This window comes from Pseudonocardia sp. CA-107938, from assembly GCF_050936315.1.
Taxonomy (GTDB): domain Bacteria; phylum Actinomycetota; class Actinomycetes; order Mycobacteriales; family Pseudonocardiaceae; genus Pseudonocardia.
Map to the genome: position 1 here is coordinate 5,543,350 of NZ_JBNJNA010000001.1, position 112,320 is coordinate 5,655,669.

106 protein-coding genes and 1 pseudogene (2 of these 107 cut by a window edge) are annotated in these 112,320 nt (G+C 73.2%); 47 read left to right on the forward strand and 60 right to left on the reverse strand.

The annotated features are described in order from the left end of the window. Positions 1–37, forward strand: the 3' end of a protein-coding gene (locus ACQEVB_RS27405) for a tautomerase family protein (RefSeq protein WP_432977024.1). Its footprint begins 365 nt before the window's first position; the window shows 37 of its 402 coding nt (coding positions 366–402); its start codon lies off the left edge, out of view; its stop codon occupies positions 35–37. Here ACQEVB_RS27405 and bfr read toward each other — a convergent pair whose 3' ends face one another. The 3 genes from bfr to ACQEVB_RS27420 form a co-directional block, all read right to left on the reverse strand. Further along, positions 38–523, reverse strand: a complete 486-nt coding sequence (bfr, locus tag ACQEVB_RS27410) for a bacterioferritin (RefSeq protein ID WP_432977027.1) — start codon at positions 521–523, stop codon at positions 38–40. A 91-nt stretch (positions 524–614) separates the two neighbouring features. Then, the gene (locus ACQEVB_RS27415; RefSeq protein ID WP_432977030.1) at positions 615–812 is read right to left on the reverse strand and encodes a (2Fe-2S)-binding protein; all 198 of its coding nucleotides are present in this window, start codon (positions 810–812) and stop codon (positions 615–617) included. 83 nt (positions 813–895) lie between these two features. Continuing rightward, positions 896–1,483 carry a TetR/AcrR family transcriptional regulator gene (locus ACQEVB_RS27420; protein ID WP_432977033.1) on the reverse strand — a complete coding sequence of 196 codons (588 nt, stop codon included), beginning with the start codon at positions 1,481–1,483 and terminating at the stop codon, positions 896–898. Positions 1,484–1,571: 88 nt separating this feature from the next. On the opposite strand from ACQEVB_RS27420, the gene ACQEVB_RS27425 reads away from it, so the two are divergent. The 5 genes from ACQEVB_RS27425 (at position 1,572) to ACQEVB_RS27445 (ending at position 6,647) form a co-directional block, all read left to right on the forward strand. Further along, positions 1,572–1,886, forward strand: a complete 315-nt coding sequence (locus ACQEVB_RS27425; protein WP_432977036.1) for an anthrone oxygenase family protein — start codon at positions 1,572–1,574, stop codon at positions 1,884–1,886. A gap of 34 nt (positions 1,887–1,920) precedes the next feature. After that, on the forward strand, positions 1,921–3,810 hold the full coding sequence (ligD, locus tag ACQEVB_RS27430) for a non-homologous end-joining DNA ligase (RefSeq protein ID WP_432977039.1): 1,890 nt from the start codon (positions 1,921–1,923) through the stop codon (positions 3,808–3,810). A 29-nt stretch (positions 3,811–3,839) separates the two neighbouring features. Beyond that, positions 3,840–4,637 (forward strand): glycerophosphodiester phosphodiesterase family protein, encoded by a 798-nt coding sequence (locus tag ACQEVB_RS27435; RefSeq protein ID WP_432977042.1) that lies wholly within the window; start codon positions 3,840–3,842, stop codon positions 4,635–4,637. A 61-nt stretch (positions 4,638–4,698) separates the two neighbouring features. After that, a complete protein-coding gene (locus tag ACQEVB_RS27440) occupies positions 4,699–6,015 on the forward strand; it encodes an MFS transporter (RefSeq protein WP_432977045.1) in 1,317 nt (438 codons plus the stop codon). A gap of 287 nt (positions 6,016–6,302) precedes the next feature. Next, complete coding sequence (locus ACQEVB_RS27445; protein ID WP_432977048.1) at positions 6,303–6,647, forward strand: RNA polymerase-binding protein RbpA; 345 nt, start codon at positions 6,303–6,305, stop codon at positions 6,645–6,647. Positions 6,648–6,698: 51 nt separating this feature from the next. Here the strand turns inward: ACQEVB_RS27445 and ACQEVB_RS27450 are convergent, their stop codons facing one another. The 5 genes from ACQEVB_RS27450 to ACQEVB_RS27470 all read right to left on the reverse strand — a co-directional run bounded on the left by ACQEVB_RS27450 (position 6,699) and on the right by ACQEVB_RS27470 (position 10,825). Further along, positions 6,699–7,196 carry a phosphoribosyltransferase gene (locus tag ACQEVB_RS27450; RefSeq protein WP_432977051.1) on the reverse strand — a complete coding sequence of 166 codons (498 nt, stop codon included), beginning with the start codon at positions 7,194–7,196 and terminating at the stop codon, positions 6,699–6,701. Beyond that, positions 7,193–7,963 carry a polyprenol monophosphomannose synthase gene (locus ACQEVB_RS27455; protein WP_432977054.1) on the reverse strand — a complete coding sequence of 257 codons (771 nt, stop codon included), beginning with the start codon at positions 7,961–7,963 and terminating at the stop codon, positions 7,193–7,195. Before ACQEVB_RS27455 ends, ACQEVB_RS27450 begins: the two co-directional genes overlap by 4 nt. Continuing rightward, on the reverse strand, positions 7,950–9,578 hold the full coding sequence (gene lnt, locus ACQEVB_RS27460; RefSeq protein WP_432977057.1) for an apolipoprotein N-acyltransferase: 1,629 nt from the start codon (positions 9,576–9,578) through the stop codon (positions 7,950–7,952). Before lnt ends, ACQEVB_RS27455 begins: the two co-directional genes overlap by 14 nt. A 9-nt stretch (positions 9,579–9,587) precedes the next feature. Continuing rightward, a complete protein-coding gene (locus tag ACQEVB_RS27465) occupies positions 9,588–10,388 on the reverse strand; it encodes a PIG-L deacetylase family protein (protein ID WP_432977060.1) in 801 nt (266 codons plus the stop codon). A gap of 239 nt (positions 10,389–10,627) precedes the next feature. Beyond that, positions 10,628–10,825 (reverse strand): PspC domain-containing protein, encoded by a 198-nt coding sequence (locus ACQEVB_RS27470; protein WP_432977062.1) that lies wholly within the window; start codon positions 10,823–10,825, stop codon positions 10,628–10,630. 262 nt (positions 10,826–11,087) lie between these two features. On the opposite strand from ACQEVB_RS27470, the gene ACQEVB_RS27475 reads away from it, so the two are divergent. Next, positions 11,088–12,137, forward strand: coding sequence for a GDSL-type esterase/lipase family protein (locus ACQEVB_RS27475; protein WP_432977065.1), 1,050 nt, complete (start codon positions 11,088–11,090; stop codon positions 12,135–12,137). A 3-nt stretch (positions 12,138–12,140) separates the two neighbouring features. On the opposite strand, the gene ACQEVB_RS27480 is transcribed toward ACQEVB_RS27475, so the two are convergent. Then, positions 12,141–13,280 carry a M24 family metallopeptidase gene (locus ACQEVB_RS27480; protein WP_432977067.1) on the reverse strand — a complete coding sequence of 380 codons (1,140 nt, stop codon included), beginning with the start codon at positions 13,278–13,280 and terminating at the stop codon, positions 12,141–12,143. Positions 13,281–13,341: 61 nt separating this feature from the next. Here ACQEVB_RS27480 and ACQEVB_RS27485 point away from each other — a divergent pair, with 61 nt between their 5' ends. Next, positions 13,342–14,292 carry a 5'-3' exonuclease gene (locus tag ACQEVB_RS27485; protein ID WP_432980614.1) on the forward strand — a complete coding sequence of 317 codons (951 nt, stop codon included), beginning with the start codon at positions 13,342–13,344 and terminating at the stop codon, positions 14,290–14,292. Here the strand turns inward: ACQEVB_RS27485 and ACQEVB_RS27490 are convergent. The 3 genes from ACQEVB_RS27490 to ACQEVB_RS27500 all read right to left on the reverse strand — a co-directional run bounded on the left by ACQEVB_RS27490 (position 14,289) and on the right by ACQEVB_RS27500 (position 19,504). Then, complete coding sequence (locus ACQEVB_RS27490) at positions 14,289–15,503, reverse strand: GNAT family N-acetyltransferase (RefSeq protein ID WP_432977070.1); 1,215 nt, start codon at positions 15,501–15,503, stop codon at positions 14,289–14,291. The two genes, ACQEVB_RS27485 and ACQEVB_RS27490, sit on opposite strands and share 4 nt — an antisense overlap. A 7-nt stretch (positions 15,504–15,510) precedes the next feature. Then, entirely contained in the window at positions 15,511–16,611 is a 1,101-nt protein-coding gene (locus ACQEVB_RS27495; protein ID WP_432977072.1) for a DUF4333 domain-containing protein, read from the reverse strand. 151 nt (positions 16,612–16,762) lie between these two features. Further along, positions 16,763–19,504 carry a DEAD/DEAH box helicase gene (locus tag ACQEVB_RS27500; RefSeq protein WP_432977075.1) on the reverse strand — a complete coding sequence of 914 codons (2,742 nt, stop codon included), beginning with the start codon at positions 19,502–19,504 and terminating at the stop codon, positions 16,763–16,765. A 108-nt stretch (positions 19,505–19,612) separates the two neighbouring features. Here ACQEVB_RS27500 and ACQEVB_RS27505 point away from each other — a divergent pair, with 108 nt between their 5' ends. Beyond that, a complete protein-coding gene (locus tag ACQEVB_RS27505; protein ID WP_432977078.1) occupies positions 19,613–19,993 on the forward strand; it encodes a DUF1330 domain-containing protein in 381 nt (126 codons plus the stop codon). Here the strand turns inward: ACQEVB_RS27505 and aroC are convergent. The 9 genes from aroC to ACQEVB_RS27550 form a co-directional block, all read right to left on the reverse strand. Next, a complete protein-coding gene (aroC, locus tag ACQEVB_RS27510; RefSeq protein ID WP_432977081.1) occupies positions 19,951–21,141 on the reverse strand; it encodes a chorismate synthase in 1,191 nt (396 codons plus the stop codon). The two genes, ACQEVB_RS27505 and aroC, sit on opposite strands and share 43 nt — an antisense overlap. Positions 21,142–21,170: 29 nt before the next feature. Then, positions 21,171–21,857 carry a prepilin peptidase gene (locus ACQEVB_RS27515; RefSeq protein ID WP_432977084.1) on the reverse strand — a complete coding sequence of 229 codons (687 nt, stop codon included), beginning with the start codon at positions 21,855–21,857 and terminating at the stop codon, positions 21,171–21,173. Positions 21,858–22,010: 153 nt separating this feature from the next. Continuing rightward, positions 22,011–22,751 carry an urease accessory protein UreD gene (locus ACQEVB_RS27520; RefSeq protein ID WP_432977087.1) on the reverse strand — a complete coding sequence of 247 codons (741 nt, stop codon included), beginning with the start codon at positions 22,749–22,751 and terminating at the stop codon, positions 22,011–22,013. After that, entirely contained in the window at positions 22,748–23,410 is a 663-nt protein-coding gene (ureG, locus tag ACQEVB_RS27525) for an urease accessory protein UreG (protein ID WP_432977090.1), read from the reverse strand. Before ureG ends, ACQEVB_RS27520 begins: the two co-directional genes overlap by 4 nt. After that, positions 23,400–24,083 (reverse strand): urease accessory UreF family protein, encoded by a 684-nt coding sequence (locus ACQEVB_RS27530; protein WP_432977093.1) that lies wholly within the window; start codon positions 24,081–24,083, stop codon positions 23,400–23,402. The genes ureG and ACQEVB_RS27530 overlap by 11 nt, the downstream gene beginning before the upstream one ends. A gap of 22 nt (positions 24,084–24,105) precedes the next feature. Next, positions 24,106–24,369: a hypothetical protein gene (locus ACQEVB_RS27535; RefSeq protein ID WP_432977096.1), complete on the reverse strand. Its 264-nt coding sequence runs from the start codon at positions 24,367–24,369 to the stop codon at positions 24,106–24,108. A gap of 104 nt (positions 24,370–24,473) precedes the next feature. Continuing rightward, positions 24,474–26,201 carry an urease subunit alpha gene (locus ACQEVB_RS27540; protein ID WP_432977099.1) on the reverse strand — a complete coding sequence of 576 codons (1,728 nt, stop codon included), beginning with the start codon at positions 26,199–26,201 and terminating at the stop codon, positions 24,474–24,476. A 73-nt stretch (positions 26,202–26,274) separates the two neighbouring features. Then, positions 26,275–26,559, reverse strand: coding sequence for an urease subunit beta (locus ACQEVB_RS27545; protein WP_432977102.1), 285 nt, complete (start codon positions 26,557–26,559; stop codon positions 26,275–26,277). Further along, complete coding sequence (locus tag ACQEVB_RS27550; protein WP_432977105.1) at positions 26,556–26,858, reverse strand: urease subunit gamma; 303 nt, start codon at positions 26,856–26,858, stop codon at positions 26,556–26,558. Before ACQEVB_RS27550 ends, ACQEVB_RS27545 begins: the two co-directional genes overlap by 4 nt. Positions 26,859–26,952: 94 nt before the next feature. Between ACQEVB_RS27550 and ACQEVB_RS27555 the strand changes: the two genes are divergently transcribed. After that, positions 26,953–27,798: a spermidine synthase gene (locus ACQEVB_RS27555; protein ID WP_432977108.1), complete on the forward strand. Its 846-nt coding sequence runs from the start codon at positions 26,953–26,955 to the stop codon at positions 27,796–27,798. A 4-nt stretch (positions 27,799–27,802) separates the two neighbouring features. Here ACQEVB_RS27555 and ACQEVB_RS27560 read toward each other — a convergent pair whose 3' ends face one another. From ACQEVB_RS27560 to shbA, 6 genes and pseudogenes are all read right to left on the reverse strand, one after another. Beyond that, positions 27,803–29,074, reverse strand: a complete 1,272-nt coding sequence (locus ACQEVB_RS27560) for an endolytic transglycosylase MltG (protein WP_432977111.1) — start codon at positions 29,072–29,074, stop codon at positions 27,803–27,805. Positions 29,075–29,119: 45 nt separating this feature from the next. Further along, entirely contained in the window at positions 29,120–29,548 is a 429-nt protein-coding gene (gene ruvX, locus ACQEVB_RS27565; RefSeq protein WP_432977114.1) for a Holliday junction resolvase RuvX, read from the reverse strand. An 11-nt stretch (positions 29,549–29,559) separates the two neighbouring features. After that, positions 29,560–32,220, reverse strand: coding sequence for an alanine--tRNA ligase (gene alaS, locus ACQEVB_RS27570; RefSeq protein ID WP_432977117.1), 2,661 nt, complete (start codon positions 32,218–32,220; stop codon positions 29,560–29,562). Between the two features lie 56 nt (positions 32,221–32,276). Continuing rightward, positions 32,277–32,579, reverse strand: coding sequence for a hypothetical protein (locus tag ACQEVB_RS27575; protein WP_432977120.1), 303 nt, complete (start codon positions 32,577–32,579; stop codon positions 32,277–32,279). After that, on the reverse strand, positions 32,576–32,986 hold the full coding sequence (locus ACQEVB_RS27580; RefSeq protein ID WP_432977123.1) for a DUF948 domain-containing protein: 411 nt from the start codon (positions 32,984–32,986) through the stop codon (positions 32,576–32,578). Before ACQEVB_RS27580 ends, ACQEVB_RS27575 begins: the two co-directional genes overlap by 4 nt. 209 nt (positions 32,987–33,195) lie before the next feature. Further along, positions 33,196–33,798 (reverse strand): annotated as a pseudogene (shbA, locus tag ACQEVB_RS27585) (RNA polymerase sigma factor ShbA); the annotation flags it as partial. A 320-nt stretch (positions 33,799–34,118) separates the two neighbouring features. Here shbA and ACQEVB_RS27590 point away from each other — a divergent pair. Further along, on the forward strand, positions 34,119–34,820 hold the full coding sequence (locus ACQEVB_RS27590) for a TetR/AcrR family transcriptional regulator (RefSeq protein ID WP_432977126.1): 702 nt from the start codon (positions 34,119–34,121) through the stop codon (positions 34,818–34,820). Positions 34,821–34,875: 55 nt separating this feature from the next. On the opposite strand, the gene rocD is transcribed toward ACQEVB_RS27590, so the two are convergent. The 3 genes from rocD to ACQEVB_RS27605 form a co-directional block, all read right to left on the reverse strand. Next, positions 34,876–36,099: an ornithine--oxo-acid transaminase gene (gene rocD, locus ACQEVB_RS27595; RefSeq protein ID WP_432977129.1), complete on the reverse strand. Its 1,224-nt coding sequence runs from the start codon at positions 36,097–36,099 to the stop codon at positions 34,876–34,878. Continuing rightward, positions 36,096–36,869 (reverse strand): dimethylargininase, encoded by a 774-nt coding sequence (gene ddaH, locus ACQEVB_RS27600; RefSeq protein WP_432980617.1) that lies wholly within the window; start codon positions 36,867–36,869, stop codon positions 36,096–36,098. Before ddaH ends, rocD begins: the two co-directional genes overlap by 4 nt. A gap of 238 nt (positions 36,870–37,107) precedes the next feature. After that, positions 37,108–37,563: an Lrp/AsnC family transcriptional regulator gene (locus ACQEVB_RS27605; RefSeq protein WP_432977132.1), complete on the reverse strand. Its 456-nt coding sequence runs from the start codon at positions 37,561–37,563 to the stop codon at positions 37,108–37,110. 25 nt (positions 37,564–37,588) lie between these two features. On the opposite strand from ACQEVB_RS27605, the gene ACQEVB_RS27610 reads away from it, so the two are divergent. The 5 genes from ACQEVB_RS27610 to ACQEVB_RS27630 all read left to right on the forward strand — a co-directional run bounded on the left by ACQEVB_RS27610 (position 37,589) and on the right by ACQEVB_RS27630 (position 41,487). Then, complete coding sequence (locus ACQEVB_RS27610; RefSeq protein ID WP_432977135.1) at positions 37,589–38,803, forward strand: arginine deiminase; 1,215 nt, start codon at positions 37,589–37,591, stop codon at positions 38,801–38,803. Then, entirely contained in the window at positions 38,800–39,825 is a 1,026-nt protein-coding gene (locus ACQEVB_RS27615) for a DUF4185 domain-containing protein (RefSeq protein ID WP_432977138.1), read from the forward strand. The genes ACQEVB_RS27610 and ACQEVB_RS27615 overlap by 4 nt, the downstream gene beginning before the upstream one ends. 56 nt (positions 39,826–39,881) lie before the next feature. Continuing rightward, positions 39,882–40,688 (forward strand): SDR family NAD(P)-dependent oxidoreductase, encoded by an 807-nt coding sequence (locus ACQEVB_RS27620; protein WP_432977141.1) that lies wholly within the window; start codon positions 39,882–39,884, stop codon positions 40,686–40,688. A gap of 153 nt (positions 40,689–40,841) precedes the next feature. Continuing rightward, entirely contained in the window at positions 40,842–41,102 is a 261-nt protein-coding gene (locus tag ACQEVB_RS27625) for a hypothetical protein (RefSeq protein WP_432977144.1), read from the forward strand. 73 nt (positions 41,103–41,175) lie between these two features. Beyond that, positions 41,176–41,487, forward strand: a complete 312-nt coding sequence (locus ACQEVB_RS27630) for a hypothetical protein (protein WP_432980737.1) — start codon at positions 41,176–41,178, stop codon at positions 41,485–41,487. 459 nt (positions 41,488–41,946) lie between these two features. On the opposite strand, the gene ACQEVB_RS27635 is transcribed toward ACQEVB_RS27630, so the two are convergent. Further along, a complete protein-coding gene (locus tag ACQEVB_RS27635; protein WP_432977147.1) occupies positions 41,947–42,372 on the reverse strand; it encodes a MarR family winged helix-turn-helix transcriptional regulator in 426 nt (141 codons plus the stop codon). 77 nt (positions 42,373–42,449) lie between these two features. On the opposite strand from ACQEVB_RS27635, the gene ACQEVB_RS27640 reads away from it, so the two are divergent. The 4 genes from ACQEVB_RS27640 to ACQEVB_RS27655 all read left to right on the forward strand — a co-directional run bounded on the left by ACQEVB_RS27640 (position 42,450) and on the right by ACQEVB_RS27655 (position 46,509). Beyond that, positions 42,450–44,270 carry an ABC transporter ATP-binding protein gene (locus ACQEVB_RS27640; RefSeq protein WP_432977150.1) on the forward strand — a complete coding sequence of 607 codons (1,821 nt, stop codon included), beginning with the start codon at positions 42,450–42,452 and terminating at the stop codon, positions 44,268–44,270. Between the two features lie 18 nt (positions 44,271–44,288). Then, positions 44,289–45,035 carry a glycoside hydrolase family 16 protein gene (locus ACQEVB_RS27645; protein ID WP_432977153.1) on the forward strand — a complete coding sequence of 249 codons (747 nt, stop codon included), beginning with the start codon at positions 44,289–44,291 and terminating at the stop codon, positions 45,033–45,035. A 148-nt stretch (positions 45,036–45,183) separates the two neighbouring features. Beyond that, positions 45,184–45,804 carry a LysE family transporter gene (locus tag ACQEVB_RS27650; RefSeq protein WP_432977156.1) on the forward strand — a complete coding sequence of 207 codons (621 nt, stop codon included), beginning with the start codon at positions 45,184–45,186 and terminating at the stop codon, positions 45,802–45,804. 15 nt (positions 45,805–45,819) lie between these two features. After that, positions 45,820–46,509, forward strand: a complete 690-nt coding sequence (locus ACQEVB_RS27655) for an HAD family hydrolase (RefSeq protein WP_432977159.1) — start codon at positions 45,820–45,822, stop codon at positions 46,507–46,509. A 5-nt stretch (positions 46,510–46,514) separates the two neighbouring features. Here the strand turns inward: ACQEVB_RS27655 and ACQEVB_RS27660 are convergent, their stop codons facing one another. Continuing rightward, the gene (locus ACQEVB_RS27660) at positions 46,515–47,252 is read right to left on the reverse strand and encodes a dienelactone hydrolase family protein (protein ID WP_432977162.1); all 738 of its coding nucleotides are present in this window, start codon (positions 47,250–47,252) and stop codon (positions 46,515–46,517) included. A 59-nt stretch (positions 47,253–47,311) separates the two neighbouring features. Here ACQEVB_RS27660 and ACQEVB_RS27665 point away from each other — a divergent pair, with 59 nt between their 5' ends. Beyond that, positions 47,312–48,913, forward strand: a complete 1,602-nt coding sequence (locus tag ACQEVB_RS27665) for a DHA2 family efflux MFS transporter permease subunit (protein WP_432977165.1) — start codon at positions 47,312–47,314, stop codon at positions 48,911–48,913. 13 nt (positions 48,914–48,926) lie between these two features. On the opposite strand, the gene ACQEVB_RS27670 is transcribed toward ACQEVB_RS27665, so the two are convergent. Both ACQEVB_RS27670 and ACQEVB_RS27675 read right to left on the reverse strand, forming a co-directional pair. Further along, positions 48,927–49,661, reverse strand: coding sequence for an HlyD family secretion protein (locus ACQEVB_RS27670; RefSeq protein WP_432977168.1), 735 nt, complete (start codon positions 49,659–49,661; stop codon positions 48,927–48,929). A 12-nt stretch (positions 49,662–49,673) separates the two neighbouring features. After that, entirely contained in the window at positions 49,674–51,245 is a 1,572-nt protein-coding gene (locus ACQEVB_RS27675; protein ID WP_432977171.1) for an efflux RND transporter periplasmic adaptor subunit, read from the reverse strand. A gap of 212 nt (positions 51,246–51,457) precedes the next feature. Here ACQEVB_RS27675 and ACQEVB_RS27680 point away from each other — a divergent pair, with 212 nt between their 5' ends. Beyond that, entirely contained in the window at positions 51,458–52,096 is a 639-nt protein-coding gene (locus ACQEVB_RS27680; RefSeq protein ID WP_432977174.1) for a TetR/AcrR family transcriptional regulator, read from the forward strand. Here ACQEVB_RS27680 and ACQEVB_RS27685 read toward each other — a convergent pair whose 3' ends face one another. Next, complete coding sequence (locus ACQEVB_RS27685; RefSeq protein ID WP_432977177.1) at positions 52,097–52,927, reverse strand: PhzF family phenazine biosynthesis protein; 831 nt, start codon at positions 52,925–52,927, stop codon at positions 52,097–52,099. It abuts the gene before it with no gap. A gap of 92 nt (positions 52,928–53,019) precedes the next feature. Here ACQEVB_RS27685 and ACQEVB_RS27690 point away from each other — a divergent pair, with 92 nt between their 5' ends. The 3 genes from ACQEVB_RS27690 to ACQEVB_RS27700 all read left to right on the forward strand — a co-directional run bounded on the left by ACQEVB_RS27690 (position 53,020) and on the right by ACQEVB_RS27700 (position 57,348). After that, complete coding sequence (locus ACQEVB_RS27690) at positions 53,020–53,532, forward strand: mycothiol transferase (RefSeq protein WP_432977180.1); 513 nt, start codon at positions 53,020–53,022, stop codon at positions 53,530–53,532. A 451-nt stretch (positions 53,533–53,983) separates the two neighbouring features. Beyond that, complete coding sequence (locus tag ACQEVB_RS27695) at positions 53,984–55,312, forward strand: GGDEF domain-containing protein (RefSeq protein WP_432977183.1); 1,329 nt, start codon at positions 53,984–53,986, stop codon at positions 55,310–55,312. A gap of 665 nt (positions 55,313–55,977) precedes the next feature. Further along, a complete protein-coding gene (locus tag ACQEVB_RS27700; protein WP_432977186.1) occupies positions 55,978–57,348 on the forward strand; it encodes a GGDEF domain-containing protein in 1,371 nt (456 codons plus the stop codon). Here ACQEVB_RS27700 and ACQEVB_RS27705 read toward each other — a convergent pair whose 3' ends face one another. The 6 genes from ACQEVB_RS27705 to ACQEVB_RS27730 form a co-directional block, all read right to left on the reverse strand. Beyond that, a complete protein-coding gene (locus ACQEVB_RS27705; protein WP_432977189.1) occupies positions 57,349–58,227 on the reverse strand; it encodes an amidohydrolase in 879 nt (292 codons plus the stop codon). 7 nt (positions 58,228–58,234) lie between these two features. After that, a complete protein-coding gene (locus ACQEVB_RS27710; RefSeq protein WP_432977192.1) occupies positions 58,235–59,812 on the reverse strand; it encodes a flavin-containing monooxygenase in 1,578 nt (525 codons plus the stop codon). A gap of 81 nt (positions 59,813–59,893) precedes the next feature. Next, positions 59,894–61,663 (reverse strand): phospholipase D-like domain-containing protein, encoded by a 1,770-nt coding sequence (locus ACQEVB_RS27715; protein WP_432977195.1) that lies wholly within the window; start codon positions 61,661–61,663, stop codon positions 59,894–59,896. Positions 61,664–61,727: 64 nt separating this feature from the next. Then, positions 61,728–62,585: a ketopantoate reductase family protein gene (locus tag ACQEVB_RS27720; protein WP_432977198.1), complete on the reverse strand. Its 858-nt coding sequence runs from the start codon at positions 62,583–62,585 to the stop codon at positions 61,728–61,730. A gap of 8 nt (positions 62,586–62,593) precedes the next feature. Then, positions 62,594–63,916, reverse strand: a complete 1,323-nt coding sequence (locus ACQEVB_RS27725; protein ID WP_432977201.1) for a M20/M25/M40 family metallo-hydrolase — start codon at positions 63,914–63,916, stop codon at positions 62,594–62,596. Continuing rightward, complete coding sequence (locus tag ACQEVB_RS27730; protein WP_432977204.1) at positions 63,909–64,736, reverse strand: M55 family metallopeptidase; 828 nt, start codon at positions 64,734–64,736, stop codon at positions 63,909–63,911. Before ACQEVB_RS27730 ends, ACQEVB_RS27725 begins: the two co-directional genes overlap by 8 nt. A gap of 120 nt (positions 64,737–64,856) precedes the next feature. Here ACQEVB_RS27730 and ACQEVB_RS27735 point away from each other — a divergent pair, with 120 nt between their 5' ends. The 4 genes from ACQEVB_RS27735 to nikE all read left to right on the forward strand — a co-directional run bounded on the left by ACQEVB_RS27735 (position 64,857) and on the right by nikE (position 70,145). Beyond that, complete coding sequence (locus ACQEVB_RS27735) at positions 64,857–66,668, forward strand: ABC transporter substrate-binding protein (protein WP_432977207.1); 1,812 nt, start codon at positions 64,857–64,859, stop codon at positions 66,666–66,668. 65 nt (positions 66,669–66,733) lie between these two features. Further along, positions 66,734–67,693 (forward strand): ABC transporter permease, encoded by a 960-nt coding sequence (locus ACQEVB_RS27740; protein ID WP_432980620.1) that lies wholly within the window; start codon positions 66,734–66,736, stop codon positions 67,691–67,693. Next, on the forward strand, positions 67,690–68,571 hold the full coding sequence (locus tag ACQEVB_RS27745; protein WP_432977209.1) for an ABC transporter permease: 882 nt from the start codon (positions 67,690–67,692) through the stop codon (positions 68,569–68,571). Before ACQEVB_RS27740 ends, ACQEVB_RS27745 begins: the two co-directional genes overlap by 4 nt. After that, positions 68,568–70,145 carry a nickel ABC transporter ATP-binding protein NikE gene (gene nikE, locus ACQEVB_RS27750; protein ID WP_432977212.1) on the forward strand — a complete coding sequence of 526 codons (1,578 nt, stop codon included), beginning with the start codon at positions 68,568–68,570 and terminating at the stop codon, positions 70,143–70,145. The genes ACQEVB_RS27745 and nikE overlap by 4 nt, the downstream gene beginning before the upstream one ends. Here nikE and ACQEVB_RS27755 read toward each other — a convergent pair. Genes ACQEVB_RS27755 through ACQEVB_RS27765 form a run of 3 tightly spaced genes read right to left on the reverse strand, consistent with a single transcriptional unit; the run spans position 70,131 to position 73,629 of the window. Continuing rightward, the gene (locus tag ACQEVB_RS27755; protein ID WP_432977215.1) at positions 70,131–71,024 is read right to left on the reverse strand and encodes a S66 peptidase family protein; all 894 of its coding nucleotides are present in this window, start codon (positions 71,022–71,024) and stop codon (positions 70,131–70,133) included. The two genes, nikE and ACQEVB_RS27755, sit on opposite strands and share 15 nt — an antisense overlap. Further along, complete coding sequence (locus ACQEVB_RS27760; RefSeq protein ID WP_432977218.1) at positions 71,021–72,952, reverse strand: prolyl oligopeptidase family serine peptidase; 1,932 nt, start codon at positions 72,950–72,952, stop codon at positions 71,021–71,023. The genes ACQEVB_RS27755 and ACQEVB_RS27760 overlap by 4 nt, the downstream gene beginning before the upstream one ends. Beyond that, positions 72,949–73,629, reverse strand: a complete 681-nt coding sequence (locus ACQEVB_RS27765; protein ID WP_432977221.1) for an RNA polymerase sigma factor — start codon at positions 73,627–73,629, stop codon at positions 72,949–72,951. The genes ACQEVB_RS27760 and ACQEVB_RS27765 overlap by 4 nt, the downstream gene beginning before the upstream one ends. Before the next feature lie 41 nt (positions 73,630–73,670). Between ACQEVB_RS27765 and ACQEVB_RS27770 the strand changes: the two genes are divergently transcribed. The 4 genes from ACQEVB_RS27770 (at position 73,671) to ACQEVB_RS27785 (ending at position 78,171) form a co-directional block, all read left to right on the forward strand. After that, a complete protein-coding gene (locus tag ACQEVB_RS27770) occupies positions 73,671–75,890 on the forward strand; it encodes a glycoside hydrolase family 3 C-terminal domain-containing protein (RefSeq protein WP_432977224.1) in 2,220 nt (739 codons plus the stop codon). 24 nt (positions 75,891–75,914) lie between these two features. Then, entirely contained in the window at positions 75,915–76,283 is a 369-nt protein-coding gene (locus tag ACQEVB_RS27775; protein WP_432977227.1) for a VOC family protein, read from the forward strand. Positions 76,284–76,369: 86 nt separating this feature from the next. After that, a complete protein-coding gene (locus ACQEVB_RS27780) occupies positions 76,370–76,642 on the forward strand; it encodes a hypothetical protein (RefSeq protein ID WP_432977230.1) in 273 nt (90 codons plus the stop codon). 227 nt (positions 76,643–76,869) lie between these two features. After that, the gene (locus tag ACQEVB_RS27785) at positions 76,870–78,171 is read left to right on the forward strand and encodes an acyltransferase family protein (protein ID WP_432977233.1); all 1,302 of its coding nucleotides are present in this window, start codon (positions 76,870–76,872) and stop codon (positions 78,169–78,171) included. Positions 78,172–78,177: 6 nt separating this feature from the next. Here ACQEVB_RS27785 and ACQEVB_RS27790 read toward each other — a convergent pair whose 3' ends face one another. Continuing rightward, entirely contained in the window at positions 78,178–79,386 is a 1,209-nt protein-coding gene (locus ACQEVB_RS27790; protein WP_432977236.1) for an RtcB family protein, read from the reverse strand. A 131-nt stretch (positions 79,387–79,517) separates the two neighbouring features. On the opposite strand from ACQEVB_RS27790, the gene ACQEVB_RS27795 reads away from it, so the two are divergent. Next, positions 79,518–80,684: a low temperature requirement protein A gene (locus ACQEVB_RS27795; RefSeq protein ID WP_432977239.1), complete on the forward strand. Its 1,167-nt coding sequence runs from the start codon at positions 79,518–79,520 to the stop codon at positions 80,682–80,684. On the opposite strand, the gene ACQEVB_RS27800 is transcribed toward ACQEVB_RS27795, so the two are convergent. The 8 genes from ACQEVB_RS27800 to ACQEVB_RS27835 form a co-directional block, all read right to left on the reverse strand. Then, positions 80,668–81,612 carry a 2-hydroxyacid dehydrogenase gene (locus tag ACQEVB_RS27800; protein WP_432977242.1) on the reverse strand — a complete coding sequence of 315 codons (945 nt, stop codon included), beginning with the start codon at positions 81,610–81,612 and terminating at the stop codon, positions 80,668–80,670. The genes ACQEVB_RS27795 and ACQEVB_RS27800 overlap by 17 nt on opposite strands. Before the next feature lie 96 nt (positions 81,613–81,708). Next, positions 81,709–82,071: a hypothetical protein gene (locus ACQEVB_RS27805; RefSeq protein WP_432977245.1), complete on the reverse strand. Its 363-nt coding sequence runs from the start codon at positions 82,069–82,071 to the stop codon at positions 81,709–81,711. A 289-nt stretch (positions 82,072–82,360) separates the two neighbouring features. Further along, on the reverse strand, positions 82,361–82,936 hold the full coding sequence (locus ACQEVB_RS27810) for a globin domain-containing protein (RefSeq protein ID WP_432977247.1): 576 nt from the start codon (positions 82,934–82,936) through the stop codon (positions 82,361–82,363). Between the two features lie 490 nt (positions 82,937–83,426). Continuing rightward, positions 83,427–87,809, reverse strand: a complete 4,383-nt coding sequence (locus ACQEVB_RS27815) for a hypothetical protein (protein WP_432977250.1) — start codon at positions 87,807–87,809, stop codon at positions 83,427–83,429. After that, on the reverse strand, positions 87,806–88,519 hold the full coding sequence (locus tag ACQEVB_RS27820) for a hypothetical protein (protein ID WP_432977253.1): 714 nt from the start codon (positions 88,517–88,519) through the stop codon (positions 87,806–87,808). Before ACQEVB_RS27820 ends, ACQEVB_RS27815 begins: the two co-directional genes overlap by 4 nt. After that, positions 88,516–90,030 carry a hypothetical protein gene (locus ACQEVB_RS27825; protein ID WP_432977256.1) on the reverse strand — a complete coding sequence of 505 codons (1,515 nt, stop codon included), beginning with the start codon at positions 90,028–90,030 and terminating at the stop codon, positions 88,516–88,518. Before ACQEVB_RS27825 ends, ACQEVB_RS27820 begins: the two co-directional genes overlap by 4 nt. Positions 90,031–90,079: 49 nt before the next feature. Beyond that, positions 90,080–90,394, reverse strand: coding sequence for a hypothetical protein (locus tag ACQEVB_RS27830; protein WP_432977259.1), 315 nt, complete (start codon positions 90,392–90,394; stop codon positions 90,080–90,082). Further along, positions 90,391–91,005 (reverse strand): hypothetical protein, encoded by a 615-nt coding sequence (locus ACQEVB_RS27835; RefSeq protein ID WP_432977262.1) that lies wholly within the window; start codon positions 91,003–91,005, stop codon positions 90,391–90,393. The genes ACQEVB_RS27830 and ACQEVB_RS27835 overlap by 4 nt, the downstream gene beginning before the upstream one ends. An 86-nt stretch (positions 91,006–91,091) precedes the next feature. Between ACQEVB_RS27835 and ACQEVB_RS27840 the strand changes: the two genes are divergently transcribed. Together ACQEVB_RS27840 and ACQEVB_RS27845 are read left to right on the forward strand one after the other, a co-directional pair. After that, positions 91,092–91,688 (forward strand): hemerythrin domain-containing protein, encoded by a 597-nt coding sequence (locus ACQEVB_RS27840; protein WP_432977265.1) that lies wholly within the window; start codon positions 91,092–91,094, stop codon positions 91,686–91,688. Then, positions 91,685–92,494, forward strand: coding sequence for a family 1 encapsulin nanocompartment shell protein (locus ACQEVB_RS27845; protein WP_432977268.1), 810 nt, complete (start codon positions 91,685–91,687; stop codon positions 92,492–92,494). Before ACQEVB_RS27840 ends, ACQEVB_RS27845 begins: the two co-directional genes overlap by 4 nt. Before the next feature lie 3 nt (positions 92,495–92,497). Here the strand turns inward: ACQEVB_RS27845 and ACQEVB_RS27850 are convergent, their stop codons facing one another. Continuing rightward, positions 92,498–92,902 (reverse strand): RidA family protein, encoded by a 405-nt coding sequence (locus ACQEVB_RS27850; protein WP_432977271.1) that lies wholly within the window; start codon positions 92,900–92,902, stop codon positions 92,498–92,500. Positions 92,903–92,932: 30 nt separating this feature from the next. Between ACQEVB_RS27850 and ACQEVB_RS27855 the strand changes: the two genes are divergently transcribed. Both ACQEVB_RS27855 and ACQEVB_RS27860 read left to right on the forward strand, forming a co-directional pair. After that, complete coding sequence (locus tag ACQEVB_RS27855) at positions 92,933–93,505, forward strand: CGNR zinc finger domain-containing protein (protein WP_432977274.1); 573 nt, start codon at positions 92,933–92,935, stop codon at positions 93,503–93,505. After that, entirely contained in the window at positions 93,502–94,647 is a 1,146-nt protein-coding gene (locus ACQEVB_RS27860; protein ID WP_432977277.1) for a DNA glycosylase AlkZ-like family protein, read from the forward strand. The genes ACQEVB_RS27855 and ACQEVB_RS27860 overlap by 4 nt, the downstream gene beginning before the upstream one ends. Here the strand turns inward: ACQEVB_RS27860 and ACQEVB_RS27865 are convergent. Then, a complete protein-coding gene (locus ACQEVB_RS27865; RefSeq protein ID WP_432977280.1) occupies positions 94,598–95,029 on the reverse strand; it encodes a hypothetical protein in 432 nt (143 codons plus the stop codon). The genes ACQEVB_RS27860 and ACQEVB_RS27865 overlap by 50 nt on opposite strands. 16 nt (positions 95,030–95,045) lie before the next feature. Next, positions 95,046–95,708 (reverse strand): endonuclease III domain-containing protein, encoded by a 663-nt coding sequence (locus tag ACQEVB_RS27870; protein ID WP_432977283.1) that lies wholly within the window; start codon positions 95,706–95,708, stop codon positions 95,046–95,048. Between the two features lie 50 nt (positions 95,709–95,758). On the opposite strand from ACQEVB_RS27870, the gene ACQEVB_RS27875 reads away from it, so the two are divergent. The 4 genes from ACQEVB_RS27875 (at position 95,759) to ACQEVB_RS27890 (ending at position 101,429) form a co-directional block, all read left to right on the forward strand. Then, the gene (locus tag ACQEVB_RS27875; protein WP_432977286.1) at positions 95,759–97,798 is read left to right on the forward strand and encodes an NAD(+) synthase; all 2,040 of its coding nucleotides are present in this window, start codon (positions 95,759–95,761) and stop codon (positions 97,796–97,798) included. 76 nt (positions 97,799–97,874) lie between these two features. Next, the gene (locus ACQEVB_RS27880) at positions 97,875–98,243 is read left to right on the forward strand and encodes a hypothetical protein (protein WP_432977289.1); all 369 of its coding nucleotides are present in this window, start codon (positions 97,875–97,877) and stop codon (positions 98,241–98,243) included. A gap of 10 nt (positions 98,244–98,253) precedes the next feature. After that, a complete protein-coding gene (locus ACQEVB_RS27885; RefSeq protein WP_432977292.1) occupies positions 98,254–99,663 on the forward strand; it encodes a protein adenylyltransferase SelO in 1,410 nt (469 codons plus the stop codon). Next, complete coding sequence (locus ACQEVB_RS27890) at positions 99,660–101,429, forward strand: DUF222 domain-containing protein (protein WP_432977295.1); 1,770 nt, start codon at positions 99,660–99,662, stop codon at positions 101,427–101,429. Before ACQEVB_RS27885 ends, ACQEVB_RS27890 begins: the two co-directional genes overlap by 4 nt. Positions 101,430–101,782: 353 nt before the next feature. Here the strand turns inward: ACQEVB_RS27890 and ACQEVB_RS27895 are convergent. Then, a protein-coding gene (locus ACQEVB_RS27895; protein ID WP_432977298.1) for an IS3 family transposase occupies positions 101,783–103,071 on the reverse strand; the annotation gives its coding sequence in 2 pieces (ribosomal slippage) (positions 101,783–102,708 and positions 102,708–103,071; 1,290 coding nt in all). Between the two features lie 551 nt (positions 103,072–103,622). Between ACQEVB_RS27895 and ACQEVB_RS27900 the strand changes: the two genes are divergently transcribed. After that, positions 103,623–105,890 carry an FdhF/YdeP family oxidoreductase gene (locus ACQEVB_RS27900; RefSeq protein ID WP_432977301.1) on the forward strand — a complete coding sequence of 756 codons (2,268 nt, stop codon included), beginning with the start codon at positions 103,623–103,625 and terminating at the stop codon, positions 105,888–105,890. 6 nt (positions 105,891–105,896) lie between these two features. Here ACQEVB_RS27900 and ACQEVB_RS27905 read toward each other — a convergent pair whose 3' ends face one another. After that, the gene (locus ACQEVB_RS27905) at positions 105,897–107,858 is read right to left on the reverse strand and encodes a GTP-binding protein (RefSeq protein ID WP_432977304.1); all 1,962 of its coding nucleotides are present in this window, start codon (positions 107,856–107,858) and stop codon (positions 105,897–105,899) included. Between the two features lie 257 nt (positions 107,859–108,115). Between ACQEVB_RS27905 and ACQEVB_RS27910 the strand changes: the two genes are divergently transcribed. Then, positions 108,116–108,304 (forward strand): hypothetical protein, encoded by a 189-nt coding sequence (locus ACQEVB_RS27910; RefSeq protein ID WP_432977307.1) that lies wholly within the window; start codon positions 108,116–108,118, stop codon positions 108,302–108,304. 54 nt (positions 108,305–108,358) lie between these two features. On the opposite strand, the gene ACQEVB_RS27915 is transcribed toward ACQEVB_RS27910, so the two are convergent. Beyond that, complete coding sequence (locus tag ACQEVB_RS27915; protein WP_432977310.1) at positions 108,359–108,547, reverse strand: DUF2795 domain-containing protein; 189 nt, start codon at positions 108,545–108,547, stop codon at positions 108,359–108,361. A 72-nt stretch (positions 108,548–108,619) separates the two neighbouring features. Between ACQEVB_RS27915 and ACQEVB_RS27920 the strand changes: the two genes are divergently transcribed. Next, positions 108,620–109,507 carry an NAD(P)H-binding protein gene (locus ACQEVB_RS27920; RefSeq protein ID WP_432977313.1) on the forward strand — a complete coding sequence of 296 codons (888 nt, stop codon included), beginning with the start codon at positions 108,620–108,622 and terminating at the stop codon, positions 109,505–109,507. Here the strand turns inward: ACQEVB_RS27920 and ACQEVB_RS27925 are convergent. Further along, the gene (locus ACQEVB_RS27925) at positions 109,496–109,840 is read right to left on the reverse strand and encodes a DUF3140 domain-containing protein (protein ID WP_432977316.1); all 345 of its coding nucleotides are present in this window, start codon (positions 109,838–109,840) and stop codon (positions 109,496–109,498) included. The genes ACQEVB_RS27920 and ACQEVB_RS27925 overlap by 12 nt on opposite strands. A 95-nt stretch (positions 109,841–109,935) precedes the next feature. Here ACQEVB_RS27925 and ACQEVB_RS27930 point away from each other — a divergent pair, with 95 nt between their 5' ends. Together ACQEVB_RS27930 and ACQEVB_RS27935 are read left to right on the forward strand one after the other, a co-directional pair. After that, positions 109,936–111,123: an LLM class flavin-dependent oxidoreductase gene (locus ACQEVB_RS27930; protein ID WP_432977319.1), complete on the forward strand. Its 1,188-nt coding sequence runs from the start codon at positions 109,936–109,938 to the stop codon at positions 111,121–111,123. Next, positions 111,120–112,320 carry the 5' portion of an NtaA/DmoA family FMN-dependent monooxygenase gene (locus tag ACQEVB_RS27935; RefSeq protein WP_432977322.1) on the forward strand. Its footprint extends 155 nt past the window's final position, so only the first 1,201 of its 1,356 coding nucleotides appear in the window; its start codon is at positions 111,120–111,122; its stop codon lies beyond the right edge, outside the window. Before ACQEVB_RS27930 ends, ACQEVB_RS27935 begins: the two co-directional genes overlap by 4 nt.

Here is a 112,320-nt window from a genome sequence, read left to right on the forward strand (position 1 = left end):
CGGCGGCGCGCTGGTCTCCGACGCAGCGCCGGAGTGATCAGCCCGGGACCGGCGGGTGGTCCACCAACTGGGCGAGGTAGAGCTGCTCGCCGAGCCGCTCGATCAGCTCGAGGTTGGTCTCGATGTAGTCGATGTGGTGCTCCTCGTCGGCGAGGATCTCCTCGAAGAGGTTCGCCGTCGTGATGTCACCCTTGTCGCGGCACATGGCGATGCCGGGCCGCAGGCGCTCCACTACGGCCACCTCGATCGACAGGTCCGCTTCGAGCTGTTCCTTCACGGTCTGGCCGATCCGGAGCGTGCCCAGCCGCTGGTAGTTCGGCAGCCCTTCGAGGAACAGGATGCGGTCGGTGATCTTCTCCGCGTGCCGCATCTCGTCGATCGACTCGGCCTTGGTGTACTCGGCGAGCTTGGTCAGGCCCCAGTTGCCCTGCATCTTGGCGTGCAGGAAGTACTGGTTGATGGCGGTCAGCTCGCTGGTCAGCTGCTCGTTGAGCAGCGCGATGACCTCAGGATCTCCACGCATGGGGAAACCGTAGCCGGGCAGGTCAGCGAGCGTGTCGGTCAGGATGGACTGCGGGTAACCCAGGCAAACCTCACCGAAGGTGAGGTGATCGTCACGCTGTGGCAGGCAGGGCTGCCAGCTCGGACGGCGCGTGCGCGGCCGCGAGGAAGACGTCGATGTGGTCGTGGCAGCTGCCGCAGCCGGTGCCCGCCTCGCACGCGTCGCCGATCTCCTCGACCGTGCCGGCGCCCGCGGCGATGCACGACTTGATCACGGTATCGGTGACCGCCGCGCAGATGCACACGTACACGGAGGTCTCCCTTCGCTGCGATAAGGACAGCCTATGCTCTCAGCTGGCCGAGCGACGGGCAACCCCTCCGACTCGGACGTCCGTCACTCCGCCGGGAGCTCGGCGAGCCGATCCACCAGCAGCGCCACCCTGAGTTCGGTGTGCTCGGGCGGCAGCCGGCCTGCACGCGTCAGCGTCGCCAGTCCGTGCAGGGAGGCCCAGAACACCTCGGTGAACAGGCCCGGTTCGACCCCGTGCCCGGCGGCCTCCCCCAGGGTCTCCAGCAGTGCGGCGAACGCGTCCTTGAGAGGCTCAGGGGTCTCCTCGTCCGCGAAGGCCAGGCCGCCGTCGAGCTGGAACAACGCGTCGTAGACCGCGGGGTTGTCCGCCGCGAACGCGAGGTAGGCGCGGGCGAGCGCCGTGACCCGATCGCGCAGGGTGCGGGCGCCGGCGGTGGCCGCTCGCACCACGGCGGCCATCTCGGTGGCGCCCTCGAGTGCCACGGCGCCGATGATCTCGCGCTTGCCGCGGAAGTGGCTGTACAGGACGGGTTGGCTGTACTCGATGCGCTCGGCGAGCCGGCGCGTGGTGACCGCGTCCCAGCCCTGTTGCTCGGCGAGCTCGCGCGCCGTCGACACGATGAGGCGCTCGCGTTCCGCCAACTCACGCTGCTTGCGTTCCCGTACCGACACGCGACGATCCTAGCACTGCTAGACACGAGAGCGGCAGTAGTACTAGCGTCGCCATATCAGCTAGCGCCGCTAGATCGGAGATGGTTCCATGTTCACCGCACTCGAGGTCGTGACCACCGTGGTCGTCGGTGTGATGGTCGGGGTGGAGTTCGCGGTCTGGGCCGTCACCGGATGGGATCGGGACGGCATCGGCCTCGTCGTCGGCGCGGGCGCGCTCCTGCTGCTCAGCGTGATCATGTCGATCCTGCTGCTGGTCCCGATCAACAACCGGGGCAAGACGTGGACCCCGGACAACCGGCCCGCCGACCGGAAGGAGCAGCTGCGCCGCTGGGACCGCTTCCACTACGTCCGCGTCGCGGTCATCGTCGCCGCCTTCGCCCTGCTCGCCGCGGCCCGCACGTGAGCTTCCTGTCGGCCCTGCCCTCTAGCCTGACCCCGTGCCGCTCGACGAGTACCGCCGCAAGCGCGACCCGCGACGCACCCCCGAGCCGGTGCCGGAGACCGACCCCACCGAGGAGGGCGCGGGCACCCGGTTCGTCGTGCAGGAGCACCACGCGCGGTCACTGCACTGGGACATGCGGCTGGAACGCGACGGGGTGCTCGTCTCCTGGGCCGTGCCGAAGGGCCTGCCGCCCGACCCGGACACCGTGCGGATGGCCGTGCAGACCGAGGACCACCCGATCGAGTACCTGACGTTCTCCGGCGACATCCCGGCCGGCGAGTACGGCGCCGGCCGCATGACGATCTGGGACACCGGCACGTACGAGACCGAGAAGTGGCGGCCGCGCGAGGTGATCGTCACCCTGCACGGTGAGCGGGCCCGCGGCCGGTACGTGCTGATCCGCGCGGACCGCAACAACGATCGCGGGGACCAGTGGATCCTGCGACGGTCCGACCCCGCGCCCGACCGTGCCCCGCTCCCCCACGACGCCCTGCCGATGATCGCGACGGTCGGCGAGCTGCCGGAGGACGGTGACGACTGGACGCTGCAGGTGCTGTTCGGTGGCCGCCGCGTGATCGTGCGCGTCGACGGCGGCCGGGCCCGGTTCACCGATGCCGACGGCGAGGAGGTGGCCACTCCGGGGCTGCGCGGGTTCGGACCGGCGCTGGGCACCACCCAGGTCATGCTCGACGCGGAGCTGGTCGGCGGCACCGAGCTGTGGATCGGCGACCTGCTGCACGTCGACGGGCGTGACGTGCTGGACGAGCCGTTCACCCGACGTCGGGAGCTGCTGGAGGAGCTGGCGCTGGCGGGGCCGCACTGGCGGCTCGCACCGGTGTTCCCAGGGGCAGGTGCCGAGGTGCTGGCCGCGGTCCGTGAACAGGGCCTGGCGGGGGTCCTCGCCAAGCGCGACCGCTCCCCCTACGTCCCCGGCCGCGAGAGCGCCGACTGGATCGAGGTGCCGGCCAGGGCCCGCGCGACGCCACCGCCGCCCGCCGCACGGGAAGGCCTCGGGCGGGCGAAGCTCACCAACCCGCGCAAGGTGCTCTACCCGCTCACCGGCACGACCAAGAGCGACGTGCTCGCCCACTACCTGGCCGTCGCCGACGTGATGCTGCCGCACCTGCGCGACCGGCCCGTCACGATGGTGCGCTGGCCCGACGGCGTGGCGAAGCCGTCGTTCTTCGAGAAGGACGTGTCGCGGCACGCGCCGTCCTGGATCCGCACGGCGCGCGTGGGCACCCCGGGTGGACGCTCGGAGAAGGCCGACTTCCCGGTGATCGAGAACGCCGAAGGTCTCGCCTGGGCGGCGAACCTGGCTGCGCTGGAGCTGCACGTGCCGCAGTGGCGGGTGGGCCCGGCGGACGAGCAGCACCTGCCCGACCTGGTGGTGTTCGACCTCGATCCGGGCGAGGGCACCACGATCGTCGACTGCGCGCGGGTCGCGGAGCGCATCGCCGAACGGCTCGCCGGCACCGGCCTCACCGTCTGCCCCCGCACGAGCGGCGGGAAGGGGATGCAGCTCTACTTCGCCGCCACCGTCGAGCGGCCCGACGAGACGTCGGCGTTCGCGAAGGCGCTGGCCGAGGATCTCGCGAAAGAGACACCGGGCCGCGTCACCGCCGTCATGGCGAAGGCCCGTCGGCGCGGCAAGGTGTTCGTCGACTGGAGCCAGAACAACCCGTACAAGACGACGATCGCGAGCTACTCGCTGCGCGGCCGCGGCCGGCCCACCGTCGCCACACCGCTGACGTGGGCGGAGGTGCGCGCCTGCCGGCGGCCCGAGCAGCTGGTGTTCACCGCTGCCGACCTGCCCGCGCGCCTGGCCGAGCACGGCGATCTGATGGCTCCGCTGCTGGAGCCCGGTCCGCCGCTGCCCACCTGAACGGCCGCACGGCATGGCAGGCTGCTGACGTGGATCGCCACCCGTACCTGGACGGCCCTTATCCCCGCGCCTACGCCCACCGCGGCTGGCACATCGGCGAGCTGGCCGGGCTGGAGAACACCTTCGCTGCGTTCGCCCGGGCGGTCGACGAGGGCTTCGCCTACCTGGAGCTGGACGTCCACGCGAGCCTGGACGGGGTCGCGGTGGTGCACCACGATGCCACGCTGGACCGGACGACCGACGGGGCGGGACGCCTGTCTGAGCGCTCCGCGGCAGAGCTGGTCGAGGTCAAGGTACGGGGCAAGGAGCCGATCCCGCTGCTGGAGCAGGTGCTGGCCGACCTGCCCGACACCCGGGTCACGATCGAGCTCAAGTCGGGCGCGGTGGTGACGCCGGTGCTCGCGGTGCTGGAGAAGCTCGACGCCTGGCACCGCGTGTGCATCGGCGGGTTCAACGAGACCTGGCTGGCGGCCGCACGGGCCGGCGGCGGTGATCGGCTGTGCACCTCGATGGCGTACACGTCGGCGCTGGGGCTGCGCAGCCGCGCATGGCTGGACCGGCTCCCGTCCCCGTTGTCGCGGCTGCCGTCGCTGCCGGTCAGCGGCAACCTGGCCCAGCTGCCGCACCGCTACGGCGCCCTCACGGTCGTCGACGAGGCGTTCCTGCGCACCGCGCACGCGAGCGGACGCGAGGTGCACGTCTGGACGGTGAACGATCCCGCGGAGATGGTCGAGCTGCTCGACCTCGGGGTGGACGGGCTGCTGTCGGACCGTCCCGACCTGCTGCGGGACGTGCTGCGCCGGCGCGGCCAGTGGGCCGCCGACTGAACGGGCAGGCGGGTAGATCTACCCGGTCCGATCACGGCCGCGCGCCGCTACGCTCCGCGACATGACCGCTGCCGCTCCGCCCGCCTCCCCCGCGACGCGCGGGCAGGTGATCGCCTGGGCGTTCTGGGACTGGGGATCCGCAGCGTTCAACACGGTGATCCTCACCTTCGTCTTCTCCGTGTACCTGGTGAAGGGCGTCGGCAACGACGAGCCGAGCGCGAGCGCGGCACTGGGCTACGCGGTCGGCATCGCCGGCTTCGCCCTCGCCGTGGTCGCACCGGTGATCGCGGCCCGGGCGGACGCGGCGGGCCGGCGCAAGCGGGCCACCGCGATCTGGACCGCGGTCACCATCGTCGTGATGGCGGTCATGGTCGCGGTGCGCGACGACACGACCTACCTGGCCTTCGGGCTCACCCTGCTGGCTCTCGGCACGGTGTTCTGGGAGCTCGCGTCGGTGTCCTACAACGCGATGCTCTGCCAGGTGTCGACGCCCGCGACGATGGGCCGGGTGTCGGGTTTCGGCTGGTCGATGGGCTATCTCGGCGGCATCGTCCTGCTGGCGGGCCTGTACGCGGGCATGATCAGCGACAACGGGGACGGCACGGCGGGGCTGCTGCGGATCGCCACCGCCGACGGCTGGAACTTCCGGCTCGTGGCACTCGTGGCAGCCGCCTGGTACCTCGTGTCGGCGATCCCGCTGTTCGTGTCGGTGCCGGAGATCCCGCCGGACCCGCAACGACCGGCACGCATCGGCGTGGTGGCGTCCTACCGCAAGCTCGCCGTCGACATCCGCGACGTGTACCGCAGCGACCCGCACGCGCTGTGGTTCCTGCTGTCCAGCGCGATCTACCGGGACGGGCTGGCCGGCGTGTTCACCTTCGGGGTCATCCTCGCGGTCGCCGTGTACGGGATCCCGCAGGACGACGTGCTGATCTTCGGCGTGGTGGCCAACGTGGTGTCGGCGGCCGGCGCGCTGGCCGGGGGCTGGCTCGAGGACCGGGTCGGGCCGAAGCCGGTCATCGTGGGCTCGCTCGTCGGGCTGATCGTGACCGGGGTGATCCTGCTGTTCGTCCACGGACCGGACGCCTTCTGGGTCTTCGGGCTATTCCTGTGCGCGTTCGTCGGGCCCGCGCAGTCGTCGTCGCGGACGTTCCTCGCGCGGATGGCCCCGGTCGGGCGGGAGGGCCAGTTCTTCGGGCTCTACGCGACGACCGGCCGGGCGGCGTCGTTCCTCGCGCCGACCTTGTTCGCGCTCTTCGTGACGATCTTCGACACGCCGCGGGCCGGCATCGTCGGGATCGTGCTCGTCCTCGCGCTGGGTTTGGCGACCTTCGCCGCGGTCCGCTCCCCCGCCCGTCGAGCGACCGCCGAGGTCTGAGCTGTCAACCCCTGTTGGCTGCAAGAATCGGGAACGCCCAGGTTACGAGCTCGTCGCAGCCCTGTGACATAGGTCACAGTTGGCTGACACGTCACATCCACGTGTGTAATTGCGCCTGATGGTGGACACTCAACGATCGGGACGGCAGACGTCCGGTGTCCGTCACATGACGACACCTGAGCGTAACCGTCTCGACCGGTCGGGAATTGACGTCGTAGGTGCAGACGTTACACCCGGCAGTGACGGCCGTGGGAGGCTCCCTCGGCTCGAGAACGGGAGGGTGACGCATGGCCGACCGCGTGCTCCGTGGCAGCCGGCTCGGGGCTGTCAGCTACGAGACGGACCGCAACCACGACCTCGCGCCGCGGCAGACGATGCGCTACGCGTGCCCGCGTGGGCACGACTTCGAGGTGCCCTTCGCCGACGACGTCGAGGCCCCGGCGACCTGGGAGTGTCGACTTCACGGCAGCATCTCCCGCCTGGTCGACGGCGCCGAGCCGGAGACGAAGAAGGTCAAGCCCGCGCGTACCCACTGGGACATGCTGCTGGAGCGCCGCTCCGTGGCAGACCTGGAGGTGCTGCTCGCGGAGCGACTCGAGCTGCTCGCCGAGAAGCGCGCCGAGATCGCCTGACGCAGACGCGACGAAGGCCGGATCCCCGCGGGGGTCCGGCCTTCGTGCTGTTCACGCGTCGAGCACCTGCCCGGCGCGGCGCACCACGGGCGGCAACGTCGACCAGGGGAAGTTGATCCAGCGGTCGGTGCGGCGCCAGACGTACTCGCACTGCACCGACGAGTGCGGCTTCTCGTAGACCACGGCGCACCGCACGTCGGCGACGTGGCCGACGCAGAAGTCGCGCACCAGCTTGAGCGTGGCGCCGGTGTCGGCCACGTCGTCCGCGACGAGCACCCGGGAACCGGACAGGTCGACGACGTTCGGGACCGGCGGCAGCATGATCGGCACCGGCAGCCGCTCGTCCACGCCGGTGTAGAACTCGACGTTGGCGACGTGCAGGTTCTTCACGTCGAGCGCGTAGCCCAGCGCGCCGGCCACGAACAGCCCACCGCGCGCGATCGACAGGATGATGTCGGCCTCGTAGCCGTCGGCGGCGATCTGCTCGGCCAGCTCGCGCGACGCGAGCCCGAACAGCTCCCAGGTCAGCTCCTCGCGCGGCTCGCTCACGTTCGGACCCCCTTGCGCGCACGGCGCCGGTCGAGCAGCCGCTCGCCGCCCCACGTGGCGACCCGCCAGAACGCCTCCACCATCACCTTCCGGTCCATCTTCGACGCCCCGTGCTCCCGCTCGGTGAAGGTGATCGGCACCTCGGCGACGCGGAACCCGGCCTGAACCGCCCGCCACGCCATGTCGATCTGGAAGCAGTAGCCCTGCGACTGGACGGCGTCGAGGTCGAGCTCCTCGAGCACCTGGCGGCGGAACGCGCGGAACCCCGCGGTGATGTCGCGGATCGGCACGCCGAGCGCGATGCGCGCGTACAGGTTCGCGCCCTTGGACAGCGCGTAGCGGTGCGCGGGCCAGTTGCGCACCCGTCCGCCCGGCACGTACCGCGAGCCGAGGACGAGGTCGGCGCGGTCGAGGGCGGCCAGCAGCGCCGGCAGGTCCTCGGGGGCGTGCGAGCCGTCGGCGTCCATCTCGACGATCACGGCGTACTCGCCGTCGAGGGCACGGGCGAAGCCGGCCAGGTACGCCGCACCCAGCCCGTCCTTCGACGTGCGGTGCAGCACCTCCACCCGCGCGTCGGCGGCGGCGATCTCGTCGGCGATCTCCCCCGTGCCGTCCGGGCTGCCGTCGTCGACGACGAGGACGTGCACGTCAGGCACGGCGGCCAGCACCCGGTCGACGATCGACCGGATGTTGTCGCGCTCGTTGTAGGTGGGGATCACCACCAGCACCGGGCCCGGTGCCGGCCCCGATGGTTCAGCCCTCGTCATGAGCCTGTGCCGTCCTCTCCCCGACCGGTGAGCGCCGGCGCCCTCGACCGGCCCACAGCGCAGCCGCGACCGCCAGCACCCCCAGTGCGGCGAGCGTCCACTCGGGACCGCTGCGCAATCGAGAGGCAAGCGTAGTGGTGTCGCGCAGGACGGTCTTATCCACCAGGTACGCAGCGGTGAACTGGCGCGTGGCCTGGGTGACCGTGCCGTCCGGGTCGATGGTCGCGCTCACGCCGCTCGTGGTCGCGATGATCGAGGTGCGGTCGTGCTCGACGGATCGGACCTGCGAGATCGCCATCTGCTGGTACGTCATCTCGGTGAGCCCGAACGTGGCGTTGTTGCTCGGCACGGCGAGCACCTGGGCGCCCGCGTCGATCTCCTCCTGCACCGCCTCGTCGAACGCGACCTCCCAGCAGATCGCGACGCCCACCGGGATGCCCGCCATCGTCACGCGGCCGGTGCCCGTGCCCGGGACGAAGTAGCCGGCGCGGTCGACGTACGGGGAGAACAGCCGGAAGAAGTCCCGCCACGGCATGTACTCGCCGAACGGCTGGATCCAGCGCTTGTCGTTGCGCTCCACGACACCGACGCCGGCCTGCCAGACGAGCGCCGAGTTCGTGGTGGTCTGCCCGTCCGGGTTGCGCAGCACGGAGCCCACCAGCACCGGCACGCCGACCGCCCGCGCGGCCCGGTCGATCTGTGCCGCCGCGTCGGGGTTCTGCAAGGGGTCGATGTCGCTGGAGTTCTCCGGCCAGATCACGATGTCCGGCTTCGGGGTGCGCCCCGCCGCGACGTCGGCCGCGAGCTGCACGGTCTGCTTCACGTGGTTGTCGAGCACGGCGCGGCGCTGGGCGTTGAAGTCGAGACCCAGGCGCGGGACGTTGCCCTGGATGGCGGCGATGGTGACCGTGCGCCCGACGTCACCCGTCGGCGGCACGAGGCCGGCGATCGGGCCCGACGCGAGCGCGCCCACCAGCAGCGCGACCGGCCCGGCCAGCGGCCGGACCTGTCGCTCTCCGGCGACCAGCCTGCGGAGCAGCTCGCCCAGTGCGAGCCCGGCCAGCACCGTCACGAACGAGAGCAGCGGCTCACCGCCGATGGCGGCGAGCGGCACCAGGGGGCCGTCGGGCTGGCTGAAGCCGACCCGACCCCACGGCATCCCACCGAACGGGATGCGCCCGCGCACCGCCTCCCCGGCGATCCAGACGCACGCCATCGCGACGATCGGCGCGAACCGGAGGCGGGCCACCAGCACCATCCCGATCGCGGCGACCGCCATGAACAGCGACTCGAACACCGCCAGCGCGATCCACGGCAGCGTCTGCACCAGCGACGACACCCAGTGCAGCAGCGGGACGAACACGCCCATGGAGAACAGGAACCCGTAGCCGAACGCGGCCCGTGGGCGGCGCCCGTCGAGCACGAGGCGCAGCAGGGCGAACGCCGGGACAGCGAGGAACCACGTGGGCCGGGGCGGGAACGCCAGGTACAGCAGGGCGCCGCCGGCGATCGCGCCGACCAGACGCAGCACGAACAGGACGCGTCGCCGGCTCGACGGGGCGGGCGATTCCGCGGCGGGTTCGGGAACGCGCGGCTCAGCAGTGGGGACAGCCACCTGCTGAGACTACGGGGCGGGTGTGACGACTCCGTGATCCGCGTGGGTGGCCGCGAGCAGGTCCAACGGACCGGCAGCACCGGAGCGCAGGTACCACTCCTGCCCGTACGCCTGCTCGAACCCCTCTTCCGGCACGTCGGCGGGCGAGACCTGGCTCTCGTGGGCGAGGATCGCGGCCCGCTTGACCGCGATGTCGGCACCGTCGCCGGCGACGGACAGCATGATGTCGCCGGTCGGGCGCCCGTACCGCACGCCGGCCGCGTCGGCGGCACCGTGCACCAGGTGGCCGGCCGGGCTGAGCGCGTCGCGGTCGACGGTGGTGCGGTAGGACGTGATGCCGGCCAGATCGGCGGCCGCGGCGCCGATGCGGTGGGTTGCGGCGTGGTCGGGATGGCCGTAGATGCCGTCCTCGTCGTCGTGGACGAGCGCGGTGGCGCCCTCTGCGTCGGCGAGCTCGGCCAGTGAACGGGCCAGCGGCAGCACGGGCGCGGCGGCGAGCGCGCGGGCGTGCCGCGTGCTCTTCCAGCCGGGCAGGCCGGAGTCGCGCCGCCCCATCAGCACCAGGCGGGCGACGCCGAGGAGCTCGGCCGCGCGCTCCAGCTCGGCGATGCGCCGCTGCGGGACGGTCTCGCCCCGCCGCAGCGGCACCCGCGAGGCACCGAGGTCGCCCGAGGTGGCGACGACGAGCACGGTGCGCGCGCCGGCCGCGGCGAGGCGCCGCAGCGTGATGCCGGTGAAGATGGCCTCGTCGTCGGGGTGCGCGTGCAGCGCGACGACGGTGTGGCCGGAGAGGGTGCGAGTGGATGCCATGGAAGACGTCACAGACGTGCGGGCCAGCCGCACGCGGCGGCGGCAGGACGGTCGGGGGGATCGGTCAGCTGCAACAGCAGCGACAACACCCCGGACAGCAGTGGGCCATGGCACCCACGACGCTCGTCCGACCGGTCACGGCGAAAGTATGGCACAGGCCGGGCGCCCGGCCCGTGCCGGTCAGGTCACGTCACCCTGACCATCGGTGAAGCCTTGTGCAGCGGTCCGGCAAGCCCTGCTCAGTACGGGCGCTTCGGCATGATGATCCACAGCACGATGTAGACGACGAACTGCGGACCCGGCAGCAGGCACGACAGCAAGAACAGCAGGCGGACGAAGCCGGCGCTCCAGCCGAAGTGGTCCGCGATGCCCGCGCAGACACCGGCGATCACCTTGCCGTGCCGGGGGCGGCTGAACGAACGGACAGGGGCGGACATGGTCGGCTCCTTCGGGTCGGGCGGCGCGGGATCCTCTCGCGCTCTGCCTTCCACTGTGCGCCGGTCCGGCCTGGTCCGCAGTGGGGGAAGCCCCCGATCCGGCCCTGAGGCAGGCCCCGAGATCACCCGGTCGAGTCGGACCGCGCCGGGACGAGGGCGCTGGGTGACCGGCACTCGACCGAGCCGGTGATCATCGCCCGCAGCCGGACGAACTCGCCGAAACTCCTGTGACGGCGCGGCCCGACTCCCTACCGTCCTCCGGATGGGGTGGCGGTGGCGGGCGCTGGGCTTCGGCCTGCTGACCCCCGCGCTCTGCCTGCTCCCCGGCCTCACGACCACCGCGGCGGCCGCCGTCGACCGGCCACCCGCCGTCGTCGTGCTCGGGGACAGCGCCGCGGCCGGCGACGGCGCAGGCGACTACGAGCCCGGCACCCGCGGCGAGAACGGCAACTGGTGCCATCGCTCGCCGCACGCGTACGTGCACCACACCGGGCTCTCCGGGGAGGCGGTGAACCTGGCCTGCTCCGGAGCGGACACGGCGGACGTGGCGTTCCCCGCGCCCGGCCACTACACCGAGCCGTCGCAGGCGCGGCAGCTCGTCGACGTCGCCCGGCGCTACCGCGTGCAGACGGTGGTGCTGCAGGTCGGGGCCAACGACGAGGGCTCGCTCACCCCGATCGGGCTCGCCTGCGTGCGGGCCTTCCTTGATCCGGCCGAACCGGCCTGCCGCACGACGATCGGCCCGCACGTCGGCGAGCGGATGCGAGCAGCGGGTGCCGGCGTCGAGCGGGCCACCCGCGACATCCGCACCGCGATGACGGAGGCCGGCTACGGGCCCGCCGACTACACGCTGGTGCTCACGTCGTACGCGCCGCCCATCACCGGCAGGATGATCTCGGTGCCGGTCGCGATCGGGTGCCCGTTCAGCCGGCCCGACGCCGCGTGGGGCCACGACGTGCTCTTCCCCGCGTTCAGCGACGCCGTCCGGGCGGTCGCGCAGCGGGTCGGGGCGCGGTTCCTCGACCTCGACCTCGCCACCGATGGTCACGAGGCGTGCACGAGCGAGGATCCGGCGAACGAGTGGCACCGGCGCCTCACCGTCGACCCGCACGCGTTCGCCTTCGGCGGTCGTGACGCGTTCGGCTACCACCTCGCGCAGGAGTCGTTCCACCCGACGGCGGCCGCGCACGAGCGGATCGGCCGATGCCTCGGCGCGCTCGTGCGCTCGGCGGTGCCGGCGGCGGCGTGCGTCACCGGAGCCGACGGCGTCACGCGGCTGGTCAGGTCCGCCGTGCCACCGGCAGCAGCCTGAGCCTCACACCACGACGAGGTCGCGCGGACGCCGGTTGAGCCGCTCCGCGCCGTCGGCGGTGACGACCACGATGTCCTCGATGCGGGCGCCCCACACGCCCTCCACGTAGACGCCCGGCTCCACGCTGAACGCCATGCCCTCCTCGAGGACGATCGCGTTGCCCGCGACGATGTTGGGCTGTTCGTGCACGTCGAGGCCGATGCCGTGGCCGGTGCGGTGCAGGAACCGATCCCCCAGCCCGACCGCGGTCAGCACACCGCGCGCGGCAGCGTCCACCTGCTCGGCGACCACACCCGGCCGGACGGCGGACACCGCCTGCTCCTGGGCGTCCTGCAGGGCGGCGTAGGCCTCGGCGATCTCCGGGCTCGGCGCCCGGCCGACCGCGTAGGTGCGCGTGCAGTCGGAGTTGTAGCCGCTCGGCAGCGGTCCGCCGATGTCGATCACGACGACGTCGCCGGTCTCGACCACGCGCTCCCCAGCGTCGTGGTGCGGGCTCGCGCCGTTCGGCCCCGAGCCGACGACCACGAACGCGGCCGACTCGTGACCCTCCTCGACGATCGCCGCGGCGATGGCAGCCGCGATCTGGTTCTCCGTGCGGCCGGCGACGAGGAACTCGCCCATGCGCGCGTGCACGCGGTCGATGGCGGCCCCGGCTGCCCGCAGCTCGGCGATCTCCGCGGCGTCCTTGCGCATGCGCAGCTCGCGCAGCACGGGTCCGGCGAGGGTCAGCTGTGCGTCGGGCAGCACGTCACGCAGCCCCAGCACGTGGTCGGCGGTCATCGTGTCGGAGACCCCGAGCACCTCCGGGCCGCCGGCAAGGTCGCTGACCAGCAGGTGCGGATCCTCGCCGTCCGACCAGGTCACGACCTCCACGCCGAGTGCTTCGAGCTGCGCGGTGGGCAGGCGCGGCGCCTCCAGGCGGGGCACGACCAGCGCCGGCGGAGCGCGGTGGCCGGAGGCGGGGACGAGCAGGCACGTCAGCCGCTCGTGGGTGTCCGCAGTGCTGTCGAGCAGGTAGCGCAGGTCCGTGCCCGGGGTGATGGCGAGGAGGTCGACGCCCTGGTCGGCGGCGACTGCCCCGGCGCGGCGGATGCGGTCGGCGAGCAGGTCCGTGGTCGGACCGGAGGGGGCGGCCGGTGACATGCGGCCGAGGGTAATCCGGCAAGCTGCCCAGGTGACCTCGGCCCCGAAACCGGCACCGTTGATGCTGCTGGACTCCGCGAGCATGTACTTCCGCGCGTTCTACGGCGTGCCGGAGTCGATCACCGCACCCGACGGCACGCCGATCAACGCCGTCCGCGGGTTTACCGACATGGTCGCGCGGCTCGTCGCCGAGCACCGCCCGGCCCGGCTCGTGGCATGCCTCGACCTGGACTGGCGACCGGCGTTCCGGGTCAACGCGCTGCCCACCTACAAGGCGCACCGCGTGCCCGGGGAGCCGGAGACCGCGCCGCCCGGCGTGCCGGAGGAGGTGCCGGACCTCCTCGCCCCGCAGGTGCCGATCCTGCTGGAGGTGCTGGCCGCGGCCGGCATCGCGACCGGTGGTGCCGTGGGCTACGAGGCGGACGACGTGATCGGCACCCTCGCCGCGCGGGAACGCACCCACCCGGTGCTCGCCGTGAGCGGCGACCGTGACCTCATGCAGATCGTCAGCGACGGCGAGCCGCCCGTCCGGCTGCTGTACGTCGGGCGCGGGCTCGCCAAGGCCGAGCTGTTGGGGCCGGCCGAGGTCGCCGAGAAGTACGGCGTGCCGCGCGCCCGCGCGGGCGCCGCCTACGCGGAGATGGCGATGCTGCGCGGGGACCCCTCCGACGGGCTGCCCGGGGTGCCGGGGGTGGGGGCGAAGACCGCCGCCACCATCGTCGGACGGTTCGAGACGTGGACCGAGCTGGTCGCCGCAGTCGGTGACCCCTCCGACACCCGGATGTCGCCCAACGTACGCAGCAAGCTCGCGAAGGCCGTCGACTACCTGGCCGTCGTCGAACCCGTCGTGCGGGTCGCGCAGGACGCCGAGGTCGTCCTCGACCGGGACGACGCCCTCCCCGTCGAACCTGCCGACGGGGCGCGGCTGCTGGAGCTCGTCGAGCGCTGGGGCATCGCCAGCTCGGTGGAACGGCTGCTGCAGGCACTGCAGACGGCCGCGAAGAGCCTCTAGAAGTGCGTTCCGCACCACGGCGCGGCCGGGACGGCGAACGCCTGGTCGGCCCGCGCCGCGGCCGCGGTGGCACCCTGCCACCAGCCCGTCGCGACGAGCTCGGACGGGCGGCGGTCGCCCAGGTAGGCCATGGCCAGCGCGGTCACCGAGCACGTCAGGTCCGCGTCGGCGGACAGTGAGCCGGTCCGCTCGGCGTGCCCGTCCGCGATCCGGTACGTGCCTTCGTTCGCCGGCAGCAACGGATCCAGCACGGCGATCGTCACCGGCTCCGCCGGCGCCCACGACCGGGCGGCGAGCGCCGCCGGCACGTCCACGATCCGCAGCCACGTCTCGTCGTCGACCGAGGTGACCGCGGCGTCCCGCGGATCGGTGAGCAGCAGGTCGAGCGGATCGTCCATCGGGCGCCCGGACGCGCGGACCTCGCCGACCAGGTCGACGGAGAGCAGGAACCGCCACAGGTCGGCCGTCGCGGCCACGTCCCGCGCGTGCAGGTCGGAGACGGTCAGCGGCCGCGCGCCGAACTCGGGTCCCTCACCGACGGAGGCCACGGCGAACCCGTCGTCGCCGTCCGCGCCGCGGTGCACCAGCACCAGCAGGTGATCACCGCCACGAACCCGCGACTGGAGGGAACCGTCCCACCACTGGGCGAACCGCGTGATGCCGCCGGGGCGGACCAGCGCGAGAGCGTCGTGCAACGGCCGCAGCGTCTCGACGGCGGACTCCGGGTCGACCACGCGCACCGTGCCGCTCGTCGGTATCTCCGTACGGATTCCGCGCCCGCCGCGGCGGCGCAGCCGGATCGTGCGGTAGCGGGTGGCGACGCCGTACCCGAACCTGCCGTACAGCACCCCTTCGGTGGCTCGCAGCGACGCCAGCACGTCACCGCGCGCGGCGAGGTCGGTCAGCTGGGCGCGCATGAGCGCCGTGAGCATCCCGCGGCGGGTGTGGTCGGCGCGCACTCCCACCCGGGAGACGCCGGACGCCTGCACCGTCCCGCCCGGCACGGCTGTGCGGCAGCCGAAGGACCAGGCCGTGGCGGCGAGCGCGCCGCCGTCGCCGCGGATGCCCATGGACCGCCCGGGCTCCCAGCCGGCCTCCAGAACCGCCAGGCGCGACTCGTCCGGCGGCGGCATCCCGATCGCGCGGATGAACACCTGCACCGCTGCGCGGGTCTCGTCGCGCCCCAGTGCCTCGACGACGTGTGCCTCCATCGCGGCGTCAGGACGGGCGGCCGACCTCGTAGGTGCCCTGATTATCCTTGACCGTGACCTTGATCTCCGTCGGCTTGCCCTCGATCGTGGCCTTGCACGTGAACGTGGTGTCGGCCTTCACGGGGGTGCTCGCGGGGCAGGAGACGTCCTTGACGTCCTGCAGACCGTAGTCGCGCGTCAACACGGTCGTGACGCCGTCGGCGACCGCCTTCTCGTTGAACACCTTCGACGTGAGGATGCCCGGGATCCAGAACAGCACCACCGCGGCCGCCGCGAGGAGGACGACCACGACGACCCCGAGGATCAGCGGCAGCTTCGACTTCCCGCGTGGCGCTGCCGCCGCGTCCGGCGCACCCGGATAACCCGGCTGGCCCTGGTTCCACGGCTGCTGAGCGCCCCACTGACCGGGCTGCGGCTGGCCTTGCTGCGGTGCACCGCCCCATGGCGCCTGCGCACCGGCCTGCGGCGCCGGTGGAGCACCCCATCCCTGCTGGGCAGGCTGCTGGCCACCCCACGCGTCCTGCGGTCCCTGCTGTGCGGGCTGGCCCGAGGGCGGCGCGTACGGGTGGGGCTGGCCGCCGAACTGGGGCTGCTGCTGCCCACCGAACGCCGGGGCCTGCCCCGACCAGTTCTGCTGCGTCGGCTGGGCACCCCAGCCGGCCTGGGTCTGCGGCGGCCCCCAGGACGGCGCGCCGGGCTGCTGGCCGGGCTGCTGGCTGGGCTGCTGGCTGGGCTGCTGGCCGGGGTACGGGGCCGCGGGCTGGGTCTGCACGTGCGGAGGCTGCGGGCTGGGCTGTTGCCCCGCCGCCTGCTGACCGGCCGGCTGCGGCGCTGCCTGTGGCGAGGGCGTGGGCTGGGTGACCTGCGCGGCGGGTTGCGCGGCAGGCGTCGGCTGCTGCCCGCCCGCCTGCGACGCGGCGACCTGCTGGCTCCACGCGCGCGGATCGACGCGCTGGGTGCGGTCGGGATCGGTGTCCGACGCCTGGTCGTCGACGGGCGGTTGCCCCCACCCACCGGCCGGTGGTTGACCCCACGAGGCCTGCTCGGTGGGCTGCTCGGCCGGGTTGCCGTGCGGCGGGTTCGAGCCGGAGCCCTGGGGCGTACTCATCACAGACCCTCTCGTGACTGCCCGCTCGCAACCGAGCGGTGCGGCGATCAAAGCACAGGCGCCGACCGCCGGGCACCCCCTGGCCCCGATCGTGCCGACGGAGGGCAGCAGTACCGCGCTCAGCGACCTGCAGGTGCACGGCCGGCCGGGATCAGGTGGTGCCGGCCGCCACGACGCCGCGGCGCACCGCCTGCACAGCCGCCCGCGCCGTCCGCCCGATCGCGGTGTCGCGACCGGCGACCCCCGCGATCTGGTCGAGCACGTCCACGACCTGCCGGCACCACCGCACGAAGTCACCGGCCGACAGCTCGGCGCCGTTCTGCTCCGCGGCGCGCAGCACCGCAGCGAGCGACTCCCCGCGGGCCCACCGGTGCACGGGCCAGGCGAAACCCAGGTCGGGCTCGCGCGTGCGGTCGACCCGGTGCCGGCGCTCGTCGGCCTCCAGCTCGGCCCACAGGCGCACCGTGGCCTGGAGGCCGTCGGCGACCGCGCCGGACGGCACCCGCGGCAGCGGGCCGCCGTCGCGGCGCGACTCGTACACCAGCGCGGACACCACCGCGGCCAGCTCGGCGGGTTCCAGACCGGCCCACACGTCGTGGCGCAGGCACTCCGCGGTGAGCAGGTCGGACTCACCCCAGAGCCCCGCCAGGAGACGGCCGGCGTCGGTGACGGTCTCGCCGTCGAGGTAACCGCGTTCGGCGAGGATGGCGCAGATCCGGTCGAACGCCCGCGCCAGCGAGTGCGTGGTGGCTCGGACCTTCTCCCGCAGCGCGTCCGTCTCGCGGGACAGCTGGGTGTGGCGGTCGGCCCACCGGGCATGCGCCTCGCGGTCGTTGCAGCCGTGGCACGGGTGCGCGCGCAGCTCGCGGCGCAGGGCGGCGAGCTCCTCGTCGTCGGCGGCCGCGCCGCGGGACCGCCGCCGCACCACCGGCGGTGCCTGGATGCCGGTGTTGCGCAAGCTCGACGCCAGGTCGCGCCGCACCCGCGGGACCCGGTGGTCGACCCGTTTCGGCAACCGCATCCGGCCCAGCGGCTGGACGGGGACCGGGAAGTCGGCCGCGGTCAACCGACCGGCCCACCGGTCCTCGTTGAGCACGAGCGGTCGCGGGTCGTCGTCGCCGTCGAGGCCGGGGTCGAGCACGACGGCGAGCCCGGACCGGCGCCCGGCCGGCACCGCGATCACGTCGCCCGGTTTGAGCGCCCGAAGCGACGCCGCCGCGGCCTCGCGCCGGTCGGACAGTCCCTTCCGGGAGAGCGTCTTCTCCCGCTGCGACACCGCGCGGCGCAGCTCCGCGTACTCGGCGAAGTCGCCGAGGTGGCACTGCATCGACTCCTGGTACCCGGCGAGCGCCTCCTCGTTGCGCTCGATCCGGCGCGACACCCCGACGACGGACCGGTCGGCCTGGAACTGGCCGAACGACTGCTCGAGCAGCGCCCGCGCCGCATCAGCGCCCATGCGGCCCACGAGGTTGACCGCCATGTTGTAGCCAGGGCGGAACGAGCTGCGCAGCGGGTACGTGCGGGTGGACGCGAGCCCAGCGACCTGCCCAGGGTCCATGCCCGGCTGCCAGATCACCACGGCGTGGCCTTCGACGTCGATGCCCCGACGCCCGGCCCGGCCGGTGAGCTGCGTGAACTCGCCGGGGGTGAGCTCGGCGTGGCTCTCCCCGTTGAACTTGACCAGCCGCTCCAGCAAGACGGTGCGCGCAGGCATGTTGATGCCCAGCGCGAGCGTCTCGGTGGCGAAGACCGCGCGGACCAGGCCGCGGACGAACAGGTCCTCGACCGTCTCCTTGAACGCGGGGAGCAGACCGGCGTGGTGCGCCGCGATGCCGCGTTCGAGCGCCTCGCGCCACTCCCAGTAGCCCAGCACCTCGAGATCGCCCTGAGGCAGGTCGGCGGTGTGCTGCTCGATGGTGCGCCGGATCTCGACGACGTCGTCCTCTGTGGTGAGGCGCAGCCCGGCGCGGACGCACTGACCCACGGCGGCGTCGCACCCGGCCCGGCTGAACACGAACGTGATCGCCGGGAGCAGCGCGTTGCGGTCGAGCCGGTCGATCACGGTGGTGCGTGACGGCGGCTTGAACCGGGTGGCCGGGCGCGGGCCGCCGCGGGTGCGTCCGCGTCCGCGGTCCCAGACGACGCTCTGCCGTTCCAGCTCCGTGGTGTGGCGGACGAGGTCAGGGTCGACCCGCAGCTCGCCGCGGGACGTCTCGCCCGCGAACAGGTCCATCAGCCGGTTGCCCACCATCATGTGCTGCCACAGCGGGACCGGTCGGTGCTCGTCGACCACGACGGCCGTGTCGCCGCGCACGGCCACCAGCCAGTCGCCGAACTCCTCGGCGTTGCTCACCGTGGCCGACAGCCCGACGACGGCGACGTGCTCGGGGAGCTGCAGGATCACCTCCTCCCACACCGCGCCGCGGAAGCGGTCGGCGAGGTAGTGCACCTCGTCCATCACCACGTAGCCGAGCTGGTCCAGGCGCCGCCCACCGGCGTAGATCATGTTGCGCAGCACCTCGGTGGTCATCACCACCACCTGCGCATCACCGTTGACCACCGTGTCGCCGGTCAGCAGCCCGACCGCCGCCGCGCCGTGGCGCGCGACCAGGTCGGCGTACTTCTGGTTGGACAGCGCCTTGATCGGTGTGGTGTAGAAGCACTTCAGGCCCTGTGCCAGCGCCAGGTGCACCGCGAACTCGCCCACCACGGTCTTGCCGGCACCCGTGGGCGCGCACACCAGCACCCCGTGCCCGTCGTCCAGGGCCGAGCAACCCTCCACCTGGAATCCGTCGAGGTCGAACGGGAGACCGGCCGCGAACTCGGCGAGCCGAGGTCGAGCGGCGCGGCTCCGGGCGGCGGCGTAGGCCTCCGCGGGAGTGCTGCTGGCCACGGACCAAGGTTGACACACCACACCGACAACCCGCCCGGCGCAGTGCTGCCCAGGCCAATGACCTCGCAGGTCATCGATCGCTGCCCGGAGCAACCCGACACTGCGTGCATGACCACCTACGGGATCGCCCACCTCCGTGACGTCGTCCCTGGCGCCGGCATCACCGAGTACCTCGAACGGATCGACGCCACCCTCGAGCCCTTCGGCGGGCGGTTCGTCGTCCACGGAGACCGCCCGCGCGTCGTCGAAGGGGAGTTCGACGCCGCGCTCGTGATCATCGCGTTCCCGGACCGGGCAGCGGCCGAGGCCTGGTACGCCTCTCCCGCCTACCGGGCGATCCTGCCGCTGCGCACGGAGAACTCACGCGGCGACGTGTTCCTCGTGGACGGGGTCGGCCCCGACCACCGGGCGACCGACGTGCTGGCCCTGCTGGGTCTGCCAGCGGGTCAGGAGCCGGAGGGCAGCGCGTCGCGAGCGGCCGCGACGTAGCTCTCCACGTTGCGCCGGACCTCGGCCAGCGAGTCGCCGCCGAACTTCTCGCTCGCCGCGTCGGCCAGCACGAGTGCCACCATCGCCTCCGCGACCACGCCGGCCGCAGGCACCGCGCACACGTCGGAGCGCTGGTGGATCGCCTGGGCCGGTTCGCCGCTCGCGACGTCGACCGTGCGCAGCGCCCGCGGCACGGTGGAGATCGGCTTCATCGCCACCCGTACCCGCACCGGTTCCCCGTTGGTCATCCCGCCCTCGATGCCGCCGGCCCGGTTCGACAGGCGGTGCACGGGATCGCCGGGCACCATCTCGTCGTGGGCGGCGCTGCCGCGTCGCCGGGCCGTGCGGAACCCGTCGCCGATCTCGACGCCCTTCATCGCCTGGATGCCCATCAGCGCTCCGGCGAGCCGTGCGTCGAGCCGACGGTCGGACTGGACGTACGAGCCGAGCCCCACCGGGCAGCCGAACGCGAGGACCTCGACCACCCCGCCGAGCGTGTCGCCGTCGCGCTGGGCGGCGTCGACCTCGGCCACCATGGCTTCCGTCGCCTCGTCGGTGAACGCCCGGACCGGGCTGGCGTCGATCCGCTCGAGATCGCCAGGACCGGGCACCGGCTCCTCCGGGGCGTCGACCGAGCCCAGCGAGACGACGTGAGACACGATGTCGATCCCCAACGCCTGCGCGAGGTAGGCCTTGGCGACGGTGCCCAGCACCACGCGGGCCGCCGTCTCCCGTGCGCTGGCGCGCTCGAGCACCGGTCGGGCGTCGTCGAAGCCGTACTTCGTCATGCCGGCGAGATCGGCGTGCCCGGGCCGGGGCCGCGTGAGCGGAGCATTGCGGGCGCGGTTGGCGATCAGCTCGGGATCGACGGGGTCGGCCGCCATCACGGTCTCCCACTTCGGCCACTCGGTGTTGCCGATGCGCACCGCCACCGGGCCACCCTGGGTGATTCCGTGCCGGACCCCGCCGATGACCTCCAGCTCGTCGGCCTCGAACTTCATCCGGGCACCCCGGCCGTAGCCCAGTCGGCGACGGGCCAGCTCGGCGGCCAGCTCCTTGGTGGTGATCTCGACACCGGCGACCATGCCCTCGAGCACGGCGACCAGCGCGGGACCGTGGGACTCCCCGGCGGTGATCCAGCGCAGCACGTCGACGATTGTCGCACCAGTGCTCGCCCTCATCCGGGGCCGGTGCCCGCCGCGGCGATCGTCGCGACCAGCACGGTGACCGTGGCGGCCAGCATCGACGGCCCATGGGCGAGCGCCGCCGGCCGGGGCCGTCCCCGTGCTCGGGCCAGGACGACCGCCACGATCGCGGCGCCACCGGTGAGGAGGGCGGCGAGCCCTGCCGCCAGCGCGGGCGCCGGCCAGGCCGCGGCCGCCAGCACGGCACCGAGCGGGGCGGCGAGCTTCACGTCACCGGCGCCGAGCGCGCGGGGCGCCCCGAGGTGCCACACGGCGTGCACGCCGGCGGCGAGCAGCGCGCCGACGAGTCCGCGCAGGACGGCGTCGGCGCCGATCGGCACCAGCAGGAGGAGCACCAGCGGGAAGGCCGGCAGGACGAGCGCGTCGGGCAGCAGTCGACGGGTGAGGTCGACGGCGCCGGCCGCCACGCCGAGCCAGCACAGGAAGAGCAGGACGGGTAACCAGTCGGGGGGAACCACCCCGGACGCCCACCCCACGGCACACGCCGCCCAGCCGGCGCCCGTCACGAGCTCGCAGAGCGGTGCCCGGATCCGGGCACCGCGGCGCAATCGGGCGAGCAGCACGCGGGCGGCCGCGCCGGCGAGCACGCCGGCGGCGCCCAGGGTGAGGACGGCCGCGAGCACTGGCGGGTGTGCGGGGAGCGGGACGGTCGGTGTCATGCCATCGATGGTCGAGCAGCGGCACCCCGGTCGACCAGCCCATGTCCGTTTCTGTGGATGGCCGAGGGCCGATGTGGACAACTCGACGCGCGTGGCGCGGGACCGTCGGGGCGGTGTGGTACTCCGGTCCCCGGTGCGAGGACCGGGCGGGCCTCAGACCGGCTGGGCCGAGGCGACCGGTGCGAGCGCCTCGGTCTCGGCGTCGAGCACGGCGGTCACCGCGCCCGCCTCCCCCACGGCGACCAGCAGCGCACCCGGCCCGGGCAACGGGCTCCACGCCCAGCGCACCCCGTCCCGCTCCCCCGCGCCCGCGCCCGCCGGCATGCCGATGACCAGCATCGATCCGTACGCGCGAGCACCGGCCGACCCGCCGGGCCCGCACAGCACCGGGTCCGCGCCGTCGAGCTGGGCGACGTGGGCGATCAGCGGCGTGCCGTCGACACTGGCGACCAGGGCGCCGCGGTGCCGGCCGCCGCGCTGCCCGTGCCGGCCCAGCACGACGGTCTCCCGGACGATCGCCGTACCGCCGGCGGCGACGTCGACACGTAGCTGCGCGGCCAGCTCGGCCCCGTCGGTGACGATCGTGGGTTCGGGTGCCCAGTGCAGGTGCCCGGCGACCCGGGCCGTGACCTCCCAGGTGGCGCCGCCGCCGTCGGCTCCTGGCTGGACCAGGGTGGCGCCGGCGCTGCGCACGTGCAGCTCGGCCCCGGCGGCGACGTCGACGGCCAGCGACAGCTCGTCACCACCGAGCGGCCCGCCGGCCCCGTGGACGAGGTGCACGCGGTCCTCCCCCGTGGGGCGCAGCACGATGGGCCACGCGTGCACCCACCGGATGCGCTGCCGCGGCCCCGGTTCCACCCGGACGGAGGCCGCGGCAGCGAGGGCGTGCCTCACCCGCGCCGGGCCACGACCTGGCCGGCGACCCACTCGGCGATCGGTCCGGCGTCGGGCTGCTCGCGCAGCGAGACCAGCACGGTCGGTCGTCCCTCGCGGACGGCCTCGGCGTCGTTGCTCATGACGTCCAGGTCGGCGCCGACCAGCGGCGCCAGGTCGATCTTGTTGATCACGAGCAGGTCGGAGCGGGTGACGCCGGGGCCGCCCTTGCGCGGCACCTTGTCGCCGCCGGCGACGTCGAGCACGAAGATCTGCGCGTGCACCAGCCCGTAGCTGAAGGTGGCGGTGAGGTTGTCGCCGCCGCTCTCGACGAGCACGAGATCGGGATCGTGCCGGGCCACCAGGTCGTCGACGGCGTCGAGGTTGGCGGTGATGTCGTCGCGGATCGCGGTGTGCGGGCAGCAGCCGGTGCGCACGGCGGAGATCCGCTCGTCGGGCAGCACGCCGTTGCGGCGCAGGAAGTCGGCGTCCTCCGTGGTGTAGATGTCGTTGGTCACGACCACGATGGAGAAGCGTTCCCCCAGTGCCCGGCACAGGGCCGCGACCAGCGCGGTCTTGCCTCCGCCGACCGGGCCGCCGATCCCGATGCGGAGCGGTCCGGCCGGGCCGGCGGCCAGCGGGGCGTGGTCGTGGACGGTGAGCGTGTCGTCACGATGCAAAGAGGGTCACCTCGGCTGTGTCGTGGAGTTGGGCGAGGACGTCGTGCAGCGGGTTGCCGCCCGCCGGGAGAAGGCCGGGATCGTCGGCGTCGACGGCGTCCCGTGCGGCGGAAGCGGCAGCTGCCGCGATCGGCATCGCCGACCGCGCGACCTGCGCGGTGACGGCGGCGACCGCGAGCGGATCGAGTCCGAGCAGCCGGACGCCCGCGGTCGCGGCACCGCCGGTGAGGTGGTGCAGCGCCAGTGCTGCGGCCTCCTCCGCGGTGGCGGCCGCGGCGGCTGCGGCGGCACCGAGCACGAGCGGGTGGTGCGGCCGGCGCAGGGCCTCCAGGGCGCTCACCGCTGGGCCGGGCCACGCCCGTGCGACGGTGCGCAGCAGCGCGCCGCCCTGGCCGCGGGAGGCGGCCCGCAGAGCGGCTGACGGGGTGCGGGCGTCGACGGCCGCGTCCCAGCGGGCCCACGCGGTCCCGGGCCTCCCGGCGAGCAGGCAGGCAGCGGCGGACGCGGCGGCGATCGTCTCCCCGCTGGTGCGGAGCCGGCCGTGCAGGAAGAGTGCCAGGTCGCTCTCAGTGCGCAGCAGGCCGCGCATCGCGAGCGCCTCCACCCCGCCGGAGTGGCCGTGTCCACCCGACGGCAACCGGGAATCGGCGAGCACCAGGACCTCGGGGTTCATGCCGACACCCGGCCGGGTGCGATCAGCCGAAGATCAGCGCGACGCCACCCTGCGCGACGAGCACGACGACGACCAGGGCGAGGGCGATCAGCACCACGAGGACGGCCCAGAGCCACCGCCGGCGTCGCGGCTCGGCCGGCACCGGCTCGTCCGAGGTGGTGGGCTCGCGCCGCTGCTCCGGGATGGCGGGCGGCCGTACCGGCAACGGCGAGTCGGCGGCGCTCTGCGGCGGGATGACCGGGATGGGCCCGGTCGGGACGTCGTTGCCGTAGTGCCGGTCGGTCATCGGAGATCCTTGGTCTGGGCTGGCCGAACAGACCCGGCCGTACATGACGCTGTGCGTCTGCTCGTTCGCGACCAGTCACCCGTTCGTTACGTCCCTCGCTCATCTCAGAAGAGGAAGTAGCGCTGCGCCATCGGCAGCTCGACGGCGGGTGCGGCCTCCACCACCGCGCCGTCGACGCGGACGGTGAACGTGTCCGGCTCGACCTCGATGTGCGGGAGCGCGTCGTTGCCGGGCATGTCGGCCTTGGTGAGCGCGCGGGTGTCGCGCACGCCCACGAGCCGGCGCTGCACGGCGAGCCGCGACGCCAGCCCGTTCTCGATCGCCGCGGGGGCGACGAAGTGCACCGACGTCGCCGCGGCGGTCGTCGGGGACGCGCCGAACATGGGCCTCGGCAGCACCGGCTGCGGCGTGGGGATGGACGCGTTGGCGTCGCCCATCGCCGCGTAGGAGATCACCCCGCCCTTGATCACGAGCGCGGGCCGCACGCCGAAGAACGCCGGCTGGTACAGGACGAGATCGGCGAGCTTGCCCACCTCGACCGAGCCGACCTCGCCGTCGAGCCCGTGCGCGATCGCCGGGCAGATCGTGTACTTGGCGACGTAGCGGCGGGCGCGCAGGTTGTCGGCGCGGCCGTCACCGGGCAGGGAACCCCAGCGCTTCTTGCCGACGTGCGCGGTCTGCCACGTGCGCAGCGCGACCTCGCCGACCCGCCCCATGGCCTGCGAGTCGGAGCCGATCATCGAGATGGCGCCGATGTCGTGCAGCAGGTCCTCGGCCGCGATCGTGGACGGACGGATGCGGCTCTCCGCGAACGCCAGGTCCTCCGGCACCGACGGCTTCAGGTGGTGGCAGACCATCAGCATGTCGAGGTGCTCGTCGACGGTGTTGACGGTGTGCGGGCGGGTCGGGTTCGTCGACGACGGCAGCACGTTGGGCTCGCCGGCGACCGTGACGATGTCGGGTGCGTGCCCGCCGCCTGCGCCCTCGGTGTGGTAGGCGTGGATGCCCCGGCCGGCGATGGCGGCGAGGGTGTCGGCGACGTAGCCGGCCTCGTTGAGGGTGTCGGTGTGGATGGCGACCTGCACGCCGGCCTCGTCGGCGACCCGCAGGCACGCGTCGATCGCGGCGGGCGTGCTGCCCCAGTCCTCGTGCAGCTTGAACCCGGAGATCCCGGCCGCCACCTGCTCGCGCAGCGCCGCCTCGCCGACGGTGTTGCCCTTGCCGAGCAGCGCGACGTTGAGCGGGTACTGGTCGAGCGCCTCCAGGATGCGGGCCACGTACCACTCACCCGGCGTCACCGTGGTGGCCTTCGTGCCGTCGGCTGGTCCGGTGCCGCCCGCGATCCACGTGGTGACGCCTGCGCCGAGGGCTTCCGGGATCTGCGTGGGCGAGATGAGGTGCACGTGGCAGTCGACGACGCCCGCCGTCATGATCAGGCCGTTGCCGGCGATGATCTCCGTGGACGGGCCGATGACCAGGTCGGGGTGCACGCCGTCCATGACGTCGGGGTTGCCGGCCTTGCCGAGCGCGACGATGCGCCCGTCGCGCACGCCGACGTCCGCCTTCACCACACCCCAGTGGTCGAGCACGACGACGCCGGTGATCACGAGGTCCGGAGCGCCCTCGGCGCGCGTGGCGCGCGCCTGCCCCATCGACTCGCGGATCACCTTGCCCCCGCCGAACACGACCTCGTCGCCGCCCTGCGGCCCGCGGCAGCGGTCCTCGGTGACCTCGATGAGCAGGTCGGTGTCGGCGAGCCGGATCCGGTCGCCGGTGGTAGGGCCGTAGAGCTCGGCGTACCGGGATCGCTCGATGGTCCAGGGGTCAGACACGGTCACGCACACCTTTCTGTGCCCACGCACACGTCCGAACGTGTGCGCGAGCACACGAGCCTGTGCGTGAGCGTCACGGGAGCCGCAGCCCGGGCACGATCTTCGCGCCGCCCAGCTCGACGAGCGCCACCGTCTTCTCCATCCCGGGCTCGAACCGCACCGCGGTACCTGCCGGGACGGCCAGGCGCCGGCCCTGCGCCGCCGCGCGGTCGAACTCCAGCGCGGGGTTGGCCGCCGCGAAGTGGTAGTGCGAGCCGACCTGGACCGGCCGGTCACCCGTGTTCACCACGACGATCTCCGTGCGTTCCCGGTCGATCACGATCGGGTCCTCCTCGAGGAGGTACTCCCCCGGGATCATGCGATCGGCCGGTGGACGGTGACGAGCTTCGTGCCGTCGGGGAAGGTCGCCTCGACCGCGACGGTCGGGCACATCTCGGGCACGCCGTCCATGACGTCGTCGCGCGTGAGCACCTGCTGGCCGCCGGTCATCAGCTCGGCGACCGAGCGCCCGTCGCGCGCGCCCTCGAGCACCCAGTCGGAGATGATCGCGACCGCCTCGGGGTAGTTGAGCCGCAGGCCGCGGGCCCTGCGCTGACGGGCCACGTCCGCCGCGACGTGCAGCAGCAACCGCTCCTGCTCATGGGGCGACAACAGCAACTCGGGTCCTCTCGTCGGCGGGTGATCGGACCCTAACCGGGACTCGTGACGGCGACGTAACACCCTCCCCCGGACGAGGGGCCAGGATGGAGGGGTGGCGGGGTTCGCGCGCGCGGTGATCCGCGCCCAGGTCGGGCACGGGTTCGCCGAGCTGGTGGGCGATCCGGACCGGCCCCGCGGCTGGACCCTGCTGGTCGACGGCACGGCGCAGAGCCACGTCGACCTCGACGATCCGACGCACCTGGAGTTCGAGTACGTGCGCCGGCTCGGGCACGTGGTGGACCTCCTCGCCCCGCCGACCGAGCCGCTGCGCGTGCTGCACCTCGGCGGCGGCGCCTGGACGCTCGCCCGGTACGTCGCCGCCACCCGGCCGGGGTCCGTGCAGCAGGTCGTCGAGCTGGACGGCGAGCTGGCCGACCTGGTGGGCGCCCGGCTGCCGGCCGACGACCCGGGCCTGGAGGTGACCGTCGGGGATGCGCGGGCCGCGCTGGCAAGCGCGGCGCCGGCGTCGTGGGACCTGGTCGTGCTGGACGTGTTCGCGGGCGCCCGCACCCCCGCGCACGTCACGACCGTCGAGTTCCTCCGCCTGGCCGCGGCCGCGCTCGCCGACGGGGGTGTCTACGCGGCCAACGTGGCCGACGGGGACGCGCTGGTGTTCGCCCGCGGGCAGGTGGCCGCGGCCCGCGAGGTGTTCGCGCACGTGGCCGTGATCGTGGCGGCGGACGTGCTGCACGGGCGCCGGTTCGGCAACCTCGTGCTGGTCGCGTCGCAGGACCCCCTGCCGGAGCAGGAGCTGGCGCGCCGCGCGGCGGCCGACCCGTTCCGCGCCTCGGTCCTGGACGGGCGCCGCGCCCGCCGGTTCGCGGGCGGTGCCGCGCCACCGCTGGACCGCGGGGCGCGACCGTCGCCCGTGCCGCCGGCGGGCTTCTTCGGCCAGTGACGTGTCAGAACGCGCCGTTGCGCACCGCGGCGCTGACGTTGGCCTGGTGCTCCTGCAGCGTCTTGGCGAAGCACGACGTGCCGTCCTTCTCGCAGCGCACGAAGAAGAACCAGTTCCCGGGCTCCGGCTTGAGCGCCGCGGCGATCGCGTCGCGACCGGGAGCGGCGATCGGCGTCGGCGGCAGACCGGCCGTCGTGTAGCTGTTGTAGGGGCCCGGCTTGTCGCGGTCGGCCGCGTTGGTGCGGATCGCCTGCAGGTCGAGCGGGTAGTTGACCATCGAGTCGAGCTCGAGGCGCTGCCCGATGCCGAGCCGGTTGTAGATCACGCGGGCGATCTTCGGCATGTCCTTGGTGATCGACTCCTTCTCCACCAGGGAGGAGATGATCAGCACCTGGTACGGCGACGAGCCGATCTGGCGTGCCCCCGACACCAGGCCGCTGGCCTGCAGCCGCGACGCGGACGTGGCGAGCAGCCCGCGGAGCACCTCGACGGCGGGTTTGCCGGGGTCGAGGTCGTAGCGCCCGGGCACGAGCAGGCCCTCCAGGCGGCGCTTCGGGTCGGCCTTGGCGACGCCCTCCAGCGCCCATTCGGGCACACCGAGCTCGGCCGGGTCCGTGGTGGCCATCGCGGTGCGCAGGTCCTCCGCGGAGGTGCAGCGCTGCGTGCCGTCGACGGTCAGGCAGGTGGCCTTCGAGATCTGCGTCAGCACCCCGTCGTTGACGGTGCCGTCGGGCGAGCGGGTGTCGTCGAGCTGGAGGCCACCGCGGATCTCCAGCTGGCCGACGCGCGCCTGCGGGGTGAGCAGCAGCGTGACGGCGGCATCCCCCGACATGTGAGAGCGCAGCTGGTAGAAGCCCGGCTGCACGCTGCGGATGCGGTCGCTGTCGGCGGCTGCGCGGGTGAACGCGCGCGGGTCGGCGACCACGCCACGCTCGGCCAGCTCGCTGCCGATGGCGGACGTGGTGTCGCCGTCGGCGACCTGCACCACGACGCTGCCGGTGCCGTCGCCCTCGAAGTCCGGCACGCCGAAGAACGACTGGTAGAGGACGTACCCGCCGCCGGCGATGCCGGCCAGCAGCACCACCACGACGAGCGCGAGTATCCGCCGGCGGCGCTTGGCGCGCTGGGCCCTGGCCCGCTGCGCGGCCTGCCGTTCCCGACGGTTCGGGACGGTGGCGAGCCGCTCCGTCGGCCGCTCGGAGTGCAACCGGTCGTCACCGCGGTGGGCGTCGACCCGGCTGTCGACCCTTCTGCGGGGCGATCCGTCGGGGCTCACAACGGCGCACTGTAACGACGTCCGGCGATTCCGTACCTCACCGGGCTACACCTCCCCCGAACGGTGGCGGTCGAGCCACCCCTGGAGGATGCCGACGGCCGCCACCTGATCCACGACGGCGCGCTGCCGCCGTCCGGGGCGGCCGCTGGCACGCAGCTGCCGGGTGGCGACCACCGTGGTCAGGCGCTCGTCGGCGTACTCGACGGGCACGTCGAGCGCTGCGGCCAACGCGCCGCCGAACTCGCGCGCAGCCGTGGCCGCGGGACCCTCCTGGCCGGCGAGCGTGCGCGGCAGCCCCACGACCACACCGGTGGCCTCGTGCTCGGCCACCAGGGCCGCCACGGTGCGCACGTCGGACCCGCCGTCCCGGTCGCGCGGAACCGTCTCCAGCGGGGTGGCGAGCAGCCCGTCCGGGTCGGAGAGCGCAACCCCGACCCGGACGGCACCGACGTCGATGCCGATCCGCCGCCCCATGCGCGGTCGGTTCACCCCCGCAGGGCGGAGCGCAGCGCCGCGATGGCGTCGGACACACCGGCCGGGTCGGTCCCCCCGCCCTGGGCGAGGTCGGGCTTGCCGCCACCGCGACCGCCGATCGGGCCGGCGAACGCGGGCACGAGCTTCCCGGCGGCCAGACCGCGGTCACGCGCCGCCGCCGTGGTGGCCACGACGAACGACACCTTGCCGTCGGCAGGCGCGAACAGCGCCACCACGCCGGGCCGCGAGCCCAGCCGGGTGCGTACGTCGGCGGCGAGCGAACGCAGGTCGTTGCCGCTCACCCCGGCCGGTGCCTCGGCGGCGACGAGCGCGACGCCGTCGACGTCCTCGGCGGCGGCCGCGAGGGTGCCGGCGGAGGCGAGTGCGGCGTCGGCGCGCACCTTCTCCAGGTCGCGCTCGGCGAGCCGCAGCCGCTCCACGAGGGAGGCGACGCGTTCCGGCAGCTCCTCCGGCTTGGCCTTGAGCTGGTCGGCGAGCGACGTGACCAGCACGTGCTCGGCCGAGACGTGCCGGAACGCGTCCAGCCCCACCAGCGCCTCGACGCGGCGCACGCCCGAGCCGATCGAGCCCTCGGACAGCACCTTGATCATGCCGATCTCGCCGGTGCGCCCGACGTGGGTGCCACCGCAGAGCTCGCGGGAGTACTCCCCCATGTCGACGACGCGGACGCGGTCGCCGTACTTCTCGCCGAACAGCATCATGGCGCCGAGCTTGCGCGCCTCGTCCATCGACGTCTCGTACGCCTGGATCTCGCGGTTCTCCTGCAGGACGGAGTTGATCTCGTCCTCGATCTCGCCGAGCGTGGTCGGCGAGACGGCCCCCGACGGGGAGGTGAAGTCGAACCGCAACCGGCCCGGCGCGTTGAGCGAGCCCGCCTGGGCGGCAGAGGTGCCGAGCGCACCGCGCACCCCGGCGTGCACGAGGTGGGTGCCGGTGTGCGCCCGGGAGATCGCGGCGCGGCGGCCGCGGTCGACCTCGGCGATCACCGAGGAGTCGAGCGACACCTCGCCGTCGGTGACGACGCCGCGGTGCACCCGCAGGCCGGGCACCGGCGACTGGACGTCGTCGACGCGGACGACGAACGACGCACCTCGGAGCACGCCGTGGTCGGCCTGCTGGCCGCCGGCCTCGGCGTAGAACGGGGTGCGGTCGAGCACGACCTCGACCTTCTGACCGGTGGTGGCCGCCGGGGTGGCCACGCCGTCGACGAGCAGGCCGACGACGGTGGCCTCGGCCTCCAGCAGCGTGTAGCCGAGGAACTCGGTGGACCCGTGCGCGTCGAGCACGGTGCGGTACACCGAGCCGTCGCCGTGGCCGACCTTGCGGGCCTTGGCGTCGGCCTTGGCGCGGTCGCGCTGCTCCTGCATGAGCACGCGGAAGCGGTCCTGGTCGACCTGCAGCCCGGCCTCGGCAGCCATCTCCAGCGTCAGGTCGATGGGGAAGCCGTAGGTGTCGTGCAGTTGGAACGCGTCGTCACCGGGCAGCACCAGCTTCCCGGTCTTCTTCGTGGCCGCGACGGCCGTGTCGAAGATCCGCGAGCCGGAGGTGAGCGTCTGCAGGAACGCCTCCTCCTCCGCGGTCACGACGGCGGCGATGCGCTCGAAGCCGCTCTCGAGCTCCGGGTAGGTGGGCGCCATCTCGTCCCGCACGACTTCCGCGAACGACGCCAGCACCGGCTCGTTCACGCCGAGCAGCCGCGCCGAGCGCACGATCCGGCGCAGCAACCGACGCAGCACGTAGCCGCGACCCTCGTTGGACGGGGTGACGCCGTCGCCGATGATCATGACGCCGGAGCGGGCGTGGTCGGCGATCACGCGGAACCGCACGTCGTCCTCGTGGGACGCGCCGTAGCGGCGGCCGGAGAACTCCTCGGCGCGGCTGATGACCGGACGCACGAGGTCCGTCTCGTAGACGTTCTCCACGCCCTGCAGCAGGTAGGCGACGCGCTCGACGCCCATGCCGGTGTCGATGTTCTTCTTCGGCAGCGTGCCGATCGGCGGGTGCCCGTACTTCGGGGAGTCCGCGCCGCGCACGTCCTGCATGAAGACGAGGTTCCAGATCTCCAGGTAGCGGTCCTCGTCGACGACCGGGCCGCCGTCCTTCCCGAACTCCGGGCCGCGGTCGTAGTAGATCTCCGAGCAGGGGCCGCCGGGGCCGGGCACGCCCATGTCCCAGTAGTTGTCGAGTCCGTCGCGGCGCTGGATGCGCTCGTCGGGCAGGCCGGCGACCTTCTTCCACAGCGCGATGGCCTCGTCGTCGGTCTCGTAGACCGTGACCCAGATGCGGTCCGGGTCGAAGCCGTACCCGCCGGCGTCCTGGCTGCCCGTCACCAGGTTCCAGGCGTGGGTGATCGCGCCTTCCTTGAAGTAGTCGCCGAAGGAGAAGTTCCCGGCCATCTGGAAGAACGTGTTGTGCCGGGTGGTCTTGCCGACCTCGTCGATGTCGCCGGTGCGCACGCACTTCTGGATCGACGTGGCGCGCGGGTACGGCGGCGGCGCGTCACCCAGGAAGTACGGCTTGAACTGCACCATGCCGGCGTTGACGAAGAGCAGGGTGGGGTCGTCGAGGATCAGGGACGCGCTGGGCACCGGCGTGTGCCCCGCGGAGACGAAGTGCTGGCTGAAGCGACGGACGATCTCGTGGGTCTGCACGGGAAACTGCCTCGGGTTGCGGGTGGGAGTGGTCGACCGGAACGGCAGGGGCGCTGCTACGCCCCTGCCCGACGCGCTCGCGCGCCCGGCGCGGGCTCCTCGGCCAGCGCCTCGGAGTACGTCGGGACCCCGGCCCCGGTACGGCGTTCGACGAGCTCGGTCAGCTCCTGCTCCCTGGCGAGCATGCCGGCGCGCACCTCGGCGCCGAAGGCCCCGATCCCGGCCCCGAGCTCACGCAGCCCGTCGGCCAGGTTGGCGCCGACGCCTGCGGGTGACAGGTTGCGGGCGGCCTCCGAGACGCGCCGCTGCACGTAGACGCCGGCAGCGACGCCGAGACCGAGCCAGAACAGCCGCCTCACTGCGCGACCTTCCTGCGTCCCCGGCGGGTACGTGCCGCGTGCGCGCCGGCGTCGCGACCGGCCCGGCGGGCCTGGATCGCCTTGGACAGGCCGTAGGAGAACGCCGCCGCCCGCACCAGCGGGCCGCCGAGGGTTGCGGTGAAGAGCGAGGTCAGCACCGAGACGTTGCTCGACACCGTGCGCGCGTTGCTGGTGATGCCGTCGACGCGTTCGAGCTGGGTGTTCACCACGCTCAGCGTGGTCTGCGCGTTGTCCAGCAGCGGGGCGCTGCCCTCGTGCGCCTTGCGGATGGCGATCGTGGCCTCGTCGAGCGTGCGGCCCAGCTTGAGCAGCGGAACGGCCAACAGCACGACGAGGAGGACGAACGCCCCCGCCGCGATCAGCGCCGCGATCTGGCCAGCCGACACGAGCCCTCCCGGGCAGTACGAGAACCGGAGTTGATCGGTCCCAGGCTACCCCTGGTGACCGCACGGCAGGACCCGGCCCTGGCCGCGCGGTCACCGGACGGCTACGCGGTGTCGGCGAGCTCCCCGTGCCCCGTGACCGGCGCGGACGGCGGTTCCGGTCGCGCGTCGGGCTGCGGTTCCGACCCGATGTCGCCGGTGGTCGGGGACAGCACGCCGTCGCCCGCGCCGATCTCGGCGCGGAGCCGGTTGAGCGCGCGGTGCTGGGTGACCCGCACCGCGCCTGGCGTGGATCCGACCGCCGCGGCGGTCTCCTCTGCCGAGAGCCCGACGGCGACCCGCAGGACGAGCACGTCCCGCTGCCGCGGGGTCAGCCGGTCGAGCAGGTGGGTGAGGCGCTCGAGCCGCTCCTGGGAGAGCAGCTGCTGCTCGGGGCCGTCGTGCGCGACGGGCGCGTCGGGGATCTCGGCGACCGGGTCACACCGGTTGCGCCCCATGGCGCGGTAGGCGTCGGCGACCTTGTGCGCCGCGATGCCGTAGACGAAGGCGCGGAAGGACAACCCCTTCAGCTGGTAGCCCGGCAGCGCCGTGACGACCGCGAGGCAGACCTCCTGCGCGACGTCGTCGGCCGAACCCATCACGGACTCGCGGTGCCCGATGCGGCCCCGGCAGTAGCGCAGCACGAGCGGTTGGAGCTCGCCGAGCAGCCGGTCGCGTGCGCCCGGGACACCGGCGAGGGTGTCGCGGACGAGGTCCTCGAACTGCGGCACGGCGGGTGCGTCGCCGTCGGCGGCGGGATCCGGCCCCGCTGGCATAGTGATCATGGAGCGCACCGCTCGGGTGCGCAGCGCAAGGTGGACTCCACGGACGTTCCCCTCCCCGGGTCGCGCGGGAGCGCGCGACATGAACTGCTGCAGGGCGGGAATGCGTTCGCGTGTGACGCCGACTGTCCCCCAGACAACGGCGCGGACGAAACTCGCCCCTCGTGCGGCCGAACGCAGGCGTGCCCTGCCTGCGCTCGGTGACACCGCCGACGGGCCGATGGAGTCGGTCCACTGGTGGTGTCGTCATCTTGGGTGACACCCAAACTGGAGTCAAGTGCACCTTGGGCCCCAAAGTCGATTACGCTGGGTTCATGTCGCAGCCCGAGGAACCGCTTGCGGACGATCCGCGGGCCAGGGCTGCGCGCACGAAGCGCGACCGGACGCGGCGGGCGTTGCTCGATGCGGCGGACTCCATCTTCGGCTCTCGGGGCTGGGGTCGCACCCGGATGGAGGACATCGCCGCGGCGGCCGGCGTCAGCGCGGCCACCGCCTACAACCACTTCCCCACGAAGCACGCACTGGTGGGGCACGTCTTCGATCCGGTCATCCGGCCCCTCCTGGTGCAGGCGCAGCACGACATCGCGATCGGCCGACCGGCAGCGGACGCGCTGAAGGACCAGGTCATCGGGCTGGCGCGGCTCAGCGGCCGCTACCGCGTCCTGATGAGCGCGTTCTGGGCGGCCGTGGAGGACCACACGCTGCGCGTCGGTGCGGTGCCGGATCCGGAGGGTCCTGACGCCGACATCGACCCGCGGCTGATCGCCCCGGTGCCGCTGCCGATCACCTTGTTGATCGAGTACGGCCAGCGGCGGGGCGAGCTGCGCACCTACCCGGCGCCGTCGGAGATGTCCGCGACGATCGTCAACGTCCTGCTGATGCGGGCGGTGAATCGGCCGACGGAATCGCCGGCCGATCTCGCCGAGCTGTTACTCACCGTGATGTTCGGCGCCCTCAAACCAGAGTTGTTGATCGAGGACCCGTGCGCCGAGCGGCCGTTTCGTGACCTCCGGTAGGAGGCAGTTCGTCCCCCCGAACGCCGTACCGTTGGTGCGGACGGAGCAACGACTGTCAGGCGTCGAGCTCGGACAGCGCACCGCGGAGCGCGTCGACGGCCAGGTCGAGCTCGTCGCTGCCGACCACCAGGGGCGGTGACAGCCGCACCGTCGAGCCGTGGGTGTCCTTCACGAGCACGCCGCGGCGGGCCATCGCCTCGCTGACGGCCCGCCCGTCACCCAGCCGGGGGTCGACGTCGACCCCCGCCCAGAGACCGGCGGTCCGCACCGCGACGACACCGCGGCCCACCAGCTCGTCGAGGCCCTCGCGCAGGTGCGAGCCCAGCGCGCCGGCCCTCGCGAGCAGGCGGCCGTCGGCGAGCAGGTCGATCACGGCGCGGCCGACCGCGCAGGCGAGCGGGTTGCCACCGAACGTGCTGCCGTGCTGACCAGGACGCAGCACGCCGAGCACGTCCGCGTCGGCGACGACGGCCGACAGCGGCAGGATGCCGCCGCCGAGCGCCTTGCCGAGCAGGTAGACGTCCGCGTCGGTGCCGGCGCCGCGCGTGGCGAGCAGGTGCCCCGTCCGGCCCAGCCCGGACTGCACCTCGTCGGCGATCATCAGCGCGCCGTGGGCGTCGCAGATGCGGCGCACGGCGGGCAGGAACTCCGGCGCCGGCACGACCACGCCCGCCTCGCCCTGCACCGGCTCGACCAGCACCGCCACCGTCTCCGGCGTCATCGCCGCGGCCAGCGCGTGCGCGTTGCCGTACGGGACGACGTCGAAACCGGGGGTGAACGGACCGAACCCGGCGCGCGCGTCGGGATCGGTGGAGAAACCGACGATCGTCGTGGTGCGGCCGTGGAACCCGTCCGCCATTACGACGATGCGCGCCCGGTCCGCCGGCACGCCCTTGACCTCGTAACCCCACTTGCGGGCCACCTTGATGCCCGACTCGACGGCTTCTGCTCCGGTGTTCATCGGCAGCACCATCTGCTTGCCGAGCAGCGCCGCCAGCTCCGCGCAGAACGGGCCGAGCTGGTCGTTGCCGAACGCACGGCTGGTCAGCGTGACGCGGTCCAGCTGGTGGTGCGCCGCCGCGACGAGAGCCGGGTGGCGGTGCCCGAAGTTCAGCGCCGAGTAGCCGGCCAGGCAGTCGAGGAGGCGGCGGCCCTCGACGTCGGTGACCCAGGCGCCCTCGGCGTCGGCGACGACGACGGGCAGCGGGTGGTAGTTGTGCGCCGAGTGCTCGTGCACGAGGGCCTCGTGCATCGTGGTGGGCGATTCGAGAGCGGTCATCCGCGCACCTCCAGCGTGCAGCACTTGGGTCCGCCGCCACCCTTGAGCAGCTCGGACAGGTCCACGGGTACGGGGACGAACCCGCGATCGACGAGCTGCGCCGCGAGCGCGGTCGCCGCAGCGGGCAGCACGACGTGCCGGCCGTCGGAGACGGCGTTGAGCCCGAGCACCGCGGCGTCGTCGGTGCTCGCCACGATCGCGTCCGGGTAGCGGTCCCGCAGGACCTGTTGCGCAGCCGGTGTGAACGCCTCCGGCAGCCAGGCGATCGTCGTGGCGTCGAGGACGGCGATCGCGGTGTCGAGGTGGTAGTAGCGGGGGTCGACGAGCTCGAGGCTGATCACCGGCCGCTCCAGCGCGGCCGCCGCCTCGACGTGCGCGGCCGGGTCGGTGCGGAACCCGGTGCCGGCCAGCACCACGTCGCCGACGACGAGCAGGTCGCCCTCTCCCTCGTTGACGAGGTGCGCCTCGATGGTCGGGAACCCGGCCGAGCGGAACCAGGCCAGGTGCGCCGCGGCCTCGGCGGCCCGTTCGGGGTGGCGGAAGCGGGCGCCGAACACGCGTCCGCCGACGACGGTGGCCCCGTTGGCGGCGTAGACCATGTCCGGCAGTCCCGGCACCGGTTCCAGCAGGTCGACGCGGTGGCCGAGCTGCAGGTAGGTGTCGCGCAGCGTGGCCCATTGGGTCATGGCGAGCGCGGTGTCGACCGGCACCGTGGGGTCCATCCACGGGTTGATCGCGTAGGTGACGGCGAAGTGCTCCGGCGGGCACATCAGGTAGCGGCGAGGAGTCGCGCGGCGGTCGGTGACACCGGCGGCGCGGGGAAGGACGCTGGTCACGGGCTTCTCCACGAGGTCGGGCGATGGTGGCTCCACGGTAGGTACGCGGGGAGCGCACCGAACAGCACCGGATGTTGCTCGCTTGCGCGGGAAACCAGCGCAGATCGGCATGTCCACGCACGATCGTTGCGTGGAAACCGGCCCGTCACGCGCCGGTCATCCGACCGCATCCTCAGGGGTGCGCCGGCACGACCGGGCGCCGGATCAGCGGCGAGAGCACCAGCACCGACTTGGTGCGCGCCACGAACGGGAAGGCCCCGATCTGCTCCAGCACCTGCTCGAAGTGCCGCATGTCCTCGGCGACGATCCGCAGCACCGCGTCGGCCTCACCCGACACCGTGCTCGCCTCCACCACCTCCGGGAACCGCCGGACCGCCGCTCCGATGGTGGCGGGCGCGGTGCTCATCCGGCAGTAGAGCTCGACGTAGCCCTCGACGCTCCAGCCGAGTGCGGCCGGGTCCAGCCGGGCCGTGAAGCCGGTGATCGCCCCGCCGGCGCGCAGGCGGTCGACGCGGCGCTTCACCGCCGATGCGGACAGCCCCACCTCGGAGCCGATGTCGGCATAGCTGCGGCGGGCGTCGGCGACGAGCAGCCCGATGATCGTCTCGTCCAGGCCGTCGAGGTCCATCCGCGAATACTGCAGGATGGCCCCCATGTTCCGCGTCGACTCCGAGGTCGGGCCGCTGCGCCAGGTGATCCTGCACAAGCCGGGGCTGGAGCTGAAGCGGCTCACCCCGGGCAACAAGGACCGGCTCCTCTTCGACGACGTGCTGTGGGTGCACCGCGCGCAGGAGGAGCACGACATGTTCGCCGCGCTGCTGCGCGAACGCGGGGTGGTGGTGCACCTGTTCGGCGAGCTGCTCCGCGCGACCGTCGAGATCCCGGACGCGAAGGCCTACGTCCTCGACCGGATCTTCGACGAGCGCGCCTACGGGCCGCTCGCCATCGACGCCCTGCGCAACTGCTTCGACGCGATGGACCTCGACACCCTCACCGACCACCTCATCGGCGGGATCACCAAGCGCGAGGTGCTCGACCGCATCCCGGAGCCGCGCTCGATCGCCTTCCACGTGCTCGACGCCGACGACTTCGTGCTCGAGCCGCTGCCCAACCACCTCTACACGCGTGACACCTCGGCCTGGATCCACGGCGGGGTGTCGATCAACAGCATGCGCAAGAAGGCGCGCATGCGCGAGACCGTCCACTACGAGGCGGTCTACCGATGGCACCCGCTGTTCGCCGGTGGCGGGTTCGCGGTCTGGTCCGAGGGTTCGGTGAACGGGCCGGCCACCACCGAGGGCGGCGACATGCTCGTCATCGGCGGTGGCGCGCTGCTGATCGGGATGAGCGAGCGCACCCGGCCGCAGGGCGTGGAACGGCTCGCGCGGCGGTTGTTCGCCGGTGGCGAGGTCGACCGGATCGTGGCGCTGCGGATGCCGGAGACCCGGGCGCTGATGCACCTCGACACCGTGATGACGATGGTGGACCCCGAGACGTTCACGAAGTACGCCGGGCTGGGCATGCTGCCGGCCTACACCGTGCGGCCGGGCGACAACGAGAAGGAGCTGCACGTCACCGACCACGCCCCGCAGGACATGCACCGGGCCATCGCCGACGCGCTCGGCCTGCCCTCGATCCGGGTGCTCACCGCGGAACAGGACGTGCACGCCGCCGAGCGCGAGCAGTGGGACGACGGCTGCAACACCCTGGCCGTCGCGCCGGGCGTCGTCGTCACCTACGAGCGCAACGTCACCACGAACGCGTTCCTGCGCCGCAACGGCATCGAGGTGCTCGACATCCCGGGCGGCGAGCTGGGTCGCGGCCGCGGCGGGCCGCGCTGCATGAGCTGCCCCGTGGAGCGTGGATGACGGCGCCAGAGCTGGTGCTCGCGTCGAAGGTCTGCGACCTGACCGGCCCGGGCATCACCGACGCCTTCGGGATCGGGGGCACGGATCTCGGCGTCACCGTCGCTGCGCCGGACGGACGGCTGGTGGCCGTCTTCGGCGACACCTTCCGCAGGGCCGGTGTCGGGGGCCGCGGCTGGCGGGCACCGGTGGTGCTGTTCGGGGATCCGGCGAGCGTGCCGACCGGGCTGCGGTGGACGGGCTCGGCCGGTCCCGGCGAGTACGCCGGCCAGGTGGTGCGCTACCTGCACCAGGGGATCCGCCGGCACCAGGGTCTGCGCTGGCGCCGGGTGACGACGGTGCTGCCGACCGACGTGATCACGGTCGGCGAGGAGATGTTCCTGCACGTCATGGTGTGCCGGGAGCTGGGCAACGTGCACTGGACGGAGATCCACCGATCCGTCGACAACGGGCGCAGCTGGCGGCCGACGGGCGTGCGCTGGCCGTCCGACCACCTCGACGGGCTCTTCCAGATGCTCACCTGGGAGCACGGCGGCGACGGATACGTCTACGCGTACTCGACCGGTTTCCAGCGTGCACACGGGCTGGTGCTCTCCCGCGTGCCGGAGGACCGGATCCTCGACCGCGGGGCATGGCAGACCTGGGGCTTCGACGGCACGAGCTGGGACTGGGACCGGCCACCCACGGTGGCGCTGACCGGCCGGTACGGCGAGCTGGGGCTGCGCAGGCTCGCCGACGGCGCCTGGGTGCTCGCCGCGTTCGACGAAGCCAACTACCGCATCGACGTCCGGGTGCTGGACGGGCCGGTGGCCGATCTCTACGCCGCGCGATGCTGCACCGTGCTGCAGGGAAGCGCCTGGGGCGACGAGGACCACGCCGCCGGCCGGGTGGCGCAGCTCTACGGCGGCTACCCGCTGCCCGGTTCGACGCTCGCGGACCTGCACCTGGTCGTCAGCCAGTGGAACACAGCGACCAACTGGCCGTACCGAGCGATGCAGTTCCGGGTGGATCTCACGTCGACCTGAGCGGGGCGGCGGAAAGCCGCCAGCACGGGCCGACCGCAGTGACCATGCTCGTGATCATGGACATGGCATTGAAGGACACGATCGCCCTGGTCACCGGCGCGTCGAAGGGCATCGGGCTGGCCACCGCGCGCACGCTCCACGAGGAGGGCGCGCTGGTCGTCGCCGCATCCCGGCGCCCCTCCCCCGAGCTCGCCGGCCTCCTCGGCGACCGGCTGGTGCACGTGCCCGTCGACCTGAGCACGCCCGACGGACCGGCTGCCGCCGTCGCCGTGGCGGAACAGCGCTTCGGCGGGCTGGACGTGCTCGTGAACAACGCCGGCGGACCGCCGCCGGGCGCGGTCCTGCCGCGCTTCTCCTTCCACGCGCTGACCGATGCCGACTGGCACGCGATGATCGAGTTCAACCTGATGACGACCGTGCGCGCCGTCCGTGCCGCGATCCCGCTGATGCTGGCGCGGGGCGGCGGATCGATCGTCAACGTCTCGTCCACGCACGCGCTGGTGCCCAGCGCCGTCAACGTCGACTACGGGGTGGCGAAGGCGGGCGTGAACAACCTGACCCAAGCGCTGTCGGAGGAGTTCGGGCCGCAGGGCATCCGGGTCAACACCGTGTCCCCCGGACCCGTCCGCACACCGTGGTGGACGGACGAGGGCGGCGCGGCGGACGTCCTGGTCGCCGTCACCGGCTCCGATCGCGACACCGTGCTCGACCGGACGGCCGCCGAGATGATGCACCTGACGACCGGCCGGCTCATCAAACCGCAGGAGGTCGCCGACGCGATCGTGCTGCTCTGTTCGCCGCGCTCGGGCAGCACGACGGGCTCCGACGTGGTGGTCGACGCGGGGCTCCGGAAGGCGGTCTGAGGCCGACCGTTCGCCCGTTCGTCGTGTGATCAAGGCAACACGGAACGTGTCGATCACCAGGTCAGAACGACGGTGACCGGCCGTCGCCGAGCGGCGACGAGCAGTGTGCACCCCGATGTTGATAACGCTCCGGTATCGGCTCGAATGGGTGACATGGAGCCCTCATCGCACCGTCATCCGTTCGCCCGCTGGTACGGCCCCGCGGTCGGAGTCTTCGCGTTCCTCATGGTCATCGCAGTCTGGGCGGGATCATGGATCTCCGCACCGTTCGCGCTGGCCTTCGTCGCGGCGGCCTACCTGTGGAGCCTCGGCATCGCCACCGACGCGACGGCGGACCCGCACTGCCGCGGCTGCGCCGCCGGCTGCGTCGGCTGCCGGGAACGGATCGACTCGCCCATCACCGGGCTGCGCTGACCCTCGCCACCGCTCCAGTGCCCCGAGCAGGCCAGCGCCCACGGCGAGCAGGCCGACCCCGCGCAGCGTCCGGATGATCAGCAGCACGGCGCCCGTGCCGTCGGCCACCGGCGGCGGCCGGGCGACCGTCCGCACCGCCGACAGCGCGACGACGACGGCGACCCCCACGACCGTCGCAGGTCCGACCGGCTCGCCGACGAGAACGACGGGCGAGCTGGCCCAGGCGCCGGCCACCACGGCGACGATCGCGCCGGCGGTCCACCGCACCCGCCGGTCGGACACCGGCAGCCACCGGCGCAGCCCGGCGTTTGCGCCACACCCGGCCGAGCCCGGCCGTCACCGGCACCGCTGGCGCGAGCTGCAGCGCCGCCGCGCCGACGAGTAGCAGCCTGCGCGGGAGAGGGCGATCCGGACGCTGACAGGGCCACCACCCGGTCGGCAACCGCGGCGACCAGCCGATCGTCATAGCTGGCCAGGACGTCGGCGGCGTGCTGCGTGGCCGTCGCGATGAGCTCGGCGAGCCAGCGGCGGCCAGCCGCGTCCAGCGCGCGCTCGGGCTCGTCGAGCAGCAGCACCGCGACGGCGAACTGGCGCGGGCCGGCCGGCGAGCAGCTCGAGGTGCTGGCGCGGGGTCAGCTCGTCGAACACGGCCGAGTCGCCCAGCACCACGGACCTGCCCCTCGGCCGGCTCCTCCTCGCCGTGCAGGAGCCGCAGCAGCGTCGACTTGCCGCCGCCGTTGGAGCCCGTCACGACGACGCACTCCCCCGGTTCCGCGGTGAGGTCGAGCCGTACCGCATCCCGAGCCCAAGGCGCGCACCCCCCGGTCCGTGCGACCAGGGTGCTCTACCGGGCGAGGAGGGCGAGGATGCGGCGCAGCTCGGCGCGGTCCGCGTCGTCCAGCACCGTGAAGAAAGACTCGGCCTCGGCGGCCCGAGCAGCGCGGATGGCGTCGGCGAGGTCCCGACCGGCCTCCGTCAGGCGGACGAGCGTCGCGCGCCGGTCGGCCGGATCGGGTGCGCGGTCGATCCATCCGCGCGCGGCCAGCGAGTCGACGACGTCGGTGGCCGAGCGCGGGGCGATCCGTAGCCGCTCGGCGAGCTCCCCGGCGCGCAGGTCGCCGCCCCGGCGGAGCACGCCGAGGGCCCTGGCCTGCGACGGTGTGACGTCCCACGGAGCAAGTGCCTCGGCGGTGGCGTGCCGCAACCGGCGGGCGATCCCGCGGAACGCGTCGGACAGGGTGTCCTCGCCCGCACCGCCGGGGTCGTCCATGGAATATCCCTTCCGAAGATGCTGTTGCTGCCTCATAGTGAGGTTACCTCAATGAATCTTTGCGACAGGAGCACCCTTTGGACAGCCTTCCACCGAACGTCACCGACAACCGTCCGCGTGGCGAGGGCGGCCGCGGCCGCCGCGCCGTCACGGCCGCCGAGAAGCAGCAGGCGCGCGAGGTCTCGTTGCGCCGCATCGGCGGCCTGTTCCGCCCACACGTCGGCCCGCTGGCCGTCGTGGTCGCGATCATCGTCGCGTCCTCGGTCGTGGCCATGGCGTCGCCGTTCCTGCTGCGCGCCGTCATCGACGACGCCCTCCCCCAGCGCGACCTCCCACTGCTGGCGTGGCTGACCGCCGGCATGGTCGCCGTCGCGGCCGTCACCGCCGCCCTCGGCGTGGTGCAGACGTGGATCTCGACCCGCATCGGCCAGGAGGTCATGCACCGCCTGCGCACCGACGTGTTCGCCCACCTGCAGCGCCAGTCGATCGCGTTCTTCACCCGCACCCGCACCGGCGAGGTGCAGAGCCGCATCACCAACGACATCGGCGGCATGCAGGGCGTCGTCACGTCGACCGCGACGTCGATCGCGTCGAACCTGACCACGGCGATCGCCACCTCCGTCGCGATGGCCGCCCTCTCCTGGCAGCTCTCGCTGATCTCGCTCGTCGTCGTGCCCCCGTCGATCTGGCTGTCACGCCGCGTCGCGCGCTTGCGCCGGACGATCACCGCCCAGCAGCAGCGCGAGCTCGCCGACCTGAACGTGACCATCGAGGAGAGCCTCTCCATCAACGGCGTCACCCTCGCCAAGACGATGGGGGCCTCGGCTGCGCTCGTCGACCGGTTCTCCGCCTCGTCGACGCGCCTGGTCGACCTCGAGCTGCGCGCGCAGCTCGCCGGTCGCTGGCGCATGGCCACCACCAGCGTCATCTTCGCGGCCATCCCGGCGCTCATCTACCTCGTGGCCGGCCTGCCCGTCGCTGCCGGCACGATGTCGATCGGCACGCTCGTCGCGTTCACCGCGCTGCAGGCGGGCCTGTTCCGACCGCTCACCGGCCTGCTCAACGTCGGTGTGTCGGTGATCAGCTCGCTGGCGCTGTTCCAGCGCGTCTTCGCCTACCTCGACCTGCCCGTCGACGTCGCGGACCCGGTCCGGCCGGTCCGCATCGACCCGGCGACCGTGCGCGGCGAGGTCCGGCTCGAGGACGTCACCTTCGCCTACCCGGGGAGTGCCACGGCGGCACTGGCCGGGGTGTCGCTGGACGTGCCCGCCGGTTCCACGCTGGCGCTGGTGGGCGAGACCGGCTCGGGCAAGAGCACGCTGGCCGCGCTCGTCGCCCGCCTCTACGACCCCACCGCGGGCCGCATCCTCATCGACGGCATCGACGTGCGCGACCTGGCGCTCACCGACCTCGCCGGGATCGTCGGCATCGTCAGCCAGGAGACCTACCTGCTCCACACCACGGTGCGGGAGAACCTGCGCTACGCCCGCCCGGACGCCACCGACGCCGAGATCGAGGCCGCGGCTCGCGCCGCGCAGATCCACGACCTCATCGCCGGGCTGCCCGACGGCTACGACACCGTCGTCGGGTCCCGCGGGCACCGGTTCTCCGGTGGGGAGAAGCAGCGCCTCGCCATCGCGCGCACGCTGCTGCGCAACCCCCGTGTGCTCGTCCTCGACGAGGCCACCAGCGCGCTCGACACCGAGACCGAACGCGCCGTCCAGCGCGCCTTCGACGAGCTGGCCCGCGGCCGCACCACCATCACCATCGCCCACCGCCTGTCCACCGTGCGCGACGCCGACCAGATCGTCGTGCTCGACCACGGCCGCGTCGCCGAGCGGGGAACGCACGACGGCCTCGTCGCCGACGGCGGCCGGTACGCGGCACTCGCGAGCTGATCGCTCTACGCTCGCGGAATGGCTCCCCGCACCCAGCTCGACGAACGCTTCGCCACCGGGGAGCTCGACCCCGACGTCTGGCTCCCGTACTACCTGCCGCACTGGGCGACGCGCGCCGGCTCGGCCGCGACCTGGGGCATCGGCGCCGAAGGGTTGGTGCTGCGCATCCCCGCCGAGCAAGGGCTGTGGGCGCCCGACCAGCACGCGGAACCGCTGCGGGTGTCGGGCATCCAGAGCGGCGAGCGGGACGGGCAGCAGCCGTTCCTCGCGCTGCAGCAGGTGCGGGAGCCGCAGCCGGAGTTCTGGGGCTTCACCCCGCACTACGGACACGTCGAGGTGCGGATGCGGATGCGCCTCTCGCCGCGATCGATGGCCGCGTTCTGGCTGGCGGGCGTGGAGCGCAACCGCGGCGAGTCCGGGGAGATCTGCGTGGCGGAGATCTTCGGGGACACCATCACCGACGGCCCGAGCGCTGCTGTCGGCATCGGGGTGAAGGCGTTCGCCGACCCCGCGCTCACCCAGGACTTCACGGCGGTGCGGATGCCGCTCGACGTCAGCGTGTTCCACACGTACGCCGTCGACTGGACGCCAGGGGCGCTCCGCTTCACCGTCGACGGCGTGGAAGTGCGCCGGCTCGGCCAGAGCCCGGACTACCCGGTCCAGCTCATGCTCGCCGTCTTCGACTTCCCCGCGAAGGCCGCGCCGGGCGACGACCTCGAACCCGAGCTCGTCGTCTCCCACGTGCGGGGCGCGTCGACGCGTTGACGTAGCCGGAAACCGCGTTGCGGCGCGGCCGCCCGGCACCGATCCTGTGCCGCATGACCTCCACCGTTCCCGCCGTCCTGTCCGTCGCCGCCGTCTCGCCGGCGACGCAGCAGGCGCTGGTCCGGGCGGAGGCGACCCGCTTCCGACCGTGAGCGGGGGGATCGGGGCGGCGCTGGTCGCCGGCCTGGTCGCCGGGTACGGGATCGCGATGCCGATCGGTGCGGTCGGGGCCTACCTGGTGCAGCTCTCCGCCCGCTCGCCGTGGCGCACCGGCGTGGCGGCGGCACTGGGCGTCGCGTCCACCGACGGGGTGTTCGCGCTGGTCGCCGTCCTCGGCGGGGCAGCGGTGGCGGCCCTGCTCGCCCCCGCGGTGCCCGTGCTGCGGTGGGTGTCGACGGTCGTACTGGTGCTGCTCGCTGCCCGGACGGTGGTCGCCGGGCTGCGGGCCGGCGGGGAGGCTGCGGCGGTTCCCGACGCGGCACCCGGCCGCACCTACTTCTCGCTGGTGGGGCTCACCGCCGTGAACCCGACGACGGTCGTCTACTTCGTGGCGCTGGTCGTCGGTCTGCCGGACCGGCCCGTCGGGGCGGCGGCTGCGGTGTTCGTCGCGGCCGCGTTCGCGGCGTCGGCGAGCTGGCAGCTGCTCGTCGCCGGGGCCGGGATGGCGTTGGGCCGGTTCGTGGCCGCCCCTCCGGCGCGGCGACTGACCGCGATCGTCTCGGGTGCGGTGATGCTCCTGCTGGCCGCGCACATCGGCTGGAGCAGCTGAGGCAGGATCGGTCCGGTGAGCACGTTCCGGGCCGTTGTCCTCGACTTCTACGGCACGCTCGCTCCGGGCCGCAGCTCCGCGCAGCAGAGCGCAGCCAGGGCGGCGCAGGCGGCTGCTCTCGGCGTCGACCAGCACCGGCTCGACGCCGAGATGACCGCGACCGTCGACGAGCGCTTCCGCGGGGCCGGCGGCACGGTGGCGGGTTCGCTGGCCTGGGTCGCCCGCCGGATCGGCGCGGATCCCGACGAGGAGTCGCTGCAGCGCGCGGCCGAGGTGCGATTGGCCGCCGAGCGCAGCTTCGGCGAGCCGCGCCCGGACGCCGTCCCGGTGCTGAGGGCCGTGCGCGAGCGCGGGCTGCGGGTCGGTCTGGTGAGCGACTGCAGCGCCGAGCTGCCCCAGTACTTCCCGCAGCTGCCGATCGCCCCGCTCGTCGACGCGCCGGTGTTCTCGTTCGTCCTCGGCATCCGCAAACCCGATCCGCGCATCTTCCTGACCTGCTCAGAAGCGCTGGGCGTGGCGCCGCAGGAGTGCCTCTACGTCGGCGACGGCGGCAGCGGCGAGCTCGCCGGCGCCCGCGCCGTGGGGATGCACGCCGTGCACCTGGACGTTCCGGGCGAGGACCACGGCGTCGTCTACGGGCGGCACGCGAGCTGGGACGGAGCGCGGATCAGCGCCCTGCCCCAGCTGCTCGAACTGCTGGCGTGACGGGGTCAGCGCAGCGCCGTGGCGTAGAGCTGCTCCAGCGCCGCCCAGTGCCGTTCCTGCGCGGCGGGGTCGAACGTGGGGTTGTCCGGCACCGCGAACCCGTGCGCAGCCGGGTAGATCTCCAACGTGTGCGGAACCCCGGCCTCGGTGAGCGCCTTCTCCAGCAGGTCGGCCTGCTCGAGGGTGTAGGAGCCGTCGTTCTCCGCGCCGGCGACGTAGATCGTGGCGGAGACGCGGTCGGCCAGCAGGTGCGGGCTCGTGGGGTCGTCCTCGACGGCGATGCGGCCGCCGTGGAACGACGCCGCCGCGCCGATCCGGCTGCCCAGGTTGCCGGCCACGATCATCGAGATCCGCCCGCCCATGCAGTAGCCGGTGGTGCCGACCGGGCCGTCGGCGACCTCCGGCCGAGCGGCGAGCGCGTCGAGGAACGCGGTGGTGTCGGCGACGACCATCTCCGGGGTCAGCGAACCGACCATCCCCATCAGGCGGCTCCGCTCCCCCGCGTCGGAGAAGGCGGTCTCCATGCTGAACGGCGCCCAGTCACCGTGCCGGTAGTAGACGTCGGGCAGCAGCACCGCGTAGCCGAGCCCGGCGAGGTGATCGGCCATCCCCGAGATGGCCGCGCGCACGCCACCGGCGTCCGTGTAGAGGATCACTCCGGGCCACGGCCCGTCACCGTCGGGCGTGTGGAGGGTGGCCGGGCAGGTGCCGTCGGCGGTGTCGATGGCGAGATCGAGGCGCATGCCGCCGTTCTACACCCGCGAGCGCGCGCGGCGGCGGCTGCGGTGCCACACTGATCGACATGGCCGAGAGCGCCCTGACCAGCGACGACGCTTCGTCCGGTTCGTCCGGTAAGGGTGGCGGCTGGGGGTTGCCGCTTGTGGTGCTGATCGCGGGGATGTTCATGTCGATCCTCGACACCAGCATCGTCAACGTCGCGGTGCCCAAGATCCAGAACGTGTTCGGGTCGACCACCGACGAGGTGCAGTGGATCGCCACCGCCTACACCCTGGCGCTCGGCGTGGTGGTGCCGCTGTCGGCGTGGTTGTCCGACCGGTTCGGCGCGTCCCGCATCTACAACATCTCGCTGATCGGGTTCGCCGCCGGCTCGGCGCTGTGCGGGCTCGCATGGAACCTGGAGAGCCTCGTCGCCTTCCGCATCGTGCAGGCGATCCCCGGCGGGATCCTGCCGGTGGTGACGCTGTCGATGCTCTACCGCATCGTGCCGAAGGACAAGCTCGGCACCGCGATGGGCCTCTACGGGCTCGGCATCATCTTCGCTCCCGCGGTCGGCCCGACGCTGGGCGGCTACCTCGTCGAGTACGTCGACTGGCGGCTGATCTTCTTCATCAACGTCCCGGTGGGCGTGGTCGGCGCGCTGGCGGCGGCCGTCGTGCTGCCGAAGTTCGGTGTGGTCCGCAAGGCGCCCTTCGACGCGCTGGGCTTCGCCACCATCGCCGTCGGCCTGTTCTCGCTGCTGCTCGCGCTGACCGAGGGACAGGACTGGGGCTGGACCTCGGCCGGCACGGTCACGCTCCTGGCCGTCGGGGTCCTGTCGCTGGCGCTGTTCGTCGTGATCGAGCTGGAGGTCGACGAGCCGCTGCTGGACGTCCGGGTGTTCCGGTACTGGCCGTTCACCAACTCGCTGCTGCTGATCTCGGTGCTGTCGGTGGGCCTGTTCGCCGTCCTCTTCTACGTCCCGCTGTTCCTGCAGCAGGCGCAGGGCCTCGGCGCGTTCGAGGCCGGCGTGCTGCTGCTGCCGCAGGCGTTGATCATGGCTGTGGTCATGCCGGTGGCGGGGCGGCTCTACGACCGGATCGGGCCGCGGTGGCCCGCCGTCACCGGCCTGACGATCGTCACCATCGGCACCTGGCTGCTGCGCGACCTCACGGTCACCTCGTCGCACCTGGAGATCTCGCTGCTGCTCATGCTCCGGGCCGCCGGCATGGGCCTCGCGATGATGCCCGTGATGACCAGCGGCATCGCCGCGGTGCCGCCGGCCAAGGTCAACGCCGCGAGCGCGTTCAACAACGTCGTGCAGCGCACCGCGGCATCGCTCGGTCTCGCGATCCTGACCGCCGTCCTCACGACGACCAGCGCGCAGCTGGCCGCCGACCGCGGGGGCCTCACCACCGACCCCAGGACCCTGCCCGTGCTCGGCGTCGGGCCGCAGGGCCAGATCGTCGGGATGATGTCGACCTACCAGCAGGTGCAGACCCAGGTGTTCGTCGCGGCCCTGGACAACCTCATGATCATCACCACGGTGATCAGCGTCGTCGCCGTCGCGCTGGCGCTCATGCTGCGCAGTGGCCCGCTGCCCGCGGCCGCACCGCCGGCGGCAGCGGCCCCTGTCGAGGAGCCGGCCGAGGCGACGCAGTCGACGCCGGAGCCGGCGCGGTCCTGAGCCGGCAGGTCGCTCAGTCCTTGTGGATCCGGACCGTCACGTTCATGCCGGGCACCAGTGCGAGGCCGTGCGTGTCCGCGATCCCGATCTTGACGGGGATGACCTGCGTGACCTTCTGGAAGTTGCCCGACGTGTTGGACTGCGGGAACGCCGAGAAGATGCCCGCGGCACCGCCCTGCACCTCGCGCACGGTGCCGGTGAAGTCGGTGCCGGGGAACGCGTCGACGGAGATGTCGACGGCCTGCCCGAGGTGGACGTCGTCGATGTCGGTCTCGTCGACGCGCGCCGTCACGAAGATCTTGGAGAAGTCGTAGGCGACGGCCAGCTGGGTGCCGGCCGGCACGAACGCCCCCTCGACGCCGTTGTCGACGACGACCGTGGCGTTTCCGGGTGAGCGGATGGCCTGCTGGGGCTGCACGAACCCGCCCTGGATGCGGATGCGCCCGACGATCTGGTCCTTCTTCAGGAACCGGCCCTGGGTGGCCTGCCAGTCGACGAGCGTGCCGCTGCCCGGCGAGTTGACGACGATCTTGTCGCCGTCGATCTGGGCGTTGTCGGTGCTCACGTACCGACCCGCGTCGATGACGTAGACCGCGACGAGCACGATCGCGGTGATCACCGCGACGATGCCGATGACGATCAGCGAGATGCGGGTGGAGCGCTTGAGCGGGCGGCGCTTCGGCGCGGCCTCGTTCGACCCGGATGGGTCGGCGGGCGCGGGCGGCGCCTCGACCGGTCCCTCGACCATGACGATCCTCTCCTACTGCTGACCGACCGGGAGCAGCACCTGCTGCCCCTCCTGCAGCCCCGAGACGACCTCGGTGCGGTCCAGCCCGACGACCCCCGCCTGGAACGGTACGTCGATCGGGCCGTTCGGCCCGACCACCGAGACGACGCTGCGGCCGTTCACCTGGCGCACCGCGGACGACGGCACGGTCAGCACGTTCGGCGTCTCGCTGGTGACGACGTGGGCGGTGGCCGTCTGGCCCCCGTGCATGCGCGGATCGGTGCCGGTCAGCGCGACGGTGACGTAGTAGCTGATCACCCCGCCGATGGAGGTGCCCTGCGGGGCCACCGAGACCACCGTGCCGGGCGCGGTGAGGTCGGGGATGGCGTCGAACGTGACGTCGACGCGCTGGTTGGGCTGGATGGACGCGGCGTCGGACTCGTTGAACGGCACCACGACCTGGAACTGGTCGACGTTGTTCAGCACGATGAACTGGGTCCCGCCGGGCCGGGTCGGGGACGCGCCGGCGGCCGCAGCCGCAGCGCCGCCACCGGTGGAGCCGCTCGCGCCGGGGATGGCCGCGGTGCTGCCGGGTGCGAGCGAGCTCGTGCCGCTGCTGGGCGCGAGGAACTCGCCGACGGCGCCGTTCAGCACCGACACCGTGCCGCTGACCGGGGCGCGCAGCGTGCAGTTGTCGACGTCGCGCTGCGCCTGCTGGACGAGCGCCCTGGCGCTCGCGACCAGCGCGGACTGCTGGTCGATGTTGTGCGGCCGGTCCGAGCTGGAGGAGTCGACGTTGTTCTGCGCGGTGACCACGGCCGTCCGCGCGTTCTCGATCTGGACCTGACCGTTGGCCTCGTCGACCTGGCGCTTCTGCTTGGCCGCGTCGAGCGCGCCCTTGGAGGCGACGACCTTCTGCTTGGCCGCGGCGACGGCCTGCTGGTCGGCCGGGCACTGGCTGCTCGTCATGGGGAGCGTCCCCCCGGACTTGGCGGCGTAGTCGTCACCGTCGTCGGAGTCGTGGGAGCTCGCGCAGCCATCGGCGGCGAGCTTGGCCTCGGCCGCGTGCAGGGCGTCCTCGTCGGCGTCGAGCTGGCGTTCCGCGCTGTGGATGGCGACGTCGTCCGCCTGCAGCAACGCGTCCACCGCTCCCTGGGTGGCGTGCAGCACGTTCTGCGCCTGGTCGAGGGTGTTGCCCGCGCCCTCGACGACGGGCGAGGACGTCAGCTTGTCCAGGGTCGCCTGCTGTGCCGCCAGCTGGCTCTGCTGCTGGGTGAGCGCCTGCCTGGCGGGGAAGTCGTCGATGACGGCGAGCGGTTGGCCGGCGTCGACGTGGTCGCCGACCTTGACCAGCACCTGGGTGAGCTGGCCGCCCTTGGCGAACCCGAGGTTCTGCTCGGTGATCGAGCTCAGCGCGCCGGGAGCCGACACGCCCATCGAGACGCTCGCCCGCTCGACGCGCGCCGTGCGCGGTGCGGGTCCCTGGACGGCCGAGCAGGCGACGACCCCGATACCGACGACGCCGACGAGCGCGACGGCCGCGGTGAGGACGCGGGTCCGGGCACCGCCGGATCCGCCGCCGATCTTGACGTGGCGGGCGACCATCAGGCTCCTTCCCCGGCACAGCTGCTCCATTCGGGGGAGCCTGGAGTCGCTGTGCGGACCGTCCGTGGTGAACTCGCCCTCGCGGCCCACCGTGTGGAGCAATGTAGACCATTCCAACCTGCAATTGAGAGACACCCCTCCGCTTACGTGCGGTGGTCGGGTGAATGCGACACTCCTTCGAACGGCGGACGGAATCGGACAAGATGGACCCTGTGAGCCAGGTGGCGGGTGACGGGCGGCTGCGTGCCGATGCGCGGCGCAACCGGGACCGGATCGTCGCTGCGGCCACCCGAGCGTTCGCGGCGCACGGTGCCGGAGTGCCCGTCGAGGAGATCGCCCGCGCCGCAGGCGTCGGCGTCGGCACCGTCTACCGCCGCTTCCCGGACCGCGACGCGCTGATCCGCGCGGTCGCGCAGGAGACCCTGCGCACGGCGCTCACCCAGGCGAGGATCGCCGTCACCGAGGAACCGACGGCCTGGGCCGCACTCGCGCGCTTCCTCGGTCAGTCCCGCGAGGTCCGGCTGGCTGTGCGGCTGATGATGGACTCGCCGGGCGCGCACGACGCCATGGCCGGTGACCCGGAGACCGGCCGCCTCCGGCACGCCATGATCGACGTGCTCGACCGCATCGTGCTGGCCGCGCAGGCCGAGGGCAGCCTGCGGGACGACGTCGGCACGGGCGACGTCGCGACCGCGTTCGTGCTGCTGGTGCGGCCGTTGCTGGTCCCGGACGCGGAGCTCGCGTCCCACGCGCTGGAACGGTGCCTCGGCGTGATGCTGGACGGGCTGCGCGCCGGTTCCACGTCCACGCTGCCGGGATGCCCGATCGGCCGGCCCGACGTCGGGCCGTGATCAGAGATCGACCGTGCCCCGGACGAACTCGCGCACCGCGCCCCCGACCCACACCGTGCCGTCGTCGTCGCGCTCGACGCGCACCCGGCCGGCCCGGTTCAGCGCGGTGCCCTGCCGCGCCTGGTACGGACCGGTCTGCCGGCCGCTCTCGTAGAGCCATTGGGCGACTCCGGCGTTGAAGCTGCCCGTGACCGGGTCCTCGCAGGTCACCTTGTTCTTGACGAAGAAGGCGCGCACCTCGTAGGCGTACTCGGACCCGGCCGGGTACGGGCCGACGACGCCGACGTCGCCGGGCACCGTGCCCGGCTCGACGGCGAGCACCGCGTCGGCGTCGGCGAGCAGGACGGCCTTCCAGCCCGGGCCGTTGGCGACCCACTCCGCGGCCACGATGTCGGCCGGGTCGATCCGCAACCCGGCCGCGAGCTCGGCTCGGACGCCGTCGTTGACCGGCCCGGACCGCACGAGCGGCGGCGCCGCGAACGCGACCCCGTCGGCGGTGCGCCGCACGGTGACCAGCCCGGCGCCGCAGTCCTGCCCGACGGTGTCGGCGGTGTGCTCGGGATGTGCGGCCAACCAGGCGAAGGCGCTGCCCAGCGTCGGATGGCCGGCGAAGGGCAGTTCGTGGTCGGGCGTGAAGATCCGGGTCCGGTAATCGGCGCCCGGCCGGGTGGGCGGCAGCAGGAAGACCGTCTCGGACAGGTCGGTCCACCGGGCGAACCGCTGCATCTCCTCGTCGCTCAGTCCGACCGCGTCGTGCACGACCGCGAGCGGGTTGCCGGACAGCGGGCCCGTGGCGAAGACGTCGAGCTGCGAGAACGCGTAGGTGGTCACGTCGCCCATCGTCGTCGGGCCCGCCACCGGCACAAGGTCCACTTCGGTGCCGGTGGCCTGCCGGCGATCGTCGGAGAAGGCAGACTCGCGGCATGAACACAGCCGAACTGCTCCTCGACGGCTTCGGCCGTGTGCACGACTCGGTGCATGCGGCCGTCGCCGGACTCGACGTCCCGGGGCTCACCCACCGGGTCGATCCGGACACCAACACGATCGCCTGGCTGGTCTGGCACCTGACGCGCGTGCAGGACGACCACATCTGCGACGTCGCCGGTACCGAGCAGGAGTGGACGGCGGGCGGCTGGGCCGACCGCTTCGGGTTGCCGTTCGACAAGGCGGCCACCGGCTACGGGCACACCAGCGCCGACGTCGCGGCCGTGCAGTGCTCCGCGACGGAGCTGCTCGGCTACCACGACGCCGTCCACGCCAGGACGTCGACCTTCCTGCGTGCGCTCACCGACGCCGATCTCGACCGGGTCGTCGACGAGCAGTGGGATCCGCCCGTGACGCTCGGCGTGCGATTGGTGTCGGTGTTGGACGACGATCTGGAGCACGCGGGCCAGGCGGCCCTTCTTCGCGGGATCGTGGAGCGCGCAGGGTTCTAGCGCCCATTTTCCGGAGTCCGCGGTATTCGCTCCGGCAATGCAGAGACAATGCGGAGCGAATGGGTTGAAACTGCCGGGGCGGCGTGCCGGTCTCAAGCCGGACTCCCTCGATCGGACATGATCTTCACGAGGTGACCGTGCGAGCATCGTCACAGGTCAGAACCAGTCCCATCCGCGCATGGCGTCCTCCCCCCGATTCGCTCGACACGGCTGTCGCGTTTTCCGCGAAACGCACGATCGCTCACCGGCTGCGGCGCGCTGGGAGCTGCTTCCTGGCCTCGTCGCGGCGTGCCGGTCAAGCGATCCCACCGTTTCACACGACATTCCTGTCGAGCAAGCGAATCCCTTGACAAGTGCCAAGAACGACGAATGATTCAGGCTGTTCGGCGGCACACGGTTACGCCGTCAGGCGTAGCAGGATCTGGCGGGATGGCGGGGCTACCATCTGCGGGTGGGCGCCAGGACCGGCCGGGAGGTGACCGGAGCGGACGGCCGGCGACCGGGCATGCTCGCACTTCCCGTCCGCGCGCTCGTCGTGGTCGTGCTGGTCGAGCTCGCCACCGCCGCCGTCCTGGCCGGGGACGTGGTCGCCGTCGCGGCCGGAACGATCGACCTGACGCCGCGTGGCGTGCTCGTGGCCGGGCTCATCATCACCGGGGCGGTCCTGCACCAGGAGGCGTCCGCCCGCCTCGAGAGCTACCGCACCCGCGTGGTCGGAGGCGAGGGCGCACCGGCGCTGAACCTGAGCTCGCTGTGGATCGCGGCCGGTGCCGTCCTGTGCCCGCCGCCCCTGGCGACCGTCGTCGCTGCCGCCTGCTACCTCCACCTGCGCTGCTTCGTCTACTCCCCCGAGGCGAACCGGCATCCCTTCAAGATCGTGTACACCGCGGCGGCCACCCTGCTGGCCGTGCACGCGGCGGGTGCCGTCTCCGGCGGGTCGGTCGAGCCGGCGACCGTCGTCCTCGCGTTGGCCGCGTACCTCGCGGTCGACACGACCGCTGTCGTCGGCATGGTCGTGCTGACCGGATCGATGCGGGTGAACGAGCTCGCTCGACTCCGGCCCGAGCTCGCGCTCGAGGTCTCCCTGCTGTGCCTCGCCGGCCTGCTGGCGGCGGGCATGTCGATCCAGCCGTGGCTGATCGTGTTCATCTTCCCGCCGCTGCTGATCCTGCAGCGGACGCTGTTCGTGCGACAGCTCGAGCGCGCTGCCCGGACGGACGGGAAGACCGGACTGCTCACCGCAGGCGCATGGCACGACCTCGCGAGCGCGCAGCTCGAGGCGGCCGGTCGGCGCGGGCACCGGGCCGGCGTGCTCGTCGTCGACATCGACCACTTCAAGCGGTTCAACGACCGGTACGGCCACCTCGCGGGTGACGAGGTGCTGGACCGCGTGGCCGCCACCGTGCAGTCGCAGCTCCGCGCGCACGACGTGGTCGGTCGCTTCGGCGGCGAGGAGTTCGTGGTGCTCCTGCCGCTGGCCGACCCCGAGCCCGACGCACGGGCGGAGCTGGCCGCGGTCGCCGAGCGCATCCGTGCAGCGGTCTCGGCCTTGCCCGTGCGCATCGGCGCCACGGGTGAGCGCCGGCAGGTCGATCAGGTCACGGTGTCCATCGGCGGGGCGGTGTTCCCCGTCGACGCCCAGCACCTGCTCGGCGTCGTCGCTGCGGCGGATGCCGCGCTGTACGACGCCAAGCGGGCCGGTCGGGACGCGGTGCGGCTCGCCGCTCGACACCACGCGCCGGCGCCTCGGTCCGAGGCGCCCGCCGACCGGCATCGCTGAGGTCGCCACAGCTTTGGACACCTGCCCAAACTGTATAGCGCTCATGCACTCGGCACGTCCCACTGCGGCCCCTGGGGCCTGAATCGCCGACATCCTGCCCAGGATCTGGCGCATTCGATATCAGTCGAAACAGCCTCCCGGCACGCCCGAAATTGGGCATCGAAGATCAACGTGTGCGGCACCGAACATGGTTCCGCACACGGTAAGGCGATCTTCTGCGGTTGCGGTGTCAGCAACTCCCCTCGAGGGCCGCGAGAGGCGATTCATCGACTGGTCGTCAATCGACGATCAGAGAGTCAGTTCCATTCGAAGCCGCGCATCAAGGACACCTCCTCACATCCCATCGCTGCAGGTCATCCCGGTCATCATGGCACGCCCGTCAGGCCGGTCGCACCACCCCCCGGCCCGCCGTCATCGTTGTGGCGGGCAGGCCGGAACGCGCCGGAATGCTCGGGTTCTCGGCATGGTCGGTAGTCCGGTCGGGCGTCTTGCCGGCGGCCGACCGGCAAGGCCGAATCGGATCATTGTCGAGAATTCCGCGGCGCGCAAATAGTTGTACCTCCGACCCGCGGTCGCCGTCCATTGCCGAACGGATCACAAGTGGAACCGGGCCCGTCCGCCTTGCGGTAGAGTCGCCCGTGCAGGAGCTGTGAAAGAGGTGGTCGGTGAGCGCCGTGACGCGTTGGCCGGTGTGGTCGCTGCCGGGGCGGCTGCTCGGCGCGGTGCTCGCCGTCGAGGCGCTGGCGCTCCTGCTGGTGGTCCTGGACGTCGTCACCACCGTTCGCGCCGGGTTCTCCGCCGGCGCCGTCGCCGACGTGGCCCTCACGCTGGCGCTCCTCACCGGTGCGGGGTTCCTCACCGCAGAGCTCGCCGTCCACGTCGAACGGCTGCGGAGCCGCGTGGTGCACGGCGGCGCGTCCACGGCGGACGTCGATCCGAGCCCCGTGTGGGCATTCGCCGCCGCGCTGCTGCTGCCGCCGCTGGCGGCCTGCGCCGTCGTCACCGCGATGTTCTGCTTCGTGCGCTACCGGGTGCGCCGCCGGTCGGGTCGTTCGCCGCTGTTCAAGGCCGCGTTCACCTTCGCGACCCTGATCCTGGCCGTGCACGCGGCGGCCGCTATGGCCGAGTTCAGCGGGCTGGGCGCGGCGCAGCCGCTGCGGTCCGGCATCGGCGTGCTCGTCGTCGCGTCGGCCGTGCTCGGCTTCGTCGTGGTCAACACCTGTCTCGTCGTGGGCGTCGTCGTCATGAGCAGCGACAAGACCGTTCGCGACATGGTGGGTCAGTCCGGTGACGAGGTGCTGCTCGAGGTCGCGGCCCTGTGCGTGGGCGGCCTCATCGCGATGGCGGTGATCACCCAGCCGTGGCTGGTGCTGTTCGCCGTGCCTCCGCTGCTGGTGCTGCACCGCGCCGTGCTCGTCCGGCAGCTGGAGAAGCAGGCCGCCACCGACAGCAAGACCGGGTTGCTCACTGCCGGCGCCTGGCACGACCGCGCCACCCTGCGCATCGACCACGCCCGTGACGCGGGCAGCTCGGCGGCGGTGCTGGTGGTCGACCTCGACCACTTCAAGCAGGTCAACGACCGGCACGGGCACATCGCGGGCGATTACGTGCTGCAGGCCGTTGCCGCCTTGCTGCGGGAGGACGTCCGCGGTGCCGATCTCGTCGGCCGGTTCGGCGGCGAGGAGTTCGTGCTCCTGCTCCCCCAGGCCGGCGACCGCTACGCCTACTCGGAGCTGCAGGTCGTGGCCGAGCGGATCCGCCGGCGCGTCGCTGAGCTGCAGGTCGCCGTGCCCACGCCGGACGGCACCCTGACCATCGACGGGCTCTCCGTCTCCGTCGGCGGCGCCGTCTTCCCGCACGACGGCAACCACCTGCTCGACGTGCTCGCCGTCGCCGACACCGCGCTCTACGCCGCGAAGCGCGCCGGCCGCAACGCCGTCCGGATGGGACGGCACGACACGGTCGCGATCCGCCCCGACGAGATCGTCGACCCGCCGGTCGTGCGGCAGATCGAGGACGCCACCCCGCCGGCCTGATCAGCCGTGCAGCAGCCGGGCGACCGCGCCGGTGGCGAGGTCGGCACTGGGTAGCGGGTCGGTGTAGCGGGCGTAGGGCTCGTCGCTGCCCGCGACCACGAGGCCCGGGCCCAGCGCGTCCGCCACGGCTCCGACGGCTCGTGCGCCGTAGGACGACGTCTCGACGAACGCGGCCGGGTCGACCGCCACCGGTCCGCCGCGCGCGCCGGCCCGCTCCCCGTGCAGCGGCGCGAGGCCGGCGAGCATCGCGAAGCACACGCGCAGCCGCGGGTGCCGCCTCCGGCCGGCCGCACCGAACGCGAACCACGCTGCATGCATCTGCTGCACGTACGGGACGAGCGCCGGCCACCAGGCAGGCACGTCGACGGCGACGGGCGCCGGGCCGGGATGCACGAACAGCGGCCGGTCGTGGTGCTCCAGCACCTCCAGCAACGGCCCGCAGTGCGCGATGCCGGCGGCGTCCGCCACCGCGGTGGCCGGCAGCTGCAGGCCCACGCACCCGGCGTCGAGAGCGGTCTCCAGAGCCGAGGGATCAGGGTCGTCGAGGGCCGCGGCCGCCCACACCCCGAACCGCTGCGGCAGCGCCAGCGCGCCCTCGTGGAACGCGGCGAGCAGCGGCGCGGCCTCGCCGGCCGGGAGGTACTCGATCCCCAGGGGCGACGACAGCGAGACCAGCGCGCGGTCGAACCCCGCCGCCGTGACCCGGTCCGCCCGCAGCGCCGGGTCGTGGTCGGCCGGGTCGACGGCGTACGGCGGCTCCCCCGCCAGGTGCAGCGTCCAGCCGTCCAGGTAGGGCGGGCGACGCCGGGCCCGCAGCGCGTCGATCAGCGATGCGGGCCAGACGTGCTGGTGGACGTCCGTGCGAACAGGGGGGATCACCCCGCCATCATGCCGAGGGTGCGACCCGCTTCTCCGTGACGGCGGTCCCAGCCGGCTTGCTGCCGTTCACCCGCGGCCCGTCAGGGCTCGGGACCGCGACCGGACGGGTGCGGGCCCGCTCGAACCGCATCCCGTCGGCGACGCGCGCCCGCTTCATCTCGACCAGTTCCAACGGGTAGTTCATCCGCACGGTCCACGGGTTGCGGCTGCCCTGCTGCGGCAGCTGGTCGAGCGAGCGGCGGATGTAGCCGGGGGTGAAGTCGAGCAGCGGGCGGCGCGACACCGAGGCGTCGGTGTTCTCCGGCACCGCCACGGCGTAGCGGTGTGCCCGCATGTGGTTGAGCAGCCGGGTCACGTAGTCGGCGACCAGGTCGGCGCGCAGCGTCCACGACGAGTTGATGTAGCCGAAGGTGTAGGCGAAGTTCGGCACGCCTTCCAGCATGATGCCGCGGTAGGTCATGGTGTCGTTCGCGACGATCGGCTCGCCGTCGACGCTGGGCACGACGCCGCCGAGCATCCGCAGGTTCAGCCCGGTGGCGGTGACGATGATGTCGGCCTCCAGCTCGCGGCCCGACTTCAGCCGGATCCCGCGCTCGGTGAAGGTCTCGATCTGGTCGGTGACGACCGACGCGGAGCCTGATCGCAGCGCCCGGAACAGGTCGCTGTCGGGCACGACGCACAGCCGTTCGTCCCACGGGTCGTAGCGCGGGGTGAAGTGCGGGCCCGGGTCGACGCCACGCAGCTCACGCTCCGTCTGGCGCTTGAGGAGCGCACGCGCCTGCTTGGGGAACGCCTGCATGAGCTGGTAGGACGCCATCTGGATCAGCACGTTCTTCCAGCGCACGATCGGGTAGGTCAGGGAGACCGGGAGCGCCTTGCGCAGCAGCTGGTCGATCGGGTCCTGCTTGGGCAGCGACACGACGTACGACGGCGAGCGCTGCAGCATCGTGACGTGCGCGGCCTTGTCGGTCATGGCCGGCACCAGCGTGATGGCGGTGGCGCCGCTGCCGATGACGACGACGCGCTTGCCGGTGTAGTCGAGGTCCTCCGGCCAGTGCTGGGGGTGGACGATCCGGCCGGTGAAGTCGGAGGAGCCGGGGAACTCGGGGGCGAAGCCCTGCTCGGAGTTGTAGTAGCCGGAGCAGTGGTAGAGGAACCCGCACGTCATGGTGCTGCGCTCGCCGGACTGCGTGTCCTCCAGCTCGACCGTCCAGCGCTGGTCGGAGCTCGACCAGTCGGTGGCCACCACGCGGCGGTGGAAGCGGATGTGCCGGTCGATGCCATAGCGCTGCGCGGTCTCGTGGAGGTAGTCGAGGATCGCCGGGCCGTCCGCGATCGAGTCGTCGGAGAGCCACGGGGCGAAGCCGTAGCCGAGGGTGTGCATGTCGGAGTCCGAGCGCACGCCGGGGTAGCGGAACAGGTCCCACGTGCCACCCATCGCGGCGCGCGCCTCGACGATCGCGTACGAGCGGTCGGGGCAGTCGCGGCCGAGGTGGAAGGCGGCGCCGATGCCGGAGATCCCGGCGCCGACGATCAGCACGTCCACGTGCTCGGTCCCGGCGTCCGGGACGGTCTTCGGGGCCATGCTGGCACCTCCAGGTGTAGGGCGTCGCTGCCAACTTACCCACGGTAACTTACCGCGGGTAATCCCACCACCCCGAAGTCGTCATGCCCGGGTGAAACCCGCCATCCCGGTGTACAGCGCCAGGCGCTTGCTCTTCAACCCGCCCGCCGCGTAGCCGTCAAGCCAGGTCGCGTCCTCCGTGAGGAAGAGGCTGTCCGGGTTGCCGCGCGCACCGCGGGCCTCGGTGACGCTGCGGAAGTAGTAGTGGTTGAACAGCCGGTTGAACTCGGTGAGGTAGATGTCGGCGACGCGCCGGTCACCGCGGACGACCAGCATGTTCTCGTCGTTGTCCGTGCAGGAGGCCGCGCTGAAGTTGGCCGAGCCCGTCACGACGCGCGGGTCGCGGCCCAGCGGGTCGACCAGCAGGAACTTCGAGTGGATGTAGCTGACGTGCTGGTTGAGCCCGAGCAGCCCGGCGTTGGTCTCGGCTGCCCACTGGTAGACCGGGTTGCGCAGGAAAGAGCCCCACGCCTGGTAGACGTTGTTCGACGCGTCGATCCGCACGAACGCCGACGGGTTGCGCCGATCGGGCCGGTCGCGCTTCTCCAACAGCAGGAACGTGATCTGGTCGGCTGCGGTGTTGTCCCGCAGCACCTCCTTGACGGCGGCGGCCACCGTGAACGCGAGCGTGATGCAGGCCTCGTCGTCCGCCGAGTCGAGCAGTGCGGCGTAGGCGTCGAGCACGGTCGCGTCCGGCCGCGGGCTGAAGACGGACGTGGTCCCGCGCGGGAGCCGGCGCAGGTCCGCCGGCACCGGTGACAAGTGTGCCACCGCCGCCCGGAACGCCTTGTTCTTCGCGATCACCTCCGTGCGCGGGTCTCCGTCGCGTCCGCCGGGATCGGTGGCCAGGAGGTCCCAGTAGCGCACGAACGCCGCAGCCGTGGCGGCGTCGCGGACGTGGTGCCCGACGTTCGTCTGCCCGTGGATGCCGCCCAGTGACAGGTTCGTCGAACCCGTCCAGACCTCCGCCGGCGCGCCGCCGACCACCTTCACCATGAACTTGTTGTGCGCGATCGCGGACCGGCGCGCCTGCCGCAGCACCACGCGGTCCATCGGGAGCTGGGCGGCGGCCAGCATCCGCAGGTTCTCCTCGCGCGGGAAGCTCTCGTGGAAGCCCTCGTCGTCGGTGTGCTCGTTGACCTTGCCGTCGACGATCAGCCGCACGTCCACCCCGCGCCCGATCGCCGCGACCAGCGCGTCGGCGACGGGGCGGTAGCGGAACTCGTAGAAGCAGCCGAGGAGCCGGTCGCCCGCGGCACAGCCGTCCACGAACGCGAGCAGTGCCTCGTCGAGGTCGCGGGAGAGCCAGGCCAGCGCCCTGGCCTGCTTCTCAGGAGCCAGGTCGGCGATCGGGGTGTCGCCGAACTCCTGCGTGTAGTACTGGCTGCTGGCCACGCCGCGGTTGAAGAACACGTCGTGCGTTCCGGTGCTGGTCGCCGGCTCGGTGCGCACGGTGAGCGACAGGGCCGGCGCCGACCGGTCCGGGTGCGCCGGCGTGCCCTTCAGCGGCTGGAAGCGGTAGGTGTAGCGGTGGTCGGGCGCGCACGTGAAGTCGTCCCACAGGAAGCTCTGCATCGGGTGGTCGAAGGTGCTCACCCGCTCGCCGGGGACGGGGTGCGGCAGCAGCGAGCGGAACACCTTGAACCCGGGCAGCCAGTGCCGCTCCCCCGTCGCGAGGTCGACGCGCTCGACGGCGAAGCCGAGCAGCCCGGCACGCGTGCCGGCCGTCGCGTCGATGCCGAACGAGACGGTGTTCGTGCCCGCCACTGCGTAGACGCGACCGCCGGAAGCCGCGCGCGATCGGAACCGCATGTGACCAGGGTCGCACTGTCCGTGGTCAGGCGTTACACCTGCGAGACATCCATCCCGTGAACGCCTAACCGCCGAGGATCGCCGCCACCGCTGCTCGAGTCGCCGGTGCGCCGCCCGGCAAAGCGCGCAGGATCGGGCCAGCCACCGCGTCCAGCTCCAGCGTGGCCCCCGCCAACCGGTCCTTGAGCATCGACGACTGCATGGTCGGCGGGAGGCCGGCGATGCGGCCGCGGAGGGCATCGGGGTCGATCGCGGCGCCGTGGGTCGCAGCGGCAGCGCACGACTCGTCGACGAGCGCGGAGAGCTCGGAGGGACGGGCGTCCCGAGCCGGGCCGATCGCGGCCTGCAGCGCCGTGGTGAGCAGGGCGAACGGGGCGAGGAACGCGAGCTTGGTCCACATCAGGGTGGCCTCGTCGGGCGCCGAGGTGTCGACGTCCACGCCGGCCCCGGCGAACAGCACCCCGGGTGGGGTGGGCCCGGCGCTCGCGTACTCGGTGAACGGTGAGAGGTGCTCGATCACGCCCGGCCGGGTGCGGGTCGCCTCGACCTTCACGGTCATCGGCACGACGTCGGCCTGCGGGTAGACGGCCCTCAGGTAGGGGACGTGGTCGACGCCGTTGAGCAGCGGTACGACCGCAGCCCGACCGACCGTCGCGGCCGGCGCCCGCTGCAGCGCGGTGGCGAGGTCGGGCGCCTTCACCGCCACGACCAGGACGTCGGGGGCCTCGGTGAGCCAGGTGCGTGCCGTGACGGTCGCGTCGACCTCGCCGAACGTGCCGCTGGTGAGGTGCAGCCCGTGCACGCCGATGGCGGTGACGGTGCGATCCGACCCCAACAGCACGACCTCGTTGCCGGCCTTCGCCAGCAACGCCCCGAGCATCCCGCCGACGGCGCCGGCTCCCAGCACAGCGATCTTCGCCATCGTCCCCCCTAGAGAGTGATCAGGAACCGATCCAACACCCGCACCCCGAACTCCAGTCCGGCGACCGGCACCCGCTCGTCCACGCCGTGCGCCATGCGCCGGTGGTTCCAGTCGCGGTCCGGCGCCGGCCCGAGCGGGGCGAACGCGTAGCAGGGGATGCCGAGCGTGGCGAACGACTTGGCGTCGGTGCCGCCGCCCAGGCAGTACGGCACGACGACGCCGGTGGGGTCCTCGGCGCGCAGCGCGTCGGCCATCGCGGCGAACCACGGCCCGTCGATCGGGGCGGACACGGGCTCGGCCGGGGTGGTGGCGAACTCGCGGCGGACGCCGGGCCCGAGCAGGTCGTCGACCACGGCGAACACGTCCTCCACGGCGCCGGGGAGCACCCGCAGGTCGACCAGCGCCTCGGCGCGCGACGGCACGACGTTCACGGCCGATCCCGCGGACAACGCCGTGGGTTGCGCTGTGCTGCGCACGGTCGCCGCGGCCAGCTCCCCGGCGAGCCCGAGCCGCGCCACCGTCCCGTCGACGGCCGCGTCCGACGACAGGTCGACGGGCACGCCGAGCGCCGCACCGGTCTGCTCCAGGTAGGCGCGGACGGGCGGGGTGAGCTGGACGGGCCACCGGTGGTCGGCGATGCGGGCCAGCGCGCGCACCAGCGTCACCACGGAGTTGTCGGGGTTGGGCCGGGAGCCGTGGCCCGCCCGGCCGGTGGCGTGCAGCCGCAGGTGCAGCGTGCCGCGCTCGGCCGTGCCGACGGGGTAGAGCCGCACGTCCCCGGCCGGGCCGGTGACGTCGTGGGCGAACCCGCCGCCCTCCCCGATCGCGAGCGCGCACCCGGCGAACAGCTCCGGGTGTTCGGCGACCAGCCAGCGGGCTCCCAGATCGCCGCCGGTCTCCTCGTCCGCGACGAACGCGAGCACGAGGTCCCGGCGCGGAGCTCGTCCGGTGCTGCGCCAGCCCCGGACGGTCGCCAGCAGGGTAGCGACGAAGTCCTTCATGTCGGCCGTGCCGCGGCCCCACACGTAGCCGTCGCGGATCTCCCCGGAGAACGGCGGCACCGCCCACCCGTGCGGATCGGCAGGCACGACGTCGAGGTGGGCGTGCGCGAGCACCGGCGCGAGCGACGGGTCGGTGCCGGGGAACCGCGCGACCACGCTGGCCCGCCGGGGCGCCGACTCCAGCACGAGTGGCGCGAGGCCGGCCTCGTCGGCGAGGAAGCCCGCGACGAACTCGGCGGCCTCCCGCTCGCCCTCGGCGTCGCCGCGGGCCCGGTTGGTGGTGTCGAACCGCACCAACCGGGAGAGCAGCTCCGCCACGGGTTCACCCATAGACGGCCTGCATCGCCGAGGCCGCCACCGTCGCCATGATCTTGAACGCGCGGTAGGCGGCCGTCATCGACCTGGCGTCGACGGCGACCGTGCACGGGCCGGGCTGCGTCACCGTCGGTACCACCGCGGCGGCGTCGGCCAGGTGCGCGGCGTCGAAGTCGATCTCGACGCGATGCGGTCCGGGCTGCGGAGCATGCCGGCCGGCCTTCGCCATCGCCGCCTCCGCACCCGCGCGCAGCAGGGTCGCCGAACGCGCGGGCGGGAGGCAGATCGCGGCGTAGCGGCTCACGCACTCCTTCACGGAGACCGTGACCGCGTCCGGGGCGTAGGTCGCGGCCTCGGCGCACGCCCGGTCGTCCCCCGTGACCAGCACGACGGGCACTCCGTGCTCGGCGGCCACCGCCGCGTTGAGCCCGCCCTCCCCCACGGGCTCGCCGTCCAGGCGGACCTGGGTGATCGCGTTCTCCAGCCAGGTGTGCGCGAGCACGCCCTGCGCGCCGGCCATGGCGTGGTAGCCGAGGAAGACCACGGCGTCGGGGCCGTCGTCGATGCCCTGCATCATCGACAGCGGCTTGTGCCGTCCGGTCAGCATCCGCGCGCGGTCGTCGAGATCTTCGAGCAACAGGTTGCGCTGCGCCGAGTGCGACTCGTTCACCAGCACGTCGGTGGCGCCCCCGGCCACGAGCCCGGCCACGCACGCGTTGACGTCGCCGGTGAACAACCGGCGCATGCGCTGCCACGGCTCGGTGCCGGCGACGCAGTCGTCGGTCCAGGTGACGCCGGTGGCGCCCTCCATGTCGGCGGAGATCAGCACGCGCACACGGCGACGCTAGATCGCGCAGCGCGTGGCCGCCACCGGTCTGAGACCACTGGTCCATTGACGTCGCGCGGCTGCGGTGATTGGTTACGTGCTTCGAGCGCGTGAGTCTGGGGGGACGCCATGGCCGGAGGAATCACCCGCACGTTCCGCAGGGCGACAGCGGCGGTGCTGGCGGTGCTGGCGGCCACGGCGGCGCTGCTCGTCGGCACGGCCCCGGCGCACGCCCAGCAACCGGCCCCGTCCACGCTGCGCATCGCGATCAGCCAGGACATCGACTCGCTGAACCCGTTCATCGCCGTGCGGTTGTCGTCCACGCAGGTCGGGCGGCTGATGTACGAGTACCTGACGACGATCGGACCGGACAACACCGTGCAGCCGGGTCTCGCCGAGAGCTGGCAGGCCGCGCCGGACAAGGTCACCTGGACGTTCAAGATCCGCGAGGCGAACTGGTCCGACGGGCGGCCGATCACCGCCCGAGACGTCGCCTTCACCTACAACCTGATCATGACCAACGCGGACGCGAAGACGGCCAACGGGCCGGTCGTGGCCAACTTCGCCTCGGTCGCCGCGCCCGACGACCGCACGCTCGTGATCGTGACGAAGGCGCCGCAGGCCTCCATCCTCAACTCCGAGATCCCGATCGTCCCCGAGCACGTGTGGGCGTCCCACGCCGGCGACATCAAGGGATTCACCAACACCGAGACGTTCCCCGCGGTGGTCAGCGGGCCGTTCACCCTCGCCGGCTACCAGGAGGGCCAGAGCATCACCCTGGCCGCGAACGACCGCTTCTGGCGCGGCCGTCCGAAGATCGACCAGCTGCAGTTCGTCAAGTACGAGAACTCCGACGCCGCCGTGCAGGGCCTGATCAAGGGCGACGTCGACCTGGTGCGCGACATGACGCCGGCGCAGTTCGACTCGCTCGCCGGCAACGAGCGCATCTCGCGCAACGAGGGCCGCAACCGCCGCTACACCGAGCTGCTGGTCAACTGGTCCAATCCGAACGGGCAGACGAAGGCCGCGTTCGGCGACGGCAACCCGGCGCTGAAGGACGTGCGGGTGCGCCGAGCCCTGGCCATGGCGATCGACGTCGACACGATCATCAGCAAGGTCAAGCAGGGCCACGCCGAGGCCGCCACCGGGATCATCCCGCCGGTCTACCCCGACTGGGCCTTCACGCCGTCCGACGCCCAGAAGCGCCGCTACGACCCGGAGCAGGCCAAGAAGCTGCTCGACGAGGCCGGCTACCGGGCCGGGCCGGACGGCAAGCGCGCCGGACCCGACGGCAAGCCGCTGGCTCTGCGGCTCGTGGTGGCAACGGACACGGCGACCAACCGGCAGACGTCCGAGTACCTCGTCGGCTGGTTCGCGGCCGTCGGGATCACGCTGACGCCCGAGTTCAAGTCGTCCAACCAGGCCGACGACGACCAGATCGCCGGCAACTTCGACCTCGCGTTCTCCGGGTGGAGCGTCAACCCCGACCCGGACACCACCCTCGCCCAGCAGACCTGCGCCTACAACGGCTCGGACAACTCCGACTCGGGCTACTGCAACCCCGCCTACGACGCGCTGTACCTGCAGCAGCAGGTCGAGATCGACCACGCCAAGCGCCAGGCGCTCGTCCAGCAGATGCAGTCGTTGCTGTACGACGACGTCGCCGCCATCGTCCTGACCAACGACAAGCTGCTGGAGGCCTACCGCAACGACCGGTTCACCGGGTTCGTCACGCAGCCCGCCAACGGCGGCGTCATCACCGGCCAGACCGGCTACTGGGGCTACTACAGCGCCGTGCCATCGACCCTCACGCCTGAGCAGGGCGGTGGGATGTCGTTCGGCACCACCATCGGCATCGTCGCTGCCGTGATCGTGGTGCTCGGGGTCGTCGGGTTCCTCGTCGTCCGGTCCGGCCGGCGCGGCTCGGACGACCGCGAGTGACCGACCTCGCGCCCACGTCGAACGCCGTCGACCTCGTCTCGCCGGAGCGGGCCCGCGGCGGCTGGGTGTTCGCCGCGCTGACGGTGGCGCGCGGGCTGCTCAGCCTGGTGCTGATCGTCGTGCTGGGGTTCTTCCTGTTCCGGGTGCTGCCCGGCGACCCGGTGCGGGCGATGACCCGTGACCGGCCCGGTGACCCGGCGTCGCTGGCGCGGCTGCGGGCTGAGTTCGGCCTCGACCGTCCGCTGTGGGAGCAGTTCGTCGACCACATCCGCGACCTGCTGCGCGGCGATCTCGGCACGTCGTACCAGTTCAAGCAGCCCGTGACCGAGCTGGTCCTCGGCCGGCTGGGGCCGACCGTGCTGCTGACCGGCAGCGCACTGGTGCTCGCCGTGGCCATCGGGCTGTGGGCGGGGAGCCGGGCGGCCTGGCGGCACGGCAGCGCGTTCGACCGCCTCGCCACGTCGACGGCGCTGGTGCTGTGGTCGATGCCGACGTTCTGGCTCGGACTGATCGTGCTGCTGGTGTTCGCGGTGGGCCTGGACCTGTTCCCCACCGCCGGGATGACGTCCCCGGGCGGTACCGGTGGCGACCTCGCCGGCGTGCTCGACGTGGCGCACCACCTCGTGCTGCCGTGCCTGACGCTGGTGGCGGTGGTGTACGCGCAGTACCTGATGGTGATGCGGTCGTCGCTGCTGGAGGAGATGAGCGCCGACTACCTGACGACGGCGCGGGCGAAGGGCCTGCGCGACGACGTGGTCCGCCGCCGGCACGCCATCCCGAACGCGCTGCTGCCGACGATCACGATCATCTTCCTCAACGTCGGCATGGTCGTCGCCGGCGCGGTGACGGTGGAGACGGTGTTCTCCTGGCCCGGGCTGGGCCTGCTCACCTACCAGGCGCTGGCGGTGCCCGACCTGCCACTGCTGCAGGGCACGCTGATCACGCTGTCGGCCGCCGTGGTGATCATGAACGCCGTGGCGGACCTGCTGTACCGGCTGGTCGATCCTCGGGTCCGGACCGCATGACCGTCGCGTCGGGACGCCGCCGGGCCGCGCTGCGGGCGTTCACGCGCGGCTACCTGTCCCACCGGGCGGGCATGGCCGGGCTGGTCGTGCTCGCGGTGGCGTTGCTGGTGGCGGTGCTCGCTCCGCTGCTGGTGCCGGCGTCCGCGCTGTCCGTCGTGGACGCCGGCGGGCCGATCCTGGCCCCGCCCGGATCCGGTGGTCTGCTCGGTACGGACGAGAACGGCCGGTCGGTGCTCGCGCTGACGCTCGTCGGCACCCGGGTGTCGCTGGTCGTCGGGATCGCGGCGACGGTGCTGTCGGTGCTGCTCGGTTCGCTGGTCGGGATGCTCGCCGCGCACTTCGGCCGGGTCGTGTCGGCGGTCCTCATGGTGGTCACCGACTTCTTCCTGGTGCTGCCCTCGCTGGTGCTGGCCATCGTCCTGTCGACGGTGCTGGAGCGCGGGCTGCTCACGATCGTGCTGGCGATCGGCGTGACGTCGTGGGCGTCGACGGCGCGGCTGGTCCGCGCCCAGACGCTCGCCGTCGAGGCGCGGCCCTACATCGAACGGGCCACCGTGCTCGGCGGCGGGCACGCGCACCTGCTCGGCAAGCACGTCGTCCCAGCCGTCGCGCCGCTGGTGCTGGCCAACACCACGCTCACCGTCGGCAGCGCGATCATCGCCGAGTCCACCCTGTCGTTCCTCGGGCTCGGCGCGCCCGGCTCGGTCTCGTGGGGCGCGATGCTGCGCTCGGCCGTCGAGTCGGGGGCGATCACGGCCGGTGCCTGGTGGTACCTGCTGCCACCCGGCCTGGCGATCGTGGCGGTCGTGCTGGGCTTCACCTTGTGCGGTCGCGCCCTGGAGGTCCAGCTGAACCCGGCACTGGCGGCGCGCCGATGACACCGATCCTCGAGTACCGCGACCTCAGCGTCGAGTACCACTCCGTGCGGGGGGTCGAGCACGCCGTGCGCGGCGTCTCGCTCTCCCTCGAGCCGGGCGGCTCCCTGGGGCTCGCCGGCGAGTCCGGCTGCGGCAAGACCACGCTGGCCATGGCGGCGCTGCGGCTGCTGTCGCGCACCGCCCGCATCGGCGGGCACGTCCTCGTCGACGGGGCCGACGTGACGGCGCTGAGCTGGGGGAAGCTGCGGGCGCTGCGCTGGGCGCAGGCGTCGATCGTGTTCCAGGGGGCGATGCACGCGCTCAACCCGGTCCGCCGGGTCGGGGAGCAGATCGCCGAGCCGATCCGCCTGCACACCCCCGACGTCACCGACGTGCCCGGCCGGGTGGCGGAGCTGCTGGACCGCGTGGAGCTGCCGGCCCGACGGGCATCGGCCTACCCGCACGAGCTGTCCGGCGGGCAGCGCCAGCGCGTGATGATGGCGATGGCGCTGGCCTGCGACCCCCGCCTGGTGATCGCGGACGAGCCGACCACGGCGCTCGACGTGGTGGTGCAGCAGCAGGTGCTGGAACGGCTGTCCGCGCTGGTCACCGACCGCGGGATCGGGCTGGTGCTGATCTCCCACGACCTGTCCGTGCTCGCCGCGACCTGCGAACGGGTGGCGGTCATGCAGCACGGCGAGATCGTCGAGGACGGGCCGGCGACACAGGTGCTGCGCGCGCCGAAGCATCCGCACGCCCGGGCGCTGGCAGCTGCGTTCCCGGTGATCGGGGACCCGGTATGGCGGCACGTCGAACCGGCCACTCCGGAACCCGCCCCGGTGCTCGCGGCCGAGCGGGTGCGCGTCACGTTCGCCCAGCGCGGCGGCGGTGTGGTGCGGGCCGTCGACGAGGTTTCGCTGCAGGTGCGGCCGCGGGAGATCCTGGCGCTGGTCGGCCAGTCCGGCTCGGGCAAGACCACGCTCGCCCGCTGCCTGCTCGGACTGCAGCGACCGAGCGCCGGCGTCGTGACGTTCGGCGGGCGACCGCTCCCCCGCTCGGCCCGCGGACTGCGCGCGCACCGCCGGCAGGTGCAGCTGGTGCTCCAGGACCCGACGGGTGCGCTGAACCCGCGGCACAGCGTCTACGAGGCGGTCGCGGAAGGCCCGCGGGTGCACCGGCTGGCCGCCGACGAGCGCGCGATCGTCACCACGGCGCTGGAGCAGGCCGAGCTGCGCCCCGCCGACCGGTTCGCCGCGCGCCTGCCCGGCGAGCTGTCCGGCGGGCAGCGGCAGCGCGTGGTGATCGCCGGCGCGCTCGCGCTGGGACCCACCTTCCTCGTGGCGGACGAGCCCGTCGCGTCGCTGGACGCGTCGGTGCGCGGCGAGATCCTCGCGCTGCTGCTGCGGCTGCGCACCGAGCTGGGCCTGGGGGCGCTCGTGATCACGCACGACCTCGGCCTCGCGTGGACGATCGCCGACCGCGTCGCCGTCATGTACCAGGGCCGGATCGTCGAGGAGGGGCCGACCGAGCAGGTGCTCACCGATCCGCAGCACGAGTACACGAAGGTGCTGCTGGCGGCGCTACCAGCGCAGTAGGCGGGCGTCGGCGTCCAGCGTCATGGTGGCGCCGAGCGGGATCGTTCGCTGGTCGGCGCAGTGGCCGAACCCGAACTCCGTCACGAACGGGACGCCGAGCGGGCCGAGCCGGTCCACGAGCACGTCGTGCACCTGCTGCGGGTCGCCGCAGCGGTACCACGAGCCGCACACGATCCCGGCCGCCCGGTCGAACCAGCCGGCCCGCAGCAACTGGGTGAGCAGCCCGTCGATGCGGTAGGGCAGCTCGGTGATGTCCTCGAGCAGCACGATCGCCCCGTCGGGCGGCGGTGGCGTGGTGGGCGCCCCCAGCCCGGCGGCCAAGAGGCTCAACGTGCCGCCGACCGTCACCCCGGTCACCCGGCCGCCGCGCACGGTCTCCGCCGCCGGGCCGGCCGCGATGTCGGTGGGCGGGTCGAACAGCGCCGCCCGCAGGTGCTCCTGCGCCACCGGGTGGCGGACGAAGCCCTCGCTCGCGATCAGCGGCGCGAACAGCGTGACCAGGTCGCACAGCGGTCCGAGCTCGGTGTGCAGTGCGGTGATGTCGCTGGACCCGGCGAACACCTTCGGCGGCGCTGCGGCGAGCGCGGGCCGGTCCAGCAGGTCGAGCATGCGCAGGACCCCGTAGCCGCCGCGCACGCAGAGCACCGCGGCCACATCCGGATCGCACCACGCCTGCTGCAGGTGCTTGGCCCGGGCGACGTCGTCGTCGACGAGGTAGGGCAGGCGCGGGTGCCGGCCCGGCACGAGCGTCTCGACGTCGAGGCCCCAGCCGCGGAGCACGGCGGTCCCCTCGTCGAGGAGATCGAGCGGTGGCGGGCCGGCCGGGGCCACGAGCACGACCCGGTCCCCGGCCCGCAGCCTGGGCGGCAGCCGCCTCATGTCCGCAGCTCCGGCGGTTCGGCGCCGGGGACGGCCAGGCCCAGCACGTCGGCGTAGAAGCCCAGTTCGGCGGTCAGGGTCGCGATGATCGTCTCCGCTCGGCGGAAGCCGTGCTGCTCGCCCTCGAAGGCCAGGTAGGCGTGCGGGATGCCGCTTCCGGCGAGTTCCGCGACGAACCGGTCGGCCTGCACGGACGGGCAGATCCGGTCGTCGAGGCCCTGGAGCAGCAGGATCGGCGCGGTGAGCCGGCGCGGATGGCTCGACGGCGAGCGCTCCCGGTAGCGCTGCTCGGTCTCGGGCAGCGGCCCGACCAGGCTCGTCAGGTACTGCGACTCGAAGTCGTGCGTCTCCCCCGTCGCCCAGCCGAGCAGGTCCAGGATCGGGTAGCGGGAGGTGCCGCAGGCGTAGACGGGTCGGCCGCCGTCCGGCGGCAGCGCGGCCAGCGACGCGGCCGTGGTCCACCCGCCGGCCGACCCGCCGCGCACGACCAGCCGGTCCCGGTCCGCCTGGCCCTGCTCCGCCAGCTCCAGCGCGACCGCGGCGCAGTCGTCGACGTCGACGACACCCCATTGCTCCCGGAGCCGGTTGCGCCAGGCCCGCCCGTGCCCGGTGGAGCCGCCGTAGTCGGGGGCGACGACGGCGAAGCCGCGGCTGGTGAAGTACGCGATGTCGAGGTCGGGCAGCGCGACGTTGCGGCTGGTCGGACCGCCGTGGACGTGCACGAGCAGCGGCGGCGCCGCACCGGCCGGTCCGGTGCACTCGGGCGAGGTGGGCGGGAACCACACGACCGGCACGCCGGCCACGGTGCGATGCTCGGGGCGCGGCAGCCACGCCGGGTCGGGCAGCTCGGCCGCGCTGGTCAGCCAGTCGACGGCTCCGGTGCCGAGATCGACGCGCACGACCGCGTCGCTGCGGGTGGCGCTGCCGGCCACGCCGTGGACCAGGTCGCCGTCGACGGCCAGCGTGGACGACCACTCGACGACCTCCTCCGCGAGCGCGACGTCGGTGACGGTGCCGGTCTGCTCGTCGAGCAGGCACAGCTGCCCGGCGGCGAGCACGCCGTGCCGGCCGCGACCCAGCGGGGCGCACCACTGCGCGCCGACCTTCCACATCGCGTCGCCCAGGTCCCGCTCCACGGGGGCCAGGTTGCGCGGCGCATCCCCGTCGAGCGGCACCCGGTGCAGGTTCCACCAGCCGCCGGGATCGGTGAGCGCGAGCAGGCCCTGCCCGTCCCACACCACCTGGACGACGGCCTCGTCCGGCCCGCCGGCGACGACGCGGTGCGGGCCGAACCCGTCACCCGTGATCTCGGCGACGCACAGCTGCGTGCCGTCCCACGGCATCGACGGGTGGTCCCACCCGATCCACGCGGCGTGCCGCCCGTCCGGGCTGGGGACGGGCACCGTGAGGAAGTGGTGGGACGCCGGCCCGAGCGGACGCGGACCGCTGCCGTCGAGGGGGACGGCCACGAGGTCGCGGCGGATGTCGGTGGGCCGTTCGCCGATGACGGTCTCGCGGACCGCCCACACCTCGCCGGCGCCGGCCGCCGGACCCAGCGCGTAGCGCAGGCCGTGCTCACGCTCCGGCGACGGGGTGAGCGGCCGCACCGTCTCCCCGTCGACGACGTGGATGCGCTGGTCGGACCACGCGGTGAACACCAGCGCGCCGTCGACCACGGTGTAGGGCGTGGCGCCGTACTCGTGGTGGCGGTTGCGCGCGTTCCAGGGCGCGGGCAGCGCCTCGACGGGCGCTGCGGCGCCGTCGTCGAGCCGCCGCACGGTGACCCGGCCCCCGTCCGCGGGCTGTGCCTGCGTCCACCAGGTGGCCGCGCCGTGCCGCTGGACGGAACTGACGGCGCCCCCGTGGCGGGCGACGGCGTCGGCCCCGATCGGCGAGGGCCAGGTGCCGTACGGCAGCTCGCGGGTCACGCCGCGGCGAGCTGCTCGCGCAACCGCTTGAGCCCGTCGAACGTGTAGCGCTTCACCGAGCCGGTGGACAACTGCAGGGCCTCGGCCGCCTCGGCCACCGACATCTGCCACTGCACCCGCATCACCACGCACTCCCGCTCGCGCGGGGAGAGCGTGGCCAGCGCCGCCTTGAGCGCCATCGCGTCGGCGACCTGGTGCGAGATGTCGGGCCGGTCGTCGGGGAGCTCGGCACGCGACCGCTCGTCGTCCTCGGCCCCGCCGTCGATCGACGTGAGGTTCTGCCGCTCCGGGATCACCGTGCGCAGCTCGCGGTTGATCTCGTTGCACACCGTGGTGAGCAGGTACGCGCTCAGGTTGGTGATCTCGGGCAGGTCCTGGCGGTGCCGCCGCAGGATCTTCTCGAAGGCCCGCTGCACCACGTCCTCGGCGCGGGAGTGGTCGCCCACCTTCCGCGCCGCGTAGCGGACCAGCATCGGCAGGCGGTCGCGGTAGGCCTGCGCGAAGCGCCGCTCGAACTCGTCGACCTGCGCACGGGAGACCCGCCGGATGCCCGCCCGCCCGCGCGGGACCAGCCCGAGGACGACGCCCTCGCCCAACGCGGCCGCGCCGCGCAGGGCGGCGCCGATGTCCGGGAATGCGGAGAGGTCGTCCAGGTCGTCATCAACTGTGTCGATCATCGTTCCCCCCTGTCCCGGACATTATCCACCAGGATGGACGCATGACCGACCGAAGGATCTCCGATCTCGACGTGGCGGCCAAGGCCGCGCTCTGCTCCGGCGCCGACCTCTGGCACACCGTGGCCCTGCCGGAGCACGGCATCCCGGCGATCGCCGTCGCCGACGGCCCGCACGGCCTGCGCCGCACCGTCGACTCGTCGGACGCGTTCGAGTCGGCCCCGGCCACGTGCTTCCCGACGGCCGCCGCGCTGGGCTCCACGTGGGATCCCGAGCTGGTCCGCGAGGTCGGCGCGGCCATCGCGCAGGAGGCACTCGCACAGGGCGTGGCGGTCGTGCTCGGTCCCGGCGTCAACATCAAGCGGTCGCCGCTGTGCGGGCGCAACTTCGAGTACCTCTCCGAGGACCCGCTGCACGCCGGCCGGCTCGCCGCAGCCCTGGTCGACGGGCTGCAGGGCTCCGGGGTCGGGGCGTCGCTGAAGCACTTCGCCGCGAACAACCAGGAGACCGACCGGCACCGGGTCAGCGCCGAGGTGGACGAGCGGACGCTGCGGGAGATCTACCTGCCGGCGTTCGAGCACGTCGTGACGACGGCCCGGCCGTGGACCGTGATGTGCGCCTACAACCGCGTCAACGGCACCTACGCCTCCGAGCACCACGAGCTGCTCACCGAGATCCTGCGCGACGAGTGGGGCTTCGACGGCGTCGTGGTGTCGGACTGGGGTGCCGTGCACGACCGGGTCGCCGCGCTGCGCGCCGGGCTTGACCTGGAGATGCCGCCCAACCGCGGGGTGAGCGACGCGGCCGTCGTCGCGGCGGTGGCCGACGGCACGCTCGACGAGGCCGTGCTCGACCAGGCGGTCGCACGCGTGCTCACGCTCGTCGACCGGGCCGCCGCAGCACCGCCCGCGCCCGTCATCGACGAGGACGCCCAGCACGCGCTGGCCCGCCGGGTCGCCGCCGACGGCATCGTCCTGCTGCGCAACGACGACGTCCTGCCCCTGACCGACCGGCCGGGCCTGCGCGTCGGCGTCGTCGGCCCGTTCGCCACCCAGCCGCGCTACCAGGGCGTCGGCAGCTCGAAGGTGAACCCGACCAAGGTGGACGTGCCGCTGGACGAGCTGGTGGCGGCGCTCCCGCAGGCAACGGTCCGGCACGCGGCCGGGTGCCCGGCCGACGGCGAACCCGACGCCGAGCTGGTTGCGGCGGCCGTTGCGGTGGCCGCCGACTCCGACGTCGTCGTCGCGTACCTGGGCCTGCCGGACACCGCAGAGGCGGAGGGCTACGACCGCACCCACATCGACCTGCCCGCTGCGCAGCCGGCGCTGCTGGCCGCGATCGCCGCGGCCGCCCCGGACGTGCCGGTGGTCGCCGTGCTGGCCAACGGCTCGGCCGTGCGCACCGGCCCGTGGGAGCAGCACGTCGCGGCGATCGTCGAGTGCTGGCTTGGCGGCCAGGCCGGCGGCGGCGCCGTGGCCGACGTCCTGACCGGCGCCGTCGACCCGTCCGGACGGTTGGCCGAGACGATCCCGCTGCGCCTCGAGGACGTGCCGTCCACCCCGATGTTCCCCGGCGAGGAGGGGCGGGTGCGCTACGGGGAGGGCGTGCTGGTGGGCTACCGCGGCTTCGACGCCGCCGACCGGGAGGTCGGCTACCCGTTCGGGCACGGCCTGTCGTACACGACGTTCGCGTACTCCGACCTGGCCGTGACGCCCGACGGCGACGGCGTGCGGGTCGCGGTGACCATCGCGAACACCGGTGCGCGGGCCGGCCGCGAGGTCGTGCAGGTCTACGTCGGGTCCACCTCGGCCGTGGTCGTGCGGCCGCCGCGGGAGCTGCGGGACTTCGCCAAGATCGCGCTCGCGCCCGGAGAGTCGCGCCGCGTCGAGTTCCGGCTCGGCCCGCGGGCGTTCGCGCACTGGTCGGTGTCGCAGCACCGGTGGGTCGTCGAGCCGGGCACCGCGGTGATCGCGGTCGGCCCGTCGTCGCGTGACCTGCCGCTGCAGACGTCGGTGGCCGTGCCGGGCGCGACTCCCCTGCGGGTGCCGCTCGGCGGGTCGGCGACGCTGCGCGAGTGGATGGCCGACCCCGCCGGCGTGGCGGCGCTGCGCCGGTTCCTCGTCGACCGGGTCGGCTCCGACGCGATCCTCGACGACGGGCGGATCAGCTACGGGCTCGGCGGCTTCCCGATCTCGGCACTGGCTGCGTTCCTCGGTCTGGGCGTCCCGGCGGCCGAGTTCGACAAACTTGCTCTCGACATCTAATGATTCGATGTCTATCATTCTGGCATGACCATCGAGCTGAACCACACGATCGTCCACACGCACGACCAGGACGCCTCCGCCGCGTTCCTGGCGTCCATCCTCGGCGTCGAGGTCGGCGGGCGCACCGGTCCGTTCGTCCCGATCTCGCTGACCAACGGGGTCACCCTCGACTACATGCACGTCGACGGGCCCGTCACCAGCCAGCACTACGCGTTCCTCGTCGACGACACGACCTTCGACGCGGCGTTCGCGCGCATCACCGCCTCCGGCATCACGTACTGGGCCGATCCCGGCCACCGCGAGCCCGGCCGGCTCAACAGCATGCACGGCGGACGCGGCTGCTACTTCCTCGATCCCGACGGCCACAACATGGAGCTGCTGACCAGGGCGTGAACCTCAGATGTTCGTCAATTCCATGGACCCGTGACCGGCCGTCTCCCTACCGTCCGTGTCGAGCAGCACACCCGGAGGAGCCGACGATGGCCGGAGAGACCGACGCCCACCATCCGCTGACCGCCCGCGACCGCGCGATCCTCGCCGCCGTCGCCGCGGGCGGGGCCGAACTGGTGTGGGGCAGCGAGCCCGACCTCTACCTCGACGGGCGCTGCTGCAGCGACCAGGCCGCCGTCCACCGGCTCGTGCGTCGCGGCCTGATCGCCCCGGCCACCGCGTGCGCGGTCGGTCACCGGGTCGCCGCGACGGTCACCGCCGCCGGCCAGTCACAGCTCGCCGGGGTCCTCGCCTCGGCCTGAGTGTCGAGAGGCCGATACCCCGCGGTATGCACACGGGTCGGGCGGGGGTCAATGCCGCCGACCGCACCCCGGCGGACGGTCGGCGGTCGTCGACCGACCGACACGCCGCGTACTCGGCCCTTCACAGAATGAGACGAGCCGCTCGGCTCTGGATCTGCTGCGCACCGCGGTCAGAAGAGCACAGTGGGTGATCAGCACCCCAGCAGCTCACTCCACCGAGGACTTCCGTGGCAATCAGCATGCCGTTCCGCGACGCCGTGACCACGGCCCGTTACGAGGCTGCGCTCACCGTCACCCAACCCCTCCGCGTCGTCCAGCGCGGCCGGCACAGCAGGCGGGCCCTGGCCCGACAGGCGGGCCGCCGCGGTGACGGGCGCCGGCTGCCGACCCTCGACGGGCTGCGCGGCGTGGCGGCCCTGGTCGTGCTGGTCCACCACGCGTTCCTGTCCCAGCCTGCCCTCGCCGCGCCCTACCTCGACCCGCGCACCGCCGACGACGGCGGCGTCGTGTGGTGGCTGACCTGGACGCCGCTGCACCTCGTCTGGGCCGGCACCGAAGCCGTCTTCGTGTTCTTCGTGCTCAGCGGGCTGGTGCTCACGCTGCCGGCGATGACCGGCCGGCTGCGGCTGCGCGCCTACTACGCCGCCCGGCTGCTGCGGCTCTACCCGCCGGTGTGGGCGGCGGTGGCGCTCGCCGTGGGCGTCGCGCTGCTCGTGCCGCGGGTGTGGCCGGAGGGTGCGAGCTGGTGGATGGTCGCCATGAACCAGCCGGTCACGCCACGTGGCGTGGCCGCCGACCTGACGCTGCTCGTGGCGCCCGGCGCGGTCAACCACGTGCTGTGGTCGCTGCAGTGGGAGATGGTGTTCTCCCTGCTCCTGCCGGTGTTCGTGGTGGTCGCCGTGAGCCGCCGGGTGGCGTGGTCGCACAAGATCGCCGCAGCGCTCGCCGCCGTCGGTGCCGCCGCCGTGTTCGACAGCGTCGCGGTCTCGGCGCTGGCCATGTTCCTGCTCGGATCCCTGCTGGCCTCCGGGCGCGCGCACGTCGACTACGCCGCGGCGGTGATCGAGGGGCAGCGCCGGCCGACGCTGTGCTGGGCACTCGTCGGCCTGCTGGCCGCGGTGCTGCTCTCGGCGTACTGGCTGGTCAACGCCCCGGGCTGGGACCTGCCCGCCGACCACCCGCTCGTTGCGCTGACCCGCGCCCTCCAGGCGCTCGGCGCGTGCCTCGTCGTCGCGATCGCGTGGTACTGCCCCGGCGCCCGGCGGGTGCTCTCCTCCCGCGTCGCCCAGTGGCTCGGCGCGCGGTCGTTCAGCCTCTACCTGGTGCATCTGCCGCTGGTCAGTGCCACCGTGCTGCTGCTCGGTGGCACACCGCCGCTGTGGGCGGTGCTGCTCATCTCGGTGCCCGCGGCGCTGCTCGCCACGGCGCTCTTCCACCGCGTGATCGAGCAGCCGAGCCACCGGCTCGCCAGGCGCGCGGCTGCGCGCCTGGCGGCCGGACCCGTCCGGGCCGGGTCGATCACCCGCTGAGCCTGCTCAGCCCTTCACGCAGACGAGCGTGCGCAGCCGCGCCACCACGTCCACGAGATCGGTCTGCTGCGCCATCACCGACTCCAGGTCCTTGTAGGAGCCGGGGATCTCGTCCAGCACACCCGCGTCCTTGCGGCACTCGACGCCCTCGGTCTGGGCCTGCAGGTCGGCGACGCTGAACGTGCGCTTCGCCGCCGACCGCGACATCCTCCGGCCCGCGCCGTGGCTCGCGGAGCGGTACGCCGCCTCGTGGCCGCGGCCCCGCACGATGTACGAGCCGGTGCCCATCGACCCCGGGATGATGCCGAGCCGCCCGTCGGCGGTGGAGATCGCGCCCTTGCGGGTGACGATCAGCTCCAGGCCGTCGTAGGTCTCCTCCGACACGTAGTTGTGGTGGCAGGAGATCTCCTCGCCGAAGCGCACCGGACGGCCCATCGCGCGGGTGAAGGCGGCCTTGACCAGCGCCATCATCACCGTGCGGTTGAGCCGCGCGTACTCCTGCGCCCAGTACAGGTCGGAGCGGTACGCGGCCATCTCCGGCGTGCCGGACAGGAACACCGCGAGGTCGCGATCGGGCAGGTCCTGGTTGTGCGCCAGCGCCTGGGCCGCTGCGATGTGCTGCTCGGCGAGCACCTTGCCGATGTTGCGCGAGCCGGAGTGCAGCATCAGCCACACGCGGTCGTCGGCGTCCGTGCACACCTCGACGAAGTGGTTCCCGCCGCCCAGCGAGCCCACCTGCTGGTGCGCGCGGGTGCGCAGCTTGTCGGCCGTCGTCCACGACATGTCCTCCTGGACGGCGTGGAGCTCGTCGAACCGCGCCCAGAACGCGTCCCAGCCGTAGGTGTGCTGCAGCCCGACCCGGCGCAGGTCGGCGCCGTGCTGGTGCAGGTCGCGGCCGACGGGCACGTCCTCCTCGATCGCCGTGCGGATGCCGCGCAGCGAGTCGGGCAGGTCGGACGCGGTGAGCTCGACGGGCACGGCCGACATGCCGCAGCCGATGTCGACGCCCACGGCCGCGGGCGAGACGGCGTCCCGCATCGCGATCACGGAGCCGACCGTGGCGCCCTTCCCGTAGTGCACGTCGGGCATGACGGCCACGCCGTGCGTCCAGGGCAGGCCGGCGACGTTGCGGAGCTGGCGCAGGGCCTGGTCCTCGACGGACGCGGGGTCGGCCCACATGCGGACCGGGGCGCGGGTGCCGGGCAGGATCTCCATGGGCCGATGATCGCGCAGGCGGCGCGCAGCGTCGCGGCATTTGCACGGCCCGCACACGCACGGGGAGGACCGTAGAGTTGGCCGAGCAGCCCAGCACCCTTCCGGCGCTCCTGAGGCCGTGGAAGCGCCCGATGAGCGGCCGCGACCCGCAGGAGCAGTCCCGCGCCTCCACCCCGTTGGAGCTGCTGTTCGACCTGTGCTTCGTGGTCGCCATCGCGCAGGCCGCGGTCCAGCTCGCGCACGGCATCGAGGAGGACCACACCGGGCCCGCGCTGCTCTCCTTCGCGATGATCTTCTTCGCGATCTGGTGGGCGTGGATGAACTTCACGTGGTTCGCCTCGGCCTACGACACCGACGACGTGCCGTACCGGGTCCTGACGCTGGTGCAGATGGCCGGCGCGCTGGTGCTGGCCGCCGGGGTCGAGGCCGCGACCACCCGCGTCGACTTCACCGCGGTGACGATCGGCTACGCGATCATGCGGGTGCCGATGGTGCTGCAGTGGCTGCGCGCGGCCCGCGAGCACCCGGATGGACGCGCGTGCGCCCTGCGGTACGCCGGCGCGCTCGCCGTCGTGCAGGCCCTGTGGTTGCTGCGGCTGCTGCTGCCCGCGCCGTGGGGGTTGATCGGCTTCCCCGTGCTCGTGCTGGCCGAGCTCGCCGTGCCGGTGTGGGCGGAGTCCGGCGGCCGGGCCACGCGCTGGCACCCCGAGCACATCGCGGAGCGGTACGGCCTGCTGACGCTCATCGTGCTCGGCGAGTGCATCCTCGGCACCACGGTCGCCATCCGCGGCAGCCTGGACGCGGCCGGGCTCACCCTCGACCTGCTGATGCTCATCGTCGGCGGCCTACTGCTCGTGTTCGGGTTGTGGTGGACGTACTTCGTGGGCGGCGACGAGCACGGCCTCACCAGCATGCGCGTGGCCCTGATCTGGGGCTACGGGCACTACCTGGTCTTCGCCTCGATCGCCGCGCTGGGGGCGGGGCTCGAGGTCGCCGTGCTGGTGAGCGAGCACGTCGCGCACGTGTCCGCCATCGTGTCGGGGCTCGCGGTGGCTGCGCCGGTCGCGGTGTTCCTGATCGTGATCAGCCAGCTCCGCCGCCTGTCGTGGCCGGCCGGCGCCGAGAACAACCTCGTCGTCGCCGTGCTGGTGGTGCTGATCGTCGGTGCCGGGGCGCTGGCCGGGGTGCTCGGGATCGGGCTGTCCGTGCTGTTGCAGGGCGTGGCGCTGATGTCCGGCCTGACGGTCTGGCTGGTGCTGGCGGCGCGGCGGGCGAAGGCCGTCAGGGCACCGGGGTGACGGCGCGGCCCCGCTCGAACCAGGAGATGAGGTTGTCCACCACCAGCTGGCCCATCGCGCGGCGCGTGGCGACGCTGGCCGAGCCGACGTGCGGCAGCAGGACCGCGGTCTCGATGTCGACGAGCTCCTGCGGGACCCGCGGCTCGTCCTCGTAGACGTCGAGGCCGGCGGCGGCGATCGTGCCGTCCTGCAGCGCCGTGATCAGCGCGTCCGTGTCGACGACGGAGCCCCGCCCGATGTTGATCACGATGCCGTCCGGGCCGAGTGCGGCGAGCACCGCCGCGTCGACGATGTGGTGGGTGGCCGCGCCACCGGGGACCACGATCATCAGCGTGTCGACGGCGGCGGCCAGATCGAGCAGTGACGGGTGGTAGGCGTACGGGACGTCGTCGCGCTGGTTGCGGTTGTGGTAGGCGATCGCCAGCCCGAACGGTTCGGCGCGCTTCGCGATCTCCAACCCGATCCTGCCGAGACCCAGGATGCCCAGCCGGCGGCCGGAGACGGTGCGGGGGGTGAGCCGGTAGGGGCCTTCGGCCGCCCAACGGCCGGCCCGCAGCCAGCGCTCGGCCGCGCCGAGCTCGCGCACGGTCATCAGCAGCAGCGCGAGCGCGGTGTCGGCCACCTCGGCGTCGAGGACGTCGGGAGTGTTGGTGACGACGACGCCGCGCGCCCGGGTGGCCTCGGTGTCGACGCTGTCGTAGCCGACCCCGAAGTGCGCCACGATCTGCAGCTTCGGCAGCTGGTCGAGCAGCGCGTCGTCGACGGGGAGCTGCCCGTTGGTGGCGACGCCGACGACGTCGCCACCGCGCTCCCGCAGCAGCGCGGCCGGGTCGTCGGCCTCCCACAGCCGGAGCAGGTCGAACCGCGCCTCGCAGGCCTCGACGACCGACGGGAGCATGCGGGCGAGCATCAGCACGACGGGAGCCACGGCTTCACCCTACGGTGCAGCCCGCACGCGCGAGCCCCTGCCAGCGGTGGTGCCGGTAGCGGTAGATCAGCCTCGCGAACCCGGCAACGACCGGCGTCAGCGGTCCGGCGTCGATCTCCACGGTGTCGCTGTACCGGCAGTGTCGCCGGCCGGTTCGACGTGCAGCGTGTGCCGCCAGGACCGCAGCACGCCGCCGTGCTCCTGGGTGCGGACCGTGCGGGTGTCCGGGTCGAGTCCGACGACCTCGATGGTGTGCCGGTGCAGCGGCAGCACGTGGAACAGCAGGATCCACCCCGTGCCCCGCTCCCCCGGCTGGAACGGCTCGGTGCGGCCCGCGGCGGCGGGGACACCGAGCAGTCCCCGGCAGACGTACGCGAACGTGGCGGGGCGCTGCATCGCCTCCCACACGCGATCGGCGGAGGTGGGCAGCTCGGACTCGACGTGCACGGTGACGGCCATGCCATGATCCTGAGCGATGGCTCGCGTCCGCGGTACCCGCGTTCCGGAGGTCGTCCGGTGAGGCCCGTCCGCACGCCGCCTGCAACCCCGCGAGCAGCCACGACAGGAGCGGGCCGCCCGTACCCGGGAGTGGATCCTGCAGGCGGCTGCTCAGGTCTCGCCGAGCACGGGTACGCCGCGGGAACCACGAACCGCATCGCCGAGCGCACCGGGGGGTCGCCGCCGATCCGATGGATCCGCAGGTGGTCGAGGACCAGCTGCCGCGATGCTGCTGGCTTGGAGGGCCCTCTTACCTGACCTGACCGGCGATGCGGGCGTCGCGCGGGTGGCGCGGCTGCGGGAGGCGCTCGATCGGCCGCGGGAGCTGCGCGGGGATGGTCGGCACCCGTTCCTCGGCCGCGGCGCGGGCGCGGGACGCGTCGGCGCCGGCGATCATGTGCCCGGCCACCCACTGGTACAGCGCGATCCAGGACGAGCTCATCGAACCGGAGAAGGAAGGCCCCGCGACCTCCCGCACCGCCCGGGTCAGCGCGTGCCCGATGTAGCCGTACTGCCAGTTCTCGACGCCGTAGCGCACGGCGTGCGTGCGGCCGAGGTCGCGCAGCGTCTGCTCGAGCACGTCCAGGTCCGGCTCGTCGAGCGCGGCGATCGCGCCGACCAGGGTCTCGGTCATCTTGAACATCTGGCCGGACATGTCGGCGGGGAACGCCTCGCGCAGCCGCGGCTCCATGGCGAAGAGCTCCTTGTAGAAGCGCTCCGCCAGCTCCACCGGGCGCTCGGCCACGGCCTGCAGCGAGAGGCGGACCGCGGCGATGGCCTCCGGGGCGGGCCGCGTCGGCGGTAGCCCGTTCACCGGTGATGCCACCGAACGGAGTACTGCGCGTGCACTGCGGACACAGGATGCCAATCGTCGGGTGTGCGGGTCACTCGAACGTATCGGGCGACCTCGACGACACGCATCACTTCGCCGCCGACACGCCGTCTCCTGGCGGTGGGCGGTGGCTGTCCGTCACGGAGCGTGCCTGACGTGGACGGGTGGGGTGCCGCCGTGACGGGCAGCAGCGCAGGACGGCCGGTGCGGTCTCCACCAGGTGGTCGAGACCGCCGGATCGAGATCGTCGGGAAGGAGCGTCTGCGCAGGTGGATGCCCGTTGGAGAGTGTCGTCGGCCAGTGGTGCAGCACTGGCCGACACGCTGATCCGTTCCGTTCGGACGGTCCGCACGCCGCCTCCCGGCTCACCCCCGCGACCGTCGGCCGATGGAAACGCACCGATGACCGATCCGCTGGTCGTGATCTCTCCGTGATCCGACGCGACGGCAGTCCAGATTTGTCACGCTGCGTGCCGCTAGGCCGTTCAGAGCAGCGTGAGCTCGGGGTTCTCCCGCCACAGACGCGTGGCGTCGACCGCGTCGGCGGGGTCGGTGCGGGCGACGGTGCGCTCGGCCACGCTGACGTACTCGCGGGTGCGCGAGCGGGCGTTGCGCAGCCGAACGACGTTGGGGAACCGGCCGACCGCCTTGAGGTCACCGACCCCGGTGAGGAACACCAGCTGGATGCCGTTGGCCGCCGCGACCTTCCGCTGCAGGTCGAGGAACACCACGTAGTTGGCCTTGCCGAGCGGGTTGTCCAAAGGCAGCGCCCCCAGGCCGGGGAGGTCGCGGCCGCGGCCCGTCGCCCGCAGCTTCGCGACCATCGTGAACAGGAGCAGCGAGATCGTCACCTTCTCCCCGCCCGACCACTTGCGCATCCGCTCCACCGACACCCGCTCGACGGCGAACGTGGTGGACGGCTTGAGCACCTTGGCCTTCCAGTTGCCCTCGCCGACGACGGCGCTCGTGGCCTGCCAGAGCAGCTCGTGCCCACGCGGCACCGGGGTGCCGCGTACGGCCAGCGAGTCGACCAGCCGGGCACACCGCTCGCGCAGCACCGCGTCGGCCGTCTCGACGGCGGCCCGCGGTCCGACCTCGAGGAACCGGCGGCCGGCCCAGTCGCCCAGCGTGTCGGGCAGCTCCGACAGCGCCTGCGCCCGGTTCAGCGCCTTCAACGCCTGCCGCACCATGCCGACCATCGCCGTGACGACGACGCCCTTGTGCTCCTCCAGCTCGCCGAGGCGCTCGCGCAGCTGGGCCGCGAACAGCTCCAGGTCGCCGGCCAGCCGTTCGGCGTCGGGCAGGAGGTCGTCGAGCAGGTCGCGGGTCACGTCGTCGGTGCGGAAGCGGTCCCGCACGGCGGGCTTCACCGAGCTGAACCGGTCGTCGGACGCCCACAGGGCGAGCTTCTGACCCTGCAGCTCCACGGCCCGGCGCGCCCGGCGGGCCTCCGCCCCGGCGCGGTCCCACGCCTCCCGCGCGGCCTTCACGGCGGTCCGGGCATCGTCGAGCGACCCCGTGAACGGCGCGACCTCGGCAGGAGCGTCGGTGTCGCCCTCCTCCCCCGGGAGGCTGAGCAGCGCGGCGATGTCCCGTAGCCCGGACGCGCGCTGGTGGGCTGCCGTCAGCTCCGCGGCGGCGCTCGCGGCGGCGGCGCGCGCCCGTTCGGCGTCCTGCCGGTGGCCGATGGCCCGGCCCTCGGCCGCAGCTGCCTCGGCGAGAACGGTCTCCTGGTCGCGGGCCTCGACCTGCTCGGTCCCGTCGACGGTCCCGCCGAGCTGCTCCAGCTCGGCGCGGGCGGCCCGCATCTCGGCCCGCGCGTCCGCCGCGACGGCGACGGCGGCGTCGTGGGCGTCGGCGGCGCGCGCAGTGGCGGCCGACTGCGCGTCGACGTCAGAGCCGTCCGGCGAGTCCACCAGCGCGACGGCGGCGGTGACGTCCGCCGGGGGCAGTGCCGCCACCTGGTCGCGGGCGCGGGCAGCGGCGTGCCGGGCCTCCTCCAGCGCCGAGGCCAGCGCCGACTCCGCCACCTCCCGGCGGTAGGCGTGCTCGGCCGCCTCCCAGGCGGCGCGGGCGGCGTCGACGGGCAGCTCCGTGGTGGCCGCCGCGGCGATCCCGCCGAGCGCAGCACGGTCGTCGCGGCGGGCCTGCTGGGTGCGGGCCAACGCCTCGCCGTGCCGCTGCGCCGCCTCGGCGAGGGCCCGGTGCCGCGCCTCCGCGGCCGTCGCGTCCTCCAGCGCGCGGGCAGTGGCGGCCAGCGCGTCGGGCAACGTGGCCACCGCGGCCCGGTGCCCTGCGAGGTCCCGATCGGCCAGCGCGGTCAGCACCCCGGTGGCCGCGGCGGCGGTCCGGCGGACGTCCTCCGCCGCCGCCCGGGCCGCGTGCAGGTCACCGTCGCGGACGGCCAGCGCGTCCTCGGCCTCCGCGAGGTCGGCCGCGTCGCGGGCCAGCTCGGTCAGCCGCTCGTCCGCGACGGCCCGCTGCTCCGCGAGCCGGTCCAGGGTGCCCGGCGGGCATGCGGCGACGAGGTCACGCAGCCGTCGTTGCAGGTCGGTGTCGCGCTCCAGCGCGGCGGCCAGCGCGGCGTCCTGCTCGCTGCGGCCGGCGCGGGCCTGCTCCCGGGCCGCGATCTCCGCACCGGCGGCGGACCGGTCGGTGAGCGCGGGCGCCGGTGGCACGAGGAACCCTGCCGCCGCCGGCTCGTCCGCGGCCGCGGCGAGCTGGGCGGTCGTCCCCACCAGCACCGCCGACAGCGGTCGCAGCCCGGCCGCCTCCAGCGCGGCCTGGGCGGCGGGCAGGTCGTCCGCGTCGTGCACCAGCAGGCCCGACGCGAGTGCCGGCGCCGCGCGCAGCACGGCCGCGCGTGCCCCGGGCGGGACGGCGTCGGCGAGGTGGCGCCAGCCCGTCACCGCGCCGATCCCGGCCTGTTCCAGCACGTCGTGGGCGTGCGCGAGGTCCAGGCTGCCCGGGAGCAGCTGGGCCGCGGCCAGCGTGGCCAGCGCCCGCTCGTCCTCCGCGCCGTCGACGGCGAGCTCGACGCGTCGGCGCTGGGTGCGCGCGATCGCGTGCGCCAGGGCGTCGCCCAGGTCGCCGGCCTCCGCGACGGGGTCGACCAGCTCGCCGTCACCCAGCGCGCGCAGACGCTCGTCGGCGGCGAGCTCGGCGATCCGCGCGGACAGCTCCCGGTGGCGCGCGTCCAGATCCGCGCGTTCCCGCTCGACGACGGCCCGCTCGGTGAGCACCGCGGTGCCGCGCTCGCGCAGCTCCTGACGGTCACCGGCCAGCGCCTTCTGGGCGGCGTCCAGGTCGTCCAGGTCGGCCGTCGCCGCTGCGTCGGCGCCGCGGTGGCGCTCCAGCGCGTCCTCGACGGGTTCGCCGTCGCCCAGGTACCCGGCGGTGACGGCGGCGGCGAGATCGCGATCGAGCGCGGCCAGCGCCGTGCGCGCCGCCTCCAGGGCCGCCGCGAGCCGGGCCCGCTCCTCCCGGGCGTCCTCGGCGCGGCCGCGGGCGGCACGCTCTGCCTCCCGTTCGGCCTGCGCCTCGGCGCCTGCCTGGCCGACCTGCTCGTCCAGCTGCGCGATCGCGGCGTCCAGCGCGGCCGCGTAGTCGCTCGCCGCGGCGTCCCGGCGCCGGCGCAGCGGCTCCGCGTCCTCCGTGGCCGCGGCGAGCTGCACCTCGAGGTGCCGGATGCGCTGCTCCGCCGCGCGCTGGGCGTGCGCTGCGGGCACCGCACGCCAGGCGGCCAGCCGGCGGGCGGTCTCCTGCTCGACGCGCCCGTGCTCGGCCGCCGACTCCTGCGCGGCCATCCACCGCAGCCGGGCCGCGCTCCAGCGGAGCCGCTGCGCCGCCTGCCGCTCGCTGTCCTCGGCCGCGACGTGCCCGGCCACGTCCTCCTCGTGCACCGCCACGGCCTCCTGCGCGGCGGCCGCTGCGGCGTCGGCCAGGTCCGCGCCGGCGGCGAGACCGGCGAGCAGCTCCCGCACCCGCCCCGTCTCGACCTCGAGCGCGGTAGCGGCGGCGGTGTCGGCCGCCCCGGCTGCGACGAGCTCGCGCAACCGCGGGCCGGCCTCGTCCGCGAAGGCCAGGTCGGCCAGCAGGCCCGGCCGCTCGGCAAGGCCGGCGCGGACCCGTTCCAGGATCTCCGCGACCGCGCCCGGCACCTCGGGGTCGACGATCAGCTCCAGCAGGTACTCGACGAACTGGTCGGCGTTGCGGAACTGGAACTGGCCCTCGATGCCGCCCTCGGTGGCGTTCATCTGCAGGATCGGGGTGAAGATCTCCGGGTCGAGGCCCTGCGCGTCCAGCATGGCCCGCCAGCGGTCCATGCCGTCGGTGACGGCCGCGCCGCAGTGCGGGATCGCGTCCCAGGCCCGGACCGCCGCGACGAACTCGCGGAGCGGCGTCTGCTTGCCGTCCGCCGACTCGAACGGCAGCAGGTCCAGCTCCGCGCGTCCCTCCTGCGGGGCAAACAGGTACCAGCGCGAGGACAGGCGGTCGTGGTCGCGGGTCGGGTCGGCCGGCTGGCTGCGGTCGGCCCACTCGTACACCGCGCCGGTGACGAGGGTGCGCCCGTCCGGGCCCGACCACTCGACCACCACGTGCGCGGTGTCGGAGCCGAGCACGTAGTCCTCGAGGTGCTTGCCGGTGGCCGCGGTGGCGAGGAAGTCCCGGCGGTGCGGGCGGATGAGCGCGCACACCAGCGACAGCACCGTCGACTTCCCGCCGCCGTTGCGCAGCCACAGGATGGTGTCGAGCGGGGTGCCGGACTCGTCGGTGAAGTCGAGCGTGACGTCGAGGAACCGCGCCGCGGCCGGCCCGACGTGGTCGAGCCGGATGCGGCGGATCTGCCACATGACCGGGGTGCTCACGAGACCGTCTCCGCTGCCTCGCGGCGGACGGCACGCAATGCGTCGAGCGCCGCCGTCCCTGCACTGTCCGCCACCAGCAACCGGAAGTGGTCGGTGAGGTGGAACGTGTCCGGGCCGAGCGAGGTGGCCTCGCGTGCGGCGCCCTGCGCGACCAGCCAGGCGCAGACCTCCTCCACCGCGCGGAGGGTGCAGCCGCGGGCCCGGCGACCGGTGCTGGTCAGGACCAGCGCCGGCAGGTCGGCGTAGACCTCCGCGGCGGCGCGCGCCCGTTCCTCGACGTCGCCGAGATCGGCGGCGGCAACCGCGGTGCGCAGGAACTCCTCGATCGCCGTCACCTCGACCAGGCGGGTCTCCGGGTCGTCGAAGTCCACGTCGTTGGGGTACGCGTAGGCGGCGATCCCGACGAGCACCAGGCCGAAGACGAGCTTCTCCTGCTGGTCCATCGTGCGCAGGTCGCCGAGGCGGGTCGCGAACGGCCCGCCCGGCTCCGGGACGAGCACGATGCCCGCGCGTGGGGTGCCCAGCACCTCCAGGCCCAGGCCCTCGGCCATCGTGTCGACGACGTCCTTGAACCGCAGCTCGCCGCGGTAGCGGTCGAGAAGCCTGCGGTACTCGCTGCCCTCGACGGGGCGCACGCGCCGGGCCAGCCCGAACTGGATCAGCTCGGCGGCGGCGCGGACCTCGGTCAGGTCGGCGGCCACGGATGTCACGCAGTGTCCTCCTGAGCGTCCTCCTGCTGGAGAGCAGTCGTGCGGGTCAGCAGCAGATCAGGCCCGCGGAAGGCGCCGGCGCTGATCGTCGCCCCGGTCGGGACGGCGACCAGCCCGGCCGCGAGGAACCCGACGTCGGAGCCGTCCGCCTCCTCGTCGCCCGGATCGGGGGCGAACGCCCACAGCGCCGAGAGCGCCACCAGCTCGGCGACGTCGTCGGGCACCTCGGCGGTGAGCAGCTCCGACAGCGGGGCACCGTGATCCGCCCTGGCCAGCACCCCGCGGGCGGCCTCCACGACCTCCGGGGGATAGCCCTGGACGTCGTCGGTGTCGACGGGCACGTCGACCTCCTCCGGCGGCGCGTCCGGCTCCGGGGCGCGCGGCGCCGCCCACAGGCTCTCGACGAGGTCGTCGAAGCGGGCCAGCCGCGGCACCGTGACGCCGAGCGCCCGCTCGGCGAACCGCTCGGTCACCTCCAGCGCGGGCGCGACCGGCAGCTCGAGCGTCGGCGCCAGCACGTCGTCGGCGAGGTTGAGCATGCGCAGCCGGCGTCGGCGCGCGATCCGCTGCCGCACCTGCGCGGCCAGGAACACGTCCCGGGCCCCGACCAGCCGCTTCTCCAGGTCGAGGTGCACCTGCTTCGCGCGCGTCAGCAGGTCGACGATCTGCCCGGACACCGCGCGGACCTCCGCGGACACCTCGGAGTCGAGGCCGCCCTGCACGTGCTCCAGGAACCGGTCGTCCTCGGCGATGCGTTCCTCGACGTGCCGGCGGGCGCGGGTCAGGCGCTCCGGGAGGTCGGCCGTCCAGTCCGTCGACGTGACGTCGCGGCGGGTTGCGTCGAGCAGCTCGGCCAGCGTCGCGGACAGGCCGACGCTGGTGCGTTCGGCCTGCGCCGCGGTGCGGGCGGCCGCGTCGAACCGACGGTCCTCCAGCTGCCGCTGCAGCACATGCGCGAGCGCGCGGTCGGCGTCCTCGAGGTCGACGTCGAGCCCGTGCAGGAACAGGGTGATCGCCTGGTCGCTGGCCACCAGCACCGGGCCGAACTCGGTGTCGCGCAGCGACAGCAACCGGAAGCTGTACGGCTCCCAGCGCGCGGTGCCCGAGTCGGAGACGTCGGCGAACTGGTAGGTGAACCGGCGACCGTCGTGCGCGTCGTTGAGCAGGCCCTTCAGCACTGTCTGCGCGACCGCCGGCCACTCCGGCGGCGCCCCCGGGTGCATGCGGGCGGCCAGCCGGGCCAGCGCGTCGAGCACGTCGTCGAGCGTGGCCTCGCGGGCGAAACCCATCTGGCCCACGACCACGTCGACCGCGGCGAGGGCGAGCCTGCGCAGGTCGTAGCGCCCGTCGTCGACGCCGGGGATGCCGGCGTGCGCGGCGTTGCGCACCAGCCGCGAGATGGGGTCGGTGAGGACGAGCGACCGCCAGCGCGCACGGGCGCTGGCATCCGCGGCGGGCGACACGGTGGCCGTCACAGAGGCCTGCGCGGCCGCCCCGATCGATCCCGGCACCGGGCGAGCGTACGAGGCCGGGGTCGGCCCACCGGTCGGGGGATGCCGGTCAGCCCGCCGCCGGCAGCGCCGCGACCACCGCGAAGTGCCGCACCTCCGAGCCCCCGACCAGGTACCGCGCGTCCTCCGGGTACAGCACGGCGGCGTCGATGTCGTCGCCGGCGAAGGCGCGGATCGCGTCCTCGGACTCCCACAGCGACAGCGTCTGGAACTCGGTGCGCCCGTCCTCGTCGCGGCGCAGCAGCCAGGCGCCGCGGTTGCCGGCGGTGCGGCCGTAGGCGTCGAAGCCGGTGGCCCGGACGTACTCGGCGTACGTGTCGGCATCCGTGGTCCGCACGGCGCCCTGCCACACGCGCATGATCATCTCCGGCTCCCTTCCGCGGGTCGTCGGAGGATGGACCGGCGACGTGCGCCGAACTCATCGGTACTGCCGGCCGCGCGGAACGCCGGCAGCACCGCCGGCACCACCGCGACGGCCGCCACCGGGATCAGGTCGAGCGAGGTGAGCGTCGGCAGGAGGAACGCAGCGAGTGCCAGCGGGGCGCACCACCACGGCACGCGCCCCGCCCGTGCCGCGAGGACGAGCAGACCCACGATGCCGACCTGCGCCAGCGCCGGCCAGAACCCGTAGAAGAAGCTCGAGCCGGGAATCACGTCCCGGAGGTGGTTCGCGGCCAGAGCGCGGGCGGCCTTGTCCGGCGCGCCCCATCCGGCGAGCAGGTCGACGAGTGCCTGCCCGACGCCGGACAGCGCGCCCACGACCGACAACGCGACGAGGCCCCGGCCCAGCACGGACCGGTCCCCCACCAGACGGTGAAGCGCGACGGCGGACAGCGCCAGCGCGGGGAACGCCGCGAGGTAGAACACGTGGCTCACCGTCCACACCGCACTGACCGACCGGGTCGGGTCGGTCAACCGGACGACGCCGTAGCAGAACAGCAGCACAGGGGCGGTGAGCAGCGCGTATCGGGTCACGCGGAGAACGCTAGGGCGGGTCGGGCCCCGTCGGACCGGGGTTGTCCCCACGATTCACCGGGGTCGCATCCGGGTAAGACCCCGACATGAGCGACCAGCGCGACATCCTCGCGCAGATCCTGGACGACCACACCTGGTTCCGGCAGCAGTTCCTCCGCCTCGACGAGCTGCGCGCCGCGTCCGCGCCGCCGGCGGAGCTGGCTGCCGTGTGGGCGCCCCTGGCGGCCCGGCTCGACGTCCACGCCGCGGCCGAGGAGGGGGTCTTCTACCCGCACCTGCTGCGCCGTGGCCGCGACGATCCCGAGGAGGAGACCCTCGACGCGATCGGCGACCACAACGACATCCGCGACGGGGTCCGCGACGCCGACGCCGCCACCGTGGGCGACACCGACTGGTGGGCCGCCGTGCGGGCCACCCGCGAGGCCAACGACGAGCACATGGCCGAGGAGGAGCGCGAGGGCATCGCCGACTTCCGCGAACACGCCCCGCCGCGGCTGCGCCGCTCGCTGGGCGAGCAGTTCGCGGCCTTCCTGGCCGAGCACCGGACGTCCGACGAGGTCGACACGTCCGACGTGGATCCGCAGGCGTACGTGGAACGGATCGAGCACGAGATCGAGCAGGAGAACGAGAACGGCACCGCCGACGGGTCGCTCCGCATCGGCAGCCTGAGAGGACGGTCATGAACCACCTGATGCGCGACCTGGCCCCGCTGTCGGCGGCGGCGTGGGAGGAGATCGACACCGAGGCCCGGCAGCGGTTGACCCCGCAGCTCGGCGCTCGCGCGGTGGTGGACTGGGCCGGATCCGGTGGTGGATGGAAGCGGTCGGCGGCGAACCTCGGGCGCACGGCCCGGCTCGCGGGCCCGCCGCCGGGGGTGAGCGGTGACGTGCGGGTGCAGCAGCGGCGGGTGCTGCCGCTGGCGGAGGTGCGGGTGCCGTTCACGGTGGACCGGACTGAGCTGGACGGCGCCGAGCGCGGCGCTCTCGACCTCGAGCTGGACGACCTGGCGCGGGCGGCCCGGCTGCTCGCCGAGATCGAGAACCGGGCGGTGTTCCACGGCTGGCCGGAGGCCGGCTTCCACGGCATCCTGGCCGGCGCCCCGCACGGCGTCGCGAAGCTCGGCGCGGACGCGGCGGACTACCCGGTCACCATCGCGCGGGCGGTGGAGACGCTGCGGATCGCCGGCGTGGAGGGTCCGTACGCGCTCGCGGCCGACCCCGAGACCTACACCCGCATCGCCGAATCGAACGAGGGCGGCCACCTGCTGGTGGAGCACCTGACGCAGATCCTCGGCGGCAAGGTGGTCTTCGTGCCCGGCATGGACGGGGCCGCGGTGCTCAGCCAGCGGGGCGGCGACTTCGTGCTCGATGTCGGCCAGGACGTCGCGGTGGGGTACAGCCACCACGACGCCGACACCGTGTCGCTCTACCTGGAGGAGAGCTTCGCGTTCCGGCTGGTCGAGCCGGACGCGGCCTGCGCGCTCGGGTAGCGGTCACCCGCGCGGCGGCAGCGCCGCGACGGCCTCCAGCTCGACGAGCGCGCCCGGCAGGGCGAGCGCGGCGACCACGGCCACCGTGATGACGGGCGGTTCCGATCGCGCGTCCCAGTTCTGCTGGAAGGCGCCGAAGCCCTCGCGCAGGTCGGCCCCGGCGGTCAGCAGGATCGTCCACTTCACGACGTCGTCGGGGCACGCGCCGGCGGCGGCGAGGCATTCCCGGACGTTCGCCAGTGCCTGGCGGGTCTGCTCGCCCACGGACGGGCCGACGAGCGCGCCGGAGCCGTCGACACCGTTCTGCCCTCCGATGTGCAACGTGTCGTACCCGGCCGGGATGCGGACAGCCTGGGAGAAGGCCGGGTTGGCGTGCAGCGCGGGAGGGTTCAGGTGCTCGATCGACATGCGCCGCATGTAACCACTTAGACTGGTTACATGACCAGGCACTCCGACGACCGCCGCTGGCGCAGCGGGCGGCCGTGCCTGGACCTGGTGCACAGCGGCGGCGCACCCGAGCAGGCGGTGCACTGGGAGATCGTCCACGGGCCGGCCGACCTCACCCGGTTGCTGCCGCGCATGCTGCACGCCGACCTGCACGTCTCCGCGACCGACGCGGACGTCGTGGCCCTGCGCGAGCTGCGCACCGCCGTCGCCCGGATCGCCTACGCCGTCGCCGACGGCCGCTCCCCGGCCGACCCCGGTCTCGCCGAGCACGTCGCGGTGGTGAACCGCGTCGCGGCCGGCGCACCGCTCGTCCCCGTGCTCGACGGGGAGACGAGCGCCTTCGTCGACCCGACCGCGGCACAGGCGCTGGCGACGCTCGCCCGCGATGCCGTCGATCTCTTCGGCTCCCCGCTGCGGAGCCGGGTGCGGGTCTGCGCCGCGCCGGACTGCGGCCTGCTCCTGCTCGACACGTCCCGTCCCGGCAACCGGAGGTGGTGCTCCATGCAACGCTGCGGAACGCTCGCGAAGGTCCGTTCCCACCGCGCCCGGGAGGCCGGCCGATGATCCCGTCGTTCACCGCGGCGCAGGTGGGCGCCTGGCGGATGGGGCGCTGCCTCGACCTGGGTCCGGCGCCCGACGCCGTCGCCGTGGCCGAGCGGCTGGCCGGCGTGCAGGCGCAGGTCACGTCCAGTGCCGAGCAGGCGGTGGCGGTGCGCGGGGCGGCGCCGGGCGCGGTGGGCGATGCCCTTGCCGCCCGCACGCTCATGCGCACGTGGGCCCAGCGCGGCACCCTGCACCTGCTGCCGGTCGCGACGGCCGGCAGCTACCTGAGCCTGCTCGCTGCCCCGCGGACGTGGGAGAAGGGTTCCTGGCAGCGCACCTTCGCCACGGCGGCGCAGGTCGCCGAGCTGACCGAGGCCGCCGCCGCGGTGCTCGACGGCGTCGAGCTCACGCGGGCCGAGCTGGCTTCGGCCATCCTCGACCGCACCCGGGACGAGTCGCTGCGCGAGCTGCTCGGCTCGGGATGGGGTGCGGTGCTCAAGCCCTTGGCCTGGCAGGGCGTGCTGTGCAACGGCGACGCCCCCGCCGACGCCGGCCGCGTCACGTTCACGAGCCCGGCCACCCGCTTCCCCGGCTGGTCCGGGCTGCCCGACCCGGACGTCGCCGCGGCCACCGTCATCCCTGCCTACCTGGGCGCGCACGGCCCGGCCACACCGGCCGCGTTCGACCAGTGGCTGCTGCGCGGCGGCACCCGTCGCGCGGTGCTCACGCAGTGGTTCGCCGACCTCGTGGAGGCCGGCGAGCTCACCGCGGTGGACGTCGACGGCGACCGCCGCTACGCCCGCGCCGCCGACCTCGACGCCCTCGCCGACGCCCACCCCACCGGCCGCGTCGCCCTGCTGCCCGCCTTCGACCAGGTGCTGCTCGGGCCCGGCACCGCGGACCCGGATGTCCTCGACCCGGCGCGGCGGGCCCAGGTCAGCAAGGCGGCCGGGTGGATCGCCCCCGTCGTCGTGCGGGACGGGCGCGTCGTCGGCGTGTGGGCGTTCGACGGCGACGACGTCGCCGTGACGGTGTTCGACGAAGCCGGCCCGATCGACGGGCTGGCCGACGCGGTCGCCGCGCTGGGGGCCGCGCTGCAGCGCGACCTGCGGCTCACCGGGTCGACCGGCGCATCCGCAGGAACGCCACGGTCGTCCACGTGACGGCGAGGACGTAGCCGGCCGCGAGCACACGGCCGACGATGTCCATGCGGATGATGCGCTGCGGGTGCACCCCGAGCAGATCGAAGACCGGGACCCAGCGGACCCCGTCCGCCACGTCGGGGGCCAGCGCGGCGGCGGCGACGAGCGCCACCGCGCACACCACGAACGGGACCGCGAGCTGCGCCGGCAGCCGCCGGAACCGCAGCGCCGCGACCGCCAGTACGGCGGGCACGAGCGCGAGGAGCGGCCCGACGACCGTGACGAGCAGGAACTCGGTGACCGCTCCCGGTCGGACGGCGCGCAGCGTGATCGCAGCGACGAGCGCGACGAGCTGCAGGCCCAGGTTCGCCCTGGCCGGTAGGCCCCGGCCGGTGTCGGTCATCAGCAGGTCGCCGGTCTCACGCGGCCGTCCCGGCCGACGGGCACTCGGCGGCCAGCACGCAGTCGCCGCAGGCCGGTTTGCGGGCCGTGCAGACGCGCCGCCCGTGCAGGATGGCGGTGAGGGTGAGCCGGCCGAGGTCGGACTCGTCGAACAGGGCCGCGACCTCCGTCTCGACCTTTCCCACGTCGGCCTGCGCGCTCCAGCCGAGCCGCTTGGCCAGTCGCTTCACGTGCGTGTCGACGGCCAGGGCGGAGCCGCCGAACATGCCGACGATGAGCAGGTGCGCCGACTTGCGGCCCACCCACGGGATGGACACGAGATCGTCCACGGCCGTAGGGACCTCGCCGTCGAACCGTTCCACCAGCGCCGCGGCAACGGCCTGGACGGCCTTGGTCTTCTGCCGGTAGAAGCCGACCGGGCCGAGGATCCGTTCGAGGTCGGCGGGATCGGCGGCGACGTAGTCCGCAGCCGTGCGGTAGGTGGCGAACAGCTCCGGCGTGACCTGGTTGACGCGCTCGTCGGTGGTCTGCGCGGACAGCACGATCGCCATCAGGAGCTCGAGCGGGTTCGTGGCGTCCAGCTCGACCCGCGCATCGGGGTAGGCATCGGTGAGCAGCTGCAGGACGGTGGCGGGCGCGGCGACGCCGGTGGCGGGTGCGGCCGGCTGGCGGGACGGCATCCGCCGAGCCTATTCGGTTGCCCCGACGGTCCGTCGGGCAGACTTTCGACATGGACTTCCGTTCCGCCTACCGGCACGGTTTCGCCAGGGTCGCCGCGGCGACCATCACCACGACGATCGCCGATCCGGCCGCGAACGCCGCTGCCGTGCTGGCCACGGCCCGGGAGTGCCACGACGAGGGCGTCGCCGTCGTGGTGTTCCCGGAGCTGACGCTGTCGGGGTACTCGATCGAGGACGTACTGCTGCAGGACGCGCTGCTGGACGCCGTCGAGGCCGCGCTGGCCGACGTGGTGGCGGCCTCCGCCGACCTGCTCCCGGTGCTGGTGGTCGGGGCACCGCTGCGCTACCGGCACCGCCTGCACAACTGCGCGGTGGTGATCCACCGCGGCCAGGTGCTCGGGGTGGCGCCCAAGTCCTACCTGCCCACCTACCGCGAGTTCTACGAGCGCCGCCAGGTCTCCCCCGGCGACGACGTCCACGACGTGCTCACCGTCGCCGGGCAGGAGGTGCCGTTCGGGCCCGACCTGCTGTTCGCGGCGTCCGACGTGCCCGGGCTGGTGCTGCACGTCGAGATCTGCGAGGACATGTTCGTGCCGGTGCCGCCCAGCGCGGAGGCCGCGCTCGCCGGCGCCACCGTGCTGGCGAACCTGTCGGGCAGCCCGATCACGATCGGCCGGGCCGAGGACCGGCACCTGCTGTGCCGCTCGGCGTCGGGGCGCTGCCTCGCCGCGTACGTCTACGCGGCCGCCGGCGAGGGCGAGTCCACCACGGACCTCGCGTGGGACGGCCAGACCATGATCTACGAGAACGGCCTGCTGCTCGCCGAGACCGACCGGTTCCCGAAGGGTCCGCGACGCAGTGTCGCCGACGTCGACCTGGACCTGTTGCGCGCGGAACGGCTGCGCATGGGCACGTTCGACGACAACCGGCGTCACCACGCCGCGCGGCTCGACCGCTACCGCACGGTCGGCTTCCGGCTGGACCCACCCGACACAGATCTCGGCCTGCGCCGCGTCGTCGAGCGCTTCCCGTTCGTGCCCGCCGACGAGTCCCGGCTCGAGCAGGACTGCTACGAGGCCTACCTGATCCAGGTGTCCGGGCTGGAGCAGCGGCTGCGCGCCATCGGCCAGCCGAAGGTCGTCATCGGCGTCTCGGGCGGTCTCGACTCGACGCACGCCCTGATCGTCGCGGCGAAGGCCATGGACCGGCTGGGGCGTCCGCGCTCCGACATCCTCGGCTTCACCCTGCCCGGGTTCGCCACCGGTGAGCGCACCAAGGGCAACGCGTGGCGGCTCGCGGACGCGCTGGGCATCACGTTCGAGGAGCTGTCGATCACCAGCGCCGCCCGCCAGATGCTCACCGATCTCGGCCACCCGTTCGCCGAGGGCGAGCCCGTCTACGACATCACGTTCGAGAACGTGCAGGCCGGGCTGCGCACCGACTACCTGTTCCGGGCCGCCAACCAGCGCGGCGGCATCGTGCTGGGCACCGGCGACCTGTCGGAGCTGGCGCTGGGATGGTGCACCTACGGCGTCGGCGACCAGATGTCGCACTACAACGTGAACGGCGGCGTCCCGAAGACGCTCATCCAGCACCTCATCCGCTGGGTGGTGTCGTCCAACCAGTTCGACGACGCCGTCGACGACGTCCTCACCGACGTGCTCGACACCGAGATCACGCCGGAGCTGGTGCCGACCGGTGAGGACGAGGAGGTGCAGTCCAGCGAGGCGACGGTCGGCCCGTACGCGCTGCAGGACTTCACCTTGTTCCACACGCTGCGCCACGGCATGCGCCCCTCGAAGATCGCGTTCCTGGCGTGGCACGCGTGGCACGACGCCAAGCTGGGCGAATGGCCAGCCGGCTACCCGGAGGAGCAGCGCCCCGAGTACGACCTTGCCCAGATCAAGCACTGGTCGCAGGTCTTCGCCCGGCGGTTCTTCCAGTTCAGCCAGTTCAAGCGCTCGGCGCTGCCGAACGGCCCGAAGGTGTCCGCGGGCGGGTCGCTCTCGCCGCGCGGGGACTGGCGCGCGCCGTCGGACATGTCGGCGCGGATCTGGTTGGCCGACCTGGACAACGTCCCGGAGAGCTGATCCCGCAACTGTTCGGCGGATTGCGAAAATTGTTTTGAAATGCTATGATGGCGTTTCCGTCGGATAGCGTTCAGGAATGCATTCCTGGATCGAGGACGACGCCGAGGTATCGGCGTTCCTCCGCTCGCTCGACGCCACGTCCTTCGACGACCGCATCCTCGTCGCCGACGCCCGCCGCGTCGCGATCGTCGAACGATCCGCGCTGGCAGCAGCACTGCCCGCCCGTCGGGCGGCGTTCGCGGCTGCGGGCGCCGCGGCGCCTCGGCTGACCCACGCCGCAGCGCTCCCGCTCGACGAGCACCACGTGCTCGTCACCGCGACGTGGAAGGCAGGACAGTTCGACCTCGCGTCGACCTACCTGTTGCGTCGCACGGCCGACGGGCTGCGCGCCATCGCCTACGTGAACCACCGCGACCTAAAGTCCGCCCGCGCCGCGGACACGTAGCCTCGAGACCATGGCCACCGCCACCGGCATCGTCGCGTTCGAGCACACCTACGCCCGCGACGTCCCCGCGCTGACCGTGCCGTGGACCGCGGCGCCGGTGGCCGAGCCGCGACTGCTGGCGCTCAACGAGGAGCTAGCCGTCGAGCTGGGCCTGGAACCGCAGGCGTTGCGCGAGCCGTCCGGCCTGGCCCTGCTGACCGGCAACGGTGTGCCTGACACAGTGGCGATGGCGTATGCCGGCCACCAGTTCGGGCACTACTCCCCCCGGCTCGGCGACGGGCGGGCGCTGCTGCTCGGCGAGCTCGTCGACCCCGCCGGCCGGCGCCGCGACCTGCACCTCAAGGGCTCCGGGCGCACCCCGTTCGCCCGCGGCGGCGACGGGTACGCCGTCGTCGGGCCGATGCTGCGCGAGTACCTCGTCAGCGAGGCCATGCACGCGCTCGGCATCCCCACGACGCGGTCGCTCGCCGTGGTCGCCACCGGCCGCGCGGTGGCGCGCGAGCGGCTGCTGCCCGGAGCCGTGCTGGCGCGGGTCGCCGCGAGCCACATCCGCGTGGGCACGTTCCAGTACGTGGCCGCCACCGGCGACCACGACCTGCTGCGCAGCCTCGCCGACCACGCGATCGCCCGGCACCACCCGTCCGCCGCCGGCGCCGCGAACCCGTACCTCGCCCTCTACGAGCAGGTCGTCGCGGCGCAGGCGGAGCTGATCGCGCAGTGGATGCTCGTCGGGTTCGTGCACGGCGTCATGAACACCGACAACATGACGATCTCCGGCGAGACCATCGACTACGGGCCCTGCGCGTTCATGGATGCCGTCGACCCGCGCACCGTGTTCAGCTCGATCGACACGACCGGTCGCTACGCGTACGGCAACCAACCGGCCATCGCGCAGTGGAACCTGGCGCGGTTCGCCGAGACACTCCTGCCGCTCCTCACCGACACGACCGACGCGGCCGTGGAGGTCGCCACCGCGGCCCTCACCGCGTTCGCCGACCGGTACCGGGCCGCCCTGCTGGCTGGTATGGCCGCGAAGCTCGGGCTCCGCAGCGTCGACCAGCAGCTCGTCGACGACCTCATGGCCCTGCTGGAGGCGGGCCTGGTCGACCACACCTCGTTCTTCCGCGCGCTGGCGGCAGGCACCGCGCGCGACCTGTTCCTCGACCGCGCCGCCTTCGACGCGTGGTCGGCTCGCTGGTCCGCGCTGCAGCCGGACACGCAGGCCATGGACCGGGTCAACCCCGTCTACATCCCACGCAACCACCTCGTCGAGGCCGCACTCGACGCCGCCACCTCCGGCGACCTCGGACCGTTCGAGGAGCTCCTCTCCCTCGTCCAGCAGCCGTTCTCGGTTCGGCCCGGGATGGAGCGCTACGCCGCGGCCGGCAGTGGCCCCATCGTCACGTACTGCGGGACGTGAGCCGTTCGGCTCCGACGGGTGCCGGTGGTGTCCATCTCCTCGTTGCCAGCGGCGGTGGCCATCGGCCGTCCGACGAGTTGCTCAGCACGGACGCGCTGCGCGCCTCGGCGGCAGGCGACGGCCGCGACGTCCTGAACGCCGACCTCCTCGACGTCACACAGCGAGTGGCCACGTCACACAGGTTGGGCGGTGTGTGCGGTGGCCACGCATTATGTGACGTCGTTGCCGTCGCCATCGGGCGTGCTTCGTGTCGCCGCCGGTTCTCTTGCGGGAGATTCCGCGGGGTACGGGTTGCTGCCGCGCTGCTTCCGCTCCTCGGCCCTGACGGGCCTGCGGTGCGGCTCAGCTTGCCCACGAACCACCCGGGTCACCCTGCTCGGGTGGTCACCCCACGTGGTGCCGCTGATCCTGATTCTTCCCGTTTTCGCTGGTCACGAGCACCGCCATGCGCTAGAATCGAACACATGGTCGACGTCGAGGAGTGGGTCGGGGTACCCGACGCGCTGCTGCTCGACGGCTCCCCGTCCCCGGCGGCGGTGCAGCCGTCGGGATGGTTGGCGCTCGAACTCGACCAGTACTTCTCCGACCCCTCCACCCTCGACGACCCGGCCCTGATCGACGCCCTGATCGGCTACGAACGCCTCGCCGCGTGGGCGCAGGCCCGGCAAGCCCGACTGATCGCCGAACTGGCCGCGCGGCGCACCGAACCCGATTCGGTGACCGACTGGGCCGCCGACGAGGTCGGCACCGCCCTGCACCTGTCGTCCGGGACGGCGGCGTTCCGCACCCGCCAAGCCGAAACCCTGACCGCGCGGCTGCCGGACACCCTGGCCGCGTGGGAAGCCGGCCTGATCGATCAGCGGCGGGTCACGGTGATCACCGAAGGCACCGCGAATGTGTCCGATGAGCACGCCGCCTTGGTGGAGGCCCGGGTGTTGCCGCGGGCGCCGCAGCAGACCGCGGCGCAGCTGCGGGCGGCGGTGAAGCGGGCGATCATCGCGGTCGATCCCGCTGGTGCGCAGGAGCGCCACGAGCGGGCACGCGCGGATCGGCGGGTCGCGGTCAACCCCGAACCCGACGGCATGGCCTCGCTGTGGGCGCTGCTGCCCGCCCCGAACGCGGTCGCGGCGTTCGAGTGGTTGACCCGGTTGGCCCGCGGCTGCGGCGCTGAGGATCCGCGGTCGATGGATGAGCGGCGTGCGGACCTGTTGGCGGATCTGCTGTCGGGGCGGCTCACCAACCCCGACCTGGCGCTGCCGGCCCCGGTGAACCCGGGCAAGCCGCTGGTGCAGCTGCTGATGCCGATGACGAGCCTGTTCGGGTTGACCGATGACCCGTGCGAGCTGCTCGGGTACGGACCGATCACCGCCGAGATGGCCCGGGAGATCGCCGCCACCGCGGTGTGGCGGCGGTTGTTGTTCGACCCCGCCACCGGGGCGCTGCTGGATCACGGCCGCACCACCTACACCCCACCCGCCGCGCTCGCCGATCACGTGAAGGCGCGGGATGTGTACTGCCGCTTCCCCGGCTGCCGGCGCAAAGTCGTCAACGGCGAACTCGACCACATCACCGCATTCGCCGACGGCGGCACGACGAGCGCAATCAACCTGGCCGGGTACTGCGTGCGGCATCACCATCTGAAGCACGCCGGCGGTGGTTGGCAGCTCCGGGCGCTGCCCGACGGCGGGCTGGAGTGGACCACCCCGACCGGGCGCGCCTACGTGACCCGGCCCTACGACTACCGCGCCGACCCCGACCCACCCTGATCATCGCCATTTCGCGACCGCAGACAGGCTGCGGCCGCCGCGATCTGACGCGGCGGCAGGTGTTGCGCCGTCGGTTGCCCGGACGAAAGCCCGGCCGGGTCCTACCGTGCGATACCTGCCTGCGCCGGCGATCGTCCCGCGGCGTGCACTTGCTTGGGCGTTGCGATCTCCACGATCGGTGCCCAGCTCGCTTGCTCGCCGCCGGCTTTCGCACCGATCCGCGGTCGCCGATCCTTGGCTGATACCAACTGTCGAATGAATCCCTTCGGACCGGAGTGACGGCGAGAACGGCGCGTGCTCGATCGGCTCTTGTGCATGGGCCTTGACCCCGGTTCGTGGACACGGGGGGTGGATTACGCCGCTTCCGGGACGGTAGCTGCGTAGGCGTTCTCGTAGGCGTTCGGAGTCTGGTAGCGGCACCAGGAGTGTCGGCGTCGGGTGTTGTAGCGGGTCAGCCAGCGGAACAACTCGCGTCGGCAGGTGGTGGCGTCGGGCCAGGTCCGGGTGTCTTGGAGGACTTCTCGTTTGACGGTGGCGTTGAACGACTCGGCCAGCGCGTTGTCGGCGCTGGACCCGACCGCGCCCATGGACTGGGTCACCCCGAGCTGGTCGCAGAGTTGGGCGTAGGCGCGGGAGGTGTAGACCGAGCCGTGATCGGAGTGGAAGATCGCCCCGGCCAGGCTCCCGCGAGTCGCTGCCGCGGCGTGGAGGGCGTCGGCGACCAGGTCGGTGCGCATGTGATCGGCGATCGCCCAGCCGACCAGTCGTCGGGAGAAGCAGTCGATGACGGTGGCCAGGTAGAGGTTGTGGCCGTCGGCCAGGGGCAGGTAGGTGATGTCGCCGACGTAGACGCGGTTGGGCACGGCGGCGGTGAACTCGCGACTCAGCAGGTCGGGCACCGTGGTGTCGGCGGGCTCGGGGATCGTGGTGCGGACGGTGCGGCGTCGGCGGTAGCCGTGGATGCCGTGTTCGCGCATGACCCGGGCGACGCGCTTGTGGTTGACCCGCCGCTGAGGCGGTGCGCCGTCGTTGAGCTCGGCGGTGATTCTGGGCCGTCCGCAGGTGGTGTCTGCGTCGTGCACGGTGCGGATCCGGGCCGCGAGTGCGGCGTCGGCAGCGGCTCGCGCGGCGCGGGTCGGCGCGGCTGCCTTCCACGCGTAGAACGACGATCGCTCGATCTCCACGAGCGCGCACAACCGCTTCACACTCCAGCCAGGGCGGGAGGTGGTCGAGTGCTCGGCGACGAACTGGAAGCGGCTCACCAGTTCGTCTCCCCGGCGAAATACTTGGCCGCCTGACGGAGGATCTCCCGCTCGGTCTCGAGCTTGGTCTTCTCCGCGCGCAACGCGGCGTTCTCGGCCTCCAACCGGGCCAGCCGCTGCTCCGGCGTCTCTGGCTCACCGAGAGCAGACCGCGCACCCGCCGGTGGCCGGCTCACGGCACGGGCCCGCAGTGGGCTGGGGGCCGCGGTGCCGTCCGCGGCGGTCTTGCGGCCAGTGCCGAACAGGTCGAGCCAGGCTCGCAGGGTGCTGCGTTCGATCCCCAGGTCCTCGGCGATGCCACGCACCGTCGCACCCGGCGAGGACTCGTACAACTCGACGGCCTGCCGACGGAACTCGTCGGAGTAGTTCTTGCGGGCCATAGCTCTGGATCATCTCGCTCACTCCAGCAGCTGCTGGATTCGGCGTGTCCAAGATCCAGGGTCAAGGCCCCATCCGCACCGTCGTCGGCCCAAACCTCACGCGGGCGGCGTGCGCGACGGTCGCCACGACATCGGCCAGTTCCCAGATCCACATGCCGCTTCGACATCGTTGAGGTCGGCTCCAACCCGTCGTGCTGCTGCGCTCGGCCAGCGCGGTCCTGGCTTTACCTCCTCGAGCCGGGACACCGTATGGTCGCCCCCGCTCCACCACAGCAGACCTCGCATCCGGCCCGTCGATCGCGGTGTGGATCATGCTGGCCAGGACGCCCGGAAGGGTCCGAGGTCTTCGCCGCGGGCGGATCGCGCACCGCCGCGGGCTGCGTTCGGGCAGCGGCTGCTCGTCCTCTCCCGCGCATTCCCGGTGGATCGACACCAACCCTCGCCACGCGCATCTCCCGAGCGCGGACCCCCAGCCGTGCGGCGCGGGTGGATCCCGGTGATCGTGGACACGGCGGGGCCGGCCGGCGCGGATCCGCTCCTACCGTGGAGGGATGAGCACCGCCGCCGTTCCCGAGCCCGACCTCCGCGTGACGCCGCCGAAGACGGCGGCCGCGGGGTTGCCGGCGGTCGCGGTGAGCCTCGGGATGGCCGTGGGGCAGATGGGGGTCGCGCGGACGGCGCGCAACCTGTTGCGGCTCAACCAGGTCGACGGTTTCGACTGCATGAGCTGCGCATGGCCCGACCCCGACCCGAAGCACCGGCACACCGCCGAGTTCTGCGAGAACGGCGCCAAGGCCGTCGCGTGGGAGGGTGACACGCGGCGGATCGACCGCACCTTCTTCGCGGAGCACTCGCTGGCCGACCTCGAGGAGCGCAGCGAGTACTGGATGGGCCAGCAGGGGCGGCTCACCGAGCCGATGGTGCGCCGTGCCGGCGGCACGCACTACGAGCCGATCGGATGGGACGCCGCGTTCGCGCTGGTGGCCGAGCACCTCACCGCGCTCGACGACCCGAACCGGGCGCTGTTCTACACGTCCGGCCGCGCCTCGAACGAGGCCGCGTTCGTCTACCAGCTGTTCGCGCGGGCGTTCGGCACGAACAACCTGCCCGACTGCTCGAACATGTGCCACGAGTCCACCTCGGTGGGCCTCGCCGAGACGATCGGGGTCGGCAAGGGCTCGGTGTCGCTCGACGACCTCCACCACGCGGACCTCATCGTCATCTCCGGGCAGAACCCGGGCACCAACCACCCGCGCATGCTGTCCGCGCTCGAGATCGCCAAGCGCAACGGTGCGACGATCATCGCGATCAACCCGCTGCGCGAGGCCGGCCTGCTGCGGTTCAACAACCCGCAGAAGCCGGGCGGCCTCACCGGGCACGGCACCGAGCTGGCCGACCACTTCCTCCAGATCCGCTCGAACGGCGACCACGCGCTCTGGCAGGCCCTCGGGCACCTCCTGCTCGCACGCGGAGTGGCCGACCACGCCTTCATCGCCGCGCACACCCGCGGCTTCGAGGCGTGGGCCGCGCACGTCGCCGAGATCGACCGGGACGCGGTCGTCGCGGCCACCGGGCTGGAATGGGACGAGATCGAGCGCACCGCCGACATGCTCGCCTCGGCCGAGCGGATCGTGCACTGCTGGGCCATGGGCATCACCCAGCACCGCGACGCCGTCGCGACGATCAAGGAGTTCGTCAACGTCGCGCTGCTGCAGGGCATGATCGGCAAGCCGGGCGCCGGGTTGTGCCCGGTGCGCGGGCACTCCAACGTGCAGGGCGACCGCACGATGGGCATCTGGGAGCGCTCCCCCGCCTCCTTCCTCGACGCCCTCGGCGCCGAGTTCGGGTTCGAGCCGCCCCGCGAGCACGGGCTGGACGCCGTCAAGGCCGTCGCGGCGCTGCGGGACGGTGACGCCGACGTGTTCGTCGGGCTCGGCGGCAACTTCGCCTCCGCGATGTCCGACACCGCCGTCACGGAGGCGGCGCTGCGTCGGGCGAAGCTGACCGTGCAGATCTCCACGAAGCTCAACCGCTCGCACGTCGTCGCCGGGGAGACGGCACTGATCCTGCCGACGCTCGGGCGCACCGAGAAGGACCGCACCGGCGGGATCGTGCAGCGGGTGACCGTCGAGGACTCGATGTCGGCGGTGCACGCGTCCCGCGGCCGTGCGGAGCCGGCCAGCCGCCAGCTGCGTTCCGAGGTCGACATCATCTGCGGCATCGCCGCCGCCACCCTGGGCAGCCGGTTCGGCATCCCCTGGCACGACTTCGCCGTCGACTACGACACCATCCGCGAACGCATCGGCCGGGTCGTGCCCGGCTGCGCGGGCTACGCCGAGAAGATCCGCACGCGCGGCGGCTTCGTGCTGCCGCACGGCCCGCGCGACAGCCGCACCTTCCCCACCGCGTCGGGCAGGGCCGAGTTCACGGTGAGCCCGCTGGCCGTCACCGCGGTGCCGGAGGGCCGGCTGGTGCTGCAGACCATCCGCAGCCACGACCAGTTCAACACCACCGTCTACGGCCTCGACGACCGCTACCGCGGCATCCACCACGGCCGCCGTGTCGTGTTCGTCGGATCGGCCGACCTGGCCGAGCTGGGCCTGGCCGACGGCGACGTCGTCGACCTCGTCAGCGAGTGGGAGGACGGGATCGAGCGCCGGGCCGACGCCTTCCGCGTCGTGGAGTACTCGACGCCCAAGGGCTGCGCGGCGGCCTACTACCCGGAGACGAACCCGTTGATCCCGCTGGAGTCGACCGCGGAGTTCAGCAACACCCCGACGTCGAAGTGGGTCGTCGTGCGGCTGGAGCCGTCCCGCTGAGGGACGCTAGACCCGGCGTTGGACCCGCAGGAGGTAGGCGCGGCGGTCCAGCGGGTCCGGCTCCGTCCGTGCGCGCCGCGGCGGAGCACCGGTCGCCGGGCGGTAGCCGCCGTGCTCGGTCTCCAGCACGCCGACGCCGCCGGTGCGGCCGGCCAGCCCGCGCCGCAGCTCCTGCACGGCGACGGCGGGGACGACGCCCTCCAGCCGGGCCGTGCCGCCGACGATGCGCGGCGCGTCGGGCACCGCGCCGAGCCGGCTCAGTTCGGGCCACAGCGCGGGCAGTGCCGCCTCCGGCGCCTCGAGCAGGAACCGATCGACCGGTTCGAGCACCTGGGTGCCGGCCTGCCGCAGCGCGGCCATCAGCACGAGCGGGGTGAGCAGCCGGAAGTCCCCCGCCGTGCTGGACATGCTCTTGTCGAACGTGCCGTGTGCGTGGCTCTGCCGGGCCCAGTAGCCGCTGTGGGTCATGGTCACCGCGGCGTCGACGACCGCCCAGCCGGCCAGTCCCTCGGTCAGCGTCTCCACGACGGTCTCCTCCACGGCCCGCATGAACGCGGCCGGCATCGAACCCAGCTCGACCTCACGCCGGAACTGCGGGCCGGCGCCGTCGGCAGCCGACTCGATGCGCAGTCCCACCGTCGCGAGGAACGGGTTGTCGCCGGTGTCGATGATCTCCGCAGCGGCACCGGTGCCGGTCACGCGTTCGATGCAGATGGGCGTGACCGGCCGGAACGTCACGCCGATCCCGTCCTCGGCGGCGAGCCGCGCAGCGATCACCTCCTGCTGCACCTCCCCGTACAGCGATACGGCCAGGTCGCCGGTCCGCGCGTCCTGGCGCAGGTCCACGAGCGGGTCCTCGTCGGCGATGCGGCCGAGCGCGACCCGCAGCTCACCGGCCCACCGCGGGTCGTCGGGCACGACGACGGTCTCCAGCCCGGGTGGCGCGAACTGCGTGATGCAGCCGGCAGGCGAGGTCCCGACCGCGTCGCCGACGCGTGCGGTGGCCAGGCCGCGGACCCGCCCGATCCGCCCGGCCGGCAGCACGTCGGCAGGAGCGCCGGGCTCGGCCGGCTCGATCGCGGTGACCCGCCCGGCCGGTAGCCGATCCCGCGCACGCAACGTGCCGGTGAGCATGCGGACCTGCGCGATCCGCTCCCCCGTCGACCCGCGCTCGATCGCGAACACCGTGCCGGAGACGGGTCCGTCCGGGTCGCCGCCGGCGGCCGGGAGAAGGGTCGCGATCGCGTCGACCAGCTCGTCCACCCCGGCCCCGGTGATCGCCGAGCCGGCGAGGACGGGATGCACCGACCCGTCGGCCGTTCGCGCCGCCAGGCGCTCGGCCACGAGTCGCGCGTCGGCCCGCCCGGCCGCCCAGGCATCGAGGACGATGTCGTCGTGCTCGGCGAGCGTCTCCGCGACGGCGGACGGGCAGCGCGCGCGGACCGTTGCAGCGCGGTCACCGGCGTGCACCACGTCGACGACGGGGACGATCGCCGGGGTCAGTTCGGCGGCGATCTCCGCGACGACCCGATCCGGGTCGGCCCCCGCTCGGTCCACCTTGTTGACGAACAGCAGGCAGGGCAGCCGCAGGCGGCGCACCGCGCGCATCAGCACGCGGGTGCGCGCCTGCACGCCCTCCACCGCCGACACGACGAGCACGACGCCGTCGAGCACGGCGAGTGCCCGTTCCACCTCTGCGACGAAGTCGGGGTGGCCGGGGGTGTCGACGAGCTCGACGAGGCGCGGCCCGGTCGGCGTCGTCAGCGTGAAGGCCGCGACGGCGGTGCGGATGGTGATGCCGCGTCGGCGTTCGAGGTCGAGCGAGTCGGTGGCGGTGGTGCCGCGGTCGACGCTCCCCAGCTCGGCGATGACGCCTGCGCGGAACAGCAGGCGCTCGGTGAGGCTGGTCTTACCGGCGTCGACGTGCGCGAGCACGCCGAGGTTGAGCACGGGTGACAGTGGACGCACGGGCGTTCGGATCCCTGGGGTCGGCGATGACGGCCATCTCGGTGATCGCGAACGCAGCTCGCACGTGCTCGTCCTCTCTCGTCGGTTGCTGCACCACCAGACCAGGCCGGCCGCGTCGCGGCAACGGGATTTGCGCTCGGCCACTCAGTGCAACGACTGCGCCTGTTCGCCACCCGTTCGGGCCGGTCGCAGACGCCCGTCGACCACACAGCGCGAACGGCGCGTGGGGGGCGCAACCTCTCCTTACGCTCCCCGGCATGTCCGCGAACGCTCCCCACGTCATCGCCGGACCGCTCACCACGACCGAGCGACCCGGATACGACCTCGATCACTGGCTCGGCGACGACGCCCAGCCCGACCTCGTCCGCCCGATGGCGACGCTGCTCGCCGCGTTCACGGTGCTGGTGGCTCTGACCGCCTCGCTCGTCGCGGCCCTGACCGGGTAGCCGTCAGCGCGCCCGCCGGGACCTGCCGAACGGTGGCCACCCGGTCGAGCCCGGTCAGGGATGCTCCAGCGCCTCCCGCACGTCCATCGCCGAGTCGTACGTGCGGTCCTCCAGAGCGGCGACCAGCGCGATCGTCTGCTCGTCGGCGCCCTCGGCGCGGGCGCGCGCGACGAGCTCGTCCAGGCGGGCCGGGAAGGAGCCGGTCAGGTACTGCAGCACGATCGTCCGCGCGGTGGTGGCCATGCCGGGGCGTACCCCGGCGCGGCCCGCGGCACACGACCGGAACTGTCGGGGGTCGGTCCTACCGTCGGGCCCATGACGAACCACCACACGATCGCCGTGACCGCACCCACCGGCCATGTCGGATCGCGCGTGGCGCAGCTCCTCGTCCAGGCCGGCACCCGGCCCGTGCTGCTCGTCCGCGATCCCGACCGGCTCGATCCCGGCCTCCGCGCCGCCGCTGAGGTCCGCACCGTCGATCTGGCCGATACCGAGTCGGTCCGCTCCTCCACGAAGGGGGTCGACGCCGCGTTCTGGCTCGACGGCGTCGGCGAGTCGGCGCCCGACCCGATCGCCGCGTCCACCGCGTTCGGCGCCGCCGCGGCCGCCGCCGTCGAGGCGAACGAGATCGGCCGCAACGTGTTCCTGTCCAGCGGCGGCGCCGAGCTGCGCCACGGCGCCGGCAACATCGACGGCCTCGCCGCCATCGAGATGGCGCTCGACGCCACGGGTGCCGACGTCACGCACCTGCGCTGCGGCTACTTCTTCACCAACCTGCTGTTCGACCTCGACGGGCTGCGCGACGGCCGGATCAGCGGGCAGCGCCGGCCCGACGAGCGGATCCCCTGGGTGGATCCGCGCGACATCGGCGAGGTCGCCGCGGCGCGGCTGCTCTCCAGCAGCTGGTCGGGCCGGCACGTGCAGGGGGTGCAGGGCCCGCAGGACCTCAGCTTCGCCGAGGTCGCGGCGATCCTGAGCGAGGCGCTGGGTCGTCCGGTCCGCTACGTCGAGGTCTCCGACGACGACGTGCGGGAACAGATGCGCGCCGCGGGCCGCCCGGAGGCCGTCATCGAGGGCATCGTCGGGATGACGGCGGGCACGCGGGACCGCGAACCCGCCGTGCCCCGCGAGTACGTCACCACCACCCCCACGCCGCTCAGCGCGTGGGCGTTCACGACCCTGCGGCCGCTGCTAGCGGCGTGAGCCCACTGGCTTGAGCGGGTCGTGCCCGATCCGCATGAGCTTGCGGCGCCAGTGCGCCTGCCCGGCGGTGGGTTCCATGTCCACCCCGCGTTCGGCGTGCACCCGGTCGACGACGCGGCGCATCACCGCCACGTCGTCGGCCGTGAGGTCGCCACGGCGCTTGCCCAGCACCGCGAGGGTGGCCCGGCCGGTCGGGGTGCCGATCGGACCGACCGCGGGCTCGCTGTCCTCGTGCGCGTCGTCGGTCTCCAGCCATTCCCGCAGCTCGCGGGAGGTCATGTTCACCACGCGGTGGAACTCGTTCCAGAGCTCGTCGTCGACGTGTTCGGCCATGGCTGCGGCCTACCCGCTCGGCCGGCGTGGCATGCGCGGGAATGCCGCGGGCCCGTGCGGGCTTGACCGGAGGAGGCGACGGAGGGAGCTGACCGGTGGACGACCCGAGTCCTGACGGGCTGCGGCTGGCGATCGCGCTGGACGGCACCGGCTGGCATCCCGGTTCGTGGCGGGCGCCCGGCGCCCGCCCGCGGGATCTGCTGACCGCCGGGTACTGGGTCGACGTCGTCCGCGAGGCCGAGCGCGGCCTGGTCGACCTCGTCACGATCGAGGACTCCCTGGGCCTGCAGGCCGACGGCGGTCAGGACCCGGGTGAGCGCACCGACCGGGTCCGCGGACGGCTCGACGCGGTGCTGGTGGCGGCCCGGGTGGCACCGATCGTGCCGCACGTCAGCATCGTGCCGACGGCCGTCACGACGCACACCGAGCCGTTCCACCTGTCGAAGGCCATCGCGACGCTGGACTTCGTCAGCGGCGGCCGGGCCGGCGTCCGCGTGCAGGTCTCGGGACGGGCCGACGAGGCCGCCCTGGTCGGCCGCCGACCGGTGCTCCAGATCGCCGACCTGTTCGCCGAGGCCGCCGACTGGGTCGAGGTGGTGCGCCGGCTCTGGGACTCCTGGGAGGACGACGCGGAGATCCGCGACGCCGCCACCGGGCAGTTCGTCGACCGCGACCGCCTGCACTACATCGACTTCTCCGGCCCGCACTTCGCCGTGCGCGGCCCGTCGATCACGCCGCGACCGCCGCAGGGGCAACCGGTCGTCGCCGCGCTCGCCCACCGCGACGTCGCGTTCGAGCTGGTGGGCAGCAGTGCCGACCTCGGGTTCGTCACCCCGCACGCCACCGGCGACATCGCCGCCATCCTCGGCGAGATCCGAGCTGCGCAGGACGCTGCCGGGCGGGCCGGCGAGCCGCTGCCCGTGCTCGGCGACGTGCTGGTCGTGCTCGACGACGACGCCGGCGCTGCCGCCGACCGCCTCGGCCGCCTCGACGAGCTCGCCGGCGAACCGTTGACGAGCGACGCGCTGGTCTTCGCAGGCACGCCTGCGGGGCTCGCCGACGTGCTGCTGGAGTGGCGCCGGGCGGGACTGGCGGGCGCCCGGCTGCGACCGGCCACGATCGCCGACGACCTACCTGCGATCAGCCGCGGCCTGGTGCCCGAGCTGCAGCGCCGGGGCGCCTTCCGCACCACCTACCCCGATGGGTGGGCGGGCACGCTGCGCGGGCTGCTCGGCATGGACCGTCCGGCCAACCGCTACGCCACGACCGGAGGCGCGCGATGAGCGACCGCAGGCAGATGCACCTGGCCGCCCACTTCCCCGGGGTCAACAACACCACGGTGTGGAGCGACCCGGCGGCGGGCAGCCACATCGAGTTCTCCTCGTTCGCCCACCTCGCGCAGACCGCGGAACGGGCCAAGTTCGACTTCCTGTTCCTGGCCGAGGGCCTGCGGCTGCGGGAGCAGAACGGGCTCATCTACGACCTCGACGTGATGGGCCGCCCCGACACGTTCACCGTGCTCGCCGCGCTGGCCGCGGTCACCGAGCGGCTCGGGCTGGCCGGCACGATCAACTCGACGTTCAACGAGCCCGTGGAGGTGGCGCGGCAGTTCGCCTCGCTCGACCACCTGTCGGCCGGACGCGCCGCCTGGAACGTCGTGACCAGCTGGGACGCGTTCACCGGGGAGAACTTCCGGCGCGGCGGCTTCCTGCCGCAGGACCGCCGCTACGTACGGGCCAAGGAGTTCCTGGACGCGGCGTTCACGCTGTTCGACTCGTGGCGCGGCGACGAGATCGTCGCCGATCCCGAGTCGGGCACGTTCCTGGCCGATCCCGACGCCGGCCGCTTCGCCGTCTCGTCGTCGGAGTTCGACATCTCCGGCCGGTTCTCGGTGCCGCGCAGCCCGCAGGGACGGCCCGTGATCTTCCAGGCAGGCGACTCGGAGGAGGGTCGCGAGTTCGCCGCGTCCACCGCCGACGCCATCTTCACCCGGCACGGCACGCTCGACGCCGGCCGCGAGTTCTACGCCGACGTGAAGGGCCGCCTCGCGAAGTACGGCCGCTCCCCGGACTCGCTCAAGATCCTTCCGGCTGCGACGTTCGTGCTCGGCGACACCGACGCTGAGGCGCAGGAGCGGGCTGATCACGTCCGCCGCCAGCAGGTCAGCGGCCAGACGGCGATCAAGTTCGCCGAGCAGCTGTGGAACCGCGACCTGTCCGACCGCGACCCGGACGGGCCGTTGCCGGCCGAGGACCCGATCGTCGGGGAGAACACGATCGCGAAGGGTCGCGCCAGCGTGCGGATGTACCGCGACCCGGTCGCGACGGCCCGGCAGTGGCGCGAGCTGGCCGCGGCGAAGAACCTCTCGCTGCGCGAGGTCGTCATCGAGATGACGGGCCGGCAGAACTTCATCGGCACGCCGGCGCAGGTCGCCGACACGCTCGACGAGTTCGTGCAGGCCCGGGCCAGCGACGGGTTCA

Excerpts from the sequence above, each read along its gene's own strand:
- bfr (WP_432977027.1), bottom strand. The coding sequence starts at position 523 with ATGCGTGGAGATCCTGAGGTCATCGCGCTGCTCAACGAGCAGCTGACC.
- ACQEVB_RS27425 (WP_432977036.1), top strand. The coding sequence starts at position 1,572 with ATGTTCACCGCACTCGAGGTCGTGACCACCGTGGTCGTCGGTGTGATG.
- ACQEVB_RS27440 (WP_432977045.1), top strand. The coding sequence starts at position 4,699 with ATGACCGCTGCCGCTCCGCCCGCCTCCCCCGCGACGCGCGGGCAGGTG.
- ACQEVB_RS27445 (WP_432977048.1), top strand. The coding sequence starts at position 6,303 with ATGGCCGACCGCGTGCTCCGTGGCAGCCGGCTCGGGGCTGTCAGCTAC.
- ACQEVB_RS27455 (WP_432977054.1), bottom strand. The coding sequence starts at position 7,963 with ATGACGAGGGCTGAACCATCGGGGCCGGCACCGGGCCCGGTGCTGGTG.
- ACQEVB_RS27465 (WP_432977060.1), bottom strand. The coding sequence starts at position 10,388 with ATGGCATCCACTCGCACCCTCTCCGGCCACACCGTCGTCGCGCTGCAC.
- ACQEVB_RS27470 (WP_432977062.1), bottom strand. The coding sequence starts at position 10,825 with ATGTCCGCCCCTGTCCGTTCGTTCAGCCGCCCCCGGCACGGCAAGGTG.
- ACQEVB_RS27475 (WP_432977065.1), top strand. The coding sequence starts at position 11,088 with ATGGGGTGGCGGTGGCGGGCGCTGGGCTTCGGCCTGCTGACCCCCGCG.
- ACQEVB_RS27480 (WP_432977067.1), bottom strand. The coding sequence starts at position 13,280 with ATGTCACCGGCCGCCCCCTCCGGTCCGACCACGGACCTGCTCGCCGAC.
- ACQEVB_RS27485 (WP_432980614.1), top strand. The coding sequence starts at position 13,342 with ATGCTGCTGGACTCCGCGAGCATGTACTTCCGCGCGTTCTACGGCGTG.
- ACQEVB_RS27490 (WP_432977070.1), bottom strand. The coding sequence starts at position 15,503 with ATGGAGGCACACGTCGTCGAGGCACTGGGGCGCGACGAGACCCGCGCA.
- ACQEVB_RS27495 (WP_432977072.1), bottom strand. The coding sequence starts at position 16,611 with ATGAGTACGCCCCAGGGCTCCGGCTCGAACCCGCCGCACGGCAACCCG.
- ACQEVB_RS27505 (WP_432977078.1), top strand. The coding sequence starts at position 19,613 with ATGACCACCTACGGGATCGCCCACCTCCGTGACGTCGTCCCTGGCGCC.
- ACQEVB_RS27515 (WP_432977084.1), bottom strand. The coding sequence starts at position 21,857 with ATGACACCGACCGTCCCGCTCCCCGCACACCCGCCAGTGCTCGCGGCC.
- ACQEVB_RS27530 (WP_432977093.1), bottom strand. The coding sequence starts at position 24,083 with ATGAACCCCGAGGTCCTGGTGCTCGCCGATTCCCGGTTGCCGTCGGGT.
- ACQEVB_RS27535 (WP_432977096.1), bottom strand. The coding sequence starts at position 24,369 with ATGACCGACCGGCACTACGGCAACGACGTCCCGACCGGGCCCATCCCG.
- ACQEVB_RS27545 (WP_432977102.1), bottom strand. The coding sequence starts at position 26,559 with ATGATCCCGGGGGAGTACCTCCTCGAGGAGGACCCGATCGTGATCGAC.
- ruvX (WP_432977114.1), bottom strand. The coding sequence starts at position 29,548 with ATGGGGCGGCGGATCGGCATCGACGTCGGTGCCGTCCGGGTCGGGGTT.
- ACQEVB_RS27590 (WP_432977126.1), top strand. The coding sequence starts at position 34,119 with ATGTCGCAGCCCGAGGAACCGCTTGCGGACGATCCGCGGGCCAGGGCT.
- rocD (WP_432977129.1), bottom strand. The coding sequence starts at position 36,099 with ATGACCGCTCTCGAATCGCCCACCACGATGCACGAGGCCCTCGTGCAC.
- ddaH (WP_432980617.1), bottom strand. The coding sequence starts at position 36,869 with ATGTGCCCGCCGGAGCACTTCGCCGTCACCTACGCGATCAACCCGTGG.
- ACQEVB_RS27605 (WP_432977132.1), bottom strand. The coding sequence starts at position 37,563 with ATGGACCTCGACGGCCTGGACGAGACGATCATCGGGCTGCTCGTCGCC.
- ACQEVB_RS27610 (WP_432977135.1), top strand. The coding sequence starts at position 37,589 with ATGTTCCGCGTCGACTCCGAGGTCGGGCCGCTGCGCCAGGTGATCCTG.
- ACQEVB_RS27615 (WP_432977138.1), top strand. The coding sequence starts at position 38,800 with ATGACGGCGCCAGAGCTGGTGCTCGCGTCGAAGGTCTGCGACCTGACC.
- ACQEVB_RS27620 (WP_432977141.1), top strand. The coding sequence starts at position 39,882 with ATGGACATGGCATTGAAGGACACGATCGCCCTGGTCACCGGCGCGTCG.
- ACQEVB_RS27625 (WP_432977144.1), top strand. The coding sequence starts at position 40,842 with ATGGAGCCCTCATCGCACCGTCATCCGTTCGCCCGCTGGTACGGCCCC.
- ACQEVB_RS27630 (WP_432980737.1), top strand. The coding sequence starts at position 41,176 with ATGATCAGCAGCACGGCGCCCGTGCCGTCGGCCACCGGCGGCGGCCGG.
- ACQEVB_RS27635 (WP_432977147.1), bottom strand. The coding sequence starts at position 42,372 with ATGGACGACCCCGGCGGTGCGGGCGAGGACACCCTGTCCGACGCGTTC.
- ACQEVB_RS27645 (WP_432977153.1), top strand. The coding sequence starts at position 44,289 with ATGGCTCCCCGCACCCAGCTCGACGAACGCTTCGCCACCGGGGAGCTC.
- ACQEVB_RS27660 (WP_432977162.1), bottom strand. The coding sequence starts at position 47,252 with ATGCGCCTCGATCTCGCCATCGACACCGCCGACGGCACCTGCCCGGCC.
- ACQEVB_RS27665 (WP_432977165.1), top strand. The coding sequence starts at position 47,312 with ATGGCCGAGAGCGCCCTGACCAGCGACGACGCTTCGTCCGGTTCGTCC.
- ACQEVB_RS27670 (WP_432977168.1), bottom strand. The coding sequence starts at position 49,661 with ATGGTCGAGGGACCGGTCGAGGCGCCGCCCGCGCCCGCCGACCCATCC.
- ACQEVB_RS27675 (WP_432977171.1), bottom strand. The coding sequence starts at position 51,245 with ATGGTCGCCCGCCACGTCAAGATCGGCGGCGGATCCGGCGGTGCCCGG.
- ACQEVB_RS27690 (WP_432977180.1), top strand. The coding sequence starts at position 53,020 with ATGAACACAGCCGAACTGCTCCTCGACGGCTTCGGCCGTGTGCACGAC.
- ACQEVB_RS27710 (WP_432977192.1), bottom strand. The coding sequence starts at position 59,812 with ATGGCCCCGAAGACCGTCCCGGACGCCGGGACCGAGCACGTGGACGTG.
- ACQEVB_RS27715 (WP_432977195.1), bottom strand. The coding sequence starts at position 61,663 with ATGCGGTTCCGATCGCGCGCGGCTTCCGGCGGTCGCGTCTACGCAGTG.
- ACQEVB_RS27720 (WP_432977198.1), bottom strand. The coding sequence starts at position 62,585 with ATGGCGAAGATCGCTGTGCTGGGAGCCGGCGCCGTCGGCGGGATGCTC.
- ACQEVB_RS27725 (WP_432977201.1), bottom strand. The coding sequence starts at position 63,916 with ATGGGTGAACCCGTGGCGGAGCTGCTCTCCCGGTTGGTGCGGTTCGAC.
- ACQEVB_RS27735 (WP_432977207.1), top strand. The coding sequence starts at position 64,857 with ATGGCCGGAGGAATCACCCGCACGTTCCGCAGGGCGACAGCGGCGGTG.
- ACQEVB_RS27745 (WP_432977209.1), top strand. The coding sequence starts at position 67,690 with ATGACCGTCGCGTCGGGACGCCGCCGGGCCGCGCTGCGGGCGTTCACG.
- nikE (WP_432977212.1), top strand. The coding sequence starts at position 68,568 with ATGACACCGATCCTCGAGTACCGCGACCTCAGCGTCGAGTACCACTCC.
- ACQEVB_RS27755 (WP_432977215.1), bottom strand. The coding sequence starts at position 71,024 with ATGAGGCGGCTGCCGCCCAGGCTGCGGGCCGGGGACCGGGTCGTGCTC.
- ACQEVB_RS27765 (WP_432977221.1), bottom strand. The coding sequence starts at position 73,629 with ATGATCGACACAGTTGATGACGACCTGGACGACCTCTCCGCATTCCCG.
- ACQEVB_RS27770 (WP_432977224.1), top strand. The coding sequence starts at position 73,671 with ATGACCGACCGAAGGATCTCCGATCTCGACGTGGCGGCCAAGGCCGCG.
- ACQEVB_RS27775 (WP_432977227.1), top strand. The coding sequence starts at position 75,915 with ATGACCATCGAGCTGAACCACACGATCGTCCACACGCACGACCAGGAC.
- ACQEVB_RS27780 (WP_432977230.1), top strand. The coding sequence starts at position 76,370 with ATGGCCGGAGAGACCGACGCCCACCATCCGCTGACCGCCCGCGACCGC.
- ACQEVB_RS27790 (WP_432977236.1), bottom strand. The coding sequence starts at position 79,386 with ATGGAGATCCTGCCCGGCACCCGCGCCCCGGTCCGCATGTGGGCCGAC.
- ACQEVB_RS27795 (WP_432977239.1), top strand. The coding sequence starts at position 79,518 with ATGAGCGGCCGCGACCCGCAGGAGCAGTCCCGCGCCTCCACCCCGTTG.
- ACQEVB_RS27805 (WP_432977245.1), bottom strand. The coding sequence starts at position 82,071 with ATGGCCGTCACCGTGCACGTCGAGTCCGAGCTGCCCACCTCCGCCGAT.
- ACQEVB_RS27830 (WP_432977259.1), bottom strand. The coding sequence starts at position 90,394 with ATGATCATGCGCGTGTGGCAGGGCGCCGTGCGGACCACGGATGCCGAC.
- ACQEVB_RS27840 (WP_432977265.1), top strand. The coding sequence starts at position 91,092 with ATGAGCGACCAGCGCGACATCCTCGCGCAGATCCTGGACGACCACACC.
- ACQEVB_RS27845 (WP_432977268.1), top strand. The coding sequence starts at position 91,685 with ATGAACCACCTGATGCGCGACCTGGCCCCGCTGTCGGCGGCGGCGTGG.
- ACQEVB_RS27850 (WP_432977271.1), bottom strand. The coding sequence starts at position 92,902 with ATGTCGATCGAGCACCTGAACCCTCCCGCGCTGCACGCCAACCCGGCC.
- ACQEVB_RS27855 (WP_432977274.1), top strand. The coding sequence starts at position 92,933 with ATGACCAGGCACTCCGACGACCGCCGCTGGCGCAGCGGGCGGCCGTGC.
- ACQEVB_RS27860 (WP_432977277.1), top strand. The coding sequence starts at position 93,502 with ATGATCCCGTCGTTCACCGCGGCGCAGGTGGGCGCCTGGCGGATGGGG.
- ACQEVB_RS27865 (WP_432977280.1), bottom strand. The coding sequence starts at position 95,029 with ATGACCGACACCGGCCGGGGCCTACCGGCCAGGGCGAACCTGGGCCTG.
- ACQEVB_RS27870 (WP_432977283.1), bottom strand. The coding sequence starts at position 95,708 with ATGCCGTCCCGCCAGCCGGCCGCACCCGCCACCGGCGTCGCCGCGCCC.
- ACQEVB_RS27875 (WP_432977286.1), top strand. The coding sequence starts at position 95,759 with ATGGACTTCCGTTCCGCCTACCGGCACGGTTTCGCCAGGGTCGCCGCG.
- ACQEVB_RS27880 (WP_432977289.1), top strand. The coding sequence starts at position 97,875 with ATGCATTCCTGGATCGAGGACGACGCCGAGGTATCGGCGTTCCTCCGC.
- ACQEVB_RS27885 (WP_432977292.1), top strand. The coding sequence starts at position 98,254 with ATGGCCACCGCCACCGGCATCGTCGCGTTCGAGCACACCTACGCCCGC.
- ACQEVB_RS27900 (WP_432977301.1), top strand. The coding sequence starts at position 103,623 with ATGAGCACCGCCGCCGTTCCCGAGCCCGACCTCCGCGTGACGCCGCCG.
- ACQEVB_RS27910 (WP_432977307.1), top strand. The coding sequence starts at position 108,116 with ATGTCCGCGAACGCTCCCCACGTCATCGCCGGACCGCTCACCACGACC.
- ACQEVB_RS27915 (WP_432977310.1), bottom strand. The coding sequence starts at position 108,547 with ATGGCCACCACCGCGCGGACGATCGTGCTGCAGTACCTGACCGGCTCC.
- ACQEVB_RS27920 (WP_432977313.1), top strand. The coding sequence starts at position 108,620 with ATGACGAACCACCACACGATCGCCGTGACCGCACCCACCGGCCATGTC.
- ACQEVB_RS27925 (WP_432977316.1), bottom strand. The coding sequence starts at position 109,840 with ATGGCCGAACACGTCGACGACGAGCTCTGGAACGAGTTCCACCGCGTG.